Consider the following 109,565-nt stretch of genomic DNA (forward strand, 5'->3'; position numbering starts at 1 on the left):
GGAACTGACCTGAAGCTATCTGGTTATAACGAAGGTGACGGGATTACGATCAAGGGCTTCTTTAATACTTATTACGATATTGAGAAGTTTACTTTCTCTGACCAGACCATAATATCTTCAGATATCCCTAAGATAGGTTTAGAGATTATTGGTACAACTGGTGGTGATACATTAACAGGTAATATTGGAAAGGATAGTCTAATCGGTGGTGCTGGAAATGACATTCTAAATGGTGGAGATGGTAATGATCTTCTGAATGGTGGAGCTGGCAATGATACATTGAATGGCGGAATGGGTGCCGATACTGCAATTTTCAAAATTTTAGAAGGTTTGGGAAATGATGCTACAGGTGGTAATGGCATTGATACATGGTCAGACTTCACGGTTTCCCAAGGAGATAAAATCAATATTTCTGATTTAATCATTGGCCAAGCTAGTAAAGAAAATCTGGATCAGTTTGTATCATTTGAAAAAAGCGGTTCAACAGTTACGCTAAGTTTGGATAGAGACGGAAATGATGTGAATTATTCAGCTACCAAGCTATTAATTTTAAATAATCAAACAAATGTGGCTAGTTTGGATGATTTAATTAAAACTGATGTATTTATAATTTAGTTTCATCACTGATACTTTAATTTAAATTTTAAAGACTGAATAAAAAACCGCTATTAGATAGCGGTTTTTTATCTGCACCTTCTATAAAGAACTTTCATACTCCACATACCCATCTTCAATTGCTGGAATAATCTCTACAAACTCAAAGTAGGGCACTGTACAAAATTCAGAATCTCGAATCGCATCAATTACAAAATAATAATCTTGCAGAGATGTCGTCTCAAACACAGCAATATCACTCGCTTTAGTGCTAAACGCTTCAACGTCATACCACCGAACTTTTACAGTCGGGTACTTCTCAAAAATAGGTTCAAGCTTTTGTGCACTAAACTCAGCCCGCTTTTCACGAGCTAAAGCCAACCAAGCAGGTAAAGCTCTTAAATGAATAAAAAAAGTATAGGTTCTAGGCATAACCACTCCATGACTGAGGCGAGTTGTAGTTCAACTGAAAAGACAGGATTTTCTTGTCATATCAAAATGACCCAGTCAGTATATGAGTAATTACTCACATTAAATACTCGCATTTCGGCCCATGTCAGAAACCCTCCCAGACCCACGAAAACGCCCGCGTCAAGCACGCTCAGTGGCTACCTTTGAAGCTATTTTAGAGGCGGCTGCTCGCATTTTGGAGTCGTTAGGCTTTGCTGGATTTAACACAAATGCCGTGGCTGAACTTGCTGGCGTAAGCATTGGTAGTCTATATCAATACTTTCCATCTAAAGAGGCTTTAATCGTCGAGCTAATTCGACGTGAACGCGCGAAGCTATCAAATCATATCGTTGAAGCTATACAGCAAAGTGATGCCGCAGACTCAAAAGATAAACTAAAACTCATCATAAAAGCCGCTGTGCAACATCAATTGAGCCGTCCGCAGTTGGCACGAACCTTAGAATTTGCTTCTGAACTTATTGGAAAAGATGTTGAGGAAAGTGAGCTTCAACACGAGCTTGAAATCATAATTTCTGATCTTTTTACGCGTTCTGGCACTTCACATGCCCAGACAGTCGCACAAGATGTAATTGCTTTAAGCAAAGGAATGATTAACGCGGCAGGCATAGCCGGGGAAAGCGATTTAAACAATTTACAACAGCGAGTTGAAAAGGCTGTATTTGGGTATTTGGGTTTGAGCTAGCAGACATGAGCCAATGTTACAGAAGAATTTTAAAGATTCTTCATCTGTGTGGGTAATGTTTTTAACTATGCTATATTTTTGATGCGCTTAGAATAATTTAGTGGAGAAATGGTTATGTTTAAAAGAAATTTTTATCGTATTTTTTTCTATTTATTTGTTTCTCTATTAACTTCAACTTATTTTAATTTAGTGGATGAGTTCTTTTCTGAACTTTTAAAGGTACTTCAGATCGACAATAAGCCTATTGTATATTTAATTGTTGCCTTGAGTATTTTTTTAACAAACCCTTATTTTCAAGAACTGTTTAGAAAAAGAATTAGAGAAACATGCTTAATAAATTTCATGACCTATCGATTGAACTTTGAAATCTCTAGATTTAAATAAATTCTCTTTAAAATATTTGTAGAAAAAATAAAAAAGCCCAAGCACTATGAGTTAGGTTTTTTTAAAACATTAAGACTTTGATTTATATCAGATAAAAATTAAATTTTGCATAAGCTGTATTATGTTGATTTTAGGAAAACTTAACTACCATTCAATTAGAAGTGTGTTTCAAAAATATATTTAATTTTTAAAAGTATGTGTAAATTAAGCAGAAATTAGGTCTTGCTTCAATTCATTTAGTAGACTGATGAACTCTTCTAATGGAAATTTGAATATTACCTGATCTGGTAATATTCTCCACTCATGAAAAAACTGAATTTCGATATTGGCATTCCCCTTATCTTTATTCAATTGACAAAGTAGTTGGTTTTTATATGAGATTTCTATCGTAATCTTTTCATATCTAGTATCACTGAAATAATCAACACTAAAGTCTTTATATGCGGTCATTTATTAAGCTTTTTTATTAGGGTATCAATAGATTATCCTATGATTTAAAGATATTAAAGCATCTATCCATTTAACAGAATGGGCGTTATTTGAAACCGTATTAAAAAAAGATTTTTAAAATCAGAGTATTAAAAATTTTTATCTACTACAAAAAAAGCAAAATTCCGATTTTGATACAAATCGGCTTTTTTATGAGCAGATTTGATAGTTCTCGCCAATCATTTTGACTAACAATCACTCTGTACAACTTGAGCGAGACATAACTCGGTTTAACTTAAAATTTCTTTTTTAAAGTCAAGATTAGAATAAAAGCTAATTCTTATCACAACATATATTCTTGTAGTTCTTTTTCAATTGTCTCACTAATCAACGTTGAATAGTCACTATCTTTAGTATCTAAATGACGCATTAACCACAGATCTTGTTTTAATGTTTGCTCAGGTAGTATGGGTACTAAACCAGAAGCCTTTGCAACAAAATAAGGCAGGGCTGTAATTCCTTGTCCTTCAATGACTGCTCGTAGTTGCGAGTGCATGTTATCAAAAGACAAAGCAGGGGCTGCATCTTGGGTGAGTTCACGCATCCATTGGGCTAAGAACGTATATTGAAGGCTTCTGTCCCAACCGATTATACGATGATTCAGTAAATCATCAGCCGTTTCAGCATGCTCTGTGAAACTGGCGAGATAATCTTTACTGCAATAAAGTCCATATTCTAGTTGGCCAAGGCGTCGAATGATGTAACGCCCACTTTCTGGTCGAACAAGTCGAAGAATAATGTCAGCTTCCCGTCGAGAAAAATCAACAGGAACGACACTCGTTGATATCTCTAATTGTAAATCTGGATGCTTTAGTTGCAATGCTGTTAGCTTTGATTGAAGCAACTGTTGCCCGATTAACTCAGGTAAAGCAATGCGGAACAATGATTGTTGACCCTGATCGTTGTACCGTTCCATCGCTATTAAATGCTCTTCAGCTTTTTCAGCCAAAGCAAAAAAATGTTTTCCAACATGGGTGAGTGTATAGCCATCACTGTCTCGAGAAAAAAGAATCGCATTGAGACTTTTCTCTAGTTCAACAGCTCTGCGATGTACGGTAGAAACACTAATACCAAGCAATTTTGCACTGCGGCTCAACCCGCCAGTTCGCCCAATAGCTAACAAAATTTTAGTATCGTCCCAGTTCATACCTTTCCATATTTAGAAAATGCGTTTGCAATAAAAACTATAGTATCGCCGATGTTTAGATTTATACAATTCAAACAACCATTACAAAGACTCAAAACTCATTATATGAGACGACTATAAACCTTTTAGAGCTAAGGCATGTGTCGTTGCAATTAAATAAGATTTTCTGGTTATGGCAGGAGCTATTTCTGAGATCACAATATTAACAACAGAGGAGTTCTGCCATGACGACCATTTATGTAGTTGATGCATTTACCACCCAACCAAATACAGGAAATCGAGCAGGGGTTGTTCTAGATGCTGACCATCTTTCAACTCAAGAGATGCAAGATATTGCTGCATTCGCAGGGTATTCAGAAACTGCCTTTGTTTTGTCACCTAAAGATCAAAGCCATGACATACATGTTCGATATTTTACCCCTACACATGAAGTCCCGATCTGTGGACATGCGACGATCGCTACTCATTTTTTACGTGCATCTTCAGGCCACCACTCAGACTATCCATTAATCGCAAAAACAGGAGCTGGTCATTTACCGGTTTCAATATTTGGAAGTCCAGAAGAGTTACTGGTGAAAATGACCCAAGGTCGCGTAGAGTTTTTACCACCTTTTAATGCGAGGCAACGGAGTGAACTTGCAAGCGCACTGGGTGTGAGTGAAAGTGATTTTTCGGATTTACCAATACAAGTTGTCACGACGGGGCATTCCAAGGTGATGGTACCAATGCTGAGCCGAAGTAAGCTTGATGGATTAACTCCGAATAATGAAAAACTGAAAGCCATTAGCGCTGAAATAGGTTGCAATGGTTTTTTCCCCTTTGTGTTGGAAGGTAGTGCGCAAGAACCTGTTACTTATGGTCGAATGTTTGCACCTGCAATCGGTATAAATGAAGATCCTGTAACTGGTAATGCAAATGGTCCAGCGGGAGCGTACCTTGTTCATCACGATTTAATCGAATGTGATCAGAAAGTTAGCTATTGGGGCTATCAAGGTCTCGCAATGCAAAGACCTGGGCGAGTTTTAGTGACAGTTGAGAAAACAGATTCAATTTTACGTGTCAGTATTGCAGGACAAGCAGTTTTAGTTGGCTCAGTTTTGTACTCGAGTAAAGATTGATTATATTTAAGAAATTATGATTTCTTGCGTGTTCTAGAGAACTTCTTCTCTTTACAGCAGCGAGTTGAAAGGGCTGTGTTTGGGTATTTAGAGTTGTATTAAAGCCGACATTTTTAGATTTACTGCAAACTCATCTATTGAGCTTGCAGTAAATTTATCTTGTAAATATTTTTGCAAAAAAGCCTTCTTCAACGACTTATTTTGCTAAGAACTTGGAGGGATTCTTAAGGTTTCCAGTCGTGTAATTTACAAATTACCTTTTCTTCGGGTTTCATTTTCTTTATATCTTTTGGATCACCAGAGATAGGTTGGCATAACCGAGTGGATTGCTCATTATCTTGTCCAGTTGTACGAGCCCAAACTGTGACTAAACCAGAATTTTGAATTGTTTGATTACAGCCCTCAAGTGCATGGAATGCATGAATGGAATTACGTTCAAAGTAGGTTAGCCACTTCTGGTCTGGGTCTTGATTGGAAAACCATTTTTTCCATTTACCTTTTGACCCGTCAATTTGTACATTCCAACCTTTATCACCGCGTTTATGTTTGAACTGGTCACTGTCCCAATGCATCACCATAAACTTATTTTGATCAATACATTGCGGCTTGGTTAATGTCATGTAGATCTCTTGAGGGTGGTGATAATGGTAGGGATAAGAAGTATTGAATAATTGTACGGTCATGCCAATTTCTGCACCGACTTTTTCACCATTAATTTCCTTAATCCGCAAGTTACCCCATGGACCCATGAGCTCTGCATAAAGATAACCGCCACGGAAACGGTCGCTTCCCGCATTTGGGTTCTCAGCGTAAAAAGGAATCCAACCTACGGAAGACCAAAGTGTTGGTAGTCCTTTGATGCTGACATCCTTCGTCCAATGTGAAGTAGTATCGGTCCGTGATGTAATGGCTAGGAAATTTTCGTTCAACTCTAAGCCTGCTGCGCCAATTGTGCCACCCATTTTTTTGTAGTAATCGGTCAGCAATGGACGGTTAATCCATTTTGAGGTTGCTGATAAATTTTGTACCTGTGAGCTAGGGGTGTAGAGTGTGAAATCTTTATAATTCTTTTGTGGGTCGAAACATGCCTTTGCTTTGTCTGGCTCGGCTAGTACAGCCTTGAGGTGTTTTGCAACCAGTTCTACATCTCGGTACTTCATGATGCAACGTGTTTGTGCTTTTCCTGTTTCGGAAGAATATGTTTGGGTCGTTGCTTGTGCTGAGTCCTTGCACTGACCAGTAGGTGTCTCAAGAGCTTTTAGATATTGGTCTAAATAGACCAGTGATTCGGCCCAGAACTGGTCGACCAGCTTTTGTTCCTCGGCAGTAACAGGTGTAGGTTTTACATCGTCTTGGCATTTGAACTGGGCTGCTTGTGCTTGAAAGCATGCAAGCGTAGTCCCAAAAACTACACCTAAAATTCGTTTATACATGATTTTATCTCTGTTGTTATCGCTAAGTGGAGGAGCTTGATATTTCTACTTAAAGTTTCTAATTTTTTGCACTTTAAAATGATGTAACGAATAAAAAGCTGGGTAAGTCCCTACAGTCGGAACTCACTGTATAGAGTTAGAAAATACTTAAAAATTATCCTAAATATTGAAGTTAAAAATGAAAATCTAAACTTCTATTAAAGAGCACAAAGCTTAAGTTTAAAATGATTTTTACATTTTATCTTTTTGATTTAAAAAACTAATTAATTTTAAATAAGTCTACATTATACTTTTTTTAAAAAAGTTGAAGATCACAAAGTATCTAAAAATTTCGAAAGTCATTGTCAGAAAAAATTATATAAGTTGTTGAAATCAATTTTAATCTAACAAGATTGCTATTTCTAGATGGATGGTCTATTTTGTAAATATGAACTATTCAAACTTACCCAAAAGACCACGTGGTCGGCCCACTAAGCATGGAAGCAATTATGCAGATACTAAAGATGTATTAATACGTCGTGGTATTGAATTGCTTACAGAACGTGGAATGAATGCCATGAGTTTAGATGATTTAATGAAGCCTATTCAAATTCCTAAAGGCTCTTTTTATCATTATTTTGAAAACAAAGAGGCATTTATTTTAGAAGTCTTAAAGGCTTACGAAATTTATTTTGTGAGACGATTGAATAAGTTTTTAAGTCAACCAGATCTACCTCCTCTAGAAAAACTACAAAACTTTGTAAATGATGCTGGAGAAAAGCTACAGAAATATGATTTTAAGCGAGGTTGTATTCTGGGAAATTTAGGGCAAGAGGTTTCTTATTTAGCCCCTGAAATTATTGATCGAATAGAAAGTATTTTTCAGGTCTGGCAGAAAATGGTTTCTGATTGTTTGCATGAGTTTTACTCTCAATATAACTTAACAGATTGTGATGAAATGGCTTACCAATTTTGGATTGGGTGGGAAGGCGCAGTTCTTAGAGCTCGGTTAATCAAGTCTACGAGTCCTCTAGAAGCATTTTATCGTTTGTTTACATTAGGTGTAGAACAACTCAATAACATAAGAAACTAATTAAAAATAAATGCATAACATGCATTTATTTTTAATTAATTCTAGACAATTGGTCTAATTAAATAAAGAGGATATTTTCATGTACACAGGTATCGTAATTACTAAAGATGATGCTGGTTATCTGGCAAAGGTTACTGAGATTACTCCAAAGTCTTTGCAGGAAGGAGAGGTAACAGTTGAAGTAAAATATTCAACATTAAATTATAAAGATGCTTTAGCCATTACTGGGCGTTCTCCAGTAGTTCGTAGTTTTCCATTAACACCAGGCATAGATTTTTCAGGTGTTGTAATTGAATCAAAACATCCAGCATGGAAAGAAGGAGATGAAGTTCTATTAAATGGCTGGGGTGTTGGTGAAAAATATTCTGGCGGATTAGCTGAACAAGTGACGGTTTCAGGTGATTGGCTCATACAGAAACCTTCTGCTTTTTCTTTTAAGGATACGATGATTATTGGTACAGCAGGTTATACCGCAATGCTGTGTGTCATGGCCTTGCAAAAGCATGGAATCAAGCCAAGTGATGGAAAAATTTTAGTGACAGGTGCAAATGGTGGAGTAGGTAGTATTGCCATTATTATTTTGAGTCATCTTGGTTATGAAATTACAGCATCAACTGGTAGACCCCAAGAAACAGAATATTTAACGAGTTTAGGGGCAAGCGAAATTATTGATCGTGCTGAATTATCTTCACAAGGAAAGCCGTTAAACAAGGAAATCTGGGCAGGTGTGATTGATACTGTGGGCAGTCATACTTTAGCCAATGCTTGTGCTAGTACAAAATATCGTGGTGCAGTTGCTGCGTGTGGTCTGGCTGGTGGAATGGATTTTCCTGCAACAGTTGCTCCATTTATCCTGAGAGGAATTACCTTATATGGAATTGACAGTGTTATGGCGCCAATCGAGCTAAGAAAAGAAGCTTGGGAGCGTTTAGCTAAAGAATTAGATAAAACAAAATTGGAAACAGTAACGACTGAGATTCAGTTAAGTGATGCCTTAAATTTTTCAAATGAAATTTTAGATGGAAAAATAAGAGGCAGAGTTGTTGTAAAGCTCTAAGCCTTAAAAAAAGAGCGTTAATGACTCTTTGTATACCTTGGGGTGAAATGATTTAAGTTTATAAACACAAAAGCCATCCACTGAGATGGCTTTTGTTTTAAGTAATTTCAATTCTCGTTTTTCGGCAGATGTCTGAACTTACCAGCTTAACGTATCACCAGTTTGGTAGTGAGTTACATGCATTTTAATTAATATTGAATTTAATGAGGGTTTAATTAGTTTTACTAATTAATTACATGTGTGTTATTCATTTAAGTAAAATAAATAATGATTATTTAGCATAAGTAATACAATTGTAGTATTTCGTATTCCCATACCCATTACTATGATTAAGAAATATAATTTTAATTAATATAGATAAAATTTAAAAATGCTAGACAAAATTAAATGCGACGCCTTTTCGGCCGTTGTTGAAACAGGAAGTTTCGAAAAAGCTGGTAAAAAATTATGTGTATCTCAGTCAGCAATTTCTCAAAGAGTTCGATTATTAGAGGAAAGATTAGGAAATGTATTATTAGTTAGGGAAAGACCATGTAAACCAACACCATTTGGTGCTGAGTTATTTGCTTATCTTCAGCGAGCTTCTTTATTAGAGGATGTTTTTTTAAAGAAAGTCATCAATAATAATAAATTTAAACCATTACCGATTGCTGCAAGTATAGGTACATTTGAGTCATTGCTTTTCCCTATATTAGCCAAGTACTGTCTTTCTGAGGCTATTACAATAGACATAAAGATTGATACCCTTTGCAATACCATAGAACTTTTAAAAAGAGGAGAAGTTCAGGCCTGCATTACTTCAGAGTCTGAGATAATTAGAGGTTGTACGAGTGTATATTTAGGGAATATGGTTTATTGTCTTGTTGCCTCAGAGACTTTTATTAATAAATGGTTTAAAAATGGAATTAATAGAGAGAGTCTGCGTTTAGCTCCTTTAGTTTTGTTTAATGAGAATGAAAGAATATATTTTGATTTTTTAGAATCTAATTTTGGACTAACAAAATCAATGATTCCTTTTCATATTATTCCTTCTACTGACTCTTATATTTCTGGACTTTCTTGTAATATGGGCTACGGAATAATACCTATATGCAAAATGAATCAGGATTTATCGAATCAGGGCATAAAAGAAATTTCAAAAGAATATAGAATTAAGATTCCATTATATTGGCATCAACTCTCTTATCTTTCTCCAGAAGTTTTAATAATGAATGATATTATTATTAAGCACTCAACAACAATCTTGGCTACCGTAGGGAATGAAGATGCTTAAGCATGAGGGTCAAAGTCCACTCGATATATATAACTCTATGATTAATAATGGTGTTGTTCTTGCAGATCCATCTCAGCGACAAGCTATTGAAAAATTAAATGAGATTTGGAATAAAATTGAAAACCAGTCTAATCATTTCTTTAGTCCCCAGATTAAAGGTTTATATATGTGGGGGAGTGTAGGAACAGGCAAGACCTGGATTATGGATTTATTCTATAACTCTCTAAATTTTAAAAAGAAATTGAGAGTACATTTTCATCATTTTTTAAAAGATGTTCACAAACAACTTATTGGCTATCGGGGAAATAAAGATCCTTTAAAACTGATCGCTAATGACATAGCAAGCAAGTATAAGCTCATTTGCTTCGATGAGTTTTTTGTATCAAATGTTGCTGATGCAATGATACTTTCAAATCTATTTAATCTGCTATTTTCAAAGAAAGTAATATTGGTTGCTACCTCGAATATTGATCCGAAGGATCTTTATAAAGATGGCTTAAATCGCGATAGATTTTTAGAGACCATAGATCATATCAATAAGAATTGCACCGTCTTGAAGATCGGTAATCAACTAGATTATAGAACCATAAAAGAAAGCAACGCCAATGATGATTTCTATAGATTTCCATTAAATGAAGAATCAGAACAATGGCTTCATTCGGTTTATCAGCAACTTACAAATAACCAGAAAGAACTCAAGACTAGCATCATGATCAACCACAGATCAGTAGAGGTTAAATCTTGCTATAAGAATGTGATTTGGTTCGACTTCGAAAACCTTTGTCGGGAAGCCAGAAGCCCAGCTGATTATATTGAGATAGCAACGCAATATGATTATGTTCTCATCAGTGGAATTGGTGATCTAACAGATAGAATTTATGATACCGTGAGACGTTTTATTTATTTGATTGATGAACTTTATGATCAAAAAATCAAACTATACTTTGCTGCTTCACAACCATTAAATCAATTATATAAAGGCGAGAGGCTTAAATTTGAATTTCAAAGAACCTATTCACGATTACAGGAAATGCAAAGCATAAGTTATAACAAGCAACTTCAGGAGCCCGCTTGAATATATGACTATGCTTTGCATGACTAACACGCAGTTGGATTAAGCGAAAAAGTACGATTTCTCTGGAAATTTTGACTTATATCCATTCTGCAAAAATACTTCTAATGCTTGAATAATGTCGGCTTGTTCCTCAGTACTAATTTCCTTTTTTCTATTGTTTTTAAAGTCTTCAATAATATATTGAATGTCAGCGTTATAGTCCTTAATAAAAATATCTGAGCTCAGTCGTGTTTTAGGTTCAATATTGGCAAGTAGAGGTTCTATTTCTTCAATATTTTTAAAAAATTCAATACTAAACTCTCCAATTTGAAGAATGATATAACGGCTTTCAACCTCAATATCTTTATTTGCAAATCTGTGTCTAACATTAGGGGGAATTTGAAAAAAGTTTCCCTGATTAACAATGTATTTCTGCTGCAAATCTGGTAACTCAACCTGAATAGCACCTTTTGAGCAGTATACAAGATCGGGAATATGAGTATGCCTATGAAAAGGAAACAGGCTATCTTTTAAATTGCACAGCACTATCCTAATATCACGGTCATAACAAAACTGATGCATTTCCATTGATCATTTTCCTCGTCCGATTAACTAATTTTATAAAGTTGTTCTGGCGTAAATATGGGTTCACTGAGATGCTTTTGAAACAATTCAACCCAATCAGTCGATACAGAATCAGCCGCATCAACAATCGCTTTGGAAAAATTACGTTCATTCTGCCAGTATCTGGTAAGTACACCAAAAGAGTAAAAATACTCAGAGGGCTTTATAGACCCTCTACGGTTTTCCATAAGTTTGTAGGTCTCGAAGCCATCTAGCATTAAACCTCCAGTGTTATATTCATCCTCCATATTCGGGACAATATTCTTTTGCTTTAATAATGATTTAACCAAAGCTGAGGGATGTTTATAGATATCAAAGTCTTGACTGATCGTATTCACCACAAGATCAAAATCAAATAAATACCCCAGATGATCAGTAAGCTGTACACGGCTATCCATCATCTTTAGAGGTTTGCTGTTATAGCCAACTTTAATTGATTGAAGTAAACCAGCTTCAAATAGGCATTTCAGCTTTTGTGCATTTTCCAGTGGAATTGGTACGGCAAGACGAATAAATAAGTGATCAAATTCTTGGTCATAGCGTTTTTTATCATGACTGCTTAAATAGCGGTAAAACTTCATTCTTCGTATTTTAAGAATGATCATATTAATTAAGTCATTCAGCTCTTGGTGCTCCAGATCATATTTCAACTTTTCATAAGCATTTGCAAATTTCAAGTTGCACAAATCATTGAATGAAACTTCACCATTAGTTGCATTTTTAAGCTCAAGGTCAAGCAGATGAAGAATATCATCTAGTGATAAAACCTGATTTAAGTACTGCTGTAACTCGGTGAAAGATTCATGAGTGAAATATTTAAAGTCATAGTTAGGTTTATTGCCTCGTACCGCAGGGAAGTATCCTGAACGACTGACAACATACGCTTTGAAGTTTTCATCTGTCTCTGCCTTCTGATAGCTCGAGAAGGCTCCATTTTCAGTTACAAACGATCCTTCACTAAATAGGGTGATGACCGTATCAACACCACTAGGGCCCATACCACGCACAAGAACATTTGGCTTATGATCTTGTCTTGTAATTTGGTTAAGTCTCATTAAGACTTTTTGAAAAGGGTATGGTTTTATGAATAAACTGTGTTCGGAGACTAAACTACTTGCAGTCCAGTGCCCGATAGTCAGCAATAGTTTATAAAATCCTTTTAATTCAATTGTTTGATTTGAGTTTTGATTCTTAATAACGAGATTATAACTATCTTTAGCTTCGTAGCCATCGATAGCTTCATAGCCATTGTAAATTTCAACTTTTATATGATTTGTTTTGGCTAACTCTAAGTATTTTTTGAATCTATCATTGAGATAGATACCAAATAAAGCTCTAGGATAAAAGGCATTAGGATCGGGGAAGACTTGTGGTTCACCATTCAAAGATTTCTTATAAACTAGATGGGGATAATGAGTAATTAGGTGATCTTTATTTTTTGCCATCCAATCCACAAAGTCGTTATCCCAAAGCGACATTGAATGGGCAGGGTTATTACACAGATGGCCAGCCAATAATTCGTCTTTGTCGTATGGATTCCCATGTCCAATAGATTCACGCATTTCAACAAGAGTAATAGAGCATGACTTATGATCAATATCTTGATTCAGTAATTTTTTTACAAAGCTAATGAAGGTACACGTACCTGAGAATCCCATTCCAATGATACAGAACTTTTTCAAAGTAATATCGTCCATAAAAATGTAAATTCAGGAAGTTAAAAATTAACTTCCTGAATAATATGAGTTAGTTCAATTTCTGAAGGGCTTCTTTAATACGTGCTGCTGCTGCCTTTAGAGTCACTGGGTCACGTCCACAATTCATGCGAATGTAATGTCTGAGGCTATCGATGTTTTCACCAAAATGCATGCCTCCAATAGAAGCAACTTTTGCTGTTTCCAAAAGATATTGATCGGCTGAATCAAATCCTAACTTTTGGATTTTTTCACCATACTTTGACAAATCCAAGAATAAGAAAAATCCACCTTCAGGCTCAGTCACTTCTAAACCAGTGCAGCTTTTCAAGTCTTCAATGAATGTCTGCATGTTCTGTCTGGCAACTATCGCACGTTTCTTTGCAACGTCATCCATGTATTCTTGCATTGCTTCATGTGTCGCAATTTGGGCATAAGTCGAAGCAAATGAGTTTAAGTTCACCTGTACCTTTTCCATAACTTTAATCAGTTTGTCCGAAGCACAAATATATCCAGATCGGTCGCCATGCATTCCATAGGTTTTACCGGGACCAGTGATATAAATGGTGTAGTCCCACATAGAGTGTGTCTGGGCTTTAAACTGCTGTGTAATATTTGAAATGTTTGCAGGCTTAGTATTCAAAATATGTGATTCATAAGGGCAATCAAAAAGCACATAGATTGGGCTTAGACCTTTTGATAAACGTTTGGCATTGGCAGTCAAAATCACTTTTGAAATCGATTCTAATTCATCACGAGTATAAATTTTTCCAGAAGGGTTTAGGCAGTCACCAAGAATGATAATTTTGGTCTTATCTGTAATGGTTTTTTCTAACTCAACTATATCAATTGCTTGGTTATAAAAGTCTTTGACATAGATTGGTTTAGCTTTACCTAAGTGCAATTCAATCATGTCAGCGTAATGAGGCCAGTTTGGTACTGGGTAAATCACTTCATCGTCTGGATTTAGAAGTGTATGGAATACCACGGTGATAGCTCCTTTAATACCGCCAGGAGTGACCATAATTTCAGTATCTGGGTTGAAGCTAATGTCTCGTAAACGCTTCACACGCTCAGCAATAGACTTTCTTAAGAAAGGGAAGCCTTTAACTGGGGCAAACTCATGGATAATTGCAGCATGATTTGAAATATAACTCTTAACCGCATCATCAATGCCGCTATTGGTCTTTTCATCCAATGTACCAATACTTAAATCAATGACCTGATCATCTGCGCTAGACTTTTTATTTAATTCTAGAATTTTTGCCTTAGTTCCGTGTGTAATTGATTCACGTAAATTCAAGGCTGCTTGTGAAATACCTAAGTTTTGCATTGTGAAATCTCAAAATCCGTTTTAATTAAAGTGATACAGCTTGATCAAACATTGCATTCCACATCTTAAGCTGGGCTTTCAATGTTTCATTTGCACCAAACTTAATCTCATCAAGGTCTTCTTTATTATTACAGTTGTTATGGACACACTGTTTAGCATCTTGAGCGTGACGATCTTCGACGCCATTTTCGATATGGGCATTAAAATAGACCTCAACCTTCTTAACGAATTCATTTGGATCAAGGTTTTTGTTATTGAATCGGAACGCTTCACGGAATACGGTAAGCATCTTATCAGCATGGTTTTCTAGGGCCATTACTGCTCCCAACATGCGAGGATAACTGCCTGTAATCAAACCTTGGATAGTATCTCGATACTGTAATGTCTCTGCGATGATTCGATCACTATTTTTAGCTTGTTGAACCTTCATCTCTGGAAGATTGTATTCTGCAGCGCCAAATACATTGAGCGCATTCTCCATAAAGATTTCATGGCACTTGGCTTTTTCACCCATACCAGTTTCTTCACTTAAGATGTGGGTGAATAGGACTAGAGTGTCCATATCATTTTCAAAAGCAGATCGTGAACATACATGGGCAATCCCTTTTACGGTTAGCTCTGTACGATAGAAGAAGTTGTCACGAAATAAGATATATGATTCTGGCGTCCAAGACGTAGAAGTTAAATGCTTGAAATAATTGTTTTGGAAAATTTCATGATCATCCATTTTAGTAATGAATTCATCTAACTCAGCACTAATAGTTTCTTTACAATCAACATTTCCATTGATGATTACTTTAGAGTTCATTTTTGAATTTCCTTTTATAATGAAATTTATTTTTACAGCGAAATTTTTATAACAAAGAAATAATCAAAAAAAATGAGTATTAAATATTTTAATGTTTGATAAAATTATCTAATATTTATGTGATAATTTATATTTTAGTGTAGTTTGGCTTGGTTAAAAATCAAAAATGGAATTTTAAATGTATCTTTTAGAAGATTTTTCAGTACTGCAACTTTCAATAATGTTAATAACAATAGTTTGCTCTTATATTATCTTTGGAATGGTTGGTTTTGGCACTGCATTAATTGCGAGTCCTGTATTACTTAACTTTTTACCTCTCTCACAAATTATTCCACTGTTAGCCTTACTAGATATGTTCGCTGCCATTTCGAATGTCATTAAAGATGGTAAGAAAGCAGACTTTTCTGAATTAAAATTTCTAATACCACTTATGTTTGTCGGTAGTTTTCTTGGCTTTATACTGCTGATGAGAGTTAATGCAAGTTATGCACTTCTAGCGTTTGGTATATTTACTCTTTTATATGCTATTTACTCATTAAGTGGCTTTAAACCACAGAAAAAACTAGAGAAAAAATTTGTTTTTCCTTTTGGATTATCTGGTGGTTTCTTAGGAGCCATGTTTGGTAGCGGTGGATTTTTATATGCGATTTACCTTAATGGACGAATCGAAACTCCAGAAAAAATCCGTGTCACTCAAACTACATTAATTGGATGTAGTACGGTTTTTCGAGTCATTCTATTTACTACAGCGGGCGTCTACTTTTCGGATAATTTATTTTCACTTGCCCTTCTGTTTATCCCATCAATGTTGATAGGGGCATTCATTGGCAAGCGAATTACACTCAAATTGTCTAAACAGCAATTCTTGAAAATTATTAATTTTATTGTACTGCTATCTGGAATATCGATTATTGTTAAATATGCTTTAACAGTATAGATCCATTATTATGGGTGCCTAAACTAATTGATTTAGATATTAATAATTTTGCTCTTAAATTTATTTTATTCCTTAATAGTGAAGGGTGAGATACATATACTGCTTTATAGAAAATACTAATCAATACATTGATGCCTGTAGTGGAATAAAATCAATTAATTAATATCCATTTATAAATTTTAATGGTGTGATAGTGGATTCTGTAAAAAGTGACTATAGAATCAGTAAATTTTTCATTAAACTCATTTAAAATTAATTTAAGTGAGAAAGTGGTAAGGGATATATAAAGAGGCTGGCAATTTAGTAAAATTGGTAAAGCTTTATACATATATGGCCAAGACTCAGCATGTTGAAAAAAGTCTAATAAATACAAGCCAAGAAAAAACCGCTATAGATAGCGGTTTTTTCTTTCAGATGCTTAAACTTACCAGCTCAAAGCACCACCAGTTTGGTAGTCAGTTACGCGAGTTTCGAAGAAGTTCTTCTCTTTACGTAAGTCCATCATCTCAGACATCCACGCAAATGGATTCGTTACACCAGCAAATTGCTCTGGTAAACCTAACTGAGATAAACGACGGTTACAGATGAATTTCAAGTATTCTTCCATCATGCTTGCGTTCATACCCAATACACCGCGTGGCATCGTGTCACGTGCATATTCGATTTCAAGCATTGTACCTTCAACAATCATTTGAACCACTTCTTGTTGGAACTCAGCAGTCCAAAGGTGAGGGTTCTCAATCTTGATTTGGTTAATCATGTCGATACCAAAGTTCAAGTGCATAGATTCATCACGCAAGATGTATTGGAATTGCTCAGCAACACCGTTCATCTTGTTACGACGACCCATACTCAAAATTTGAGTAAAGCCACAGTAGAAGAAGATTCCTTCAAGTACACAGTAGAATGCGATCAAGTTACGAAGTAAGCGTTGGTCGTTTTCAGGTGTACCTGTGTGGAAATTAGGATCAGTTAAAGATTGAGTATATTTCAAGCCCCAAGCTGCTTTACGTGCAACCGATGGAACTTCACGGTACATGTTGAAGACTTCGCCTTCGTCCATACCTAAAGATTCGATACAGTATTGGTAAGCGTGAGTGTGAATTGCTTCTTCAAACGCTTGACGCAAGATGTACTGACGGCATTCAGGGTTAGTAATATGACGGTAAATCGCCAATACCAAGTTGTTTGCAACCAAAGAGTCTGCGGTCGAGAAGAAACCTAAAGAACGCATAACAATAGTACGCTCATCTTCAGTTAAGCCATTTTCAGACTTCCAAAGCGCGATGTCATGGTTCATATTAACTTCTTGAGGCATCCAGTGGTTTGCACACCCGTCAAGATATTTCTGCCAAGCCCATTCATATTTAAATGGTACAAGTTGGTTCAAGTCTGCACGACAGTTAATCATGGCTTTGTCGTCAACTTGAACACGTTGGGCACCCATTTCTAGCTCTTCAAGGCCAGGGGCAACGTCTAAATGTTCTAAGGCTTGAGCGGCTCTAGCCACTGTATCGGAGGCAACTGTTGGTCGCACGGAATGGGTTCCAGCGGATTGTGGAGCTGCCACGCTCGGCGATGATGGCTGCGCAGTAGATACATTCTGCGCGTCAGTCGTTTTTTCCGTGTTGACGGGCGTAGACTTGAGTTCAGGTGCAGCCGGTTTTTGCGAATCATCTTCAAAATCGTCCCAACTAAGGATAGACATTTTTGTTCTCTCTTCGTTGTATATATCTATATTTGACATCTCTTAAACGAAGATGTCCCTACTATACGCTTTTAATGTGTAAACAAAATTAAGTTTTATTGATGCATGACCAAATTTTGGGCCTTTGGTCTCTACTCACTACAACTTATTTTGTTTACGCTGCTGCTTACGTATTGTGATAAATGCGTAAACCATCGGCATATAAAAGAAAATAAAGGCAAAGATTAAAACTCCAACACCAAGCATATAGTTATGGCTGAGATGAGAAAGCATAATCTTTACCTCTTTTAAGGTTGCTCTTTAGTGAAAAAGAGCAATCTTATTGAATGTTATTGGCAAGCTTCACAATCAGGGTTGTCGATTGAACAAGCCATTGGTACAGGAGCTGCTTGAGTAAAGCCTTCTTCTTCAACCGCTGCTTCTGGCTTCTTCGCTTCTACAACAGGGGCAGCAACCGCCGCTGCTTCAACAGTTGCAGGTTTAACTGCGTTTAAAGCACCTGTGTTGATTGTAGATTTTTCAGCAGAAGTTGCACCTAAAGCTCGGAGGTAATAAGTCGTCTTAAGACCACGTAACCATGCCATCTTGTAAGTGATGTCAAGTTTCTTACCATTTGCACCAGAGATGTAAAGGTTAAGCGACTGAGCTTGATCAATCCATTTTTGACGGCGTGATGCAGCATCAACGATCCAACGTGTATCTACTTCAAAAGCAGTAGCAAAGATTGCTTTTAATTCTTCAGGAATACGAGCAATTTTTTGTACTGAACCTTCAAAGTGTTTAAGGTCGTTAACCATTACTGTGTCCCAAAGACCACGATCTTTTAATGCACGAACGAGGTATGGGTTAATAACAGTGAACTCACCAGACAAGTTGGATTTCACATATAAGTTTTGGAATGTTGGCTCAATAGACTGAGAAACACCACAAATGTTAGAGATGGTTGCAGTTGGAGCAATCGCCATCACGTTTGAGTTACGCATACCGTCTTTTTGAACTTTGGCACGTAAAGTGTCCCAGTCTAAACGTTGAGTACGGTCAACTTCGAACATGCGCTCTGGACGAGATTTCGCAACAATTTCTAAAGAGTCGATTGGAAGGATACCTTGATCCCACAATGAACCTTTAAATGTTGAGTAAGCACCACGTTCAACAGCCAAGTTGCTTGAAGTTTCAATCGCGTAGTAGCTAATTACTTCCATTGATTCATCTGCAAAATCAACAGCAGCGTCTGAACCGTAAGCAATACCCATTTCATATAGAGCATCTTGGAAGCCCATGATACCCATACCCACAGGGCGGTGTTTCAGGTTAGAGTTTTTCGCTTGTGGTACAGCGTAATAGTTAATGTCGATAACGTTATCGAGCATACGTACTGCTGTTTTAATAGTGCGAGCTAACTTCTCACGGTCTAACACACCACCTTGAACGTGTTGTACAAGGTTGATCGAACCTAAGTTACATACTGCAATTTCGTCTTGATTTGTGTTCAAGGTAATTTCAGTACATAGGTTAGATGAGTGAACTACGCCAACATGTTGTTGTGGTGAACGTAAGTTACATACATCTTTGAATGTGATCCATGGGTGACCAGTTTCAAACAACATAGAAAGCATTTTGCGCCATAAGTCTTTAGCACGTACTTTCTTGTGTAGCATGTTGGTTTCTTTCGCTACAGACTCATAGTAAGCATAACGCTCAGCAAATTCAGCACCAGTTAAGTCGTGCAAGTCTGGAGTTTCAGAAGGGGTAAATAATGTCCATTCACCATCTTCAAATACACGTTGCATAAACAAGTCTGGAACCCAGTTCGCAGTGTTCATGTCGTGAGTACGGCGACGGTCATCACCTGTGTTTTTACGAAGCTCTAAGAACTCTTCGATGTCTAAGTGCCAAGTTTCTAGGTATGCACACACAGCACCTTTACGCTTACCACCTTGGTTTACTGCAACAGCTGTATCGTTCGCAACTTTCAAGAATGGAACAACACCCTGAGACTTACCGTTAGTACCTTTAATATAAGAGTTCAAGGCACGAACAGGTGTCCAGTCATTACCTAAACCACCAGCCCATTTAGAAAGCATCGCGTTGTCACGCATAGCGCCATAAATGTCATAAAGGTCATCGCCAATCGTTGTTAAGTAACAACTTGAAAGCTGTGGGCGTAATGTACCTGAGTTAAACAGGGTAGGCGTAGAAGCCATGTAGTCGAAGCTAGACAATAAGTTATAGAACTCAATTGCACGCTCTTCTTTATCTTGCTCATTGAGTGCAAGACCCATCGACACACGCATGAAGAATAATTGTGGTAATTCGAAGCGAACGCCGTTTGAGTGAATGAAGTAACGGTCAAATAAAGTCTGTAAGCCTAAATAGGTAAACTGATTAGAACGTTCTGGCTGAATTGCTGCTGATAATTTTTCTAAGTCGAAGTCAAGCAAGTCAGGTGAAAGCAAATCAAGCTCAACACCTTTTTTCAAGAATGCTTCAAGTGCATTGTTTTCAGGTGTATCTGTTGATAAGCCTAAGAACGTTAAACCAGTGCTCACTAATTCGTTACAAAGCAAACGTGCAGTCACGTAAGTGTAGTTTGGTTCTTGTTCAATACGGGTACGTGTAGCCATCATCATTGTTGTGGCAATATCACTTTCTTTTACGCCGTTATATAAGTTTTTAACGGTTTCATCGACAATGGCTTGAACGTCAATACCTTCCAAACCTTCAGCTGCCTTAGAAACAGTTGCTTGCAATGCACTTAAATCAAGTGGCTGAAGCTGACCGTTTTTGTCGGTAACTTGTAAAGTAGGGTGGTGGTTTGAGTTCGTTTGCTGACGAGCGCTAGCACGTTGTTCACGGTAAATCACATAAGCGCGGGCAACCTTTTGTTCCCCAGTACGCATTAAAGCAAGTTCTACTTGATCTTGAATTTCTTCAATATGGATCGTACCGCCCGATGGTAAACGGCGAGTAAAAGTATTTAAGACCATTTCCGTCAACTGGGTAATACGGTCATGAATACGGCTAGAATCCGAACTCTGTTGACCTTCCACAGCAAGAAAAGCTTTACCAATCGCAACTGAAATTTTCTCTGCATCAAATGCAGCAACATCTCCAGTGCGCTTAATCACCTGAATTTGACCGGGAGTCGAAGTAATTACGCTCATGCCAGCATAGCTCCATTGTCACTTTTGTTATGTTCATAGACCGTTTGAACCGAGCAAAAAACATGCCACGATATTTGAGGGATAAACACAAGACTTAGTAGTTAAAGTTTATTTTCAACACAAGATACGGGATTTTTCATAGCAGATCAATCTTGACTTTTTAGTAATTTTTTATCTGTATGATTTGATGGGAGATAGCATAGCAAAGCTGTTAAAAAACGCTTATAGATAACTTTGTGGATAACTCAAAAAACAAACACTTAAATAAATTTAAACTAAACAGAGAAATAATTTGTTTAATATTCATACATTGGAAATATGAATAGAATATGAAATTTAATAACAATAAATAAATCTTAAAAACACGTGAAAATTCAAAGGTTAATAAAATGCAACAAAATACGATGGTCATGTATCAGTTTGGTGAACGCCTACTTGTTTACAATGTAAACGTGTGTATATTGCAAATGATAAACGAATGTATCTGCAAGATTTTTAAGATGCATGAAACGAGATTTATAGGGGCAATGATATGAGCCAAGAAGAAAAGTTACCAAAGATTCTGATCGTTGAAGATGACGAGCGCTTAGCGCGATTAACTCAAGAATATTTAATTCGCAACGGTTTGGAAGTTGGTGTAGAAACTGATGGTAACCGTGCAATTCGTCGTATTATTAGTGAACAGCCAGATCTAGTAGTCTTGGATGTCATGTTGCCGGGTGCCGATGGCTTAACAGTTTGCCGTGAAGTTCGTCCACATTACCATCAACCGATTCTGATGTTGACTGCACGTACAGAAGACATGGATCAGGTACTTGGTTTGGAAATGGGCGCAGATGACTATGTTGCTAAACCAGTTCAACCACGTGTTCTTTTGGCGCGTATCCGTGCACTATTACGTCGCACAGATAAAACTGTAGAAGATGAAGTCGCTCAACGTATCGAGTTCGATGACCTTGTAATTGATAATGGCGGTCGTTCTGTAACGCTAAATGGTGAACTTGTTGACTTCACTAGCGCAGAATATGACCTATTATGGTTGCTTGCATCAAATGCTGGTCGTATCTTATCGCGTGAAGATATCTTCGAACGTTTACGTGGTATCGAATACGATGGTCAGGACCGTTCAATCGACGTCCGTATTTCACGTATTCGTCCAAAAATTGGTGATGATCCTGAAAATCCAAAACGTATTAAAACAGTACGTAGTAAAGGTTACTTGTTCGTTAAAGAAACCAATGGGTTATAAGATCGGAATAAACTTCCTATAAGGTTGGTCGAGTGTTTAAACACAGTATATTCCTGCGAATATATGCGGGACTGGTAATTCTTGTTGTTTTGGTTGCTGTCTTTGGTTATTTGCTTGTACAAATTATCAATTATCAACGGGCACAAGAATACCGAGAATCTTTAACTGATGGTATCTCTTATGTCATTAGTGAGGGAGTCGCTCGACAACCGGGGAAACAACAGAAAATAGACTGGGTTTCAGATGCATCGGATTTATTGGAACTTCCAATTTACTATACTGATGCAAGCAAGGTTGAGTTATCTCGTACCGAGAAAAAACGAATCGAAGCTCAAAAATCTGTTGTACGTTACGATGCCAGTAATAGTATTGCGTATATCATTATTGGCTTGCGTGACGACCCTCAGCACTTTTTATCTATAAAAGTCGACAAAATTAGTGAGCGCCAAATGAAGGCTCTCCCTATTTTTGTATTGGATTATCTAATGTTTTATCCGGGGCAAGAACCAGAATATCTTGCCAAGATTCAAAAGCATTTTTCCTACCCAATTAATATCTACAATATTCAAGACATTAATCTGGACTCTGAACAAATTGGTCGGTTACGCCAAGACCAAAGCGTCATGTTGTACAAAGACAGTGCAACAGTCCGCGGTACAACCATTTCAATCGTCTCTCCAATTCCGAATCAGCCTACACGGGTTCTCGTGCTTGGACCGGTTCCGATGTTTAACTGGATGCCTTTGCAGCTTTCAGCAGGGATTACCTTATTTAGCTTATTTTTGCTGAGTCTAGGTGTTTATGGGTTGATCTTGCCACTAGAGCGTAAAATTCGCCAAGTACGTTATGCATTAAACCGTATGAAGTCTGGTGATTTGTCATTGCGTGTTCCTATTGAAGGAAGTGACGAAATGGCAAACTTGGCATCAAGTTATAACAATATGTCTGATCATATTCAGCGCTTAATCGAGGCTCAGCGTGAGTTAATGAGAGCCGTATCTCATGAGCTTAGAACGCCTGTTGCCCGTATTCGCTTTGGTACAGAAATGTTGGCGGAAGAAGATGATTACAATCATCGTATGCATCAGGTCGATATGATTGATAAAGATATTGAAGCACTCAATACTTTAATTGATGAAATCATGACTTATGCAAAACTAGAGCAGGGTACACCTTCACTAGATTTTGATGAAATTACTTTATTTGATGTGTTGGATCAGGTTGCGGTCGAAACCGAAGCTTTAAAAACGCAAAAAGAAATTGAACTGGTTGCTCCTCCACTTTATGTAAAAGTAGATGCTGAGCGTCGTTATTTACATCGTGTTGTTCAAAACTTAGTGGGTAACGCGGTTCGTTATTGCGATAATAAAGTTCGGATTACCGGTGGTATCCACAGTGATGGCATGGCCTTTGTTTGTGTTGAAGATGATGGCGCAGGTATTCCTGAACAAGACCGTAAAAGAGTATTTGAAGCTTTTGCCCGTCTAGACGATAGCCGTACGCGTGCGTCGGGTGGTTATGGTTTAGGGTTGTCTATCGTAAGCCGTATTGCCTATTGGTTTGGCGGTGAAATTAAAGTGGATGAAAGCCCAACTTTGGGTGGTGCTCGTTTTATTATGACATGGCCAGCAAAACGCTTTAAACAGCCTCCTTTAAAAGCCAATAAAAAAGCACCTTCATAAGGTGCTTTTTTATTAATCTACTTATAGTTGGGTTGCATCTGGTTCCAAAATAGGTTTTCCGCTTCTTAAGCTGGTTAACGCATCGGAATTAAAATCGATCAGTAACGAATTGTTTTTTGCATCAATCTGGTATTTTTGAATAAGAGGTTGATCTCCATTAAGCGTTTCTATTTTATATTCATCTGCAATATGCAAAATACCTTCTAGGTTTGTTGTCGTTGACGCAAAATCCTGTCTAAATATTTCATAGACATCCCGTAAGTCAAAAATTGCATTGTTGGCATCTGGATGTTTGTGAATATAGCTTTCTATATGTCGCACCAGTAATTGTGCAAACAAGTAGTAGTTTGGTTTATGCGTATATTCTAGAGTCATGCATTTTTCTCCTTATTATCTGTTATTAGCATACATGGCAAAACACAGGTTATTGTATAAAATTCATTACACTAGATGATGAAATGAAAAAATTATAAAGAGATAAACACTCGATTACGTCCTTGGCGTTTTGCTTGATATAGAGCGTCATCTGCTTCTTTAAATAAATTTTCAATCGCTCGATGGGACGATGGGGAATATAAGCTTATGCCAATACTCACCTGTATGAAAATTGGTAATTTCCCATAAATATAAATCGGTTGCTGGCTAATTTTAATTCGAATTTGTTCAGCCAGTTCAAATGCACTTTCTTTAGTGGTATCTGCAATAAAAATGGCAAACTCTTCACCTCCAAAACGGCCTAATAAATCGTGGGGATGCAAAATATTTTGTATAGTGGTGACACAAGTTTGTAGCGCACGGTCACCGATTTGATGGCCATAGTTGTCGTTAACTTGCTTAAAGTGGTCGACATCAAGCATGAAAAAAGCTGAGGTCTTATTTTCTTTTTGTACTTTTTCTTGAAGTAATCTGACCGACTGTAAAAACTGGCGTCGAGTCAGACTTGAAGTTAGTTCATCATGTGCAATGGCATGTTGAAGCTTTTGAATTAACTCTGAATGCAAAACACTAATGCTAGAAACCGTAAGTGGGGCAATCGTCATCATAATTAACCCAATACGGATTGAGATCGTATTGCTGAGATATTCGTTTGGATAGAGCAAAAGGTAATGTCCAGAGACATGATAAATAATATAAGCACTGGTCAAGCTAGTAATGAGTGCAACAATAATAGGTTTGTAGCGAATAGCACACCAGATCAGGGCAGCAATCGGGTAGAGGAGCGAACCCGGACCAGAGTCATAATAGCTAGCAGCAATCGAAATAAGCACGGCTCCAAAAGGTAAAAGGTCGCTTGGTTGTAGGCTACGATTTCTTGAAAAGTAATGTTTAACCTGATTATATTGAGGGATGTTCAATATGATAGGTAAAAGAAGTAAGGCATTTTGCAGTTCTGAAGTAAACCAGTAACCAAACTCATCCAACAAGCCACCAATCATAAATTTGTTATTAAACATAGGCACGAAAGTTGCTGCAAACAATGCACCTACTACGCTACCTATTCCGCATAATCCAAATAAAAAAAGGTAAGAATAACCGCGATAGGCCGCCTTAATATGTTGATTAAAAAACATGTAGAGCGCAAACGTAGTAACAACATAAAGAAAGTTTGATGTTGTTAAAACAAGTGTGAGAGCAAATGGAGTGCCCTGAAATAAGTCAGCAATCACATATCCTATATAGGCACCTAAAAATGCGCTTGGTTGGCGTGTGATTGGAAAACGAATAAGCAATCCGAGCAAAACCGAATTGGCAGGCCAAAAGAATGCAAGAAAACTTAAAGGGCGAGATGCGATGCCAATCAAACAACATGTCGCAATAATGAAGCTAAATAGGAGAAAAAATTTTAAAAAGGAGAGAAATGAAAATTCACGAAGTGAGTATGGCATCAGCTGCCCTTAATGATAAATACTCTTATCCAAGAGTAATAAAATATTATGCATGATTAAACATTCATCATAATTCAGAGGAGAAGCTGAATACAATAAAAAACAAACTAATATTATAAAAAAGTAAGTTATAAAAAGTTAATAAGCGCTTCAACTGTGTAAATATTCTAAAATTAAAAAATGAAAAAAATCATCATAAACAAAGAAACTATTAAATAAACCGATTATGTGCTGTGAAACCCCCCTTACAACACATAGATGAATAGTTTTGTCTAGAAAATCATCCGAAAGACTAAGACGCTTCAACTAGCATGGGAAATTAGAAATCAGGTACAATTGGCGGGATTAATTTTGTGTTTGGTGTATTTGAAGGCCAATACATACATTCTTTGTTAAATAATAGGCCTGCCAGGAGTTATCCCCGCATGAGTGCCATTACTCCATACGACTGGGCGATTATCGCCTTCGTGATCGGCGTTACATTTCTTTGCGTCTTTATGCTCACAGTTCCCTTACTCCTCGGGGGGAAATCGTGGGGACGTGCTAAGCAAGAGCAGTTTGAATCAGGTGTCGTGAGTGCTGGTGGCGCTCGCATTCGCCTGTCTGCAAAGTTCTATTTAGTTGCAATTTTCTTTGTTGTCTTCGACTTAGAGGCACTTTACCTCTATGCATGGTCTACTTCTGTGCGTGAAGTAGGGTGGTTGGGATATACCACTGTGGTGATCTTTGTCGTTGATTTATTGATTGCGCTTGTTTATGCCTTCTCTGTAGGTGCTTTAAGTTGGTCACCAGCAGATCGCCGTAAATCAGCAGGTGAAGCGGTTAAAATCGGTTCACCAACAATGAACATTGCTGAAATTACACGCTTTAATTCTATTGAAGAGCTCGTAACTGACCCTACAGGCCAGATTCCAGCTCAATCATCAGGTCGTGTTAAGTCAAAAACTACACCTGCATTGTCATCTGAAAAGGAGTAAGTCGGGATGAAATATACTCTGACCCGCGCGAATCCGGATGCTGATCAATACCCATTGCAAGAACGTCAAATTGTGACGGATCCGCTTGAAGAGGAAGTGAATAAAAACGTATTCATGACTCGTTTAGAGGATGTCTTGCATACAGCAGTAAACTGGGGACGTAAAAACTCTTTGTGGCCATTTAACTTTGGTACCTCATGTTGTTACGTCGAATATGCAACGACCTTAACAGGTGTGCATGACTTGTCACGTTTCGGTGCAGAGGTTATCCGTGCTTCACCTCGTCAGGCTGACTTGATGATTGTTGCAGGTACCTGTTTCGTAAAAATGGCACCAGTTATTCAGCGTCTGTATGAACAGATGTTAGAGCCTAAATGGGTCATCTCGATGGGTGCTTGTGCAAACTCTGGAGGTATGTACGACATCTATTCAGTAGTACAAGGTGTAGACAAAATTATTCCTGTTGACGTGTACGTCCCAGGTTGTCCGCCTCGTCCTGAAGCATTAATTCAAGCTTTAATGCTTTTACAAGACCAGATTCAATTAGAGCGACGCCCGCTTTCTGCCGTGATCGGTGATGATCTTCAGCCAGTGTATAAGCCAAAGATGATGCCAGAACGTGATCGTAAGAATGCAGAGCGTATTGCCGTTAAAAACTTACGCTCTATGGATGAGATTAAATAATTTTTTGACGGTGTTTTGACATATCTAACTGATATGTTCATCGAGAAAATTGACAGAATTTGTATTAAATAGGAAGCCAAGCCAATGGCTGAAACTGACATTGCTATGCCAGAGTCAACAGCAGTTGATTCACGCCCAGCATTTGCAATCGTAGAAGAGCTCAAAACCAAATTTGGTGAGAACTTTTACGTGCAGGCGACTTTTGAAGAGTTTCCAACAGTCTGGGTCGAGCGCGCACGCGTGCAAGAAGTCCTTATGTTCCTGCGTAAAGTGGAACGTCCGTATGTAATGCTGTTTGACTTATCTGCGATGGATGAGCGTTTACGTGTTCATCGTGATGGTTTACCAGCATCTGACTTCACTGTGTTCTATCATTTATTATCGCTTGAGCGTAATAGTGACATTCGTATCAAGGTTGCCTTGAACGAAAATGATCTAAACATTCCGACAGCGACAAATATCTGGCCAAATGCCAACTGGTATGAACGTGAAGCTTACGATATGTTCGGTATCAATTTCGAAGGGCATCCAATGCTCCGTCGTATTTTGTTGCCAACCTATTGGGAAGGTCATCCGCTTCGTAAAGAATATTCAGCACGTGCGACAGAATATACGCCGTACATGCAAGATAAAGCGAAACAAGACTTTGAACAAGAACACTTACGTTTTGTGCCGGAAGACTGGGGTCTTAAGCGTGGCAACGCTGATGAAGACTTCATGTTCTTGAACTTGGGTCCTAACCATCCATCTGCACATGGTGCGTTCCGTGTTGTATTGCAGTTAGATGGCGAAGAAGTGAAGGACTGTGTACCTGATATTGGTTATCACCACCGTGGTGTGGAAAAGATGGCTGAACGTCAAACATGGCATTCTTTCATTCCTTATACTGACCGTGTTGACTACTTAGGTGGTTGTGCTCAAAACATGCCGTATGTGATGGCTGTAGAGCAAATGGCAGGCATTAAAGTTCCTGAGCGTGCACAAGTTATTCGTGTCATGTTGAACGAATTGTTCCGTATTAATAACCACTTGTTATTCTGTGGTACGGCAATTCAGGATGCTGGCGGTATGACACCAGTATTCTATATGTTCGCAGACCGTCAAAAAGTTTACGACATTGTTGAAGCAATTACGGGTTACCGTATGCATCCAGCATGGTTCCGTATTGGCGGTACAGCACACGATCTTCCAAACAACTGGCAAAAGCTTGTTAAAGAATTGCTAGAGTGGATGCCTAAACGCTTAAACGAATATTACACAGCGGCTTTGAAAAACTCTGTGTTTATTGGTCGTACGCGTAATGTTGCACAATACGATGCCAAATCTGCACTCGCATGGGGTGTAACTGGTACTGGTTTACGCGCAACAGGTATCGATTTTGACGTACGTAAATATCGTCCATACAGCGGCTATGAAAACTTCGATTTTGATGTGCCGGTTGAGTATGAAGGCGATGCATACGCACGTGTGCTTGTTCACTTCCGTGAAATTACCGAGTCGCTAAAAATTATTCAACAGTGCTTGGATAACATGCCTTCTGGTCCATACAAAGCGGATCATCCATTGGCTGTTCCACCACCGAAAGATAAGACATTACAAGATATTGAAACCTTGATTACGCACTTCTTGAGCGTTTCATGGGGTCCTGTCATGCCAGCGGGCGAGTCATCATTTATGACTGAAGTGGTTAAAGGTGCAAGTACTTACTACTTGACTTCAGATAAAGCGACCATGAGTTATCGTACTCGTATTCGTACACCGACGTTTACTCACTTACAGCAAATGCCTTCAGTGATTAACGGAAGTTTAGTATCTGACTTAATCATTTATCTGGCGACCATTGACGTGGTTATGGCTGACGTGGATCGCTAAGAGGTAACACATAATGATGATTTTGACTGATAAAAAACCACGTGTGAATGTCGAAGGGATTTTGACTGCGGAAGAAATTCACGAAATCGAACATCACATTGGTCACTATCCATACCCTCGTGCAGCCTCTTTGGATGCATTGAAGTGTGTACAGCGCCGTAATGGTTGGGTAGATGACGCTCAAATGAATGCCATCGCACAGTTGTTGTCGATGAGTGTTGCTGATTTGGAAGGTGTTGCAACATTTTACAACCGTATCTATCGCCATCCGGTAGGTCGTCACGTAATTTTGCTTTGCGACTCAATTGCGTGCTTCTTAATGGGTGCAGAAACTCTTGCTGAAGCATTCCAGCGTGAATTAGGAATTCAGTATGGTCAAACGACACCAGATGGTCGTTTTACACTGCTTCCAATTTGCTGCCTAGGCAACTGCGACAAAGGCCCAACTTTAATGATTGATGAAGATACTCACGGTTTAGTAGAAGTGACATCAATTAAACAGTTATTGGAGAAGTATGTATGAATACTGAACCAAAACCAATTTATGGCGACGGTAATCCAGAAACTCATCCGCTTACTTGGCGTTTAAGTAAACAAGAAGCGGTACGTAGTGCTGATGATTACGAAGCACTTGAAGGTTATGCTGGCTTTAAAAAAGCATTGGGCATGAAACCTGCTGAAGTGTTAGACGTCATTAAAGCTGCAACTGTAAAAGGTCGTGGTGGTGCGGGTTTCCCAGCAGGTATTAAATGGTCATTGATGGCACCAAATGATGGTGGTCCACGTTATTTGATCTGTAATGCCGACGAAATGGAACCGGGTACCTTTAAAGACCGTTTGTTGATGGAAAAACTTCCACATCAATTGATCGAAGGGATGTTAATTGCGGGTTATACCTTAGAAGCAACTCAAGGTTATATCTTTATCCGTGGTGAATACATCGAAGCTGCTCAATATCTAAATGAAGCGTTAGAACAGATTCGTGTTAAAGGTTATTTAGGCGAAAATATCTTAGGTTCTGGCTGGAATTTTGATCTGCATGTACATACGGGTGCAGGGCGTTATATCTGTGGTGAAGAAACTGCATTGATTAACTCGCTTGAAGGCCGTCGTGCTAACCCACGTACTAAGCCACCGTTCCCGCAAGTTGCAGGAGCATGGGGCCGTCCGACGATTGTGAACAACGTTGAAACTTATAACAACTTGCCAGCAATCATGCTTCGTGGACCAGAGTGGTATATCGGCTTGTCAGCGGGTAAATCAAAAGATCCAGGTACTAAAATTTATGGTGCATCGGGTAAAGTTAAATTCCCGGGTCTTTGGGAATTGCCATTTGGTACAACTGCACGTGAAGTAATTGAAGATCATGCAGGTGGTATGCGTGAGGGCTTAAAGCTCAAAGCATGGTTACCAGGTGGTGCTTCAACTGACTTTTTACCAGCAGATACCATTGATTTACCAATGGATGCAGACACGATTATGAAAGCAGGTTCTCGTTTGGGAACATGTTTGTTAATGGTGGTAGATGAAACCCAATGCATGGTATCGCTCACTCGTAACTTAGAAGAGTTCTTTGCGCGTGAATCATGTGGTTTCTGTACACCATGTCGTGATGGTTTGCCATGGGCTGTTAAAGCGCTTAAAGCACTTGAAGCAGGCGAAGGCAAGAAAGAAGATATCGACCATTTACAAGAACTAACTCGTAAATTATGGATTGGTAAAACTTTCTGTGCCCACGCACCAGGTGCGATGGAGCCGCTTATGGGCGCACTCAAACATTTCCGTGGTGAGTTTGAAGCGAAAGTGACGAATCGTCCTGTCGTGCAAACCAGCAACGTAGAACAAGCTTAAGGAATTCGACTATGGCTACAATTCATGTCGATGGAAAATCGTATGAAGTCAACGGCTCGGAAAACTTGCTACAAGCATGTTTGAGTCTGGGCATCGACATCCCATATTTTTGTTGGCATCCATCCTTAGGTTCGGTTGGTTCTTGCCGTCAATGTGCTGTTACGCAATATGCGAATCCAGAAGATACGCGTGGTCGTTTAGTCATGTCTTGCATGACACCAGCATCTGACAATACCTATATCTCAATTGAAGACAAAGAAGCAACGGATTTCCGTGCATCTATTGTTGAATTTTTGATGACCAACCACCCACACGACTGTCCAGTTTGTGAAGAGGGTGGTCACTGTCATTTACAAGATATGACTGTAATGACAGGTCATGACCGTCGTCGCTATCGTTTTACAAAACGTACGCATTACAACCAAGAACTTGGCTCATTCATTGCGCATGAAATGAACCGCTGTATTGCTTGTTACCGTTGTGTTCGTTACTACAAAGACTATGCGGGCGGTACAGATTTTGGCGTATATGCCAATGCATCTCGTGTTTACTTTGGTCGTCCGGAATCAGGTACTTTAGAGTCTGAATTCTCTGGTAACTTGACTGAAGTATGTCCAACAGGTGTATTCACTGATAAGACTCACTCAGAGCGTTATAACCGTAAGTGGGACATGCAGTATGCACCAAGCGTGTGTCAAGGCTGTTCTTCTGGCTGTAACATTTCTCCGGGTGAACGTTATGGTGAAATCCGTCGCGTAGAAAACCGTTTTAATGGTTCGGTTAACCAGTACTTCCTTTGTGACAAAGGTCGTTTTGGCACAGGTTATGTGAACCGTGCAGACCGTCCACGTCAGCCTCAGTTCCGTAATGGTGAAACTGTTGCAACTGTTTCTGTCGATCAAGCTCTCGATCAAGCGATTGCTAAGCTTCAAGGCAAAAAAGTTTTGGGTATTGGTTCTCCTCGCGCAAGCTTGGAATCGAACTACGCATTACGTGAGCTTGTAGGTCAGGCAAATTACTCAACTGGTATTGCACAAAAAGAGCAAAAGCTTGTTGAACTTGCTGCATCTATCATGCAAACCGAGGGTATCTACAACCCGAATATGCGTGAAATTGAAAGCTATGATGCTGTTCTGATCTTAGGTGAAGACCTAACTCAAACTGCACCTCGCATGGCATTGTCTGTTCGCCAAGCTGCGAAAAACAAAGCGCGTGAAATGGCTGCAAAAACACGTACACCAGATTGGTTAGCTGAGCCTGTACAACGTATTGGCCAAGAAGCAAAATCTCCGGTTTACATTTTAGCTGCAACTCAAACTCGTCTTGCTGACGTTGCAACCGGTGAAGTGGTTGCTTCTCCAAATGACATCGCACGTTTAGGCTTTGCAGTTGCTGCGGCAGTGAATGGTGAAGTTGTAAGTGGTTTAGATGAAGATGCAAAAGCATTTGCTCAAACCATTGCCGACACTTTAAAAGCAGCAAACAAACCATTAATTATCGCGGGTACGAGTTTGCAAGACGCTTCTATTATGGAAGCTGCAGCACAGTTGACTCAGAACCTAGGTTCTAAAGCTGGTTTAAGTCTTGTAGTTCCTGAAGTGAACTCTATGGGCTTAGCATTGTTCGGTGGTTTAAGCCTTGAACAAGCATTTGCTCAAGATTACGACACACTTGTTATTGTTGAAAATGACTTGTTCCGTCGCTTACCAGCTGCTCAAGTACAAGCTGCATTAGATAAAGCTGAAACAGTAATCGTGCTTGATCACAGTGAAACTGAAACTGTGAAACAGGCTGATATCGTTCTTTCAGCAGCAAGCTTTGCAGAGGGTGATGGTACTGTTGTAAGCCAAGAAGGTCGTGCACAGCGTTTCTATCAAGTTTACGATCCAAGCTACTACAAACCTGAATACGCAATTAAAGAATCATGGCGTTGGTTACATGCCATTGAAACTGGCATTAAAGGTAAGGCTGTAGATTGGACATTACTTGATGATGTAATTGAAAGCATCGTGAAAAATGTACCAGTACTTGAAGCTATCCAAGATGTTGCGCCTGATGCAGGCTACCGTGTACATGGCTTGAAAATCGCGCGTGAACCACGTCGTTATTCAGGTCGTACAGCAATGCGTGCGCCGTTATCGGTTCATGAACCTAAACAGCCTACTGATCCAGATTCAGCATTAACATTCTCAATGGAAGGTTATGTGGGGCCGCAAAAAGCATCATCATTAGTACCATTTGCATGGGCTCCGGGTTGGAACTCTCCACAATCTTGGAACAAATACCAGGATGAAGTCGGTGGTCACTTAAAAGGTGGTGATTCTGGGGTTCGTTTATTCGATCGCTTGGCAAAACGTCCTGCACGTAGCTACGTTGCTCCAGTGCCAGTAGTTGCAAACCCTGAAAGTTTCCGCTTAGTACCAATGCATCATATTTTTGGTTCTGGTGAATTCACGATTAAAACACCTGCAATGGAAACTCGTATTCCTGAAGCTGTGTTTGCAGTGGGCGAACAAGATGCAACTCGTTTAAACCTTCAAGAAGGTCAACGCATTACAGTAAAAGCAGGCGAAACGACTGTAAGCTTGCCTGTACAAGTAATTGAATATTTACCTACAGGTTATATTGGTTACCCAGTTGGTTTAGCACCAATGGTGTCACTAGCTGAGCCTGTTTCAGTGGCTTTAGGAGTGTAATTCATGAATCAAGAAATTATACGTCAAACGCCACTTTGGGCTGAGAACTGGCCGATTGCTTACGCTGTCGTTCAAGCAGTTGTAATTTTGCTTGTTGTTGTTTTAGTTGCAGCATTGATGTCTTTTATTGAGCGTCGTTTACTTGCTTGGTGGCAAGACCGTTATGGTCCAAACCGTGTTGGTCCTGGCGGTATGTTCCAGATCGTTGCCGACATGCTCAAGATCATGTTCAAAGAAGACTGGACCCCAAAATTTGCTGACAAACTTACATTCCGTTTAGCACCAGCTGTTGCAATGGCAACAGCGGTTCTTTCGTTCATGGTAATCCCGGTGAGTCCTTCACTGGGTGTTGCCGACATGAGTATCGGTTTATTGTTCTTCATGGCAATGGCTGGTATTGCTGTCTACGCAGTTTTATTTGGTGGCTGGGCATCAAATAACAAATACTCATTACTTGGTGGTTTACGTTCAGCAGCTCAAACCATTTCTTATGAAGTGTTCTTGGGTATTTCATTGATGGGTGTAGTTGCAATTGCAGGCTCATTTAACCTTCGTGAAATTGTTGAAGCACAACGTGATGTTTGGTTTGTCATTCCGCAATTCTTAGGTTTCTTGATTTTCGTAGTTGCTGGTGTTGCGGTAACTCACCGTCATCCATTTGACCAACCAGAAGCAGAACAAGAATTGGCAGAAGGTTACCATGTTGAATATGGCGGTATGAAATGGGGTATGTTCTTCGTTGCTGAATATGTCAACGTGGTACTGATCTCTGCATTGATCGTGACTTTATTCTTTGGTGGCTGGTTAGCGCCATTCAATTTAGAAATTCCATTTGTTCCACCAGTATTCTGGTTTGTGATTAAAACAGCATTCTTTGTAATGATGTTCGTATTGGCACGTGGTTCTTTAATGCGTCCACGTTATGACCAAGTCATGAACTTTGGTTGGAAAATTTGTTTGCCATTGGCGTTGGTCAACTTGTTAGTGACTGGTGCTGTGATTCTGATGAATCAGGCCTAGGACAGCAGGGAGTACAAAATGTATAAATTTCTAGCTGGATTCGGATCAATTGTACGTACGTTACTCATGGTGTTTAGCCATGCAACGCGTAAACGTGACACGATTTTATATCCAGAAGTTCCGGCTGAACAGATTGTGCCGCCACGCTTTCGTGGTCGTATTGTATTAACGCGTGACCCTGATGGGGAAGAGCGTTGCGTAGCATGTAACCTATGTGCAGTTGCATGTCCGGTTGGCTGTATCTCACTACAAAAAGCAGAAACAGAAGATGGTCGTTGGTACCCAGAGTTTTTCCGTATCAACTTCTCGCGTTGTATTTTCTGCGGTATGTGTGAAGAAGCTTGTCCAACAACTGCGATTCAGCTCACACCAGACTTCGAGTTAGGCGAATATGTACGTCAAGACCTTGTTTATGAGAAAGAAAACTTACTCATTTCAGGTCCAGGCAAATACCCAGACTACAACTTCTACCGTGTAACGGGTATGGCAATTAACGGTAAAGAGAAAGGTCAAGCACAAAAAGAAAGTGCACCAATCGATGTACGGAGTCTATTACCATGATGTGGCCGTTTTATTTGATGGCACTCGTGGCCATTGTTTCTACGGTTCGTGTAGTGACTAACACGAACCCTGTACACGCTCTACTTAGTCTAATTGTTTCATTGCTTGCTGTTGCTGGTATTTTCATGATCGTGGGGGCACCTTTTGCAGGTGCTCTTGAAATCATCGTTTATGCCGGAGCAATTATGGTTCTGTTTGTCTTCGTGGTGATGATGCTTAACTTAGGTCAACACACCGTTGAACAAGAACGTAAATGGCTTTCTTCAGATGCTTGGGCATATCCAGCACTCATGAGTTTCTTGCTCGGCTTGCTTTTAGTTTGGATGCTTGGTGGTGAATACACCACTATTTCAGCACCGCTTGGGGCACAAGTGATTGGACCAAAAGTAGTTGGTCAAGCACTCTTTACTCACTATTTATTATTGGTTGAAGTTGCCGCGATGTTATTGCTAGCAGCCCTTGTTGCAGCATACCACTTAGGTAAACGTGAACCAGGTGCAGAAGAGGAAAAAGAATAATGGGCCAGATTCCTTTAGAACATGGTTTGATTGTTGCAACCATCCTTTTTGCACTCGGTTTTTACGGTGTAATGGTGCGACGCAACCTATTATTTATGTTAATGAGCCTTGAAATCATGATGAATGCTGCAGCATTGGCATTTGTTCTTGCGGGTAGCGTATGGGCACAACCAGATGGACAAGTGATGTTCATCCTGATTTTGACCCTTGCAGCAGCAGAGGCATGTATCGGTCTTGCGATTGTCCTTCAGTTCTATCATCGCTTCCATCATTTGGATGTGGATGCTGCTAGTGAGATGCGCGGATGAGTTATTTATATCTAACAGTATTATTTCCGCTAATCGGTTTTATTTTATTGGCGGCGGGACGAGACAAACTCTCTGAAAACGTTGCAGCAGTTATTGGCGTGGGTTCTGTAGGTTTATCTGCATTATTTGCACTGATTGCTGGAATGGCATTTACCACAAGTGGTCAACAAGTTTTTGTTCAAAACTTGTGGACATGGTTCAATGTTGGCGGTTTTGCGCCGGGCATTAGCTTACATTTAGATGGCTTATCTTTACTCATGATGGGCATGATCACGGGTGTTGGTTTCTTAATCCACATCTTTGCTTCATGGTACATGCGTGGTGAAGAGGGCTATGCGCGTTTCTTCTCTTACTTCAACCTGTTTGTTGCAAGCATGCTTGTGCTTGTATTGGGTGACAACTTGGCGTTGTTATTCTTGGGTTGGGAAGGTGTAGGTCTTTGCTCTTACTTGCTGATCGGTTTCTATTATGCAAACCCTGCAAATGGTTGGGCAGCGATCAAAGCGTTTACAGTGACCCGCGTTGGTGACGTATTCTTGCTTATTGCTTTATTCTTGCTTTACCAACAATTTGGTACGCTTAATACTCAATACATCGTTGAACACGCAGCTGAAGTAATGACGAAGAGTTCGTCACTTACAATTTGGACTGCATTAATGTTGTTCTTGGGTGCTGCTGGTAAGTCTGCTCAAATTCCATTGCAAACATGGTTGGCAGATGCGATGGCAGGTCCAACACCTGTTTCTGCATTAATCCACGCTGCAACAATGGTAACGGCTGGTGTGTACTTATGCTGTCGTCTATTCAGCGTATTCGAACTTGCTCCTGAAGTGATGCAATTCATTTCAGTAACAGGTGCGGTAACTTTGTTAGTTGCAGGTTTTGCTGCACTTGTACAAACAGACATCAAACGTATCTTGGCTTACTCAACAATGAGTCAGTTGGGTTATATGTTTATGGCTGTAGGTGCGGAAGCTTATCAAGCTGGCTTGTTCCACATGTTGGCTCACGCATTCTTTAAGGCATTATTATTCTTGTCTTCTGGTGCGGTTATTCTGGCTTATCACCACGAGCAAAACATTTTCAAAATGGGTGGTTTGTTCAAACGTAACAAATTCCTGTTTGCTTGTTTCGCGATTGGTGGCGGTGCGTTAGCAGCGATTCCATTCTTGACTATTGGCTTCTTCTCTAAAGATGCGATTCTTGGTGAAGTTTGGGTACAAGGTCAATCAGTTGCTTTATACCACACCTTATATTGGGTGGGTGTAGCAGGTGCATTCCTGACTTCAATCTATACATTCCGTTTAATCTGGGTTGTATTCTTTGGTCAAGAAAATACGCCTTACCATGAAATTAAAGGTGCAACTTACTGGGCTCCATTGGGTATTTTAGCTGTATTGTCTACTTTTGTTGGTGCGGTATTAAAAGCACCGGTAGCAGGTATTCTGAATACTGCAAAAATCCCTGAATTCCATGTCGCTGAACAATTTGTAGAAGGCATGCATGGGGCAGAGCACTTAGCAGTAGGTATTGCACTAGTTGGTCTTGTTGTTGGTATAGCATTATTTACATTTGCTTATGGTGCAGTGAAATCATTCGCTCAAACAAGTTTGGGTTCAGGTTTGGCACATATTTGCCGTACTGCTTTTGGTTTTGATGCATTGTATGACATCGTTTTTGTTAAACCTTATTTATTCTTCGCCAAAATCTTTGGCCGTGATCCGATTGACGGTTTGTGGTTAGTTCTTCCTGCACTCGTGAAAGGCGGAAATAGTTTTACAAGCTCACGTCAAACAGGTTCATTGCGTGAATACGCATCAAGCATGTCACTCGGTGTAGTGGTGTTATTGATGATCTTGATCGTTATTCAGGTAGTGGGGAAATAAAATGGAAAACAATTTAATTTTACCCGCGCTGATCCTTGTTCCGTTCATTGCCGGTTTTATTTGTTGGTTAGTCGATAAGCTCGACAAAACTTTGCCACGCTGGATTGCCTTAATTGGTATGCTCATTACTTTGGGCTTAGGTCTTGCACTTTGGCAAAGTGGAACTTATAGCTACGAGTTGGGTTCTAAAATCCCAACTTGGTCTGCTGAGTTCTATTTACCGTGGATTCAATCACTCGGTATTGGCATTCACTTAGCTGTGGATGGTTTATCTTTACTCATGGTGTTATTAACAGCGTTACTTGGTGTACTTGCTGTTGGTTGTTCATGGGGCGAGATTCAAAAGAACGTTGGTTTCTTTCACTTAAACCTATTATGGAGTTTAGGTGGTGTTATCGGTGTATTCTTAGCGATTGACTTGTTCTTGTTCTTCTTCTTCTGGGAGATGATGCTTGTACCAATCTACTTCTTGATTGCGTTATGGGGTCATAAAGGTTCAAATGGTCGTTCACGTGTTTACGCTGCAACTAAGTTCTTCCTTTACACGCAGATTGCTGGTCTAGTGATGTTAATCGGTATCCTAGGTCTTGTAGTTTATGGCTACATGATGACAGGCATGATCGGTTTTGATTACAACTATTTATTAGCTGTAGCTAACCATTTACCTGCAGGCTTAGCGTACGGTTTCATGATCTGTTTCTTCATCGGTTTTGCGGTGAAGTTACCAGTATTCCCATTACACGGTTGGTTACCAGATGCACATGCTCAAGCACCTACAGCGGGTTCTGTAGACTTAGCGGGTATCTTGATTAAAACAGCTGCGTACGGCTTGCTTCGTTTTGTTATTCCATTCTTCCCGACAGCTTCTGCACAGTTTGCAGACATTGCGATTATTTTTGGTTTGATTGGTATTTTCTACGGCGCATGGTGTGCTTACCAGCAAACTGACATGAAACGTTTACTTGCGTATACGTCGATTTCACACATGGGCTTTATCTTACTTGCAATCTATGCAGGTAATATTTTGACCTTCCAAGGTCTAATGATCATGATGTTGGCACATGGTTTGTCATCAGCTGCATTGTTCATTATGTCTGGTCAAATCTACGAACGTTTACATACACGTGATTTACGTTTAATGGGTGGTCTTCGTGGCCAGCTTCAGTACTTGCCATTTTTCTTGATGTTCTTCGTTGCTGCTCTTGTAGGTGTACCAGGTTTAGGTAACTTTATTGGTGAATTCCTGATTTTGATGGGTTCATTTAATAAATATCCTGTCTTCACGATTCTTGCTTCTATCAGCCTTGTATTTGCAGGTTTATATGGCTTGATCTTGATTCACCGTGCTTTATTTGGTGAACCAAATCCTGAACAAAAGCAACATTACACTAGTCCATTGAAAGACTTATCTGCTCGTGAAGTTGGTATTTTGATGATTTGTGCAATTGGTCTCGTTTGGCTTGGTATCTACCCACAAACATTCTTGGATGTATCTCATTCAAGCATGCAGTGGTTGGTCAATAGTTATGTGCCAGTACAAGAAGTCGTTGAAACTGTTCAGCAAACAGCTACTCAACTTGACCATGTGGAGATCCAATAATCATGAACTTCACAGTATCATTCTCTACGCTTATGCCTTTAGCTCCGGTGATGATTGTTGCTTTGACAACAATCGTCGTCATGCTGTTAATTTCAATTAAGCGTAATCATAATTTAATCGCAACAGCCTCTGTTGTCGGTTTAAACCTTGCTGCACTTTATATTTTATTTGCAGTATTTGGCGGTAAGTTTGTACCGGCAAATGTGATGGGCATGTTTATGGTTGATCCATTTACCATGTTCTATCAATTTATGATTTTGATTGCGGCATTGGCATGTTGTACTTTGTCTCATGCTTACATCGAAACTTATAAAGACAACCGCGAAGAGTTATATCTTTTGTTACTTGCTTCAGTAGCAGGTGCAATGTTGATGGTTGCAAGCTCTCACTATGCATCGTTCTTCATTAGCCTTGAGTTAATGTCGATTCCTGTATATGGCTTACTTGCTTATACTTATCAACGCAGTAACTCACTTGAAGCGGGTATTAAGTATCTTGTACTTTCAGCGACAGCTTCTGCAATGTTGTTGATGGGTATGGCATATATCTATGCATATACAGGTTCGCTTTCATTCTATGATTCTGTACAGGCATTATTTGAAGCAATCAAACAGCCAATGGTGTTATTAGGTTTAGCACTTATTATCTTTGCTGTTGCATTTAAATTATCGCTTGCGCCGTTCCATAAATGGACACCAGATGTATATGCAGGTGCACCAGCGCCAATGGCAACTTTCTTAGCGACTGCTGCTAAAGTTGCAACAATTGGTTTGTTCGTGCGTTACATGCTTGCTTCAGGCGCAATGATGGTGAACTCGTTAGTAACTATTTTGACGATCATTGCTGTATTGTCGATTTTAGTTGGTAACTTACTCGCTGTTCGTCAAGTTAATTTAAAACGTATTCTTGGTTATTCATCTATTGCTCACTTTGGTTATTTGTTAATTGCTTTAATTAGCATGACTTATGCGAGCTTGGGTAGCGTAACTGTATATGTGGTGTCTTATGTATTAACTACTATCGGTGCCTTTGGTGCGGTAGCATTAATGTCTAGCCCATATAACAACGTAGATGAAGCACAAAGTCTTGCAGACTACCGTGGTTTGTTCTGGCGCCGTCCAGTACTTACAGCAACTTTAACAGTCATGATGTTGTCTTTGGCTGGTATTCCATTAACAGCAGGCTTCATTGGTAAGTTCTTGGTGGTAATGGCTGCTGTAACAACTCAACACTGGTTCTTAGCTGCAATGATTATTGTGGGTAGTGGTATCGGTTTGTACTATTACTTACGTGTGATGGTTGTAATGTATATGACACCACCAGAAACTCCTCGTATTGATGCAGATGCTCATTGGGGACAAAAAGTGGGTGGTTTAATGGTATTAGCTGCTGCTGCATTAGTTATTATTTTGGGTGTTTACCCAGATCCAATGATTAATTTGGCATTAAAAGCAGAAATTTTATCTCCATTACATTTCATGCTTTCACAACAGTAATTCTGGTGTACAAAAAAGCCTCCAAATCTGGAGGCTTTTTTTTATTGAGCGTTAAAAAAAGATTATAATAAATACGTTTTTATATTTTTAGGTAACATCTGTGGCCATTCAAGAAATTCGTCACCCACTTATTCGTCATAAATTAGGTTTGTTACGTCGTGCTGATATCAGTACTAAGAACTTCCGTGAGCTTGCTCAGGAAGTGACTATGTTATTGACGTATGAAGCAACAAAAGATTTGCCAGTTGTGGATTGTGAAATTGATGGATGGGCTGGAACTGTTACTACTCAGCGTATTGCTGGTAAAAAAATAACGATTGTACCGATTTTACGTGCCGGAATTGGTATGTTAGATGGCGTACTTAATCTAATTCCAAGCGCAAAAGTGAGTGTTTTAGGTCTTGAGCGTAATGAAGAAACATTAGAAGTTCACACGTATTACAAAAAATTAGTTCCAGATGTGGCTAATCGTCTTGCGATGATTATTGACCCAATGCTAGCAACTGGTAATTCGTTAGTTGCTGCTATTGATGTGTTAAAGGCAAGTGGTTGTAAAGATATCCGTGTTATGGTGTTGGTTGCTGCTCCTGAAGGTGTTGCTAAAGTTGAAGCAGCTCATCCGGATGTACAAATTTATACGGCATCTATTGATAATGGCTTAAATGAACAAGGTTATATTGTTCCTGGCTTGGGTGATGCTGGCGATAAAATTTTTGGTAGTGTACAAAAAGATTAATTTTTTGAAATCGTAATAAAAAGAGACTTCATTAAACCGTATAATTTTAAAACGGAATCGTGAGTCTCTTTTTTTATTTACCGCAACAACTGGATTGGAAAAGTAGGGGAAAGATCATGAAGCAAGAGTTTTATACTGGATGGGTAAAACAATATAACGCTGATAAAGGGTTTGGTTTTATTGAAACTAGTGAAGGTGATATTTTCTTTCATATTTCTGATTTCCCTGCATCAGAGGGCGAACCGAAAAGAAATGAAAAAGTAAGATTTCTTGCCGCAGATAATCAGGGCAAGTTTAAAGCGATCAAAATTGAGCGTGTTGACCCAAATCCTGCGAAAACCAAGAAAAACAAAATTGCAGATCACAATAAAGCGATCACGAGTGAGTTATTGTCAAATTTCCGACGTTAATAATGAGCTAAATGTAATACATTAAAAACACTTAAGTAATGTATGTATCAGACAAGTGTTTTGATGCGTTCAGAAAGATTAAGTGATTTAGAATTAAGGGAGATATTAATTTCCCTTAATTTTCTTAAAAATGAATAATAAAATCAAGAATGGGGAAATATGGTTCAACGGGGAAAAATTAAACGCAGTAAATTCAAGCTTAGTTCACGTGAATATATCAGTATATTTATTGTTGGCATCTTGGTTATTGTTGCGTGTGTGACTTTTATAGTATTGCACTATCGTCAACAGGCTCAGCAGCGTGCATCACATGAAAAAGTGCAATTATTAATACAGCAACAGAAGCAGATTATTAAGGAACAGCGTGCAGCTTTGGATAAATTGCCAGATATTCAACTTTCTGAGAAAACGAAAAAGGCTTTAGCATTTACTCCTCAAACAGTTGCCTCTCAAACAGCCCCAGAACGAGTAAATGATAAAATAACATCTTTTCATTGTGATGGGCGTGAGTATTGTACGCAAATGCATTCTTTAGAAGAGGCACGTTGGTTTGTAAGAAATTGCCCGAACACTAAAATGGATGGTAATCATGACGGTGAGCCGTGTGAAAATGACTCACGATGGCATTAGAAAATCAGGTTTTAAACCTGATCTTCACAAAATTGTAAGAATGCTTTGAGACCTGGACCCTGATACTTTTGACGGTGTACCAGCATATAAAGCGGACGGGTAAGCTGCCAGAATGGTGTATCTAAAATTACTAATTGTCCCTTTTCAATTAAAGGTTCAATGGCAAGTTTAGAAATACATGACATGCCTAAACCACCAGCAACGATTTTTAAAATTGCTTCATTGTGACCTAGGGTTAAGCGAATATTCGCGTCTGGCAGATCTTGCAATATAGCATTATCAAATACTTCACGCGTTCCTGAACCTTCTTCACGTAAAATCCATTCGACTTGAAGAAAATCATGCGCTGTTAGAGGTCTATTTAAACGTGCTAACGGGTGATTTGGGGCACAGCAAACTGCAAGCTCATCATCACGCCAATGAATACATTGGAGTTGAGGTAAATGACATGATCCCTCAATTAAAGCTAAATCAAGTTGGAATTGATTGACTGCTTCAATCATTTGGCGTGTATTGCCCACTTGTAATTGCAAATGTGCTTTAGGATGATGCTGTAAAAAGTTTGCCATTAAATCTGGCATGAGGTAATCACTAATCGTTAAAGTGGCCCCAATACGTAAATCAATACTTTGCAATTCACCTTTTGCAGCTTGCTCAAAAGCTTCACAGCGACCTAATATCTCTAAGGCTTGTGGCAATAGAAAACGACCTAAATCATTAAGTTGTAATCGTTTACCTAAACGATCAAAGAGAGGAGCACCAAGGCCATCCTCTAAATCAGCTAAAGCCATACTTGCTGCACTTTGCGTCAGTCTGACCGCATCACTCGCTTTGGTGACAGTTCCTTCTTGAGCGACTGCTACAAAAACAGCCAACTGGCGTAATGTCATGCGCATGTTTAAAAAGCCTTAACGTTTAAAAGTATTCATTATTTCGGCTGTCATGCTAACATGAGCGCACTATTTCATGCCACGTTGAAATCATGTCAATTGAAAAATTTAGCGTAGAAAAAGTTTTATCTGTACACCGCTGGACTCCAACTCTTTTTAGTTTCACCATGACTCGCCCTGCACATTTTAAATTTACTGCTGGGCAATTCGCACGTATTGGGCTAAAAGTTGGAGAGGAACTCGTTGTTCGTGCTTATTCTGTAGTCTCATCACCATTTGATGAAACGCTTGAGTTTTTTTCGATTGTGGTACCAGACGGTGCATTTACGTCAAATCTTCAACATTTAAAGGTAGGAGATGAGCTTTATTTAGAAAAAATACCTTATGGTTATTTGACTTTAGCTCGCTATCAACAACCCTTACCCCATGATTTATGGTTATTGGCAACGGGTACAGGATTAGCTCCATTTTTATCGATGTTACAAGACTTCGATACATGGTCTAAATATCAAAAAATTAATTTGGTCTACAGTGTCCGTACCGCAGATGAATTGGCTTATGTTGATCGTATTCAAGAGATTGCTGAAACTTTTGGGGAAGGACATAACGGATTTAAATTTATTCCAATTATTACGCGTGATCCATCTGCACCACTACATGAGCGTTTACCGATTTTGATTGAAAACGGCGAACTAGAAAAATTTGCTGGTATAGAACTGAACCCTGCTACAAGCCATGTCATGCTTTGCGGTAATCCGCAAATGGTGGATGACACTAAAGAGGCTTTAAAACGCCGTGATTTGACGATGAATCGTCGAGGTGAGGGAAATATTGCGGTAGAAAATTACTGGTAATAAATCTTATTTTGAAAGTAATTTAAAATTAATTTTATGGATATGTTTATTAGTGGACAAACATATCCATAAATTCGCGAATTTCTGAAATTGCGCTGTCTACATCGGTTGAAAGCCAAGTTGGCTCAAAAAGACCTGCATAATGTTCCAAACGATCTTGTGGAACGACTAAGCGAACAGGACAGTCTTCTTCTAGTAAGCGCCAAGGTAAAATCGGAACATCATTGTCCAGAAAAATATTGATATTACGAATATCAACAATCATGGCATTAATGCAGTCAGGAAATGGCATGACGGAAAATTCTTCAGTACGGCGACGAAAATACTCTAAATCACCCCATTTGAGTTCATAACTTGGTTTATTAAATTCAATAATACCAATGAGATGTTCGTCTCTCGTCTGATGTATATAACATTGATGTGTGACGTCAGTGTCGAGATCAAGTGTTACGTTTTGCTGACGATACATCATAAAATAGAGCAGCTTTAAAACAAGGGGGCTTATTATAGCCTATTTTATAAAAAGTAAGCGCTAAAACATATTGTATTACAAATAGAACATTAAAGAAGCTCGAACATAACTCGTTATTATTTTTAAATGGCTAAATATTTTTGCCTAAATTTTATACTGTTTTTATTATTTTAATAGTAGAGTTTTGCAACCGCAGACACCTTAGCATAATGCTTTTTCACACAATGCAACAAACCAAATTGCTATGATGATTATAAAGTTAATGATAAAAGAAGAGGGGAAAGAAGATGCATGATTTTTCAAAACCACCTCATGTGACGAGTCCTGAAGAAACTGCGAAAAAAAGAAGATTGCCAGTTTACATTTTAATTATTGTTGGGCTTTTTCTTATTGCACTCATCGTCTACATGGTTGCTGATCACAGCAAAACACCTAAAGAAGAAGCCGCTTTTCAACATGAGGCCACACCACATGTCATTAAGAGCACTTCTGATTTGAATATTTATAAAGGGTAATAAGCTAACCAGTATATCTTCATAGAAAGCCTTTGGGATGTGACCTGAAGGCTTTTTTTGCAACCTTTTGCATCAATTTGTTGTATTTATGCAGAAGTGTGTTGATTACAAAATATTCAAAACATAAGGTGAGATAGACCGCATTTATTGTCATTTTTAACAACGAAAAGTGTTTTTCATAATTGATGGCACTGAAAAGAACATAACAATTGAGGACATAACAATATGAATGAATTTTTTGATGGGCCTCGCGGCGCTCAGTTTGATGCGATGTATTACTGGGATCAGTTTCATCCTATTTTAGCTGCAATCGTCATCTTACTAGTTGGCTGGATAATCGCTTTATTAGTTGCGGCAGGTGTAAAAAAACTTCTGCAAAAAGTAAATACCAATGCAAAATTATCTTCAGCAACTGGACGTGCTCCAAACATAGAAGGCCTTATTTCAAAAGTCGTATTCTGGTTTATTCTAATCTTAGCTGTTGTCGCAGCTCTCAATGTACTTAACATTAGTGGAGTTAGTGGCCCGTTCAGTAATATGGTGAATCAGGTACTCATCTATATTCCAAATATTATTGCTGCTGTTGTGGTGGGTTTTATTGGTTGGATCGTTGCTCGACTGGTGCGAGCAGGGGTGACCAATGTTTTATCCCGAACTCAACTCGATGATAAGTTAAGCAGTGAAGTGGGTGTAGGTGGAATTAGCCAGAATATTGGTGAAATTCTTTACTGGCTTGTATTGTTACTTTTTCTTCCGATTGTTCTTTCAATATTAGGATTAACAGGCTTACTGATTCCAGTTCAAAATATGGTAAATGATGCCGTAGCATTCTTGCCAAATATCTTTATTGCTGGTGTTATCGTTTTTGTTGGTTATATCTTGGCAAAAATTGTACGCGGTATTGTTGAAGGTTTAGTAAATAGCTTAGGTGTTCAGGCTCAAGCTGAAAAAATTGGTCTTTTCAAAAGCTCTAACGTAGGCAAATTCTTAGGTTCATTTGTTTTCGCAATCATCATTATTACAACATTGATTGTAGCGTTTGAAGCTTTAGGCATTGAGACAATTTCTCAGCCAGCAACAGCAATGCTCAATGAAATCTTGCAGGCGATTCCAAACATTATTGCTGCTGGTTTAATTCTACTGGTTGCTTATATTGTTTCTCGTTTTGTTGGCCGCTTAGTTGCTGAATTAATTGCAGGTACAGGTGTTGATGAAATTCCTGCAAAGTTAGATGTACAACGCTTTTTAGGTCAAACTAAAGTTTCTAATGCAGTTGGCTGGTTAATTGTATTCTTTACTATGCTATTTGCAGTTTCTGAAGCTGCGGATCGTCTTGGTTTCGATCAAATTAGTGGTCTAATCGCAATGTTTATCCATTTCGGTGCAAACATTCTATTGGGCGCTGTAATCTTGGTTATTGGTTTCTGGCTTGCCAATGTTGTGGCGAACGTGGTTCAACGTGGCGAATATAATAGCTCGCGTTGGTTAGGTAGTTTAGTTCGTGTGTTAATTATTGGTCTCGTACTTGCACTTGGTTTAAGAGCGATGGGTATTGCAGATTCAATCGTTAATCTTGCATTTGGTTTGACTCTAGGCGCAGTTGCAGTTGCTTTCGCTCTTGCATTTGGTTTAGGTGGTCGCCAACCAGCAGAAAGACTGTTGAGTGATTTGTTAGATAAAGCTAAAAAAGAAGCTAATGAACCAAATCCTCTGTACCAACCACCTTCTACTACGGCTAATCCATCTGCGACTACTAGTTCGTCAACATCTACAGTTGCACCAACGACTACAACTTCACCGTCAATAGTTTCATCTGATGCAAAACCTGCTGATTCTGCACAAGTAAATCCAGCAGAACCACCAGTAAACAAACCGTTTGGATCTACTGGAGAAAATGACGAAATTTAGTAAGTAAAACTAATTTTCAGATAAACCGTACAAAAAATCTTTGATTTTTGTGATAAGTTCGACCACTCTATATTGAGTGGTCGAACTTTTTTTGGGCCATTATAAAAAGAAATAAGTGAGGAAAATACGATGAAGAAACCAGGTCGTTTTTTAGCACCGATTGTCATTGCGGGAATTACCGTAGGTTTTTTAGCAAGTGCTTATAAATTTGTGTTTAACAAATCTAATTCATCAAAACAGGCAACAACTCATACGCGTAATTCTGAAAATTCATCAAATGATTCGAAAGCGTCAAATTAGCTTATTCATCATTTAAACGTATTGTGCTGCTGCATAAGCGGAAGACCAAGCCCATTGGAAGTTATAGCCTCCTAAATGGCCAGTTACATCAAGTACTTCGCCAATAAAAAACAATCCTTTTTGCTTTTTACTTTCCATGGTTTTGGAAGATACTTCGGTTGTATCAATTCCACCTAAAGTAACTTCGGCGGTACGATACCCTTCTGTACCTGATGGTTTGACAGTAAAGCCGTGTAACTGTTCGGCAATATGATCTAGCTGTACATCACTGATATTACCAATCGCTGTTTCGCTCTGCTCTGACCATATAAGTTGTTGTAGCTCTTGGATAATACTTTTCGCAGTAAACTCACAAAGAAGGGTGCGTAATAGAACTTTAGGTTGTGCTTTCTTTTTATCTTTTAAATAAGTTGCTAAATCTTGGCTTGGGAAAAAGTTAATTTTAAAACTTTCACCAGTATTCCAATAGTTTGAAAGCTGTAGGGAACTTGGTCCACTCAAGCCGCGATGCGTAAACAATAATGCTTCAGTAAAACTATTTTTCGAGTTACTTAGAGTCACATCTAAAGCATTGCCACTTAGACGTGTAGTAACTTCTTTAATATGATCTGAAAAAGTAAATGGAACTAAACCTGCGCGGGTTGGGAAAACCTGATGTCCAAATTTTTGTGCCAGTTCATAGCCAAATCCAGAACCACCCAAAGTTGGAATGGATAAACCACCTGTAGCAACCACTAATGACTCACAGCTAAAACGTCCTTGGTTTGTATGTACGGAAAAACCACCTTGTTCTAATGGAACAATCTCTCCAACTTCACAATGGGTTTGGATCTCGACATTGTTGGTTTTATTGCATTCACTCACCAACATTTCTAAAATTTCTTTAGCACCGTTTAGTGTAAATAATTGCCCATGTTTTCGTTCTTCATAGGCAATGCCATAATCACATACCAATCCAATAAAGTCCCAATTGCTATAACGTGATAGAGCAGAAATGACGAAGTGTGGATTATGAGAAATATAGTTGTCAGGCTCTACATATAGGTTGGTAAAGTTACACTTACCTCCACCTGACATTAAAATCTTTTTACCAATTTTATTAGCTTTTTCTAAAATTAAAACCGAGCGTCCGCGTTTAGCAGCATGTGCAGCCAACATGAGTCCAGAAGCACCTGCACCTAAGACAATGACATCAACATGACTGTTAGACATAAGAGATTCTCGATTAATCGTGAAAATTTAAAAAGGGGCATATACTACCATGCCGAGCCTTAGTCATGCTAAAGACATTTACCACGGTAGTGAACAATACGACCTAAAAGATAGTCAGTTATTAATGTGATTTATTTCTTATATCTGCCTGTAAACCACCAGAATGAATTGCCAGAATACGAGTTCCTTCAGGAAAGTAATTATTCTTTATAAGATCAAACAGACCGAACATCATCTTTCCCGTATAGATGGGTTCAAGTGGTACCGCATATTGTTCTTCGAAACTTTCTATAAATGCCAATAACTCGAGTGAAGTTTTTGCATACCCGCCACAGCAGTATGCATCTGTCACAGACCAATTCTGTTTTTTGGTCCATTGCTGAATATCTTGTTGTAGAAAGTCGCCTTTTAATGCTGAAAATCCTAAGACTTTCTGATCGGCTGAACTCCTTTCAATAAGACCCGAAATCGTTCCACCAGTTCCTACTGCACAGCAAATTACATCATAGTTTTGCAAATCGCTTTGACTTAGAATTTCCTGACAACCTTGAACTGCAAGTTCATTGGTGCCGCCTTCAGGGATAATGAAAGTTTCAGGAAATTGGTGTTGTAATTGTTGAAGATAGTTTGCATCATCTCGTAAGCGGTATTCGTTGCGGGAGACAAAATGTAGATGCATTCCTAAACTTTGAGCTTTTGCTAAGGTTGGATTAAGAGGTTTGTTAGCTAACTCTTCACCACGAATAATTCCAATACTTTTTAAGCCAAAAAGATGAGCGGCATAGGCAGTCGCGGCAATATGGTTGGAATAAGCGCCACCAAAAGTCAAAATGCTCGATAAACCTTGTTGTTTTGCAGCAAGCAAATTGTATTTTAATTTATAAAACTTATTGCCCGAAATTTGAGGATGAACTAAATCTAATCGCTTAATCTCGAGATGAACTAAAGAGGGGAGTTCAATGTGCTGATAGGAAATAGGTTGGGCAATGTGATCAAACATTAGAAATTGAGAAAAATAATGATTGATCACATTGTAGCTTTTTAAAGAGGTTTTTAAAAAGCTGATTAAGAGCTTGTATCGACAGAAGTAATTACTGACATGCCAGGGCGTAAGTGTTCCATTCCTTTTTGATTTGGATCTATGGTGATACGCACGGCAATTCTTTGAACCACTTTGGTAAAGTTTCCTGTTGCATTGTCAGGCTTTAACACACTGAACTCGGAACCCGCAGCTGGTGAGATCTGCTCAACATGTCCTGTAAATTTTTTGTGTTTCATGGCATCGACTGTGAACCATGCTTTCTGGCCAATTCGCATATTGGCAATTTGGGTTTCTTTAAAGTTGGCAATTACCCAAGTTTGTTGTGGAATGAGGTAGAGTAATTGGGACCCTGCTGCTACATATTGCCCAACACGAGGGTTCACCTCGCCAAGTTGTCCATCCATTGGAGCAACAATAACGCTATAGTCTTTGGTCGTTTGTGCCTGATCTAGTTGTGCTTTAGCACTGGAAACTTGTGCTTCTAAACCTGCCTCTGCCACTTGTGCTGTTTTAAGTGCTTCTTTGGCAACTAGAACATTGGCTTCTGCCTGCTTCAGTGCTGCAAGGTTATTTTCAGCATCTGCTGCGGCTTTATCTTGCTCAGATTTAGAAGCTGCTCCACTATTTCCTAACTGTTGATAGCGTCTAAGCTGTGCTAAAGAAAGTTCATATTGAGCTTTAACTTGTTCAACTTTTGCTTGTGCAGCCACAATATCAGCTTGTTTTTGAGCAATAGACTGAGTTTGATTGGCTAAAGTATTTTTAGCTTGTTCAACTCCAGAAGCTGCTTGAGCTACTTTTTGGTCGTAAGTAGTTGCATCGATATGCATTAACACTTGGCCCTTTTTTACATGGTCAAAGTCTTTGACTAATACATCTTTCACGTAGCCATTTATTTGTGACGATAAAATTGTGGTTTTACCTTTAACATAACTATTGTCAGTTTGCTGAACACTCGTTGCGAAAGGTCCGATTCTCCATGCCCATAAAATTACTAAAATACCGATAATAAGAACACCTAACATCCAGAATAGAGTTGAGCGTTTTGTGGGAATTAGTTTACTTGCAGGTGCAGGTGCAGGCTCGTTGGCAGGTGCCTGAACAGGCGTTTGGTCCGGTTTATTTTGATCATCTGACATATATTAATCTCAATTTCTATTTCACCAAAAACGAAAGCCATTAAGGACGGCTAATTCCTCTACGCTGTAGATATTTACTACGTGCAATATTAAATCCACCCCACAAGAGTAATGCGACAGCAAAAATACCATTTAATGCAATCACATCATTGTAGGCACGTACTTGTGCTTCACGAGTTACCACTTGATTAAGTGAACGCATGGATTGAGCTGTTTGTAATGCTGGGTCATTTGTTGTGATGGCTGCACTACGCTGATAGGTAGAAAGCCTTTGAGCAACCAACGGGTCGGCTTGTTCTAAATCTTTTATGATCTCGACTTGATAATTTTGAGTGCGATGTTGTTGATAGGTCGAGAAAAAAGAAGACCCAACAAGACCACCGAAGGTTTGGGTTGCAGAGAACAAGACAATAAAAGTCACCACATAGGAAGGGCCTTTTGCTAAAGTTTGTGCAAAGCCAATAAGCAGTAACGGCCCAATAAATAAACCACCTGCAAAGCCTACTAAAAACTGACTTGCAAAGAAGTTCACAGGTCGAACATCACTAGTTAAGTGATAATCTAGACCACAAGCGACCAGAATTAAAAATTCTGCAAAAAGTAAGTGGAAGATAATTCGTTCGCGTGAGAAAGTGAGAGCACTAAATAGTGTTCCGCTTAAAATCCCTACCAATATGACAACATAGAGTGGAACAAACTGATCAGGCCCCATTCCCATAGTTTTTAGGAAATTAACAGCTGCATAGCTTTGTTCTGACATTAAAAGACGAATGGCAAAGGCACCAAAAATGAAGCGTAGGGTCGAAGCGGCACCCAACCAACGTGTCATAATTAATGGATTGGCGCGATAGTGCTCATAGAGCAAACCCAAAACAACTAAGCTAAAACCTGCAATTAATACATAGGCAAGCCATTCACTGTTAAACCACCATAAAATTGGACCTTGCGTGAGCACAATACATAAGCAGGCAAAGCCAGGGGCTAGTAAAGCAAAGGTGAAAAAGTCTTGCTTCTCAAAAACATAAATTCTTAAGCTACGTGGTAACTTCAATGAAACGACCATGGCTAAACAACAGAGTGCTAAGCCGAGCTCAAACGTATATAGAACAGACCAACTGTCTGTATTTACAAGAAATGGAGAAATAATCCAGGCGAGGGGAACACCTAACTGCTGAAAACCAAAGGCAATATATATACCTTTTGCCATGTCTGCTTTTTTAAAAGCTTGCATGGTGTAATACATACCTAGTGAGCTTAATGGCGCACCAGCTAAACCAGCTACAACCCGCGCAAATAGGGCCATTTCATAGGTATGTACAAAAATATGCAAAACAAGAACCGCAATAAAAATCACAAGTCCTATTTCTGAAAATACTCTCAAGCCATACTGTTGACGGGCCTTAAATAAAATTAAGTTTGAGCTGACATTTGCCATGACATATGCAGCAGGTAGCCAAGCAGCTTCGGAAGGGGTTAGTCCATACTCACCTTGAATTAAAGGTAAATTTGCCGTAATAAAACCATTACTTAAGCTTGCCGAAAGAGCGATAAATAAACCAATAAAAAAGTAAATAAATCGTTTAGCTACAGAGTGAGCAATAGCTGCTGGTGAACCAGGTAGAGTCGGTTGCTCTTCTGGCGTCCAATCGGGTGGTGTTTCCAAATAACGAGGCGTTTTACTCATTCTATCCCTCGAATTTTTTGTATTTGAATACCATGAAATAGTAATTCAATTGCTCGTTTTGCTAAGCGAGTCTGTTCTTCTGGCTCATGTCCTTGAAATGAAGAACCTAACATTGCAGTGACCATTGCATAGTCATTGGCAGTGAAATCAGCTCGGCACAGTTTTTGTTCTATCGCATTTTCAATCAGTGGGTTAAGTGCATTATTTCGCCGTTCATAAATTTTTAACATAATTGGATCTTGTCGATCAATTACTCTCCAAAAATCTTGCAAAATTGCAAGTTTAGGAAGTTGTGCAATATGTCCCTCAATTAAACGAAATAAACCATCCTCGAATTGTTGAAAATGAGCAGCTTTTTGCTCTAGCTGTGTAATCGCACGTTCTAAAAGCGCACTAATTAAAGCTTTGCGGTCGCAAAAGTTACGATAGAACGTTGCTCTGCCTACATCAGCATGGTCAATCACAACTTGTAAAGGGACATTAATGCCATGAATACGAAAACATTCTTCGGCTGCATTGAGTAATTCATCTCGATTATGAGCAGCAATTTTTTGACGTTTACTCATATCATCGGTTGGGGAGTTCTAAAGGTTATATATTTAACGGACATTTTTGTCCGTTTTGAAGATATAAATTGTAAAAACATGAAAATTCAATTTTCATCATTTATATCTTCGCGATTTTTATATGCCTCATAAAAAGCTGTTAGAATACCGCGCAATTGCGTGATGCTAGGTCAATACAATGTTTGAGTCCCTTATTCCTCTTTTTTCAATTGCGATGGCATTGATGCTTGGAGCAATAAGCCCTGGGCCAAGCTTTATTTATGTAGCACAAAATTCAATTTCTAAATCACGTAAACACGGTTTGTTTACAGCATTAGGAACAGGGACGGGCGCAGCACTTTTTGGTCTATTAGCAGTTATGGGATTGCAAGCAGTTTTATTGGCGGTGCCTTCTGCTTATTTAATTTTAAAAATTGGTGGTGGTCTATATTTGCTTTGGCTGGCTTTTAAAATTATTAAACATGCTAAGGAACCAATTGCGATGGAAAACGATGGCAAATCGAAAATGACCTATAAACAGGCATATCGATATGGCTTAATTACCCAGTTAAGTAATCCAAAAATCGCAGTCGTACTAGCAAGTGTGTTTACTGCTTTGTTGCCAAAAGAAATCCCAAATTATTACTATGTCGCATTGCCAGTGATTTGTTTTATGATTGATGCTGGTTGGTATTCATGTGTTGCGATGCTGTTATCTTCAGAGAAGCCTCGAAAAATGTATCTGAAAGCAAAAACAGGGGTGGATCGAGTTGCTGGAAGTATTGTGACTTTATTGGGTTTAAAATTAATTTTCTTCAAATGATTACTCTTTAATTAAAATATCTACAAAATCCAAAGCCAGCTACTTATAGTCTGGCTTTATTTTTGCGTAAAATATATACAAATTGAAATATCTTTTTTAGCACTTAAATACTTTAAAAGTGGTAACTTAATAAATAAAACAAAAAGAAATGAGGATCATGTTATGAAAAAACTAATGGTGAGCATTTCTGTAGTTTTTCTCATCTTAACTACAGGATGTGAGATGAGAACGATGAGTAAACAACAACCGGCAAATGAGCGGGCCATGAGTATTGCTGGTTCTCCAGTTCACGAAAAGGACTATAAAATTTCCGATATACAAGTGAATAATCATGAGCAATCTAACTATTAAGTTACTTGCTGGATGTGCAACTTACTGTATTTTGAATATGGTAAATGCATGTGAGCCCGCTTCTTTAGATTGGGAGCTTTTTCAGAAAAAATATGATTTAAATCATGATGGCATGTATAGCCTAAAAGAATTTCAGCGGGTACAAGATTTTTATCCTTATAACTGGCCGAGAGATAAACGGTTTCAAGGGGAAAATAAACAAACAGAGCTATTTCATTATTTAGATGAAAATAAGAATGGCTATTTAACAAATGAAGAGTTAGGAAATATACATGTTTTATTTAATAACCCTTGCGAAGGGTGGCCGTGGTCCTAATTTAGTAAGCTTCGTTTAAACCTATTCAAAGCCCTTAAAAATAAAAAAGCTCCCAATTTAGGGAGCTTTTTTTTGAAAGCAGATTAAGAAACTTTATCGCCTGGTTTTGCACCACTATCTGGAGAAATAATGAAAATACCTTCACCATTTCCAGCAGCAAGTACCATGCCGTTTGAAATACCAAAACGCATTTTACGTGGTGCAAGGTTCGCCACCATAACAACCAATTTACCTTTTAGGTCTTCTGGTGTGTATTGGCTACGAATACCACTAAATACATTACGCGGTTCAGCTTCACCAACGTCTAACGTCAATTGAAGTAATTTATCTGAACCTTCAACTGTACCAGCTTCAAGTACTTGAGCAACACGTAAGTCAACTTTTAAGAAATCTTCAATACCGATAATTTCAGCTTCACCAACTGCCGGAGTAGGCGCTGCTTTTTTCTCAGCTGCTTTGTCCTTTTTCGCCGTTGCTTTAGTTGCTTCTGGAGCAGGAGCACCTAAAGACTCTTTAGAAGCATCAACCATAGCTGCAACAGCTTTTGGATCAACACGCTGCATAAGCGGTTGGAACTGCGCAATCTCATGGCTTACAAGAATTTGTTTGCGTGACTCGAAATCGAAGCTTTCAAGTTTTAAGAAATCTTGAACTTGTTGAGCTAAAGTTGGCAGAACTGGAGCCAAGTACACCGCTAATTGACGGAATAAGTTGATACCCACAGAACATACATCAAGAACTTGTTGCTCTTGACCTTCTTGTTTAGCAAGTGCCCAAGGCTTTTTCTCATCAATATATTGGTTTGCACGGTCAGCTAGCGCCATAATTTCACGGATCGCCGTAGAGAATTCACGTGCTTCATATGCTGCAGCGATTGAATCACCTGCATCAATAAAACTTTGTACCAGCTCAGATTCTGCACATTGAGCAGATAAAGTATTGTTAAAGCTGCTGTTGATGAATTTCGCACAACGGCTAGCAATATTAACGACTTTACCAACTAAATCCGAATTTACTTTTTGAACAAAATCATCAAGATTTAAGTCAGAGTCTTCAACTTTATCTGAAAGTTTAGACGCAAAGTAGTAGCGTAAATATTCTGGGTTTAAATGCTGTAAATACGTCTCGGCCTTAATGAAAGTACCACGTGACTTAGACATTTTTTGCCCATTTACAGTCAAGAAACCGTTTACAAACAAGCCTGTTGGGGTGCGATAGTTTGCACCTTCAAGCATTGCTGGCCAGAATAAAGCATGGAAGTAAACAATATCTTTACCAATAAAATGATAAACATCATTTTGGCTATCTTTTTTCCAGAAATCATCAAAGTTTAAATCTGGACGTTTAGCTTTGATATAGTTTTCAAAACTAGACATATAACCGATTGGAGCATCTACCCAAACATAGAAGTATTTATTTGGTGCATCTGGAATTTCGAAACCAAAATATGGTGCATCACGAGAAATATCCCAGTCTGCTAAACCTGCTTCAAACCATTCATCTAACTTGTTGGCAATCGAAAGAGGTAAACGTCCTTCATCACGCGTCCATTTTTGTAAATATTCAGAGAAGTTTGGAAGCTTGAAGAAATAGTGATCTGATGATTTTTCAACTGGTGTTGCACCACTTAAAGTCGAACGCGGGTTAAGTAACTCGGTTGCATTGTAAGTTGTACCGCACACCTCACATGAGTCGCCGTATTGATCTTCTGACTTACATTTTGGGCATGTACCCTTAATGAAACGGTCAGATAAGAACATCCCTTTTTCTGGGTCAAATAATTGAGTTACAGGACGAACTGCAATATTTCCAGCTTCACGGTTTTTAATATAGATATCTGTTGAACGTGCTTTGTTTGCATCGCTATGCGTTGAATCGTAATGATCGAAATGTACACCAAAACCGTCAAAATCACGGATGTGTTCTTTTTGAACATTTGCAATTTGCTGTTCTGGGCTAATACCATTTGCTTCGGCACGTAGCATAATTGCTGTACCGTGAGCATCATCCGCACATACATAAGTCACATCATGACCCATTGCTCGCATGGCACGAACCCAGATATCTGCCTGGATGTAACCGAGTAAATGACCCATATGAATTGGACCATTAGCATAAGGGAGGGCATTAGTGACTAAAATTTTACGCACGGATTTCATTCTCTCATTCGTATTTATAAGGTGGAAGATTTTAACTGATGCAGGGAGATAAGCAAAGATTAATAATCTTCGGCTTGGCATAAGCGATTTCTATTAAAATGGATTTTGGCTAGAGGTGGTTTCTCTTTAGAACAGATAAACAAATCGAAAAATATTTGAATCTTCCTGTATTGTCTTTGTTTCAAATTGCAGTTACGGTCAGAAAATAAGCCATAACGATGTATAACTAATAACTTATTTAGGTAATTTTTTAATTAACTATGAGGATAACAACGATGACTACTGAAAATAAATTAGATGATTTAAAGGCAAAAGCGGCAGATGTAAAAGTACAAGGCGAAAAAGCTTTGGATGATTTAAAGGAAAATGTAAAAGAGAAGCAAGCTGCGGGTAAAGAAGCAATTGAAGATAAAGTAGACCAATTAAAGGCGAAAGCAGCTGATGCAAAAGTACAAGGCGAAAAAGCTTTAGACGATTTAAAGGAAAATATAAAAGAGAAAGAGGCTGCCGGCAAAGACGCTGTTGAAGATAAAGCCAGTGATTTAAAAGGAAAACTTGAGGATGCTCAGCATAGTCTGCAAGATAAATTTGATCACTTACGTACTGAAGCGGCACATAAACTTGATGATGCTAAAGCCAAAGCTGCAGAATTAAAGGAAGAGGCTGCTACAAAATTTGATGAGTTGAAAACTCAAGCAACAGCAAAGTTTGATGAGCTAAAGAAAACTGCAACTGATAAATTAAATAAATTAAAGAATCATGATTCTGCTGAATAAGCTGATTTAAACTAAAATCCGTACTCCTTACCGAAAAGATGAGATATGAAGTGAGTAATTATTCATCCTAAGGTGAGCGAGTACGGAGCAATACTGTTACACTATCTCCATTAAGCTGTAATGATCTGTTTTTGGAGTAAACAATATGTCTTGGCTTTCTTCATTAAAGTCTGTTTTTTCACCGGCACAAGAAGTGAAAGAAGATGAAATCCAAACCGTACTCCAAAATTATTTATTACCGGATTCAAAAGATGCTTTAAAGAAGCGTATTAGTCAGCTTCAAGTTCAGGGTCGTGTATTACAACTTACGATTAATACATTTCCTGATGAGAAAGAGCATTTGCAGCAAATTCATGATGATTTAGCGAGTGCATTAGAAAAGTGCGGTATTGAAGAACTTAATTTACACGTGGTTCAACAAAAGCGTCCTACACAAGAAAGTTCAAATTTACCTCCTGTGCTTGATGCCTCACCTAAATCAGAACCAGATCCAAATAATCCACCAATTCAAAAAGCAGCTCCGCAACAAAGAGATGTTCCACTTCACCCTCGCATTAAGAATGTTATTTTAGTTTCATCTGGAAAGGGAGGCGTAGGTAAATCGACAACTACGGTCAATTTAGCGCTTGCCTTACAAAAAATGGGACTTAAGGTTGGGGTGTTAGATGCTGACATCTATGGACCAAGTATTCCGACAATGCTAGGTAATGCGGGCAAAACTCCACTTATTGAAAGTGAAAATTTTGTACCTTTAGATGCTTATGGTATGGCTGTGCTTTCTATTGGACATTTAACCGGTGATAACAACACACCTGTTGCATGGCGTGGACCAAAGGCAACGGGTGCTCTAATGCAATTGTTTAATCAAACACTTTGGCCTGATTTAGATGTACTCATGATTGATATGCCACCAGGTACTGGTGATATTCAGCTTACGCTTGCACAGCGTATTCCAGTTACAGGCTCAATTATTGTGACTACGCCTCAAAATGTTGCTTTGCTGGATGCTACCAAAGGAATTGAATTATTTAATAAAGTCGGTATTCCAGTATTAGGTGTTATTGAGAATATGTCGACTCATATTTGTTCAAACTGTGGATATGAAGAGCAAATTTTTGGTATCGGTGGTGGTGATAAGCTCTCCGAGCAATACCATATTCCATTATTAGGCCGTTTGCCTCTCAATGCTCAAATACGTGAACATGCTGATCAGGGTAAACCAAGTGTTGTAGCAATGGATGATGCCGCTGATAGTTATATTGATATTGCTAAAGCAGTCTGGCAGCAGATTGAAAAAATCCCTCAACGCACACGTGATGATAAACGTATTTTCTAATTGATTAAAACCCGGCTTTAAGTCGGGTTTTTTATCATCTGATTAAAATAAAAAATTAAATTATTGAATCCAAATAACAAAGCTAAACTTGAAATTGGCATGTAGATTGCTACTTTACACTTTTTAAAAAAGAAAGGTTAAAAAATGCGATTCAAATCTACTTTTGGCGTTATCAGTTTGTGTAGCGCTTTATTTTTAGTTGGATGTAATGATGACAACTCATCTGTTTCGCAAACACCAACAGTTCAGGAACAAAAACAGAAGTTACAACCGATTATTATTCAGGGCGCTTTACCTGTAGAGTCCGAAAGGATGGCTTCAAAGTTAGAGAATAAGACTATTGAAACCATTGGAGGATGGACCTTCTGGAAAGGAACCTATAATGGTTATCCAATGATTATTTCTAAAACTCGTATGGGTATGAGTAACTCTGCTGCAGCAACTGCTCTAGCGATTGAACGTTATAAACCAATTGCGATCATTAATCAGGGCACCTCAGGTGGACATGATCCTGATTTACATGTTTATGATATTGTTTTAGGAAAATATACAACCAATATTGGTGCATTTAGAACTCCTAAACAGCCCTTAGGCGGTGGTTCAAACTCACTCACATGGGTTGAGGCTTTTGATGTTTTGCCAACAGATGAATCTGACCCAGAACCGATTGCAATTCGTAAATTTGAAGGTGACCAAGAGTTGTTAATGGCGGCACATAAAGTCCGTTATGATAAAGGTGATGTGGTTGAAGGAACGATTGGTTCAGCAGATGTCTGGAATAATGAGCTAGATCGTATTCAATTTTTCCATCAACGTTATGGTACTTCTGTTGAAGAAATGGAAGCAGCATCTGTTGCGCAAATCGCAAGTCAATTTAACGTTCCTTTCCTAGGCATTCGAATCTTATCTAATAATATTACCAATAACGGAGCTTATGACCCTGGTACAGGAGAGGCTTGCCAAGAATATGTGCTTAATGTGGCTGAAGAATATATGAAATCAAAACTGCCAAAATAATGATTTAAACTTATGCAAGAAGAGTGAAGCTTTTATAAAACCTCTTCTTGCTTCTTTTGACGATGTCTATTTTTCCAGTTTTTAACGACCATCCAGCGCCAGAAAATTTCTGTACATATATATAAAATGACAGCAAATACAAAAGCTTCGACAACCAGACCGGTCATCAAGATTTTCGCGAGACTAAAATCAATATGGCCATGGCCGAAATGAGTGATCCAGCGAGAAATTTGATGCAATACACCCAGCAACATTTCTTTGTTAATCATATGCACATGAAAAATGTGTGCACCGAACCAAAAACCAATATACAGAATAGGAACTAATGTAAGCGGGTTACTTAACCAAGCAAGCATTAAGCTAATCGGTAAATTTACTTCAAATAGCAATACAGCCATCACAATAAATACGCTGTGAAAAGGAATAGGCAGTAAACCAAAAAAAGTTCCAACAAAAACAGCTCGGGTGATAGATTTTCGATTGACATACCAAAGCACAGGATTAAGGGTCTTTTTACCAAAAATCCTTAGAAATTTCATATTTGAAACTTTCTCGGGGGAGGGAAGCCAAGATTGAAAAAAATGCTTTGCCATAATCATTGAGGGTAGTAAAGCGCGATGCTCTATATAAAAAAATCAGAAACAATATATGAATTGAAACTTATTAAAAGCTTAAAATTTAAACTTACCATTGCTATATATTTTTTATTATAAAGACTTTTGATGGAAAAATAGACTTAAAATAAAAATACTTGTGTTACTTAAGTCAGAATCTATTTGAAAAGCATCCCAACTGACCGTAAAGTTTTCTTCTTGAATTTATATGGTATTTATATAAATATTTGTTTTTATAAAATTTATTTTTATTTTGAAAATAATTTGAAATACTTTGTCTTACAATTACCTTTTGCCTTGTGACAGGATATCAATTAATCTGAGATGACTATATTGTGAGGTCATTCAATGATTTCATGGCTTTTTATTGGCTTAGTAGCCACAATTTTACTTACTCCAGGCCCAACCAATACACTACTCGCTTCTTCAGGGGTGCAAGTGGGCTTAAGGAAGTCAGTAAAACTTATTCCAGCAGAAGTTTTGGGTTATATCATCTCTATTTCTGCATGGGGAATGTTGATTGGAAAAGTGTCTAGCACACTACCAATGCTTCCGCCTATCCTAAAGCTATTGAGCGCTTGCTATATTATTTTCTTAGCCATTAAGTTATGGCATACGGCAAATCAAGAAGTTGAATTAAATCAGCCAACGATTCGTGCTCGTGAGTTATTCTGCGCCACTTTATTAAACCCAAAAGCATTACTCTTTGCCTCAGCAATTTTCCCAGTAGCGGCATGGAGTAATTTTCATATTTATTTAATTCATATGATGGCTTATTTAGCGCTTATTACACCAATTGCGTTGTTCTGGATTTTCTTGGGATCGGTTTTAGCTTCTAGGAAAGTGGGTTGGTTAAATCAAACTAACTTGCAAAAAACCGCTTCACTTGTTTTAGTCAGCTTTTCAATTCCAATAAGTTATTCTGCTTTACTGAACCTTTAAATGTACCGCTGAGCTATTCTTATTTATTTGAGTAGCTCTGTGTTGTTTTCATAATTGGTTTTTTAAGTTAAAGTACGTCGAAATCAATGAATTTACCTTTTGGATAGAAAATACATGGCCATTAAGTCTGATCGTTGGATTCGCGAAATGAGCGAAAAACACGGCATGATTGAACCTTATGCAGAGAATCAAGTCCGTTTTGATGAAAATGGTGAAAAGTTGATTTCCTACGGGGTCTCTAGCTATGGTTATGATGTACGCTGTGCCCGTGAATTCAAGGTTTTTACAAACGTACATTCTGCAATTGTCGATCCAAAGAATTTTGATGACAAAAGTTTTATCGATATTGAGTCTGATGTTTGTATTATTCCGCCAAACTCATTTGCTCTAGCGCGTACAATTGAATATTTCCGTATTCCTCGCAATGTGTTAACAGTGTGCTTAGGTAAATCGACCTATGCTCGTTGCGGTATTATTGTAAATGTGACTCCATTAGAACCAGAATGGGAAGGTCACGTTACGTTAGAATTTTCAAATACGACAAATTTACCTGCGCGTATTTATGCTGGGGAAGGCGTAGCACAAATGCTATTCTTTGAAAGTGACGAAGTATGTGAAACCTCGTATAAAGACCGTGGTGGTAAATATCAAGGTCAAACAGGTGTTACGCTTCCTAAAACTTAATGTTTCCTCGATGAAAAGATTTTAAAAATAATGGGTCACTTAGGTGGCCCAATTTTATAAATAAAATTTTGTGAGAAGCGTTTATCGGAATTATGATGAACGACAGTTTCCTTTTGTAAAAAATGATATAATATGATCAATAATTGATTTGTTTTTTTGTTTTGCATCACAGAATTTAAAAACAAATGTGGTTGATATAGGCTCTCTTTGATAATGTTTAGTTGAATATTTATCAAACTTAGATAAGCCAAATAAAAAGAAATTAAACAGGATTATGCCCCCACGGATATGGAGGTCGGCCATGCGACAGTTTACGTCTCTTCGAGTAGCACTTTTGACACTCGGAAGCTTATGCTTTTCCTCAGCCTATGCTGCTTCTACACTAGTCCCTATGTCAGATGCTGAATTATCAGCGACCCGCGGCCAAGCTTTAATGGGTATGTCTTATATTGCGCCTACAGATTCTGCAAGTAACTCAAGTTCAAATGGAAATATGGGGTTTTATCGACTTGCATTAGATGCTCAATTAGAAATTAATGCCAATATTAAAAAATTACAGTTAGGTTGTGGGGGCGTAAATGGAGCAGGTGCCTGCGACATTGACATTGATTATCTGAGTTTAAGTGGGGGCACAGTAGATAGTACTAGTACTGAGCGAGCCTCTTCTTCCGCTATTATTACTAATCCATTTTTAGAATTTGCTGTTAAAAATCCAGACTCGGCTTCCACTCGTGAAATTCAGGGTTTTCGATTAAGTGCTAAGTCACTTTCGGGTTTACTTACTTTTGGTTTAGAAAATGGTGATGCACCTAGCGGTATTAATTCATTAAGTGGATATATGGTCACTAAACCAACTGGTGGTACGGTAACTACGAATCCTTACTATGGTATTACCCAAGATGAAACAGGAACAGCAATTACAGGACGAGCGCAAGTTCTAGGTAATCTATATACAGTTCCATTTACATCTAATTCTTATAACCTAAACTTGGGTACTGGTACAGGCACGTTATCTATGGGGCAACAAATTATTACGGGTAAGCGTATTAATACAGCGAATTTAAATGCGACTGCAAGGGTCGGAGGAATTTCAGTTACAGGAACTTTAGATGCAACGGCTTCAGTGCTCGGTCTTCCGGTTGCGATTTCAGGTAATGTAACTGGAACAGTAAATAATCTTGATGTAAATGTGGCAATTAAACAAAGTCTAGGTTATTTCCATGCCGCGCAATTAAATGGATCTGCAGGTTATTTATCTGTACAAGGTGTAAATATATTATGGCCTGAGGCTGCTTCAACGGCACAAACTGGATGGTGGTTAGAACTTACTAATCCAATTGATATTGGTCAAATTACTCCTACTGGGAGTGTCGATATTGCTCTAGCTACTATTAATGATGCTTTAGGACAAGTGAGCTCCTACTTAAATAGTAATCCTGTGCCGTGTGGAGCATTTGCATACAATTGTCTACTTTTAGGTAATCTTCCAATTGGAACTGTTGATTTAACAGGAAAAACCCCAGCTTCTATGGCTTTAACTAATGTAGTGCTACAAAAACAGAATTTCTCAGCTAACTGCTATGGTTCTTTAAAATTCTGTTAATTGATTTTAATGTATTTGCTATATTTCATTCATCGGAAAAATGCTTTTTTATTTATTTACTTTTGCATTTGACTAAATATTCAGCATAATGGAAATGTGGAAAGGTTGGCAATTTTTAAAGTTTGCCCCTTGTGAGGTGAAAAAGGAAATAATCTCATCTCACATCAAGGACTGTTAAAGAAAAAGAAATATGGTGCGCGGCATCGTATAAAACAGGAAGGTCACGATGACTACACTTAATTATACGGTAAGGTTTCAAAAAACCGTGTTAGCAAGTTTAATTGGACTTTTTTTAAGTCAGTCAAGCTTTGCTCTTGAAGAACTTTCTGATGCTGGTTTAAGTGAAACTACAGGTGAAGGTATTGCGATATTACCGCAAAATACATTCATGGTATTTCGTGGCGCTGGTCCAAATGAATCTGTAAATCAAATTATTACCGATCGTAGTAAAGATACAGGTTATATTAACTATGTACCCGTAGGGCCCTTGAGTGTTGCTGCGGCTGATACCAGTGGTAATGGCGCTGTTGGGCCAGAAGACCGCGCAGTAGGTAAAGCAGATATATTTCTTTATGGATTAGCATTATCTAAGTCAGATGGCGATGCAAATTCGCGTATTGCTAACACCTCAGCTGCAGCAGCGATTTCAAGTTGGGGCACAGGAGCCAATCCATGGATATTTAAAGTAAAAACTGTGACCAATGTTCCTAATTTTAGTACAACAGATAGCGGTGTTTACCCAGTAACATATTTATCTTTAGAAGCTCCTCTATATCAACCATTAATTGATGGGGCAGAAGGAGCTGATGCATATAATTTAAAATTAGGGCTATGGGCTGATGCATTTGTACGTAATCCCAATGTTGTCGCTACAACGAATGGTTCTCTAGCCCAATTTCAATATGGTAATAATAATGGGCTAATTGGTACCAGTATTGATACAACTCGTGCTAACCGGTTACGTTTGCAAGGCATTCTAAATGGCTTTAGTTTAAATGGTAGCCAGATCAGTTTGTTTCAAACATTAGGTGGTGCAACTACTGGTGGAGGAATGAGCCCTTTTTATAATAATACGTTAGGGATGTCTGGACTAGTTCGCTTAAATACAGGTGATAGTAAAAATACTAGTATTGTGACTGAAAATGTTACGAGTCAAACGCAGACATACGCCACAAGTACTAATAACGGATGGCAAACCGTACATGCTGGTGCAAACTCAACTTTAAGTGCAAGTAGTACTGGAGATTGTGGTAACAGTGGAACAGGGAGTTTTAGTACCTCTCGTGGATGCCGTTACTATGTAGAAAATCGAACTAGAACAGATACAAAAACATCGAATAAAACACGAATTGCTTTTAATGATACAAGTAAGGTATTGCGATTTAGTACACGAGAAACTTCAGACTCACCAAATGCATCAAACAATTTATATACACCTGCATTTGATTCTACAGGCGCCGTAGCACCGAAGTTTGCTGATAGTGAAGGCTTATATCTCTATAACCCAAATATTAATTTAGTATTAGGTAACTTATATCAACCGCTTATTTTAGGTTCTGACGGCAAAAACTTTAGTATTGAAATTGCGCGAATTGCAAATAAACCAGAAATATATAAACAGATTTATACTGATTACACAGGTGCTGACACGTCTTACAAAGGTTCTACATGTAATGTTTATTCATGTGTTAACCCTACGCATAGTAGTATTACGATTGGTACCGTATATAGTCCTGATAATGGGAAAACCTTGTTAGCAAATACCGGTGAAGGAGCAATTGGAGTTTCCTTTGGTCGTTTAATTTCAACAGGTACGCAAGTTTCTGGAACTTCTGCCGGTAGTTTAGTATCACTGACTAATTCAGTATCTGGTACCACTTCAGCTACGATGACAGAGGTCCGTTTTAAACAAAGACAGCAGAACACTCAAACTTGGAATCAAGAATATAGTTGTGGTTTGTTTAATTCGGACTGTGGTTATAAGACTGTTGGTTACCTATATCAGTGGGAATATAACAAAGGAACTGGGGCTTGGGTTATTACAAATCCAACAACAAAACCAGCTGATGCTCCAAAGTGCTCTGGTGCACTAGGATGTACGAGCACATCAGGTTCAACTCCAATGTATGGAGCTACTTCGAATCGTGATTGGACTAACTCTGCTATTCCATGGTTGACTTCAAGAAATGCTGTCATTAACGATTTAATTGGTAGTAGTAATGGCACAACTGGCTATGTCATTCCAACAGCCAATCAAGCTCCAGCTTTGTCTAACATTAGTCCTTTAAATAACTTAGGGTCAGCTTCAATTGACGGTGTTTTAATTCAGCACTTAAAACTAACAACCAAAGGCCTATAAGAGGAGGAGAATGATATGAAAAAAATAACTATTTTACTCCTTGCTCTTTGTGCAACATTGACTCATGCAGAGCTACAAACTTTAGATAATGAAGCATTACAGGCAATTAATGGCCAAGCTGGTGCTGATTTATCTTTAATGCTCAATTTAAACCAGACAGCTAATGGTGTATTTGACAATGGTAGTGGTGGTGTCTGTGAGAACCTAGAGTTCTGTCATATTGGTTTGGCAATTAACAAACGTTTTGTACAGGCAGATGCGACCAAACCAAGTGGTTGGGCCGAAAATAGCGATAGTGGTAATAAACTTTGGCTTGTATTTAAAGGTGTACAAGGTACTTTAAATATCCAAAAAATGGGTTTAGATGGTGCTGATTTAAAGTATTTGGATAAAAACAATACTGAAATGATTAAGCCTGCTATTCAGCTTAGTTTTAGTGCAGCGCAGCCAATTTTAATTCGTAACTTTGGGTTTAATGCCTTATCAATTGAGCAAGATAACTTTACTAGCTCAACAACAGCGCAAGGGTCCAGCGCAAATATGTATGATTATGCATATTTCAAAAAGCCAACTTATGCGGCGACTGCTAACAGTGCGAACCAACAAGTGGCGACTGCCACACCATCGGCGTATGACCATGGACGTGAAACTGGTTTTATGGGCTTGATGATGAATGGGAATTTGGCTATCCAAGGGAAAGTCATGGTCTTTAGCTGTGATGGAAGCCATCCTCGTTGTTAAGGGTTAATGTTGATTTCAAAGGAACTGAAGTGATGAAAAAAAATAATGAAAATCACAGCTCAAAGTTTATTTTAAACGCATTAACAACCAGCATGTTGTTAGTGAGCGGACATGTTTTTGCTTTAGAAGCTTTAACAGATGCTGACTTGAGTGCTGTTAATGGACAAGATGGGATTTCGATTCAAACGACCTTTAATGAAATCAATATTGATAATGCCTACTGGGATGATCATGCAGGGACACCTAGTAGTGCAGATCAGGTCTTAAGAGCACAAGCAAGCGGGATAAAAGTTCAAAAAAGTAATGCATCTAGTCAGCCTTTAAGTACAAATTACCGTTTAGATGTAGGGAGTAACCCTACTACGGGTAAAACTGGACTCGACTTTTCTATGCAAAGCAGTCCATCACTCATTACTGTAAATAGCGTTAAAGTTTGTAATAGTTCAGCTACATGCTCGCCAACTTTAGGGCAGTTGGCTATTCAAACGACTTCCCCTCTAAATTTGGCACTTACAACCCAAGATGGTTTATTTAATGCAAATAGCCAGTCAAGCATGACACTTGGTATTAATAATGCCAATATTTATCTAGGAGAATTGGATGCTCGTAGCCAGTTAAATCAGTTAATTTTAAGAAATTTTAACTTTAATTTTGTTGGTAAAGGAGCGATGTTAATTGACCCAACTCGTGGCTTAGTTTTACAGACAAATACTGGAACTAATGTTGCTGGTGTAGTGCAAACTCCGAATACTACCTATGGCTATGTTGATTTTAACCGTGTAGCAGATTCAGCTTCTGGTTTAACTGCGGGTACGTATGTTGACAGTAGTGGCAAAGTAACCAATTCAGGCCTAAATATTGAGGTGATGCTCAGCTCGAATGTCGATAAAACTAACCCTTATGCTTTAGACGCAACCAATAGTCCCCAAAATGCGAAAGGTTTAATTCGTTTAGGTGCTAGCGGACGTATGGTAAATAGCTATTTACAAGTCCGTGGTATGGATGGTACGTCAGATACAACAATATTAGGTACAGCAAATACCGCCACAGGTACGGGCTCAAGTAATAGCATTTTAGGTAATTCTGGGATCGCCTTTCGTATGAAAGGTGAATTCACTAAAGATAATGATTCAATGCTAGGTGCAGATGGTAAAGCAACTACTTTAGAAATTGGTGGAGCAGGTCTGAATGCTTATGGTTTCGAGTTTGGCAATTTAACTGGTCTTAACTCAGCTACGCGTGGTTATTTCGACAGCGGAAATATTTATCTAAATCTTGCTGATACAAAAACATTATTAATGCCAAACAACGCGACTTTAAATGCAATTCGTTTAGGGGCGGGTACTTTAACAACAACTGCTGATTATCAACATAACATTCACCGTGATACGGTCACTAATCCGTTTAGCTTAATTCTTGCGATGCGTGGAGCAGAGTTTCAAGCATTTTCAAGACGCGGTCGTTTTACGACAAGTGCGAATGTTGCTGCTGCCAATCAGTTTGCAGATAATGGTGCAAATAACCAGTGGGGCCTAGCATTACCTTTTTATAACTTAAATGCTAACGCTGCTGTATATGGTTTAGATGCACCGGCAAATAGTGCTTATTACTACACAAAAGATGCAAATGGTAAGCCTATTCGAAATGCTGTGGCTACATCCGGAACAACTTCGCGTTTAGGTTTTGGTATTGCTGCTGGAACTACGGGACGTGATGCGACTGGAACCAAAACAACCTCAATTTTATTAATTGATGGTTCTCCAAATGCTAATAATGGTGGTAGTCCTACTGATTATTACATGGGCTTACGTAATATCGATATGTTCCTCAAGGGCAATGGAAGTATTGGTTTAGAAAATGGCAGTCTTAATATTAGTTTAAAAGAGATGCTACTTGCTTTATCAACAGAAATTGCAGCAGGTTATTTACCAGGGGCTAAATATAAAACTTGTCCAGCGACGGGTTCATGTACTTCACCTATCGATAATTTTGCCAAAAATAATGATGTCTTATTTGGTCTAAAACTCCGTTTAGGTGGCGATCTTAACTTATCAATTGTGCCAAACAGTTCAATTGCAGATGGTAGTGCTTTAACTGTATTGGGCGATTTCACCATACCTGCCACAGCAACTGGAAATACGGTTCAAATTAGTGATCCGATCGATGGTTCTGCAATTGGTTTTGACAATATTGCAGGAAAGCTAGCGTTTAATACCGCTTTGGTTGTGGGTAAAGATACAACAAGTGGTTTAGGTAAAGTTGGCGTAAATACAGCGGTTTATTTTAACCCTGATAAGAGTATTGACGGCGCATTACGTGTAAAAGATATTAATTTCTATCCGCCTTCAACAGGAGCTGGAGCACGTTTAGGTGAGCTTGCAATTACTGGTGGACGCTTAAATAGTAGCTTTAGTATTGTGCCTAGAAATGGCGCCTTTAACTAATGAATAAAAGTGACGATTATCGTCACTTTTTTATATAAATTTTATTTTAGTGTGATTGGATTTGCATTCGTCGGGTTATAGAGATAATTGCTTTGTACTTGAATATTATTCTGTTAGTCTGAACAAATAATAAGCGTTTGTCTCTTAAGGATTAGAGCGACATGAAGAATAAGAATATAGGGTTCTGGCTGCTACTTGCCAGTAGTTCAAGTGTTTTTGCAATGCAGCCTTTGGATGATCAAAGCCTTGCAGCAGCGACGGGCCAAAATGGCTTAACTTTAGGAATTCAGGCCGATAAAGTTAAATTTAACCAGGTCGCACTCATTGATACTAACGGTATTGCTTCAACTTCTTATAACAGTAAGGCTGGTTTTGTCATTGCTGGAAACTCTACTAACCCAGTTCCTGGTATAGAGTTTATTAAAGCTGCTGTATCGGGTAATCCTTCTTTTAATATTGCAATGGATACCGATGCTGGGGGTGGAAATCCTTTTTTAAATTTAGCTATATCTATGGGGAATGATGTAAACGGTATTCGACTTCTACCTTTTTCAGTTTATTTAGCCCCAAGTACATCTTTATCTAGCCCATCCGATTATGCATTAACAAGTTATGCACCAAAATCAATTTTTAGTTCGGGAACGACAGTAAATACGGGTGTAAAAGAAATCATTCGTTCTACTGGAAATCTTGATATTAACTTTGTACAAACCAATAAACCCCGTTTAAATATTCAACTGGGTCATGCTGCCCAGTCCGTCATGGTTAAATTTGGTGGAGCAATTCAATCTATTTGTTCTGCTGCTACGGGTTGTCCAATTACTTTAGTGTCCGATAATACGGGTGCTACATTTGGGTTTAAGTTTGCAGGAACAAATACTTCAACTGGTTTTGTGTTAGATGGTTTTTATGCAGGTGTTGAACCAACTGGATTAACTTTTGGGAATATAGGTGCATCTAGTAAATTTGATGCTTCACTTAATAATGTCACTTTAGGAAATATGGGTACTCAAAGTACAACAACGTTTAATAATTTACCTAATGGCTCTATGGGGAATTTTGGTGTCACTGGCGTTTCTGTATCTGACTTTAAAATGAAAGTAAGCGGCTTTTAAAAAAGAATAATAGCTTAACCTGAAATACGAAAGAGGGCGGCTGTGAAAACAATCGCCCTCTTTTTTTTAAGGTTATAGCGAGTTAAATAGTATCTGATCTGGTGTGTTCTAATTGTTGAACAATCTCATCTAAAGCTTTAATTCGTTTGACTTGATCCCATAATTCTTTCGCTTGAGGGTAGGCTTTGGTCATCATACCTAACCACTGTTTATAACGACCAACCATCCCAATTTCTGTTTTTGCTTGACCGTTTAAAAAGCGAATTTGTAAGTCAACGAGTTGTTCCCAACTAAATAACGCTTCATCCATATTTTGGCGAATGCATTGGGTTAAATCAGGAGTTGTCACCGCACCACGGCCAATCATTAAGTCTTCACAACTAGATTGTTGCTGACAGGCTCTAGCATCAGCATTGGTCCAGATTTCACCGTTAGCAATCACATTAATTTTTAAAGCTTCTTTAATGGGTAGAATTTTTTCCCAATAAGCTGGTGGCGTATAGCCATCTGCTTTAGTTCGAGCGTGTACAGTTAACCAGCTTGCACCCGCATCTTCAACAGCATGGGCATTTTCCATCGTATGGTTTTCATCGAGATAACCTAAACGCATTTTTGCTGAAACAGGAATATGTTCAGGTACTGCATCTCTTACTGCTTTAATCAGTAGATGTACAACATCGGGTTCATCGAGAAGTACTGAACCACCACGATGTCGATTAACGGTTTTTGCAGGACAACCGAAATTAAGATCGATTGCAGGTGCACCCAATTCAACAACTTTTGCTGCATTTGCTGCCAGCATATCTGGGTTATTACCTAGGAACTGAACATGAACAGGCGTACCGGCTGCTGTTTTACCATCATTTTTTAGTTCAGGACAAAAACTATAATAGATGTGGTCTGGCAAAATACTGTCTGTAACGCGAATAAACTCGGTCACACACCAGTCGAAATCACCAACAGATGTGAGTGTATCCCGCATGATCGGGTCAGTTAAACCTTCCATTGGAGCGAGTATGAGTTTCACAGTCTGTGTCACCTGAGTAAAACGAAAAACAGCGTTATACGGGATATGCATAACGCTGTCTAGTATCGATTAAATTTTAATTTTCCTAGCGCCCTAAGATCATCTCAAGCACAAATTTACTACCGATAAATCCAATCGCTAAAAGTACAAAACCTATTAAGGTAAAACGAATTGCTTTTTGACCTCTCCAACCAAGCTTGTAATGGCCAATCAGTAATGCACCATAGATAAACCAAGAAATAATACTAAATACGGTTTTATGAGCAAGATGCTGAGCAAAGAAGTTATCAATGGTTAAAAAACCAAATGTAAGCGCAATCGTTAATAAAATGAAACCAGTAATGATTAGATCAAATAACAAAGATTCCATCGCTTGAATTGGCGGGAGTAAGTTGACCCAAAAACGTTTTTTTTGTTTCTTTTTGAGTTCACGATTTTGGAACCATATTAAGATTGCATGTATGGTTGCCATCAGTAAAACTGCATAGGCAGAAAGTGAAAGAATAATATGAGTATCAAGACCTAGCGAATGCTGCTCAATAAATTGGTCTGGTCGACTAAATGCAAAACCTAAAATAAGACCAATAGCTGCGACAGGAATGCCTAACAAGTTTAACGGCAGAATAGGGCGGAAAGTACTAAAAATTAAGCTTAACAATAGCATAAGTCCCGATGTGAAAGACATCAGGTTAAAGACATCGTAGTTAATTCCCGCTGGTGTAAGCATGGCATCGCATAAAACTGTACCGTGCAACAGTAGTGCCAAGATAGTAACAAAAGCAAATAACCATGAGTTTGGTTCACGTTTTGACATTAAACGAATAAACAGATACCAGAAAGAAGTGGTATATGCGATGAGTGCCAAAATTGTGTAAACCAAGGGGAGGCTAATCATGTCAAACCTTTTTCAGGATTAATTCATCTATATAAGATATAAATTCGCTGCGAACTAAAGTATCCTATAGCATTCTATGCATAAATTTTCTATTTCGAGAAAGATTTTTTTGCAACTAGCCATTTTAAGCGGATTTTGCAATGTTTGATACCTTAACAGAACGACTCACACAGAGTTTAAGAAATGTTACTGGCTCAGGGCAGCTGACCGAAGACAATATTAAAGATACCTTACGTGAAGTACGTATGGCACTTCTTGAAGCCGATGTCGCGTTACCTGTAACTCGTGAATTTATCGCGAAAGTTAAGGAAGAGGCATTGGGCCAAGAAGTGATGACTCAGTTATCACCAGGCCAGGCATTTGTAAAAATTGTCTATGACGAACTCACCAAGATGATGGGTGAGGCGAATGAAACACTTGATTTAAGTGCGAAACCTCCTGTTGTAGTATTACTTGCTGGTTTACAAGGTGCGGGTAAAACTACAACTGCTGCCAAGCTGGCACGTTTCTTAAAAGAACGTCAAAAGAAAAAAGTAATGACTGTTTCTGCCGACGTTTATCGTCCGGCAGCAATTAAACAGTTAGAAACTGTTTCAAATGAAGTTGGTGCAGGCTTTATTCCTTCAGATCCTTCTGAAAAGCCAATTGATATTGTTAATCGTGCAATTGAACAGGCAAAAATCCAGTTTGCTGATGTATTGATTGTCGATACCGCAGGTCGTCTACATGTCGATGCAGACATGATGGACGAAATTAAAGAATTGCATGCAGCAGTTAAGCCGACTGAGACCTTGTTTGTGGTTGATGCCATGACAGGTCAGGATGCTGCAAATACAGCAAAAGCATTTAATGATGCTTTAGCACTTACCGGTGTGATTCTTACTAAAACTGATGGTGATGCACGTGGTGGTGCAGCGCTTTCTGTGCGTGCCATTACTGGTAAGCCAATCAAGTTCTTGGGTATGGGTGAGAAGCTTGATGCTTTAGAACCATTCCACCCGGACCGTGTTGCTCAACGTATTTTAGGCATGGGTGACGTACTTTCTTTAGTCGAAGAAGTTGAACGTAAAATCGACAAAGAAAAAGCCGAAAAAATGGCGAAAAAATTGCAAAAAGGCGGTAGCTTCAACTTTGAAGATATGCTGATGCAATTTGAGCAAATGAAAAAAATGGGCGGCATGATGGGCTTCTTAGACAAGTTGCCTGGCATGAGCGGTGCAGGAATTCAGCAAGCGATTGAGCAAGCGAACCCTGAAAAACAAGTCAAGAAGATGGAAGCTATTATCCAGTCAATGACTGTTAAAGAGCGTCGTAATCCGGACTTAATGAACCCAAGTCGTAAAAAACGTATTGCGGCAGGTTGCGGTATGGATGTTGCTGAAGTGAACAAACTCATTAAGCAACAAGCGCAAATGGCCAAAATGATGAAGAAATTTGCGAATCCATCTGGTATGAGCAAAATGATGCGTTCATTAGGCAATATGCAAAAGCAATTTGGCGGCGGCGGTGGCGGAATGGGTCCACTGTTTGGTAACAACGACCAAAAGAAATAAATCCATAAAATAAAAGGCGCATATAGCGCCTTTTATTTTGTTGTGTATTTTAGTCTTTAGGATAATGAGCAATATATTGCTGTAGTCCTTTGAGTAAAAGATCGGTTTCCACAACAGGCTCATATTTTTGTAAGAACTTGGCAAATAGTGTCGCATCGCCACCAGTTAGCAGCAGCTTTTTAGGAGATTGCTGCATAATATTTTCAATGGTACTAATGAGGCCTAATAAAATACCGTGATGTACTGCATCTACAGTGTTATTGCCTGGATTTAGATTGTCAAAAGCTGAGTCTGGAATTTTAATACCCTTGGTATTTTGAATAAGAGCATCTCGCTGCAAATACAAATTAGGCAGGATGTAACCTCCTAAATGCTGTTTACCTTGAGTTAGGTCAATTGTGAGTGCTGTTCCGCAACCAATAATGCAATAGTTTTCATCTGCTTGAGCTACAGCTAACACTTGTAACCAGCGGTCAATCCCGAGCTGACTTGGAACTTCATAACCACACTGTAAGCCTGCATATTCAGAATGGACTTTCGCAAAAACTATTGGAATTTCAAGCCATTTTAAAATCTGCTGAATGCGTTGATTATTCTCGGTATCGAGTACCGAAGAAACCCCGATTCGATGTAGACCTTGATGCTTAAAGTGTTGGATTAACCCAAGTAATAAATCGGCAGGAGATTGTAAATGTAGCTCGGCTGCATGCTCAATAGTTTGCTGATTTTCAGTAATCCAGTATTTTAAACGGGTGTTTCCGATATCAAGCCATAAACTTTTCATTGGGAAAACACCTATTTACTGAGTTGTCTGTGGTCTTAAACGACCTTGATAAAACTGCTTTGGTTCTGGTGTTTCAAGAATGACTGCACCTTCATTGGAGATTCCAACGAAACGGCCATGTACCAGTCCTTGGCTATGTTCAAACTGAACTAATTGATTTAACCATGCTGCATGGTGGTTAAAACGTCCCGCTAAATTGTAGCAGCCATGATCAAACCAGCGAGCAGCATTTTGAATCGCAATATAAAGTTCTGAAATTAACTCAAGACGACCCATTTGCTCTAGGCCCAAATCTTCTAAAGAGGTAATTGGTTGATCACTATCAGTCACTGGTGGTGTTTTTAAATTAATACCTACACCCACAATAGCCTGATGTTGAGACAGTGGTTCGACTAAAATTCCACCCCATTTACCCTGAGCGCTATATAAATCGTTTGGCCATTTCACTTGCAAATTCAGAGCTTGTAACTGGGGGATTTGCAAAATATTCAGAGCAACTTCAAGTGCTAAGCGACCATCTAAGGGTGTTCGAGTTTGCACCAATGTGCTTAAATAAATGTTTCCTTCAGGTGAAATCCATTGCCGTTGATGTTGACCTCGCCCTTGAGTTTGTTGAGCACTGCAAACCAAGCCCGTTGTAATGCCTTTTTGGGCAATTTCACGAATATCATCATTGGTCGAAGTTGTGGTTGCTTTTAATAAAACCACTTCTGGAAGCTGGTTTTTTGCGCTTAAAAGTTGTTGTAGTTGGCGAGTCTCTAAATCCATGTTGAATATGAGCAGAGTGGTAAAACATTTATGGAGTTAATCATATATTTACTCATTGGCGCAATTGCTGGTTTTACTGCCGGATTGTTTGGAGTTGGTGGTGGACTAATTATTGTACCAATCCTCTATGTGGTTTTTACCCAATTGCACTACGATCCCGCAGTAATCATGCATATTGCAGTCGGAACATCGCTTGCAACCATTATTGTGACGTCTTTTAGTTCTGTTTCAGCTCATCATAAAAAAGGTGCTGTACTTTGGCCGGTTTTTCGTAATTTAGCACCAGGGTTAGTATTAGGTTCATTTTTAGGGGCGGGTATTGCCGACCTGATGTCTGGTCAGCATTTGCAACTTCTTATTGGTATTTTTGCAGTTGCGATGGCCTATCGGATGTTTAAAGGAGCACATGTAGTTGTTGATCCAACGCGTCAGCTTCCTTCAACCCCTATGCAATTAATGGCGGGTGGAGGCATTGGTATTGCCTCTGCAATTTTTGGAATTGGAGGAGGAAGTTTAACCGTTCCATATTTAAACCGTCATGGCGTGGTCATGCAAAAAGCAGTCGCGACTTCTGCCGCTTGTGGTTTACCAATTGCAGTTGCTGGAGCGATTGGCTTTATGTGGTTTGGTGCGAAAGAACAAATTTCAGTGCCTAACACGATTGGTTATGTGCATATCTATGCATTTATTGGCATTAGTGTCATGAGTTTTGTCACGGCGAAGTTTGGAGCAAAGGTTGCTCATGCGTTATCGCCGCAGATGTTAAAAAAATGCTTTGCTTGCCTATTAGTGGTTGTAGGCAGTTATTTTATTTATAAAGGCATTATGCACTAGAGGCTAAAATCTTAAATTTATAAGACAGTGATGTAAAAGCTTGAATTTTTAGGAATTCGAGCTTTTTTTATTTATAAAATATAAGGGTACTCTAAGCTTTTATTCATCTGATTTTGGTGTTGTTTTTAAATGAGTTGGCTTAAAATGCAATGAAATTGTCAGACAATGACATAGTTTTTAATCGATGGGATCAGTTAAAAACAAGGATGCGAAAGAAAAGCATGGATTAATGCATATAAAAAGTAGCGGGTGATTTATGAATCTCGAAGAGACAGAAAGTCTTTCTGAGCAAATTGTCAAATATATTAGCGAACAGATCATTAGTGGCGAGCTGGTAGAAGGTGAACGTATTCAAGAGCTACGTATTGCCAAAGAACTTGACGTTAGCCGAGGATCAGTTCGTGAAGCATTGTTATTATTAGAGCGTACTCATTTAATTGAGATATTTCCACGCCGTGGGGCAATTGTCTCAGAAATGTCTGCACAACAAGTTAAAGCGTTGTTTGATACAAATATGATGTTATTGGGGCATATTGTACAACGCATGAGCGAAACATGGCGTGCGCATGAAGCAGATCAATTACAGTTGCTATTAGAGCAACTTCTTGAGCATGTCAAAGCAGGTGATATCGAAAAATTTTATGATGGGGTCTTCCAATATTTAGCTGAACAGCAAGATATGGTGGGTAATCCTTATCTAATGAAATTTTATAAAGAGTTATTACCTTCGTTACGTCGTAGTTATTTTTTGACCTTAAATACCTCTAAGCGGGAACTACAAGAAGCATTTGCATTATTTAAACTCGTGACTGATGCAATTTTAATCCGAAAATCACAACAAGCCGCTTTATTTATGGAAGATTTTTGTCGACACTTACGTAACCTTGTGTTGGAATCGCTGACACGAATGAAACAGATTGAATTGGCTTGGGCTAGACGCTCACGCCGCTAGTTAGGGCATTATGCGTTTAAGCAGTTTAAAACTTTCCGGCTTTAAATCTTTTGCAGATAGTACAACCTTAAATTTTAAGGCTAACCGCACAGCAGTGGTTGGTCCAAATGGTTGTGGCAAATCCAATGTAATCGATGCAATCCGCTGGGTGATGGGTGAATCAAACGCTCGTCAGCTCCGTGGTGGTAGCATGCAAGATGTTATTTTTACGGGGACTTCCAAACGTAAGCCCGTTGGTGTGGCCAGTGTTGAGCTACGCTTTGATAATACTTATGGAAAGTTGGGCGGATCGTATAATGCTTATAATGAGTTAGCTGTTCGCCGTCAGGTGACCCGTGAAGGTAAGTCAGAATATTTCTTAAATGGTACACGTTGCCGCCGCCGTGATATTACCGATATTTTCTTGGGGACAGGCTTAGGACCACGCTCTTATGCAGTCATTGAGCAAGGCATGATTAATCGTTTGGTTGATGCCAAGCCTGAAGAAATGCGTGTGTTCATTGAGGAAGCCGCAGGTGTTTCTCGTTATCAGGCCCGTCGCCGTGAAACTTTGCAGCATCTTGAGCAAACAGAGCAAAATCTTTCGCGCTTAGACGATATTGCACTAGAGTTAAAATCGCAGCTTAAAACGCTTAAACGTCAGTCGGAAGCAGCGGTTCAATATAAAACTTTAGAAAGCCAGATTCGTACGCTCAAAATTGAAATTTTGTCTTTTCAGGCAGAGAAAAGTGTACGCCTACAAGAAGAATATACCGTTCAAATGAATGAATTGGGTGAAACCTTTAAATTGGTTCGCTCAGAATTAAGCACGATTGAACATGATTTAGAAGCAACCAGTGCTTTGTTTCAGCGACTTATTCAGCAATCTTCACCGCTACAACAAGAATGGCAACAAGCTGAAAAGAAACTATCTGAGCTGAAAATGACTCTTGAACAAAAACAGAGTCTATACCAGCAAAATAGTACCACTCTCGTTCAGTTAGAGCAGCAAAGATTCCAAACTAAAGAACGTTTACAGCTTTCTGAATTGCAACTCGAAACACTGAATAATCAGCTAGAAGAACAAACAGAAGCTTTAGCTGGAGTTGAGCATACAGCGACGGAGGCTGAACAAAACTTTGCTGATTTACAATCTCAGCAAAAACAAGCACAACAACAGTTTGAACAAATAAAAGCTCAAGTTGAAAAACAACAGCAGCAAAAAATGCAGATGTCAGCTCAAATTGAACAGTTGGGTAAAAATGTTCAGCGCATTGAGCAGCAAAAAGAAACTTTGCAGCATCAAGCAAATCAAATTCAATCGCATGTTCATGAAGATGAGCAGGGTGAGCTTGAGCAACTGCAACAACAGTTGTGTAGTGAAATTTCGACGCTTGAAACTGAAATTGAGCAGTATGTGCAGCATATTGAACAAGCTCAACAAGCGCATCAGGTAAATAAAAACCAGCAGCAAACACTGAAAACAGAAATCCAAGTTTTATTATCAGAGCAGAAAAACTTAAGCCAGCTTGTTGCTAAACAAAGTCCAAAGCAAAACCAAGATACGTTACGTTTAATGCAAGCTCTAGAGTTAACAGAGCAGGGCAAACCGCATGCGCAGATTGTTGAGAAGTTTTTAGCAAAATGGTTACAAGCTCATATTCTTGAGACCGAACAAGTCTTTCAAGAAGGAGTTGCCCGCCAGTTAAAACCTTCAGAGCAAACAAGTAAATTTAAAGGGAACTTGGCTTGTTTAAATGAGTGGATTGCATCGCCACAGCTATCAATCTTTTCAAATGTAGCGATTGCACAAGATTTGACTCAAGCTTTAAATGAGCAAAAACAATTGCAACATGGTCAGTCTATTCTGACTTTAGATGGTTATCATGTCGGGCAAGATTGGGTGATTGCTCTTATGTATGATGACGAAAGCCAAAGTGCACAAGGTATGCTGAGCCACCGTATTCGTCTAGACGAAATTGAACAAGCTCTTGAAAAGCAGCAACCTCAATTACAAACATTAGATCAAATCGTAGTTCAGCAAAAAGATGAGTTAGCGCACTTACAGTCAGGTGTGCAGCACAAACAGCAAGTTGTGAAACAAAAGCAAAAAGACTTACAACAGCTTGATGTGCAAATTGCCAAGCAACAAACCGCAGCACAAGCATTTTTACTGCAAAAACAGCAATTAAAAGATCAACTTGGTCAGTTAGACATGCAGCTTGAAGAAGATGCAATGCAAAAAGATGATCTTGAAATTGATTTGCATGCATTAGCAATCAAGCTCGAAACCATTTTACCTGACTATAAAACTTTGCAATTTCGGGTAGAAGAATTAACAGAGCAGCTAGAAGAACAGCAACAAGCCTTGCAACATCAACAACAAGAACGTGAAGTTTTACGCCGTAATAGTACTCAGACTACTCAACAGGTTGAGTTGCTTGAAAAAGATATCTCGTTCTTGCAAAGTCAATATCAGCAAATTGCAGCTCAAATGGAGCAAGCGAAAAAGTTTGTTGACCCTATTCAATTAGAGCTACCGAATCTTGAGTCAGAGTTTCAGCAACAATTTGCTCAAACTGAAAAGTTGCAAAAGAACTGGAATGAATGGCAGCTTGAACTCAATAGTGTGCAGGAAAAACAGCAGACTTTGACCGATCAGCGTCATCAATATCAACAAAAAGATGAGCAGCTCAGAGAACAACTTGAAGCGAAACGGTTGGCATGGCAAGCAGCCAAATCAGATCGTGAGCATTATCAAGAGCAGCTTAAAGAGCTAAATGCCGAACTCCAAAAAGGCTTACAAATAGATTTAGCCGAGCACCAGCAAAAACTGGAAAAAGTACAGAAACAGTTTGAAAAAATCGGTGCGGTTAATCTTGCCGCTTCGCAAGAGTTTGAAGAAGTTTCTCAACGTTTTGATGAGCTGAGTCACCAGATTCAAGATTTGGAAAATACGGTAACTCAATTAAAAGATGCGATGAAAAGCATTGACCAAGAAACCCGTAAGCTGTTTATGACAACTTTTGATCAGATCAATCAGGAGTTGCAAAATCTGTTTCCAAAGGTTTTTAATGGTGGTGAGGCGAGTTTAAGTCTTGAAGATGACTGGCAATCTGGTGTTAAACTGATGGCAAGGCCGCCGGGTAAGAAAAATAGTTCTCTAGCATTACTTTCCGGTGGAGAAAAGGCTTTAACAGCGTTAGCATTAGTATTTGCGATTTTTAGATTAAATCCGGCACCGTTTTGCGTATTAGATGAAGTGGACGCACCACTTGATGATGCGAATGTTCAGAGATATTGTAATTTGGTAAAAGAGCTTTCTGAACATGTACAATTCATTTACATTACACATAATAAGCTGGCGATGACCATGGCAACTGATTTGTTGGGTGTGACCATGCCTGAACCGGGTACATCAAAATTAGTCACTGTCGATCTAGAACAGGCAAAAGAATACGGGTTAGTTTCGGAGTCATAGAATGGAAATCAATACGATTATTGGCATCGTTGTTGCCATTATAATTATGCTAATTGGCTTAAAAATGATTTTAAAAAAGCCAAACCATGCTGAACCCTCATTAGACAGTGATTTGCATATTAATCCTGATAGTAATCAACCGGTTATACCTAGGCACGTGAGAGATCAGCTTGAGAAAACTGAATCTGTAGCGGTGACTAGTGCAGAGCGAGTAGAACCAACTTTAAGCGAAGCTGCGCCGTCACAAGTACCTGAAACAAAACAGACAGAAATTGAGACCGTAGAACCCGCTAAAGCAATTCAAACTGAACAAACTCAAGCAGTTGTTGAAAACGCTTCTGTAGAAGAAATTAAATCTCAAGAAACAGTACCAAGTTCTACCATTCATAAAGATGGTTCAGTTGAGTTGGTTGATACAGTTTCTGTTAAACCGGAAGCTGAAGCTTTAGCAAAAGAAAATCTGGAAGCTGAAAGCGAAAAAACTGAGCCTGAGTTGAGTTTGAACCCGAATATAGAAACCGCCGAAATTGCTGAATTTGAAGGCGAGAGTAATATTCTGGATGTGCATTTACATGAACAGCAACGTTATGATGATGAAAGTGCATTAGCGATGGCTGAACAGATTATTGCGCTAAATGTTTATCCAAACCCTCGTCGTGCATTGTCTGGCGATAAAGCGCTTAAAGTGCTGTTAAAATATGGTTTACGCTATGGTGAAATGTCGTGCTTCCATCGTTATGAAAATACCGATGAGCCGAGTGTACTCATGTTCTCTGTATTGCGTATGACAGACAATGGACCAGCTGGGTTTGATCTTGAAACGCTATCTACTGAACAAGTTCAAGGATTAGCATTCTTCCTTGCGCTTCCAAACAGTAAAGCCGTGACTGGTTTTGACATGATGGCGAGTATTGCAGGTTTAATTGCTCGCGAAATTGATGGCAAAGTTTACGATGAGAATAATCTTGAATTTACGCCACAGTTAAAAGAGCACTGGCGTCATCATGTGATTGATTATCGTCCGGCACAGGCGACCGCCTAGTTTTAATTTTTTACGTTCGTTGCGATAATTGCAACATATCTAGTCGCAGCTCAGGGTGGAGAAATTTCCACCCTTTTTTATGGTGAATAACATAATGGCAACAACTTCCGTGATCGAACAGATGCGTCAGCTTATTCAACTGATTGCAAAGCATAACCATGCCTACTATGTCATGGATCAGCCGACAATCTCGGATAGTGAATATGATCATTTATTTCACCAGTTAAAAGCTTTAGAAGAGCAATATCCTGACCTTGTTCAATCAGATTCACCGACTACAAAAGTAGGTGGACAAGCACTCTCTAAATTTCAAAGTGTGACTCATGTAGTTCCGATGCTTTCTTTGGGGAACGTTTTTAATCAGGAAGACTTGTTCGCATTTGCACGTCGTGTTGAAGAGCGTTTGCCTAATCAAAAAGTACAATACGAAGTCGAACTAAAACTTGATGGTCTTGCGATTTCTCTCTGGTATGAAAATGGCCTATTAGTACGTGGCGTTACACGTGGTGACGGAGAAACTGGTGAGGACATTACCCAGAACGTTAAAACGATTCGTAATTTGCCTAAAGTGTTACATTCAGATCACTTTGAAATTCCACGTTTGCTGGAAGTTCGTGGTGAAGTACTTATGCCAAAGTCTGGTTTTGAAAAACTCAATGCTGAACAGGAAGCCAAAGGCGATAAAACATTTGCCAACCCGCGTAATGCTGCAGCTGGTAGTTTAAGACAACTTGATCCTAATATTGCTGCGGCTCGACCTTTAGCATTTTATGCTTACGGCATCGCTCAATGTGAACCTAATCATGGCTTAACTACCATGCATGACAGTCTGCAATGGCTCACAAAACTTGGATTTGAAATTGCTGAACGTCAATATCTGTGTAATTCAATTCAAGAAGTACAGCAACGTTATGAGCAAATTCAGCAAGAACGTTCAGATTTACAAGTTGAAATTGATGGGATGGTTGTAAAGGTTGATGACTTAAAGCAACAACAACAACTTGGTTTTTTAAGTCGTGAACCACGTTGGGCAACTGCTTATAAATTCCCTGCACAAGCTGCATTAACTACGGTTGATCAGATTGATTGGCAAGTAGGGCGTACAGGTACTTTGACTCCAGTAGCGCGTTTAAATCCTGTGTTTGTAGGGGGAGTTACGGTTTCCAATGTAACTTTACACAACATTGGTGAGATCCATCGCCTAGATGTACGTGTTGGTGACACGGTGAGTGTTTATCGTACAGGCGATGTTATTCCTAAAGTAGAAAAAGTCTGGCCAGAATTCCGTCCTGTTGATGCTGAAATTGTACATTTACCTGAAAACTGTCCTGTTTGTGCTTCACCAGTTGTAATGCCTGAAGGGGAAGCTTTAGCACGTTGTTCTGGTGGACTGTACTGTGCTGCACAGCGTATTGAAGCGATTCGTCACTTCGTATCACGTAAAGCTCTGGATATTGAAGGCCTAGGCGATCGTTGGGTAGAGTCTTTATTACACCTCGATTTGCTCAAAGATGTTGCCGATATTTACCATTTGCACGAACACCGAGAAACTTTACTCGGGATTGAAAAAATGGGCGAAAAATCTGTACAAAATCTGATTGATGCGATTGAAGCCAGTAAGAAGACAACGCTTGCGCGTTTTATTTATGCTTTAGGAATTCGTGGGGTAGGTGAAACAACAGCTAGAATGTTAGCCAATACTTTCCAAACTTTGGAAGCGCTTAAAGCTGCTGATGTTGAAGCTTTAAAGAAAACACCAGATGTTGGTGATATTACTGCCGAATGGATTGCTGACTTTTTCTTGGCACCGCACAACATTGAAGTGCTTGATCGCTTAATTGCCGCAGGAATTCATTGGGATGCACCGACTGCACCAACACGCCAGCCATTAAATGGTGAAAGCTGGGTGTTAACGGGCACATTAGAGCAAATGACCCGTGATCAGGCAACTCAAATGCTACAAGCATTAGGTGCGCGTGTAAGCGGTAGTGTATCGAGTAAAACCAAATGTGTTGTTGCGGGTGAGAAGGCTGGTTCGAAATTAGAAAAAGCAGCAAAACTAGGTATTGCTGTTATGAATGAGACTGATTTCTTATCACTTATGGCGAGCTACGGGCAGACTTTAAGCGAATAGATCTACCGAAATAAGAACCATTGATTTTAGTTACAAATTTATAAATTGATGGTTTGAGCCATATTTTAACGCTTGTCTGAACTTATAAATTGGACAAGCGTTTCTTTTTGCAGAGGAAATTTAAATAACTTAAACTGCAAATGCGTATGTTTCTCATTTTAATTTGATAAAAATCATAAACTTAACCATTTTTTGTTTTGCAATCACTTTTAAGATTGCCCATAATAGTTCTCATACGATAGGAGATTTATTATGCGTGGCAATCCAGAAGTCATAGACTATTTAAATATGCTCATTGGCGGAGAATTGGCTGCCCGTGATCAATATCTAATCCATTCTCGTATGTATGAAGATTGGGGTTTAAATAAAATTTATGAACGTATTGATCATGAGATGCAAGAAGAAGCTTCTCATGCTGATGCGATCATTCGCCGTGTATTGTTTTTAGGTGCTAAACCAAACATGCACCGTGAAGATATCAATGTTGGTACAGACGTTGTATCTTGTTTAAAAGCTGATTTGGCGCTTGAATATCATGTTCGTGAAAAGTTAGCGACAGGTATCAAACTTTGCGAAGAGAAGGGCGATTACATTAGCCGTGATATGTTGCGTCAACAATTATCAGATACTGAAGAAGACCATACATACTGGTTAGAAAAGCAATTACGTTTAATTGAGTTGATTGGCTTGCAAAACTATATTCAATCTCAAATTTAATAAAAAACCCAGCTAAGGCTGGGTTTTTTTTATTGCTTCATTTTAATAAAATGAAGTCTTAACTTGGATGTTGATTTTGTCAAATTGAACATATTCAAAGCCTTACTATATAAGGCTTTGGCAGTTACAAAAAAGTCAGAAAAATTGTATCACACCCCCTGTTTTTTTTATGAAATTGTTTATAATTTCGCCAACAAAACCCTTGCCTAGAAATTTAATGAGGCAAGGGTTTTTCTATGGAAAATCGGTTGGTATGGATCGCCAATGATTTTATGGTGAGTTCGCGAAATATGTTATTTACCAAACCTGCTGTTTTAGATACAGCTACTCTCCTAAGCACACAGCGTCTTGCAACACGACTAAGCTTTTTTAGCTTAGGTTTTGCGACTGCAGCTTGGGCACCTCTTATTCCTTTTGCACAGCAGCGTTTAAACCTAAATCATGCCGATTTTGGTTTACTTTTGCTGTGTATGGGTATTGGTTCAATGATTGCTATGCCTGCGACTGGTGCTTTAGTAAAGCGCTGGGGATGTCGTCCGTTAATTGCTTTGGCATTGATGCTGTTAATGGTTTTATTGCCTAGCCTTACGATGTGGAGCAGCATTGTGACGATGGCTGTAGCATTGTTTATTTTTGGATCGGCAGCAGGATGTCTTGGAGTAGCTATCAATTTACAAGCAGTAGTTGTTGAAAAACATAGTGTGAGAGCTCTTATGTCTAGCTTCCATGGAATGTGCAGTCTTGGTGGCTTAACAGGCGCTATGCTTGTGACAGCATTATTGGCAGTAGGTCTTTCACCCTTAATGAGTACTTTATCAGTCGTTATGATTTTGCTTGTTATTGGTGGTGTTGCGATTCCATCTTGTTTAACGTCTTTTGAACAGGACGAAAAGCCACATGAAGATACCACTCAAGCGCCCAAAAAACTTTATCGTCCTGATGGCATTATTCTGCTTATTGGCATGATGTGTTTTATCGCCTTTTTATCAGAAGGTGCAGCAATGGACTGGGGTGGTATTTATTTAACAAGTAAATATCAGCTTAATCCTGCTTTTGCTGGTTTAGCTTACACTTTCTTTGCGCTTAGCATGACGACTGGTCGTTTTGCAGGTCATATCTTGCTTAAGCAATGGGGTGAAAAAAATATTGTGACTTATAGTGCAATTGGAGCTGCGATTGGTATGGCTGTTATTGTAACGGCACCAGTGTGGCAAGTGGTTGTATTAGGTTATGCACTATTAGGATTAGGTTGTTCTAATATTGTACCAGTGATGTTTTCTCGTGTTGGTCGACAAAACAATATGCCTAAAGCAGCAGCACTTTCTTTAGTATCAACAATTGCCTATACAGGTTCATTAAGTGGACCAGCTTTAATCGGTTTAATTGGGGAATGGACTGGTTTAAGTACGGTTTTAACAGGCGTCGCTGTATTACTATTTATTATTGCTTTACTTAACCGCTTTACATTAGTAAAGACAAATTAATTTATAAATAATAATCACCAAATAGCGAACATCGAGAAATTAAATTTCTCGATGTTCTTTTATTTAGATTTATAAAACCTGATAAATAGATTGATAATTATCTTGTAATAATCGCTGAGGCTTCATTAGTAAAGTTGGTGTCTTTTCTAAATCATCCAAGAAATTATTTCGCCAATGGGTAAGATCAGATGATGTTAATCCCTCTATCAATTGTTGATAACGATTAATACGCTCAGCTTTAGACATTTCTAAAGCCATTTTTAAAGCATCCATCATTGCCGCTCTATCTTGCGGGTCAACAATCAAGGCTTGAGACATTTGCTCAGCAGCACCAGCATATTTAGATAAAATGAGTACGCCCGGATTTTCTGGGTCTTGTGCCGCAATATACTCTTTAGCCACTAGATTCATACCATCACGTAGTGAACTGATCCAGCAAATATCTGAATGACGGTAAATGTGCATAAGATTATGGTGTTGTACCGTGTCATAGCAGTAATCTACAGGTCTCCAGTCCTCATGCGCAAACTCTTCGTTAATTAACTCCAGCTTGGTTTTAAAACGTTGGTATAAGCGTTGATAAGCTGGAATATCGGTACGAGAAGGAATTGCCACTTGAAGATGTCGAACTAGGCCATGATATTCAGGGCTGGTTTCCAAAAAGGTTGCAAATGCATTGAAACGCTCAAGTAGACCTTTTGAATAATCAATACGGTCAACACCGATAATAGTTTTTTGACGTGGAATATCTTCAAAGTTAAATACATTTGCTGTTTGAAATGCCTGTTGGGCTTGGCGCTGAATAAGTTCAGGTTGTACACCAATAGGGTAGGACTTAATCAATACTTGACGCTTTTTATAACTGATTCGGTCGCTTAGTATTTTTTGAGCTTCAAGTAAGCCCATACAGGTTTGCATACATGTGTTTTGGTCAGCTTGGGTTTGTAGACCAACTACATCATATTGGCAAAGGTCTTGTACTAGTTGTAATGCAACTGGAATTTTGCGCCAAATGTTTAAGCTTGCAAAAGGAATATGTAAAAAGAAACCGAATTTATTCTGCATTCCTAATTCGCGGCAATGACGAGCTACACTAAAAAAGTGATAGTCATGTACCCAAATAACATCATCCGGCTGAGCAATTTGTTTTAATTTTTCGGCAAATAAACGATTGACCCGTTGGTAAGTATTATATTCTTCAGCATCATATTCGATCAGATCGTCTCTATGATGCATAGCAGGCCATAAGACCTTGTTAGCAAAACCGCAGTAATACTGTGCATATTGCTGATGTGTAAGAGGGCAGGTAATGTAGTCAATCCCATGAGAATATGCCTGATCGAACTCAGGCGCTTCAGTATCGGTAATTTGCTCACCATTCCAGCCTAACCAAATACCGTTACTGTCATTTAATGCGTCTTGTACAGCTACTGCAAGGCCACCTGCTGAAGCCTTACCTGATGGCATACTTATTCGATTCGATAACACGATTAATTTAGACATATTTGTTCTCCATTCTGATCTTGACTATTTTTGACGTATAACTTTTTTATTTTTTCGAGAAAGAAAAAAAGAAAATTAGAAACGCTGTTAATATCTTTTAATCTATAATTTGCTTGTGTTTCGCCTGAACCTACTTTAATACTAAGGCCAGATTGCTGATTAATATAAGTAAAACCAGATTCATCTGTTAAATCATCGCCTATAAAAATAGGTAATACAGAAGGTAAATTAAGGTGATTTAATATAGTCTCAATTGCTCTACCTTTATCAGCTTGGTTTGGAATTAATTCAATAACAAATTTTCCTCTATTTATTTTTAAGTGGGGATAATTGAGATTAATTTGCTGCATAATATTAATAGCATTATTTTCTAAATTAGGATTTTTACGATAATGTAAGGCAATAGAATATCCTTTATCCTCAATTAATAATTCGGGATATTTTTCACAATTTTTGATAATATCTTGTTTTAATTTTTTGAAATTAATACTGCTTAAATCTGGTCGAATATAATTTCCTGAATCAAAATAAATATCTAAACCATGTAAACCAGCAATAGGAACTTCAATAGGATGTAGTAGTTTGCTTGCTGTATCTACATCACGACCTGTTACAGCTATAACAGGTATATTTAATTTAGTAATTTTTTTTATAGTTTCTAATGTAGCGTTTGGAATAAAACTATGCTCAGGATTAATTTGAAAGGGTGCTAGTGTGCCATCAATATCCAAAAATAAGCAGTAATTTTTATCGAAAGATAAGTTGTTTATAATATCATTGGGTGTAACAAAAGATGTATTTTTTTCTCTCCCATCAGATATTGTGTTTTGATTGTTCATATTAGCCTTCCTAATACTTTTTGATCAATAATTAATCTTCTAGCATTAAAATGAATTGATGAGTCATTTCTTTTAATAAAAAAACATAAGTATTAACATTACTTACATTGCATAATGGATTTATAGGCGAAGTGTGGAGTATGTTGTTTTTTGATTGGCTTCAATGTTTAGATAATTAAATTTTTGTATGTCTACTATGAATAATGCAGGTCTTGTTTATCAATATATTTCAGAATATTAAATACTCATAAATAGTTGATTTTACTTTTTGAAATCTAATTTTTATGTTGATTTTAAAAGATATTTTAAATCGATATTATTATATAATCCTTATAAAATCGGCTTTGAGCAGGCATATGAAGTTACAAAATAAAATTTTATTAATTACAGGTTGGGGAGTAGGTGTCGAACCTTTGCAATCCCTTAAATTGCATTTGGAAAAAATGGGTTTTGAGACACAACTTATTAATATTTTTAATGTTTTAGATAATAACTTTCAAGAACAGCTTGATTTAGTGTCTGAGGTTAATGTGGTGATAGGCTGGTCTTTAGGTGGGCAGTTAGCAACTCAATTGGTTAATACTTTTTATGAGCAAACAGGTCAAACTAAAACATTAATTACACTCGCTTCAAATCCTTGTTTTGTTGTACACACTCATTGGCAAACAGCTATGCCTGCTGATGTGTTTAGTCAATTTAAAGCTTCTTTTTTTCAAAACCCGCAAGTCACTTTAAAGCGTTTTTATTATTTAATTACACTCGGTTCATCTCAGGCCAAACAAGATTGGGTAAGCATACAAAACATAGCAAATCCGCCTTCAAGTGAATTGCTATCAGTGGGTTTGAAAATGCTTGAACAACTAAATTTGGTAGATAACTTAAAAAGTTATCCAGGTGCGCAGCTTCATGTGTTTGCCGAGCAAGATAATGTTGTTCCTTGCAAAATTATTGAAAATTTAAAGAATATCACGACAGAAAACATGAATTATAAAGTGCTAGAAGGCGCTACTCATGCTTTTCCATATCTAGAAGTGGACCGAACAATTGAAGAAATCTGCCAATTTTTAACAATTCATCAGCAAAGTTAATAAGCTTTGGTGGATCTCGCAATTTTCTTTCATTCTTAACAGGTTTAACATGTGCTAAATGAAAGATTTAATTGCTGTAAAAGGGTATAGAGGATGACCGATAATTTTGATTTGGAACATATTTGGCATCCATATACCTCAATGACCCAACCTTTACCAACATTTAAAGTTAAACGTGCCTATGGGGCAAAGATTGAACTAGATGATGGTAGAACTTTAATTGATGGTATGTCGTCATGGTGGTGTGCAATTCACGGCTATAACCACCCTGAACTCAATCAGGCAGTGACGGATCAATTACAGAACATGTCGCATATCATGTTTGGTGGTTTAACTCATGATCCTGCCATTGAACTTGGAAAAATTCTTTTAAAAATTACTCCACCGAGTCTCGATAAAATTTTCTATGCAGATTCAGGTTCGGTTGCCGTTGAAGTTGCTTTGAAAATGGCTGTGCAATTCTGGACAGCACAAGGCCAACCACAAAAAACAAATTTTATTACTACGCGTTCTGGTTACCACGGTGATACATGGAATGCGATGTCTGTGTGTGATCCAGTGACAGGTATGCATCAGATTTTTGGTACAAGTTTACCGAACCGTCTTTTTGTAGCAGCACCGCAAACCAAATTTTATCAAGAGTGGAATCAAGAAGATATTGCTGAGCTAGAACAAGGTATTCAGCAAAATCATGAAAACCTTGCTGCACTGATTATTGAGCCGATTGTACAAGGTGCAGGGGGTATGCGTTTTTATCATCCTGAATATTTACGTCAGGCGAAAGCACTTTGTAAACAATATAATCTGTTATTAATTTTTGATGAAATTGCGACTGGTTTTGGTCGCACGGGTAAGCTTTTTGCTTGGGAACATGCACAAGTTGAGCCAGACATTATGTGCATAGGTAAAGGGTTAACAGGCGGCTACATGACGTTATCTGCTACCTTAACGACAAAGCAGGTTGCAGAAACCATTAGTCGCGGTGAGGCTGGAGTATTTATGCACGGCCCAACTTTTATGGCCAATCCACTTGCTTGCGCGGTCGCTTTAAAAAGTACCCAATTATTAATTGAGCAAGATTGGCAAGCTAATATTGAGCGAATTGAACAACAGCTTAGCCAATATTTAAAGCCTTTAAGTCAGCTTGATTATGTTGCCGATGTGCGAGTGCTGGGTGCAATTGGTGTAGTAGAACTCACCTTTAATGTTGATATGAAAACCTTACAGCAACAATTTGTAGACCGCGGAATCTGGATCCGTCCTTTTGGAAAATTGGTTTATGTGATGCCACCGTATGTCATCACGCATCAAGAGTTAAGCGATTTGCTCGAACAATTAGTTGAAGTTGTTCAAACGATGCGGGGAGCGAATTAAGATGTCATTGCTTGAACATTTTTCTGCCGAATTGGATGAGTTAAAGCAACAAGGTAACTTTAGACAATTTACCCAAAATGTGCAGCACGGACGTTTTATTACGATCCAAAATAAAACGATGCTCAACTTAGCTTCAAATGATTATCTTGGGTTGGCTGCTGATATCAATCTTCGTCAAGAGTTTTTAGATAGCTTTCCAATCGAGCGTAGCTATTTTAGTTCATCATCTTCACGTCTATTAACGGGCAATTTTGATGAATATGAACAATTAGAAAATAGCCTAAGCCAAGCATTTGGTGGTCGCGCGGTACTATTATTTAATAGTGGCTACCATATGAATATTGGTATTTTGCCAGCTGTTGCTGATAGTAAAACTTTAATATTGGCGGATAAGTTAGTTCATGCCAGTATGATTGACGGGATCCGTTTATCTGGCGCTCAGTATGTGCGTTATCGACATAATGATTTACAACACTTGGAACAACTCCTCCAAAAATATCATGATGATGACAAGATTGAACGAATCATTGTGGTCACAGAAAGTATTTTTAGTATGGACGGTGATGAGACGGATTTAGCCGCTTTAGTTCAGCTAAAAAAACGTTTTGCTAAAACTATGTTATATGTCGATGAAGCGCATTCAATTGGGGTGCGTGGTCAGCAAGGCTTAGGATGTGCTGAACAATATAATGTGATTCAGGAAATTGATTTTCTGGTCGGTACATTAGGCAAAGCATTAGCGGCGGTCGGTGGTTACATTATTTGCGATCCAATTATTAAAGATTATCTCATTAATAGAATGCGCCCACTTATTTTTAGTACTGCACAGCCACCGATTGTTATGGCATGGGCAAACTTTATTTTTCAAAAAGTATTACTCGCTCAATCTCAGCGTGAACACTTAAAAAATATTAGCGAATATCTTCAACAAGCTGTTGTACAGAAGGGCTACGATAGTCCATCGACCAGCCATATCATTCCAGTCATTGTTGGAGAGAGTCAAGCTGCTATCGATAAAGCAAAACAAGTTCAGGAAAGTGGTTTTTATGCTATGCCTGTGCGTCCACCAACAGTACCGAAAAACAGTTCGCGTTTGCGTATTTCTTTAACATCAATGGTGCAGCAACATGAACTTGAAGAATTGGTGAGTTTTCTGTGAGTTTGAATAAAAACTTAGTTGCCCAGCGTTTTGCCAAAGCAGGGCAAACCTATTCAGAGCATGCAATTGTTCAAAAGCAGATTTGCCAAAATTTAACAGGTTTAGTTCAGCAGTTCTGCCCGCGTATGATGTCGCGTGTTTTTGAAATTGGTTGTGGTTCTGGCAATTTAACTCGTCTTCTTGCTACATCTTTTCAGTTTGAAGAGTTAATTTTGAATGATCTATATGCAGATGTGCAGCAACACTTTAGTCATCAAGAAAATTTAAAATGGTTGATTGGGGATGTTGAAACTTTAGATTTTCCCCAGCAGCTCGATATGATTGTTTCAGGTTCAGCTTTACAGTGGATACAAGATTTACCGCACTTGCTCAAACGTTGTAATGAAGCTTTAACTGAGCGAGGTTGGTTATGCTTTTCAACATTCGGCTCTCAGAATTTAATGGAAATTAAAGAGCTAACAGGACAAGGTTTAAGTTATTGGTCAGTTGAAAATTGGAATAGTGCCTTAATTCAGGCTGATTTTGATATTTTGCATTTGTCAGAATCAGAAACTCAACTCTATTTCGATTCTCCTAAAGCTGTGTTGCAACATTTAAAAGCAACAGGTGTAACGGCAACGGCTCAGCATCGTTGGACTAAGCAAACTTTACAACAGTTTTATCAAGATTATGATCGGTTTAAGTGTGTCGAGGGATATTCCCTAACATATCATCCGATTTATTGTATTGCCCGGAGAATGAAGTAAATGAGTGGCCAGATCTATTTTGTGAGTGGGATTGATACCGAAATTGGTAAAACCTACGCGACAGGTTTCTTAGCAAAATTATGGACTGAGCAGGGTAAAAAAGTGATTACCCAAAAACTCATTCAAACAGGTAACGCTGATGTTTCTGAGGATATTGAAAAGCATCGTGAAATTATGGGACAGGGCTGGTTTCAAGAAGATCATGACAAGCTAACCATGCCTGAAATCTTCAGTTATCCTGCTTCACCTCATCTTGCAACACGTCTTGATAACCGAGAAATTGATTTTCAAAAAATTGAAGATGCGACCCAAACATTGGCAGAGCGTTTTGAAATCGTATTGTTGGAAGGTGCGGGAGGCTTAATGGTGCCATTAACCACCAGTCTGCTTACCATTGATTATGTCGCTCAGCACCAGTTTCCCGTTATTTTAGTAACATCGGGTCGTTTGGGAAGTATTAACCATACTTTACTTAGTCTTGAAGCACTTAAGTCTCGTGAGCTGAAGTTGCATGCCCTGGTTTATAACCTAAAAGATGAATCAAAAGATCCATTAATTTCTCAAGATACTTCAAATTATTTGAAAGATTACTTAGCTATTCATTTCCCCGAAGCTGAATGGATTGAACTGGCAAAAATGAATTAAGTCAAAAGGCTATAAAAAACCGCTCAAATTTGAGCGGTTTTTTTACATCTTATGAATATTTTAGAATTTCTTCGAACCGCGGTTAAAACCAGTCGCTTTACGTTGGTTCCCTGTGTTAACAGGAGCTTCTTTTTCATCATCACGACGTTGTTGACGTAAGTATCCGCCACGACGCGCAGCCATTGGTTTTTCAGTCATACGATCAGTACGGCGTTTTGCCATACCAAATAAACCTGTACCTTGACGTGGTTTTAACTCAACCGATTTGGCTAAGTTGTCGATGTCAGTTTTGTCGAGTTCCATCCAACGACCAGTACGTAATTCGCGCGGTAAAATAACTGTGCCGTAGCGTGTACGTAATAAACGGCTTACTTTAAGATCTTGCGATTCAAAAATACGACGTACTTCGCGGTTACGACCTTCTTTTACTACAACTTGATACCAGCGGTTAATACCTTCACCACCAATTTCAGAGAATGATTCGAATTTGGCAGGGCCATCTTCGAGCTCTACTCCGTTGACCATGTTTTGGCGTAGTTTTGGCGTTACTTCACCCATTACTCGAACAGCGTATTCACGTTCAATTTCATTAGATGGGTGCATTAAGCGGTTAGCAAGTTCACCATCATTTGTGAATAGTAATAAACCAGTACTGTTAATATCCAGACGACCTACCATTACCCAGCGGTCATTGGCAATTTGTGGTAAATGATCAAATACGGTTGGGCGTTTTTCAGGATCATTACGTGAACAGATTTCACCCTCAGGCTTATAATAAATCAGTACGCGACGACGAATTTCGTCTTCAATCTGAAACTGAACTTTACGGCCATCAATGCGTAATTCATCGCCTGGTTCAATGCGCTCACCCACTTGGGCAACACGACCGTTTACACTCACGCGTCCTGCGGCAATAACCTCTTCCATATATCGGCGGGAACCTAATCCGATTCTCGCTAATACTTTTTGCAATTTTTCACTCATGACAGCACAACCTTAGACATAATGATCAACAGTCCACCTCTTTATGATTTCGGTGCATTTGCATCGAGAGCCATAAAGGCTTCCTTGGCGTTCTGTAGGGGAGGCAATTGGCCTAGAGAGGCTAGACCAAAAGCATTCAGAAACTGAGGCGTTGTAATTAGCAACGCAGGTCTTCCGGGTAAATCTCTAAAACCGGCTTCTTTAATCCAGTTCCAGTCAAATAGTGTTCTAAGAATCTGACTATTATTAGATACACCACGAATTTGTTCAATATCAGCTCGGGTAACCGGTTGATGATAAGCAATGACAGCCAGGGTTTCTAGTAATGAAGGCGACAGTTTTGTTGGTCGCTCTGGCCAAATTTGCGCAATAATACTACGATATTTAGATCTTACCTGAAAGCGAAACCCTTGTGCTGTTTCAATCAGCTCAATAGATCGACCATGTTGTAATAGCGCGAGCTGCTGCAAAAGCTGACGAAGCTGCTGTTTATTATATTGATTGTTAAATGCTTCTTTTAAGCGGGCAATTGAAACAGGCGCTTCACTGGCAAAGATAATTGCTTCAAGTTGTAATAAGACTTCATGATGTATGTCAGCTAATGACAAATCACTATTATTCTGTTCAAAACTACTCATATTGAAGATCCTTGAATTGCTAACGGGGCTTCAATACCAGTGGCAATAATTTTAATTTTCTGTTGGCGAGTCAATTCTAAAACTGCCATAAATGTAACAACCATTCCCATACGACCTTGCTGGGGATTGAGTAATTCTTTAAAACTTAACACATCACCAGACTCTAATTTCTCTTCAATATATGCAATACGTTCTTCGAGCAAAACAGGTTCTTGAGCGACAACATGGGTAATAGGTTCAGGGCGATTAAATACACAGAACAACGCATCATGTAGCGCTGAGATATCGTAACCTTCATAAACAGGAGAGATATGTCCTAAGCTTACATTGGCACTAAATGTATCGCGCTCAAGAATTGGCATTTGGCCTAAACGCTCAGCTGCTTGCTTAATGCGTAGATAGGTTTCAAGACGATCAATAAGCTCCTGCTTAGGGTCTTTTTCAATGCTTATAATTGTAGGTTTTGGTAGAAGTAGGCGAGACTTCAAGTCAGCCAATAAAGCAGCCATCACCATATAATCTGCTGTCAACTCGATATTCAAAGATTTCATGCTATCCATATAGGCCAAATATTGAGTCGCTATAGGAGCAATATCGAGTTGAATTAAATCGAAACCGTTTTTCTGAATCAGATAAATTAAAAAATCTAATGGCCCTTCAAACCGCTCGAGCAAAATCTCAAATGCAGCTGGAGGTATATAGAGATCTTCTGGAATTTTGTCATGCCACTCATCTAAAACACGGATGTGTGGAGCGTCTTCCATGGATTGATGAAGTGATTGATTCATTACGATTATAAGCCACGCGAATTTTCAAAAGCATGAGACTTGTTATTCAAGTCCTAGACAGCTGTAAGTAGAAGAACAGCAGATAGTGAAAATCATTCTAAATGAATTGTGTCTTTTAATAAATTACTTAACGACTAAAGTGTAAAAAAAATCCAAAATAAATAAAGAGTATTTTTTTGAGTGATAATACTTTTTTTTAAACTATTGGTAAAAAATGTAAGTGCTTATTCAAAAGCACTTACGTCGCCAACACCACGACGGATAATTTCAGGATGTTCACCCGATAAATCAACAATACTTGTACTTGTTAGAGTTCCGAAACCTCCATCAATAAATACATCAATTCGTTTATCTAACTGATTTTCAATATCGTAAGGGTCATCTAGAGGATCTTCTTGACCCGGTAAAATTAATGTACTGGTAAGTAGAGGTTCACCAAGTTCTTTTAATAAAGCCTGACAAATTGGGTTACTCGGAATACGTAAGCCAATTGTTTTCTTTTTAGGGTGCATCAATCTACGAGGAACTTCACTTGTTGCAGGTAAAATGAACGTAGTAATAGCCGGTGTATTCGCTTTCAATAAACGATATGTCGCATTATCAACTTTTGCATAAGTTGCAATATCAGATAAGTCACAGCACATAATGGCGTATTGATGTTTAGGCCCTAAACCACGAATCTGTGCAATACGTTCCATGGCATTTTTATTACCGATTTGACACCCAATCGCATAGGCAGCATCGGTAGGGTAGACCACAACATCTCCTGCTCGGATACGTTCAACCGCTTGGGCAATGAGGCGTTGCTGTGGATTTTCAGGATGTACATGTAAATGCATCATATTTTAGAGACTCCATCACGCCAGTGTTAAAAATAATTATTAGGCTTTTTAAATGGCCTAGGCAAGTAATTAACGTAGCTTTTTTGTCAATTAATCAAGGAGTTCACGTTTAAATTCATTTAATTGTAAAGGTGTACCCGAACGTGTACATTGGCAAATAAAACCAATAAATGCTGATGCATCACGTGGCAACTTAGCTTCACCCGAAAAGTAACGTTGCACTTGAGCATAAACGTTATCTTTAAATAGTTTGCCATCACCGCTATCACCTGTAAGGTTATCGAGTGAAACTCTAAATTTTCGACCAAAAGATTGTGCAAATAACCATTCAATTGCTTGAGGCTTAATTTCTACTTGTTCAAATAAAATTTGCTGTTCTTGGGTGCGACCATCGGGTGCATACCAATAACCTAAATCTGGTAATAGACGTCTTTTTTCGCCTGCAATAGACCAATGACTAATTTCATGCAAAGCACTATTAAAGAAACCGTGAGCAAATTGGATCTTGGCTGGTTCTTCATTTGTCGCTGGGAAATATTCAGGTTCAAAATCACCACGAACTAATGTCACATTATGGTGGGAAAACCAGTGATTAAAGTGTAAAATAAGCCAATCAACTTGCTCAGACTCCGATTTTGAGCTTGACCATGGTGAGAGTTGCACTAGGTCAGGTACAAGAGTGTTCTGATGAGTTGAATGGGTGCAAACGAGTAATGAAGTGTTAACTTCAGGTTGCGGCTGCAACAGGTGCATTGCTTAATTTACCCCGAGTTCTGTCTAAAGAAGTGCAAAATTGTATCTTAATCTTTGACAGAGTACCGATGAATTTGTAGAATTGCCGCCTTAATTATGTCAGCAAATACCTTTCCGGCACAGATTGAGCCGTTTAAATGGGCTGAACAAGGCTTTACATGGTCAGGTCAACTGCCCTTGTCTCGCTTTGCTCGTATCGCTCGTGAAGCTGTTGGATCAATTGATAACCAATTGATCAATATAGACTGTAAGCTATCAATGGATGCATATCATCGCATTGTGTGGATGGACGGTCACATGGACACGAAAGTTCCAATGGAGTGCCAACGTTGTTTGGAACCTGTTGAAATGCCTCTTGTCTTAGACTTCCATATTGCATTAGTGGATGATGAGTCACTGATAGAGCGCTTGGATGAGGATGCTGATTTCATCGTTTTAGGTGAAAGTGAGTCTTCGACGAAAGGCGATTATGATACGCCTGCCTCGATTAACTTACTCGCATTACTAGAAGATGAACTGTTATTGTTGATGCCTTTATCTCCCAAGCATGATGCTTGTGAACATAAACATCAACCTACCATTCAGAATGTTGTCGAAGAAAAACGGGATAATCCGTTTGATGTTTTGGCAGGTTTGAAGGGTAAACTTAACTCATAATTTGTGTTATAATTGTGAGATAAGACAACTGAATTTGTTCTGATCCATTTTTTCGATCTTTGTAAGGAGCCATCATGGCCGTTCAGCAAAACCGTAAAAGTCGCTCTCGCCGTGACATGCGCCGTTCACATGACGCTTTAACCGAGAATGCATTAACAGTAGACCAAGCAACTGGTGAAACTCATCGTCGTCACCACGTGACTAAAGACGGTTTCTACCGTGGTCGTCAATTATTCGCTAAAGCAGCTGATGCTGAATAATTGCATGATATGCATTAAGCGTGATGCTTAAGTATAGAAAAAATGGGAGCGAAAGCTCCCTTTTTTTGTTGTTTTTCGCAATTATAAATATATAAATAACATGTTAAATTTCCGCTCCAGAAATGAGTGAAAACCCAAAAAAGGATTTCTTATGTCTGCTAAACGTCTTGAACAAGTAGCTTTAGCCACAAAAACTGCGTTTGTGTTTCCTGGTCAAGGTTCACAAAAAGTCGGTATGCTTGCTGAACTAGCAGAACAGTTTAGTGGGGTCGGGCAAACTTTTGCAGAAGCTTCAGATGCTCTTGGATTTGATCTTTGGCATATTGCGCAAAGTGGCGAAGGTCTTGACCAAACAGAAAATACCCAACCTGTGTTATTAACTGCCAGTATCGCTTTGTGGCGTGTATGGCTTGATTTAGGTGGTCTGGCACCTAAATTCCTTGCAGGACATTCACTAGGTGAATACAGTGCATTGGTCGCTGCAGGCTCTATGAGCTTGGCTGATGCAGTTAAATTGGTTAACTTGCGTGGCAAACTCATGCAAAGTGCTGTACCTCAAGGTCAAGGGGCTATGGCTGCAATCCTTGGTTTGGCTGATGAAAAAGTGGTTGAACTTTGTCAAACCGTGAGTGCGTCAGGTGAAGGTTCTGTAGAAGCTGCAAACTATAATTCACAAGGTCAAGTTGTGATTGCAGGAAGTACAGCTTCTGTACAAGAAGTCATGGCTTTGGCAAAAGAGCAGTCAGCTAAAGCAATTGCTTTACCAGTGTCAGTTCCTTCTCATTGTTCGTTAATGAAACCTGCCGCTGAGAAATTTGCAGAAGCTTTGGAACAAACTGCCATTGAGCTACCTACCATTCCTGTAATACAAAATGTCAACGCGGGAATAGCTACCGATGTTGCTCAATTGCGTCAGGCATTAACTGCACAGTTGTACCAATCAGTACAATGGACACGTACCATGCAGTCTCTACAAGACCAAGGTATTCAATATATTGTTGAGTGTGGTCCAGGTACAGTATTGAGTAACCTCGCAAAGCGTTTACCAAATATTGAAAAAGCTTTTTCTATTGATAGTAAGAGCAAAATGGAAGATGCCCTAAATGCTGTTTTAGTGGCAGAAGGAAAAATTGCATGACACAAGAACGCAAAGTTGCATTAGTAACGGGCGCGAGTCGGGGTATTGGCGCGGCCATTGCCCAGCAACTTATTCAAGACGGTTATTTTGTTGTAGGTACTGCGACTTCTGAATCTGGTGCACAAAAGTTAAGTGATAGCTTTGGTGAACAAGGTGCAGGTTTGGCGCTCGACGTGCGTAATCTCGACGAGATTGAAGCAGTCGTTTCTCATATTGAACAGAACTATGGTCCTGTACTTGTTCTAGTTAACAATGCAGGTATTACGAAAGACAATTTGTTGCTTCGTATGTCTGAAGATGATTGGGATGACATTCTCAACATTCACCTTAAAGCAGTTTATCGTTTATCTAAACGTGTGCTTAAGGGTATGACGAAGGCACGTTTTGGTCGAATTATTAATATCAGTTCTGTTGTAGCTCACTTTGCAAACCCAGGCCAAGCGAACTATTCTGCTGCTAAAGCAGGTATTGAAGCATTCAGCCGTAGCCTTGCAAAAGAGATGGGTAGCCGCCAAATTACTGTAAACAGTGTGGCACCAGGCTTTATTGCAACAGAAATGACAGATGCACTTAGTGAAGACATTCGCAAAAAAATGAGTGATCAAGTGGCTTTAAATCGCTTAGGTGAGCCACAAGATATCGCAAATGCGGTGAGTTTCCTTGCAAGTGATAAAGCAGGTTACATTACCGGTACGGTATTACATGTAAATGGTGGTTTATACATGGCCTAACGCCGATGTATAAACTTTTAAAAATTTTTATATTCAATTAAACTAGTGGCAAATTAAACGCCACAAGCAATGAGGAGAATTCCTGTGAGCGATATCGAACAACGCGTTAAACAAGCGGTTGCAGAACAACTTGGTCTTAAAGCTGAAGAGATTAAAAACGAAGCATCTTTTATGGATGACTTAGGTGCTGACTCTTTAGATTTAGTTGAACTTGTTATGTCTTTCGAAAACGACTTCGACATCACTATCCCTGATGAAGATTCTAACGAAATCACTACAGTTCAATCTGCAATTGACTATGTAACTAAAAAACTTGGTTAATTCGCATATTGCTGAATAAAAAGAAGGCCACCGTAAGGTGGCTTTTTTTATTTTAGAAAAAATTTAAGAGATACATATTTTTACAAGATCAACCTCAATTGATAGCAGAGGTATAACTTTTTTGAAGTATAACAATAAAGGTCAGTTTAATGACTTTACTATAAACAATAATATGAGGACTAAAAGATGGGTCTTTTTGATTTTGTAAAAGGTATTGGCAAGAAAAATACCGCACCAGCAGAACCACAACCAGCTCCAGCAACACCAGCAGAACCTTCTGCACAAGAAGTTGCAAATAAATTATTAGGTTTAATTAAAAGTTTGGGCTTAGGGGTAGAAGGCTTATCTGTAACCTATAACGGTACTACTGATACTGCAATTATTAAAGGGCAGGTAAAAAGCCAAGCAGATAAAGAGAAAATTATTCTTATTGTTGGAAACATTGATCATGTGGCACAAGTAGATGACCAGATGACAGTGGCAACTCCTGAACCAGAAAGTAAATTTTATACAGTGAAATCTGGTGACAACCTTTCAAAAATTGCGAAAGAAGTTTACGGTGATGCAAATCAATATCCAAAAATCTTTGAAGCAAATAAACCAATGTTAAAAGATCCTGATGAGATTTTCCCGGGGCAAGTTTTACGTATTCCTCAATAATCGAGGTTAATAAAAAAAGGCGCTTTAAGCGCCTTTTTTGTGCTTTTAAAAACGCTTTGGAATCTTTTGTCCGTTTGGTACAGGGGTATCTGCATTTTTTAAAACACCGAATAACCATGTTTCAGCATGTTGTACAGCAATTTTTAAAGAATCACCTAAAGCTAAACGGCCAGCGATAAAGCTAGCTAAAGAACAACCTGAGCCGTGATATTCACCTTCAAGGCGAGGACAGCTACTACTCGCTACTAGTTCACCATCGATATATAAACTATTTTTAATATGATCTGGTGTATCTTCGTGTCCACCTTTCACTAGAACAGCTTTAGCACCCATTTCAAAAAGCTTTTGAGTGGCTTGATCTAAATCAGTAATACCTGTTAGAGCACGTAATTCAACGGTATTTGGAGTAATAATTGTGGCTAGAGGAATAAGTTCAACGAACGCTTTAACGAGAGTTGCCTGATCACCTAAAGAGCCGCCACTGTTTGCGACTAAAACAGGATCAAGTACATATTGATAGTCAGGATGAGCACGTAAAAATTCAGCTAGTGCCGCAATATTATCTGTCGTTCCAAGCATGCCTGACTTAACACATTTAATGGGTAAGTCACCTACAACTGCATTTGCTTGTGCTAATAAAAGTTCTTTTGAGGTTGCTTCGAAGCCAAATACTTGTTGTGAGTTTTGAATGGTGAGGGCAGTACATGCAATTGCTGCGTGGGCACCACTTTGTCCAATTGCTTCGATATCGGCTTGTAAACCTGCACCACCTGAAGGGTCTAAACCCGAGAAACAAAGTACGGTTGGACGCACGGTTATTTCCTTTTCAATTTAAATTTACGTTAGTATAAGAGAGTTTGATTAAACTCTCGACCAATTGAATTAAATACTTTACTGGGTTAGTGATTGAATGGCTATAAAACATATTTTGATTGATTTAGATGGAACCTTAACAGACCCAAAAGTTGGAATCCATACTTCAATTCGCTATGCAATGGAGAAATTAGGCTATCCATTGGCTGCTGATTTAGATATTGATTGGACAATTGGCCCACCATTAAAGCCATCACTCGCAAAATTATTAGCTACTCAAGATGATGCTTTAGCTGAACAAGCTTTACTTGCTTATCGCGAGCGTTTTTCGGTGGTTGGCCTGTTTGAAAATGAAGTATATCCATCTGTTGCAAAAACACTTAGTGCATTAAAAGAAGAAGGATATCGTTTATTTGTTGCAACTGCTAAACCAACGATTTATGCAAAACGTATCTTGGATCATTTTGAATTAAGCCAATACTTTGTACATATCTATGGGAGTGAGTTAACGGGTGAGCGCACTAATAAAGCTGACCTTATCCATTATATTCTTGAGCATGAGCAATTAAACCCAGAAGAGTGTTTAATGGTCGGTGACCGTCAATATGACGTTTTGGGTGCTCGTCATAACGGTATTGAGGCGGTAGCAGTAACTTATGGTTATGGAACACCTGAAGAGCTCGCTCAAGCACAGCCTAAAGCAATGATTAAGCAATTCTCTGAACTTTTGGACTATGTTGAAGAACTTGCAGCACAAAAGAAAGTTTCTTAAATATTATTAAATTTTAATTTGAAGGTTTGGCTTTGATCTAAAGCCAAACCTTTTTTATTTAAACACTGTGTTGTTGGCGGTATTGAACAAGTTCTTCAATCGTAATCACCGTTAAGTGATGAGTTTGAGCATATGCTAAAACTTGAATGCCCGATGCCATCGTGCCATCCGGATTGGTTAATTCACATAATACGCCAGCGGGTTTAAGCCCAGCTAGTCTTGCTAGGTCAATTGTTCCCTCAGTATGACCTCGACGAGTAAGGACTCCACCATTACGTGCACGTAATGGGAAAACGTGACCCGGACGGTTTAAGTCACTTGCAACAGCACCATCTTTAATAGCAGTTTGAATAGTTGTTACACGGTCTTTAGCAGAAACACCAGTGGTAACGCCTTGAGCAGCTTCAATGGTCACTGTAAAAGCGGTATGAAACTGGCTCGAGTTTTGAGAAACCATTGGTGGTAGTTCTAGATGGTCTGCTAGCTCTTCTGTAAGGCATAAACATACAATCCCTGAACCATCACGAATCATCCGTGCCATTGTTTGTACAGTTAAAGTTTCGGCTGCAACAATTAAATCTGCTTCATTTTCGCGATCAAAGTCGTCCATAACCAAGACAGGCTTGCCTTGACGGATATCTTCTAATGCTTGTTGAATGCGTTGCTCAGCAGGAGAGAGGGCTGAGAAAAAAAGTTCTGGTTGAATTAAGCTAGACATAATGAAACGCTCTCGTAAAAATACGGTTGAACATTTCAGGACTGATGTAAAAACAGGCTGGCACTGAAATAAAACGGATTTATCCCAGTTCGTCGTCTTCTTTCATCCGGACTATACCGTCGGCTTTGGAGTTTCACCAAATCTGCTCAAATTACACAATTTAAGCTCGTGGGCTTGTTAATCTATTTATAAAAATTAACTTTACCACCGGTGGGGAATTGCACCCCGCCCTGAAGCGATGGGTTTTATTATAGCGCGCTTGATAGAATTGGCTAGATGCTTTTATAGAATGCTAAGTTTCTTTATGAATAAGCATTTTCATAAATCGAAATAGGCTTTTTAACAAGAGCTTACTTGTTGATATGAAAATGGAATGCTATGTTTTTTATAGAAAATTATAAATAAAATAGGTGTTTCATGCAGATAAGAGACTATTATCCTCTAACCAATAGTTCATTTATTCAGCATCTCCATATTTTCAGTTATGTATTTATGGCAGTAAGTATCCTTTATTTAATTGCTGCCAACTGGTTTATGCTTCCAAACAGTATTCAACTTGCTATCCCGCCCGTTATATTAGTTGTCACAGCTTGGTTCAGCATAAAAGATACATTAAGTGATGGGGTTAGGCAGACCTTACATAGTGTTAGTGGTTTGATGATAGGTTTAAGCTTGGCTGTAATTGGACAGGTTTATCAAACTGGTGCAGACAGTTATTTGCTTTTTTTAATTTGGACATTACTTTTATTACCGTGGTTATATCGGCCGAATATTGGAATCTTTGCTTTAATTTGTATTACCAGCCAACTTACACTTTTTTTATTTTTTAAACAGACTTTTTGGTCTGAAAAGTTTCCTTATTTATATTTAATCGCTCTAAATCTATTAAGCCTTATTGAGTTTTGGGTATGTATAAAGAAATATCGTGCTTTAAGGTTTGTCTTTATCGCTTGGTTCGCCGTTATTTCGATTATTGGAATAATTCAATATTTATCGAATGAGAATATTCCTTATCTAATTTCTGCCTTCTTTTCCGGAATAGTCGTTTTTTATTATTTCTTCAAAAAAGATGATCAGCTATGTGCTAGTTTGATGGCAGCTGTTCTTGGTGTGACTGCAACGATATGGCTTGTAGATGGGATTAATAACCTATTTAAAGACTCTAATGAGTTCATATTTTTATTGATTGCAGGCATTATTTTTATTTGGTTTGCGCTGATCAGCTATCTTTTAATAAAAATTTTTCGTCAAAGCCGCTTTTATGTCATTCCATTGGCAATTGGTGCTTGGCTTGCTGGCTTGTCACTTGCAGCTTTTACGTTGGTGTTCTGGGAAGCTATTTCTTTAGTTATTGGAGTTGTTTTTGTTGGATTGGCGTTTATTCTTTTAAAGAAATCACAAAGCTATTTCTTTCGGCAATTTGCCTATTGTTTGTTTATCAGTGGGCAGACCGCTTTCTTGTTTCATCTTGGTTCAGAAACAGATCAAATTCTATGGGTTTTAATTGCACAGATTTTTATTCTATGTATTAGTTATTTTCTTAAACCGCATTGGTTCTTCATTTTAATTCAAATGCTTGCTACGTATGGCATAGCTTTTATCTATTTGCTACAACTGGACCATTCATTGTGGTCAATAGATTCTACTCAGACTTATTTAAATTTAACTTTGCTCAGTTACTTGGTTTTTAGTTTGGTGCTCTTACCTAAGAGAGAATCAATAGCTCTATATGAGCGTAGTATTTTTTTATGCGTGCTGGTCGTAATTCTTGTAGCTTCTTTTTTCAATACTTTTATGGGGTTGGTACCAGAAAATTCGATAGATCAGCAGTTATGGGTTTTATATTTGCTACCTGTTGTCTGGTTACTTTGCTTTAGTGTTCTTCATTTATATCGACAACTTAAGGCACTCACTTTTTTCGCCTTTTTAATATTTGGTGTGTTACTTATTGTGTTGGGATATTTTGAAATTTTCATCCTGCTTATTATTTTAACGTGGGCATTAAAAAAGAAAGATTATATTGTGTATGGAGTGAGCTTAACTGTATTCGTTTTTGTGTTCTGGCAGCTCTATTACAACCTACAAATAACTTTTCTAGCTAAGAGTGCATCTATTTTTATTTCGGGTATTGTTTTGTTGGCTCTGTCTTGGTTACTTCAACGTGAAAATAAAAATGATCTTGTTAAAGGAGAGAAAGAATGAAAAAGTATTTTTCTCTTATTCTTGCCTTTATTACGCTATTATTTTTTGCAGGTTTAGTGGCGAAAAACGAATGGCATTTGCACCATAGTAAAAGTATTTTCATTGAGCTTAAGCCAGTTGATCCTCGTTCAATTTTACAAGGTGATTATATGGCATTGGCTTATGAATTAAATTTACAATCTCTTAAAGTTCTTGTTGGAAGTGAAGGTGAGACTCTGGAACAGGTGATTTTTAATCGCTCTTCCGTTCCCGCAAAAGTTATTTTGGATTCACAAAATCGCGTAGTTCGTACCATTTTAGATATCAATAATTCAGTGGCTGGACAGAGGTTAATTTTAAAAAATCCTGAAAATCGTTTGCAGGCTTTATATCCTGCCTCTCGCAGTTTCTTGTTTGCAGAAGGCTTGGCTCAATGTTATGAAAAAGCCAAATATGCTGAATTTAAGGTAAATCCTGAAGGAGAGGCGATATTGTTCGAATTACGAGGAGAGCAGCTTCAACCATTAAATTGTGAAAAACAAAAGAACTGGTGGGAAGGAACTATTAAGGATTTATAAAATAATAAAAGCCCGTCAATGCGGGCTTTTTATTCTTAAAATAAATTAGGCAACTTGAACAGGAATGCAATTCGCTGTGTGGTTGACTGTATTATTTGGATTAGCATATACCAAACGTGGTTTATGAATATTTGCTTCAGCTTCAGTAAAATCACCAAATGTAGCAATAATTACTAAATCGCCAACGTCTGCTTGATGTGCAGCACCGCCGTTTACTGAAATAATTCCAGAGTTATCTTCACCACGAATCGCATAAGTTGTGAAGCGTTTGCCATTGGTTACATTCCAAACATGAATTTCTTCATATTCACGAATACCAGCTAAGTCCATCAATACGCCATCAATTGCACAAGAACCTTCATAGTGAAGTTCAGCATGGGTTACAACTGCACGGTGAATTTTGCATTTTAATAAACGAGATAGCATGGCTAGCGTCTCCTGAGTAGACCTAAGATGTAGATCTTATGGTGAAATCTTTAGCTTTTGCGGTTGGCAAAGTGGCTGATGCGCATTTTGCTCCTAAAAAAGCAAGATAGCAAGCATGATTGTTCAACAATTTAAGTGGGTTTATATGCATTAATTTGATTCATGGCCTGTGGAACTTGTCCTTGAACAAGTAGCTTCACTTTAGAAAGGGCATGATCAATTGCTGCATCCATCAGACTTTGTTCACTACTTGGTGCTTTTCCAAGTACGTGACCTGAAACTTTCTCTTTCGAGCCAGGATGTCCGATACCAATACGTAAACGGTGAAAATTTGGACCAATATGAGGGACAATGTCACGTAAACCGTTATGACCACCGTGTCCACCGCCTGTTTTAAGACGAATTACACCTGGGTTCATATCAAGTTCATCATGAGCAATCAAAATTGCTTCGGGAGCAATTTGATAAAATTTTGCAAATGGAACTACACTTTGTCCAGAACGGTTCATAAATGTAGTGGGTAGAAGTAGACGGACATCGTGTCCTTCTATATTACCACGTCCACTGATTCCGTGAAATTTCGGATCATTTTTTAATGTAATGCCATATTTGTCTGCAAGCTGTTCAATGAACCAAAAACCTGCATTATGGCGGGTTTGGGCATATTCTGAACCAGGATTGCCCAAACCAACAATTAGCGAAATATTTGACACTAATCTACGCCTTTAAACACTTATGCGCGTTTGAAGTCAGCGTGCATAGGAGTGTTTTTAGATGGGTGACGTTGTAACGCTTGGATTTTAACGTTTTCAACTTTGTCGCCCACTTTGATTTCTACAACTTCTTCAAAGAAAGCATTGCTTTCTAAAGCTTTTACAAGCTCACGAAGTTCTAAAGTAACAGTTACAGGCTCAGCGTTGCCACCATAAATGATAGCTGGAATTAAAGCTTCGCGACGAAGGCGGCGGCTCGCACCTTTCCCTTGTTTGTCTTCAGCACGCGCTTGAGCGTTTAATACGAAGTTTGCCATGAGTAAATCCTCATTAAAGTTTAAAAGACTAAACTTGCGACCAGTTTAGTGATAGAAAACCCCAGCCAAGGCTAGGGTTTATAAAAAGCTGCAATATTATAAACTATCGAACATTGCACTGATAGACTCTTCGTTATTAATACGACGAATCGTTTCAGCAACCATGCTAGCAACAGAAACCTGACGGATCTTGCCTAAGGTCAATGCTTCTTCAGAAAGAGGAATGGTATCAGTCACAACCAGTTCATCAATAACTGAATTACGTAAGTTTTCAATAGCCTTACCTGATAGTACAGGGTGAGTTGCGTATGCAACTACACGACGTGCACCAAATTGCTTAAGCGCATCAGCTGCTTTACACAATGTACCAGCAGTATCAACCATATCGTCTACGATAACGCAATCACGATCTTTTACGTCACCAATTAAGTGCATAACTTGCGACTCGTTGGCTTTTTGACGACGTTTATCAATAATTGCTAAATCGATGTCACCCATCTGTTTGGCAACAGCACGAGCACGTACTACACCACCAACGTCAGGAGAAACCACCATAAGGTTGTCATGTTGTTGTTGACGTAAGTCAGCAAGCAAAGCAGGAGTACCGTAGATGTTGTCGACTGGAATATCGAAGAAACCTTGAATTTGGTCAGCATGTAAGTCGATCATCACGACACGGTCAATACCAACAGTGGTAAGCATGTCTGCAACAACTTTAGCTGTAATCGGCACACGTGCAGAACGTGGACGACGGTCTTGGCGAGCATAACCAAAATAAGGGATAACAGCGGTAATACGACCAGCACTTGCACGACGCAAAGCATCTGCCATAACCAAGATTTCCATAAGGTTATCATTGGTAGGGGCACAAGTAGGCTGAACGATAAATACGTCTTTACCACGAACATTTTCAGTAATTTCTACTGAAATTTCTCCATCAGAAAAGTGACCGACTGATGCAGCACCTAGAGGGATATGTAAGTGACTTACGACTTTTTGAGCGAACTGTGGATGAGCATTTCCACTAAAAACGACAAGATTGGGCATGAAGCACCCTTGGCGGTTGGTATGTAATGAAATAGATGGCAGGGGCGGCTGGATTCGAACCAACGGATGCCGAGATCAAAACCCGGTGCCTTACCACTTGGCGACGCCCCTAATGCGGCAGAACTTTAATATTTTTGCAATGCAATGTCAAGATTAATCAACAAAAAGCATAGCAATTAAGTCTGTCTTTAAAATAAGAGAATGGCAGGGGCGGCTGGATTCGAACCAACGGATGCCGAGATCAAAACCCGGTGCCTTACCACTTGGCGACGCCCCTAA

General features: G+C 38.7%; 106 protein-coding genes, 2 tRNA genes and 1 riboswitch. Of the genes, 67 read left to right on the forward strand and 41 right to left on the reverse strand.

All coding sequences use genetic code 11. The annotated features are described in order from the left end of the window. On the forward strand, positions 1-615 hold a 615-nt coding region (locus KTJ10_RS14310), incomplete at its 5' end, for a type I secretion C-terminal target domain-containing protein (protein WP_316249915.1). 81 nt (positions 616-696) lie between these two features. On the opposite strand, the gene KTJ10_RS14315 is transcribed toward KTJ10_RS14310, so the two are convergent. Then, a complete protein-coding gene (locus KTJ10_RS14315; protein WP_086355223.1) occupies positions 697-1,026 on the reverse strand; it encodes a darcynin family protein in 330 nt (109 codons plus the stop codon). A gap of 121 nt (positions 1,027-1,147) precedes the next feature. Here KTJ10_RS14315 and KTJ10_RS14320 point away from each other — a divergent pair, with 121 nt between their 5' ends. Beyond that, complete coding sequence (locus KTJ10_RS14320; RefSeq protein ID WP_262442284.1) at positions 1,148-1,747, forward strand: TetR/AcrR family transcriptional regulator; 600 nt, start codon at positions 1,148-1,150, stop codon at positions 1,745-1,747. A 114-nt stretch (positions 1,748-1,861) separates the two neighbouring features. Then, positions 1,862-2,131 carry a hypothetical protein gene (locus KTJ10_RS14325; protein WP_262442285.1) on the forward strand — a complete coding sequence of 90 codons (270 nt, stop codon included), beginning with the start codon at positions 1,862-1,864 and terminating at the stop codon, positions 2,129-2,131. 204 nt (positions 2,132-2,335) lie between these two features. On the opposite strand, the gene KTJ10_RS14330 is transcribed toward KTJ10_RS14325, so the two are convergent. Beyond that, positions 2,336-2,581: a hypothetical protein gene (locus KTJ10_RS14330; RefSeq protein ID WP_262442286.1), complete on the reverse strand. Its 246-nt coding sequence runs from the start codon at positions 2,579-2,581 to the stop codon at positions 2,336-2,338. 322 nt (positions 2,582-2,903) lie between these two features. After that, positions 2,904-3,767, reverse strand: coding sequence for a LysR family transcriptional regulator (locus KTJ10_RS14335; protein WP_262442287.1), 864 nt, complete (start codon positions 3,765-3,767; stop codon positions 2,904-2,906). A gap of 224 nt (positions 3,768-3,991) precedes the next feature. Between KTJ10_RS14335 and KTJ10_RS14340 the strand changes: the two genes are divergently transcribed. Then, the gene (locus KTJ10_RS14340; protein ID WP_262442288.1) at positions 3,992-4,885 is read left to right on the forward strand and encodes a PhzF family isomerase; all 894 of its coding nucleotides are present in this window, start codon (positions 3,992-3,994) and stop codon (positions 4,883-4,885) included. A 224-nt stretch (positions 4,886-5,109) separates the two neighbouring features. On the opposite strand, the gene dddY is transcribed toward KTJ10_RS14340, so the two are convergent. Beyond that, positions 5,110-6,318, reverse strand: coding sequence for a dimethylsulfonioproprionate lyase DddY (gene dddY, locus KTJ10_RS14345; protein WP_262442289.1), 1,209 nt, complete (start codon positions 6,316-6,318; stop codon positions 5,110-5,112). A 427-nt stretch (positions 6,319-6,745) separates the two neighbouring features. On the opposite strand from dddY, the gene KTJ10_RS14350 reads away from it, so the two are divergent. The 4 genes from KTJ10_RS14350 to zapE all read left to right on the forward strand — a co-directional run bounded on the left by KTJ10_RS14350 (position 6,746) and on the right by zapE (position 10,795). Then, a complete protein-coding gene (locus KTJ10_RS14350) occupies positions 6,746-7,390 on the forward strand; it encodes a TetR/AcrR family transcriptional regulator (RefSeq protein WP_086265979.1) in 645 nt (214 codons plus the stop codon). Positions 7,391-7,469: 79 nt separating this feature from the next. Next, positions 7,470-8,447 carry an MDR family oxidoreductase gene (locus tag KTJ10_RS14355; protein ID WP_262442291.1) on the forward strand — a complete coding sequence of 326 codons (978 nt, stop codon included), beginning with the start codon at positions 7,470-7,472 and terminating at the stop codon, positions 8,445-8,447. Between the two features lie 370 nt (positions 8,448-8,817). Then, positions 8,818-9,720: an ArgP/LysG family DNA-binding transcriptional regulator gene (locus tag KTJ10_RS14360; protein WP_199978168.1), complete on the forward strand. Its 903-nt coding sequence runs from the start codon at positions 8,818-8,820 to the stop codon at positions 9,718-9,720. After that, positions 9,713-10,795, forward strand: coding sequence for a cell division protein ZapE (gene zapE / locus KTJ10_RS14365; RefSeq protein WP_262442293.1), 1,083 nt, complete (start codon positions 9,713-9,715; stop codon positions 10,793-10,795). The genes KTJ10_RS14360 and zapE overlap by 8 nt, the downstream gene beginning before the upstream one ends. Positions 10,796-10,834: 39 nt before the next feature. Here zapE and KTJ10_RS14370 read toward each other — a convergent pair whose 3' ends face one another. From KTJ10_RS14370 to KTJ10_RS14385, 4 genes are read right to left on the reverse strand one after another with little or no spacing between them, the layout of a single operon-like run. Next, complete coding sequence (locus KTJ10_RS14370) at positions 10,835-11,362, reverse strand: cupin domain-containing protein (RefSeq protein WP_199978170.1); 528 nt, start codon at positions 11,360-11,362, stop codon at positions 10,835-10,837. Positions 11,363-11,382: 20 nt separating this feature from the next. Beyond that, entirely contained in the window at positions 11,383-13,095 is a 1,713-nt protein-coding gene (locus KTJ10_RS14375) for an FAD/NAD(P)-binding protein (RefSeq protein WP_262442295.1), read from the reverse strand. 49 nt (positions 13,096-13,144) lie between these two features. Then, positions 13,145-14,425, reverse strand: coding sequence for a pyridoxal phosphate-dependent aminotransferase (locus KTJ10_RS14380; RefSeq protein ID WP_262442296.1), 1,281 nt, complete (start codon positions 14,423-14,425; stop codon positions 13,145-13,147). A gap of 25 nt (positions 14,426-14,450) precedes the next feature. Further along, complete coding sequence (locus KTJ10_RS14385; protein ID WP_262442297.1) at positions 14,451-15,233, reverse strand: iron-containing redox enzyme family protein; 783 nt, start codon at positions 15,231-15,233, stop codon at positions 14,451-14,453. Positions 15,234-15,411: 178 nt separating this feature from the next. Here KTJ10_RS14385 and KTJ10_RS14390 point away from each other — a divergent pair, with 178 nt between their 5' ends. Then, complete coding sequence (locus KTJ10_RS14390) at positions 15,412-16,170, forward strand: sulfite exporter TauE/SafE family protein (protein ID WP_206219045.1); 759 nt, start codon at positions 15,412-15,414, stop codon at positions 16,168-16,170. Positions 16,171-16,594: 424 nt separating this feature from the next. Here KTJ10_RS14390 and KTJ10_RS14395 read toward each other — a convergent pair whose 3' ends face one another. From KTJ10_RS14395 to KTJ10_RS14405, 3 genes are all read right to left on the reverse strand, one after another. Further along, entirely contained in the window at positions 16,595-17,878 is a 1,284-nt protein-coding gene (locus KTJ10_RS14395) for a ribonucleotide-diphosphate reductase subunit beta (protein ID WP_016802591.1), read from the reverse strand. A 138-nt stretch (positions 17,879-18,016) separates the two neighbouring features. After that, positions 18,017-18,151 (reverse strand): hypothetical protein, encoded by a 135-nt coding sequence (locus tag KTJ10_RS14400; RefSeq protein WP_002120013.1) that lies wholly within the window; start codon positions 18,149-18,151, stop codon positions 18,017-18,019. 56 nt (positions 18,152-18,207) lie between these two features. Continuing rightward, positions 18,208-21,042 carry a ribonucleoside-diphosphate reductase subunit alpha gene (locus KTJ10_RS14405; RefSeq protein ID WP_057106872.1) on the reverse strand — a complete coding sequence of 945 codons (2,835 nt, stop codon included), beginning with the start codon at positions 21,040-21,042 and terminating at the stop codon, positions 18,208-18,210. A gap of 353 nt (positions 21,043-21,395) precedes the next feature. Here KTJ10_RS14405 and KTJ10_RS14410 point away from each other — a divergent pair, with 353 nt between their 5' ends. Genes KTJ10_RS14410 through bfmS form a run of 3 tightly spaced genes read left to right on the forward strand, consistent with a single transcriptional unit; the run spans position 21,396 to position 23,973 of the window. Then, positions 21,396-21,578 carry a hypothetical protein gene (locus tag KTJ10_RS14410; protein WP_031945032.1) on the forward strand — a complete coding sequence of 61 codons (183 nt, stop codon included), beginning with the start codon at positions 21,396-21,398 and terminating at the stop codon, positions 21,576-21,578. Continuing rightward, a complete protein-coding gene (gene bfmR / locus KTJ10_RS14415) occupies positions 21,575-22,291 on the forward strand; it encodes a response regulator transcription factor BfmR (RefSeq protein ID WP_000076440.1) in 717 nt (238 codons plus the stop codon). Before KTJ10_RS14410 ends, bfmR begins: the two co-directional genes overlap by 4 nt. A 32-nt stretch (positions 22,292-22,323) precedes the next feature. Beyond that, positions 22,324-23,973: a sensor histidine kinase BfmS gene (gene bfmS / locus KTJ10_RS14420; protein ID WP_262442299.1), complete on the forward strand. Its 1,650-nt coding sequence runs from the start codon at positions 22,324-22,326 to the stop codon at positions 23,971-23,973. A gap of 21 nt (positions 23,974-23,994) precedes the next feature. Here the strand turns inward: bfmS and KTJ10_RS14425 are convergent, their stop codons facing one another. Continuing rightward, entirely contained in the window at positions 23,995-24,348 is a 354-nt protein-coding gene (locus KTJ10_RS14425; RefSeq protein WP_002120022.1) for a hypothetical protein, read from the reverse strand. Between the two features lie 92 nt (positions 24,349-24,440). Continuing rightward, complete coding sequence (locus tag KTJ10_RS14430) at positions 24,441-25,859, reverse strand: sensor domain-containing diguanylate cyclase (RefSeq protein ID WP_262442301.1); 1,419 nt, start codon at positions 25,857-25,859, stop codon at positions 24,441-24,443. Positions 25,860-26,284: 425 nt separating this feature from the next. Here KTJ10_RS14430 and ndhC point away from each other — a divergent pair, with 425 nt between their 5' ends. From ndhC to KTJ10_RS14510, 16 genes are all read left to right on the forward strand, one after another. Continuing rightward, complete coding sequence (gene ndhC / locus KTJ10_RS14435; protein ID WP_002120061.1) at positions 26,285-26,836, forward strand: NADH-quinone oxidoreductase subunit A; 552 nt, start codon at positions 26,285-26,287, stop codon at positions 26,834-26,836. Positions 26,837-26,842: 6 nt separating this feature from the next. Continuing rightward, on the forward strand, positions 26,843-27,520 hold the full coding sequence (locus tag KTJ10_RS14440; protein WP_002120034.1) for a NuoB/complex I 20 kDa subunit family protein: 678 nt from the start codon (positions 26,843-26,845) through the stop codon (positions 27,518-27,520). Between the two features lie 84 nt (positions 27,521-27,604). Further along, on the forward strand, positions 27,605-29,392 hold the full coding sequence (gene nuoC / locus KTJ10_RS14445) for an NADH-quinone oxidoreductase subunit C/D (RefSeq protein WP_002120052.1): 1,788 nt from the start codon (positions 27,605-27,607) through the stop codon (positions 29,390-29,392). Positions 29,393-29,405: 13 nt separating this feature from the next. After that, entirely contained in the window at positions 29,406-29,915 is a 510-nt protein-coding gene (gene nuoE / locus KTJ10_RS14450; RefSeq protein ID WP_002120040.1) for an NADH-quinone oxidoreductase subunit NuoE, read from the forward strand. Further along, complete coding sequence (gene nuoF, locus KTJ10_RS14455) at positions 29,912-31,243, forward strand: NADH-quinone oxidoreductase subunit NuoF (protein ID WP_262442303.1); 1,332 nt, start codon at positions 29,912-29,914, stop codon at positions 31,241-31,243. Before nuoE ends, nuoF begins: the two co-directional genes overlap by 4 nt. 11 nt (positions 31,244-31,254) lie before the next feature. Next, complete coding sequence (nuoG, locus tag KTJ10_RS14460) at positions 31,255-33,939, forward strand: NADH-quinone oxidoreductase subunit NuoG (protein WP_014205900.1); 2,685 nt, start codon at positions 31,255-31,257, stop codon at positions 33,937-33,939. 3 nt (positions 33,940-33,942) lie between these two features. Then, complete coding sequence (nuoH, locus tag KTJ10_RS14465) at positions 33,943-34,959, forward strand: NADH-quinone oxidoreductase subunit NuoH (RefSeq protein ID WP_004703499.1); 1,017 nt, start codon at positions 33,943-33,945, stop codon at positions 34,957-34,959. A gap of 18 nt (positions 34,960-34,977) precedes the next feature. Then, the gene (nuoI, locus tag KTJ10_RS14470) at positions 34,978-35,520 is read left to right on the forward strand and encodes an NADH-quinone oxidoreductase subunit NuoI (protein ID WP_002120012.1); all 543 of its coding nucleotides are present in this window, start codon (positions 34,978-34,980) and stop codon (positions 35,518-35,520) included. Beyond that, positions 35,520-36,038, forward strand: coding sequence for an NADH-quinone oxidoreductase subunit J (nuoJ, locus tag KTJ10_RS14475; RefSeq protein WP_014205902.1), 519 nt, complete (start codon positions 35,520-35,522; stop codon positions 36,036-36,038). The genes nuoI and nuoJ overlap by 1 nt, the downstream gene beginning before the upstream one ends. After that, positions 36,038-36,346, forward strand: a complete 309-nt coding sequence (gene nuoK, locus KTJ10_RS14480) for an NADH-quinone oxidoreductase subunit NuoK (protein ID WP_000529822.1) — start codon at positions 36,038-36,040, stop codon at positions 36,344-36,346. Before nuoJ ends, nuoK begins: the two co-directional genes overlap by 1 nt. Beyond that, positions 36,343-38,232: an NADH-quinone oxidoreductase subunit L gene (gene nuoL / locus KTJ10_RS14485; RefSeq protein WP_002120008.1), complete on the forward strand. Its 1,890-nt coding sequence runs from the start codon at positions 36,343-36,345 to the stop codon at positions 38,230-38,232. The genes nuoK and nuoL overlap by 4 nt, the downstream gene beginning before the upstream one ends. A 1-nt stretch (position 38,233) precedes the next feature. Then, on the forward strand, positions 38,234-39,832 hold the full coding sequence (gene nuoM / locus KTJ10_RS14490; RefSeq protein ID WP_002120006.1) for an NADH-quinone oxidoreductase subunit M: 1,599 nt from the start codon (positions 38,234-38,236) through the stop codon (positions 39,830-39,832). Between the two features lie 2 nt (positions 39,833-39,834). Next, positions 39,835-41,328 (forward strand): NADH-quinone oxidoreductase subunit NuoN, encoded by a 1,494-nt coding sequence (nuoN, locus tag KTJ10_RS14495; protein ID WP_002120035.1) that lies wholly within the window; start codon positions 39,835-39,837, stop codon positions 41,326-41,328. 100 nt (positions 41,329-41,428) lie between these two features. Beyond that, the gene (gene upp / locus KTJ10_RS14500; RefSeq protein WP_262442307.1) at positions 41,429-42,064 is read left to right on the forward strand and encodes a uracil phosphoribosyltransferase; all 636 of its coding nucleotides are present in this window, start codon (positions 41,429-41,431) and stop codon (positions 42,062-42,064) included. A 116-nt stretch (positions 42,065-42,180) separates the two neighbouring features. Next, positions 42,181-42,474 carry a cold shock domain-containing protein gene (locus KTJ10_RS14505; protein WP_005071069.1) on the forward strand — a complete coding sequence of 98 codons (294 nt, stop codon included), beginning with the start codon at positions 42,181-42,183 and terminating at the stop codon, positions 42,472-42,474. A 159-nt stretch (positions 42,475-42,633) separates the two neighbouring features. Then, positions 42,634-43,104 (forward strand): excalibur calcium-binding domain-containing protein, encoded by a 471-nt coding sequence (locus KTJ10_RS14510; RefSeq protein WP_262442308.1) that lies wholly within the window; start codon positions 42,634-42,636, stop codon positions 43,102-43,104. An 11-nt stretch (positions 43,105-43,115) separates the two neighbouring features. Here the strand turns inward: KTJ10_RS14510 and gigC are convergent, their stop codons facing one another. Beyond that, positions 43,116-44,000 carry a LysR family transcriptional regulator GigC gene (gigC, locus tag KTJ10_RS14515; RefSeq protein ID WP_002120024.1) on the reverse strand — a complete coding sequence of 295 codons (885 nt, stop codon included), beginning with the start codon at positions 43,998-44,000 and terminating at the stop codon, positions 43,116-43,118. 86 nt (positions 44,001-44,086) lie between these two features. Between gigC and KTJ10_RS14520 the strand changes: the two genes are divergently transcribed. Then, positions 44,087-44,848: a ferredoxin--NADP reductase gene (locus tag KTJ10_RS14520; RefSeq protein ID WP_262442310.1), complete on the forward strand. Its 762-nt coding sequence runs from the start codon at positions 44,087-44,089 to the stop codon at positions 44,846-44,848. Between the two features lie 49 nt (positions 44,849-44,897). On the opposite strand, the gene KTJ10_RS14525 is transcribed toward KTJ10_RS14520, so the two are convergent. After that, positions 44,898-45,317, reverse strand: coding sequence for a hypothetical protein (locus KTJ10_RS14525; RefSeq protein WP_014205905.1), 420 nt, complete (start codon positions 45,315-45,317; stop codon positions 44,898-44,900). Between the two features lie 290 nt (positions 45,318-45,607). On the opposite strand from KTJ10_RS14525, the gene KTJ10_RS14530 reads away from it, so the two are divergent. From KTJ10_RS14530 to KTJ10_RS14540, 3 genes are all read left to right on the forward strand, one after another. Continuing rightward, positions 45,608-45,835, forward strand: a complete 228-nt coding sequence (locus KTJ10_RS14530) for a hypothetical protein (protein ID WP_005803268.1) — start codon at positions 45,608-45,610, stop codon at positions 45,833-45,835. Positions 45,836-46,060: 225 nt separating this feature from the next. Continuing rightward, positions 46,061-47,743: a mechanosensitive ion channel gene (locus tag KTJ10_RS14535; RefSeq protein ID WP_262442313.1), complete on the forward strand. Its 1,683-nt coding sequence runs from the start codon at positions 46,061-46,063 to the stop codon at positions 47,741-47,743. A 129-nt stretch (positions 47,744-47,872) separates the two neighbouring features. Next, the gene (locus KTJ10_RS14540) at positions 47,873-48,043 is read left to right on the forward strand and encodes a hypothetical protein (protein WP_081309052.1); all 171 of its coding nucleotides are present in this window, start codon (positions 47,873-47,875) and stop codon (positions 48,041-48,043) included. A gap of 12 nt (positions 48,044-48,055) precedes the next feature. Here KTJ10_RS14540 and KTJ10_RS14545 read toward each other — a convergent pair whose 3' ends face one another. The 5 genes from KTJ10_RS14545 to KTJ10_RS14565 all read right to left on the reverse strand — a co-directional run bounded on the left by KTJ10_RS14545 (position 48,056) and on the right by KTJ10_RS14565 (position 53,686). After that, positions 48,056-49,255: an NAD(P)/FAD-dependent oxidoreductase gene (locus KTJ10_RS14545; protein WP_262442314.1), complete on the reverse strand. Its 1,200-nt coding sequence runs from the start codon at positions 49,253-49,255 to the stop codon at positions 48,056-48,058. A 121-nt stretch (positions 49,256-49,376) separates the two neighbouring features. Then, positions 49,377-50,255: a 1-aminocyclopropane-1-carboxylate deaminase/D-cysteine desulfhydrase gene (locus KTJ10_RS14550; RefSeq protein WP_262442315.1), complete on the reverse strand. Its 879-nt coding sequence runs from the start codon at positions 50,253-50,255 to the stop codon at positions 49,377-49,379. A gap of 65 nt (positions 50,256-50,320) precedes the next feature. Further along, positions 50,321-51,436, reverse strand: coding sequence for an HlyD family secretion protein (locus KTJ10_RS14555; RefSeq protein WP_262442317.1), 1,116 nt, complete (start codon positions 51,434-51,436; stop codon positions 50,321-50,323). A 40-nt stretch (positions 51,437-51,476) separates the two neighbouring features. Next, complete coding sequence (locus tag KTJ10_RS14560; RefSeq protein ID WP_262442318.1) at positions 51,477-53,120, reverse strand: MFS transporter; 1,644 nt, start codon at positions 53,118-53,120, stop codon at positions 51,477-51,479. Next, positions 53,117-53,686 (reverse strand): TetR/AcrR family transcriptional regulator, encoded by a 570-nt coding sequence (locus KTJ10_RS14565; protein WP_170248405.1) that lies wholly within the window; start codon positions 53,684-53,686, stop codon positions 53,117-53,119. The genes KTJ10_RS14560 and KTJ10_RS14565 overlap by 4 nt, the downstream gene beginning before the upstream one ends. Before the next feature lie 178 nt (positions 53,687-53,864). Here KTJ10_RS14565 and KTJ10_RS14570 point away from each other — a divergent pair, with 178 nt between their 5' ends. The 3 genes from KTJ10_RS14570 (at position 53,865) to KTJ10_RS14580 (ending at position 55,155) form a co-directional block, all read left to right on the forward strand. Further along, positions 53,865-54,488, forward strand: a complete 624-nt coding sequence (locus tag KTJ10_RS14570; protein ID WP_002120398.1) for a LysE family translocator — start codon at positions 53,865-53,867, stop codon at positions 54,486-54,488. 162 nt (positions 54,489-54,650) lie between these two features. Further along, complete coding sequence (locus KTJ10_RS14575; RefSeq protein WP_005075219.1) at positions 54,651-54,839, forward strand: NF038215 family lipoprotein; 189 nt, start codon at positions 54,651-54,653, stop codon at positions 54,837-54,839. Then, positions 54,820-55,155: a calcium-binding protein gene (locus KTJ10_RS14580; RefSeq protein ID WP_199993056.1), complete on the forward strand. Its 336-nt coding sequence runs from the start codon at positions 54,820-54,822 to the stop codon at positions 55,153-55,155. Before KTJ10_RS14575 ends, KTJ10_RS14580 begins: the two co-directional genes overlap by 20 nt. 83 nt (positions 55,156-55,238) lie before the next feature. On the opposite strand, the gene metG is transcribed toward KTJ10_RS14580, so the two are convergent. Then, positions 55,239-57,305 carry a methionine--tRNA ligase gene (metG, locus tag KTJ10_RS14585; protein WP_262442339.1) on the reverse strand — a complete coding sequence of 689 codons (2,067 nt, stop codon included), beginning with the start codon at positions 57,303-57,305 and terminating at the stop codon, positions 55,239-55,241. A gap of 284 nt (positions 57,306-57,589) precedes the next feature. Between metG and KTJ10_RS14590 the strand changes: the two genes are divergently transcribed. The 3 genes from KTJ10_RS14590 to KTJ10_RS14600 all read left to right on the forward strand — a co-directional run bounded on the left by KTJ10_RS14590 (position 57,590) and on the right by KTJ10_RS14600 (position 60,443). Beyond that, positions 57,590-58,090 carry a hypothetical protein gene (locus tag KTJ10_RS14590; protein ID WP_086266057.1) on the forward strand — a complete coding sequence of 167 codons (501 nt, stop codon included), beginning with the start codon at positions 57,590-57,592 and terminating at the stop codon, positions 58,088-58,090. 145 nt (positions 58,091-58,235) lie between these two features. After that, a complete protein-coding gene (gene apbC, locus KTJ10_RS14595) occupies positions 58,236-59,426 on the forward strand; it encodes an iron-sulfur cluster carrier protein ApbC (RefSeq protein WP_262442319.1) in 1,191 nt (396 codons plus the stop codon). Between the two features lie 144 nt (positions 59,427-59,570). Then, positions 59,571-60,443 (forward strand): 5'-methylthioadenosine/S-adenosylhomocysteine nucleosidase, encoded by an 873-nt coding sequence (locus tag KTJ10_RS14600; RefSeq protein ID WP_262442320.1) that lies wholly within the window; start codon positions 59,571-59,573, stop codon positions 60,441-60,443. A gap of 32 nt (positions 60,444-60,475) precedes the next feature. Here the strand turns inward: KTJ10_RS14600 and KTJ10_RS14605 are convergent, their stop codons facing one another. After that, on the reverse strand, positions 60,476-61,042 hold the full coding sequence (locus tag KTJ10_RS14605) for a DUF2062 domain-containing protein (RefSeq protein WP_199993053.1): 567 nt from the start codon (positions 61,040-61,042) through the stop codon (positions 60,476-60,478). Positions 61,043-61,405: 363 nt separating this feature from the next. On the opposite strand from KTJ10_RS14605, the gene KTJ10_RS14610 reads away from it, so the two are divergent. From KTJ10_RS14610 to KTJ10_RS14640, 7 genes are all read left to right on the forward strand, one after another. Next, positions 61,406-61,999, forward strand: a complete 594-nt coding sequence (locus KTJ10_RS14610; RefSeq protein ID WP_086266053.1) for a LysE family translocator — start codon at positions 61,406-61,408, stop codon at positions 61,997-61,999. A gap of 114 nt (positions 62,000-62,113) precedes the next feature. Then, positions 62,114-62,683, forward strand: coding sequence for a dCTP deaminase (gene dcd / locus KTJ10_RS14615; RefSeq protein ID WP_003653416.1), 570 nt, complete (start codon positions 62,114-62,116; stop codon positions 62,681-62,683). Between the two features lie 301 nt (positions 62,684-62,984). After that, complete coding sequence (locus KTJ10_RS14620; RefSeq protein ID WP_262442321.1) at positions 62,985-64,286, forward strand: hypothetical protein; 1,302 nt, start codon at positions 62,985-62,987, stop codon at positions 64,284-64,286. Positions 64,287-64,512: 226 nt separating this feature from the next. Next, positions 64,513-66,645 carry a hypothetical protein gene (locus KTJ10_RS14625; protein ID WP_262442322.1) on the forward strand — a complete coding sequence of 711 codons (2,133 nt, stop codon included), beginning with the start codon at positions 64,513-64,515 and terminating at the stop codon, positions 66,643-66,645. Between the two features lie 15 nt (positions 66,646-66,660). Continuing rightward, entirely contained in the window at positions 66,661-67,386 is a 726-nt protein-coding gene (locus KTJ10_RS14630) for a DUF6160 family protein (protein WP_262442323.1), read from the forward strand. Between the two features lie 32 nt (positions 67,387-67,418). Continuing rightward, the gene (locus KTJ10_RS14635; protein WP_262442324.1) at positions 67,419-69,830 is read left to right on the forward strand and encodes a DUF6160 family protein; all 2,412 of its coding nucleotides are present in this window, start codon (positions 67,419-67,421) and stop codon (positions 69,828-69,830) included. A 161-nt stretch (positions 69,831-69,991) separates the two neighbouring features. After that, a complete protein-coding gene (locus KTJ10_RS14640) occupies positions 69,992-70,945 on the forward strand; it encodes a DUF6160 family protein (protein WP_262442325.1) in 954 nt (317 codons plus the stop codon). Positions 70,946-71,027: 82 nt separating this feature from the next. Here KTJ10_RS14640 and KTJ10_RS14645 read toward each other — a convergent pair whose 3' ends face one another. Together KTJ10_RS14645 and KTJ10_RS14650 are read right to left on the reverse strand one after the other, a co-directional pair. Beyond that, a complete protein-coding gene (locus tag KTJ10_RS14645) occupies positions 71,028-71,972 on the reverse strand; it encodes a tRNA dihydrouridine synthase (protein WP_262442326.1) in 945 nt (314 codons plus the stop codon). Between the two features lie 85 nt (positions 71,973-72,057). Further along, positions 72,058-72,867: an inner membrane protein YpjD gene (locus KTJ10_RS14650; protein ID WP_086266048.1), complete on the reverse strand. Its 810-nt coding sequence runs from the start codon at positions 72,865-72,867 to the stop codon at positions 72,058-72,060. Positions 72,868-73,007: 140 nt separating this feature from the next. Here KTJ10_RS14650 and ffh point away from each other — a divergent pair, with 140 nt between their 5' ends. Further along, positions 73,008-74,420: a signal recognition particle protein gene (gene ffh, locus KTJ10_RS14655; protein WP_002120334.1), complete on the forward strand. Its 1,413-nt coding sequence runs from the start codon at positions 73,008-73,010 to the stop codon at positions 74,418-74,420. A 49-nt stretch (positions 74,421-74,469) separates the two neighbouring features. On the opposite strand, the gene KTJ10_RS14660 is transcribed toward ffh, so the two are convergent. Both KTJ10_RS14660 and KTJ10_RS14665 read right to left on the reverse strand, forming a co-directional pair. Then, a complete protein-coding gene (locus KTJ10_RS14660; protein WP_262442327.1) occupies positions 74,470-75,204 on the reverse strand; it encodes a pantothenate kinase in 735 nt (244 codons plus the stop codon). Between the two features lie 15 nt (positions 75,205-75,219). Further along, the gene (locus KTJ10_RS14665) at positions 75,220-75,972 is read right to left on the reverse strand and encodes a biotin--[acetyl-CoA-carboxylase] ligase (RefSeq protein ID WP_262442328.1); all 753 of its coding nucleotides are present in this window, start codon (positions 75,970-75,972) and stop codon (positions 75,220-75,222) included. Between the two features lie 30 nt (positions 75,973-76,002). On the opposite strand from KTJ10_RS14665, the gene KTJ10_RS14670 reads away from it, so the two are divergent. The 7 genes from KTJ10_RS14670 (at position 76,003) to KTJ10_RS14700 (ending at position 86,595) form a co-directional block, all read left to right on the forward strand. Continuing rightward, positions 76,003-76,806 carry a sulfite exporter TauE/SafE family protein gene (locus KTJ10_RS14670; RefSeq protein ID WP_262442329.1) on the forward strand — a complete coding sequence of 268 codons (804 nt, stop codon included), beginning with the start codon at positions 76,003-76,005 and terminating at the stop codon, positions 76,804-76,806. Between the two features lie 256 nt (positions 76,807-77,062). Further along, entirely contained in the window at positions 77,063-77,758 is a 696-nt protein-coding gene (locus KTJ10_RS14675; protein WP_016144478.1) for a GntR family transcriptional regulator, read from the forward strand. 10 nt (positions 77,759-77,768) lie between these two features. Beyond that, entirely contained in the window at positions 77,769-81,218 is a 3,450-nt protein-coding gene (smc, locus tag KTJ10_RS14680) for a chromosome segregation protein SMC (RefSeq protein ID WP_262442330.1), read from the forward strand. Position 81,219: 1 nt separating this feature from the next. Continuing rightward, positions 81,220-82,260, forward strand: coding sequence for a cell division protein ZipA C-terminal FtsZ-binding domain-containing protein (locus KTJ10_RS14685; protein ID WP_032042177.1), 1,041 nt, complete (start codon positions 81,220-81,222; stop codon positions 82,258-82,260). A 94-nt stretch (positions 82,261-82,354) separates the two neighbouring features. After that, the gene (gene ligA, locus KTJ10_RS14690; protein ID WP_068613161.1) at positions 82,355-84,394 is read left to right on the forward strand and encodes an NAD-dependent DNA ligase LigA; all 2,040 of its coding nucleotides are present in this window, start codon (positions 82,355-82,357) and stop codon (positions 84,392-84,394) included. Positions 84,395-84,646: 252 nt separating this feature from the next. After that, positions 84,647-85,111 carry a bacterioferritin gene (gene bfr, locus KTJ10_RS14695; protein ID WP_001214863.1) on the forward strand — a complete coding sequence of 155 codons (465 nt, stop codon included), beginning with the start codon at positions 84,647-84,649 and terminating at the stop codon, positions 85,109-85,111. Positions 85,112-85,401: 290 nt separating this feature from the next. After that, positions 85,402-86,595: an MFS transporter gene (locus KTJ10_RS14700; protein WP_078225478.1), complete on the forward strand. Its 1,194-nt coding sequence runs from the start codon at positions 85,402-85,404 to the stop codon at positions 86,593-86,595. A 69-nt stretch (positions 86,596-86,664) separates the two neighbouring features. Here KTJ10_RS14700 and KTJ10_RS14705 read toward each other — a convergent pair whose 3' ends face one another. Continuing rightward, positions 86,665-88,098, reverse strand: a complete 1,434-nt coding sequence (locus KTJ10_RS14705) for a trehalose-6-phosphate synthase (protein ID WP_205668752.1) — start codon at positions 88,096-88,098, stop codon at positions 86,665-86,667. Next, positions 88,086-88,937, reverse strand: a complete 852-nt coding sequence (gene otsB / locus KTJ10_RS14710) for a trehalose-phosphatase (RefSeq protein WP_262442331.1) — start codon at positions 88,935-88,937, stop codon at positions 88,086-88,088. The genes KTJ10_RS14705 and otsB overlap by 13 nt, the downstream gene beginning before the upstream one ends. Positions 88,938-89,293: 356 nt before the next feature. Between otsB and KTJ10_RS14715 the strand changes: the two genes are divergently transcribed. From KTJ10_RS14715 to bioD, 5 genes are all read left to right on the forward strand, one after another. After that, positions 89,294-90,025 (forward strand): hydrolase, encoded by a 732-nt coding sequence (locus tag KTJ10_RS14715; protein WP_262442332.1) that lies wholly within the window; start codon positions 89,294-89,296, stop codon positions 90,023-90,025. Positions 90,026-90,118: 93 nt separating this feature from the next. Beyond that, on the forward strand, positions 90,119-91,399 hold the full coding sequence (bioA, locus tag KTJ10_RS14720; RefSeq protein WP_262442333.1) for an adenosylmethionine--8-amino-7-oxononanoate transaminase: 1,281 nt from the start codon (positions 90,119-90,121) through the stop codon (positions 91,397-91,399). A 1-nt stretch (position 91,400) separates the two neighbouring features. Beyond that, positions 91,401-92,558 (forward strand): 8-amino-7-oxononanoate synthase, encoded by a 1,158-nt coding sequence (locus KTJ10_RS14725; RefSeq protein ID WP_199978208.1) that lies wholly within the window; start codon positions 91,401-91,403, stop codon positions 92,556-92,558. Beyond that, on the forward strand, positions 92,555-93,304 hold the full coding sequence (gene bioC, locus KTJ10_RS14730) for a malonyl-ACP O-methyltransferase BioC (RefSeq protein WP_199978210.1): 750 nt from the start codon (positions 92,555-92,557) through the stop codon (positions 93,302-93,304). Before KTJ10_RS14725 ends, bioC begins: the two co-directional genes overlap by 4 nt. Continuing rightward, positions 93,305-93,949: a dethiobiotin synthase gene (bioD, locus tag KTJ10_RS14735; protein ID WP_199978211.1), complete on the forward strand. Its 645-nt coding sequence runs from the start codon at positions 93,305-93,307 to the stop codon at positions 93,947-93,949. It begins immediately after the preceding gene. 60 nt (positions 93,950-94,009) lie between these two features. Here bioD and rluB read toward each other — a convergent pair whose 3' ends face one another. From rluB to KTJ10_RS14760, 5 genes are all read right to left on the reverse strand, one after another. Beyond that, positions 94,010-94,933: a 23S rRNA pseudouridine(2605) synthase RluB gene (gene rluB / locus KTJ10_RS14740; RefSeq protein ID WP_016142048.1), complete on the reverse strand. Its 924-nt coding sequence runs from the start codon at positions 94,931-94,933 to the stop codon at positions 94,010-94,012. Between the two features lie 41 nt (positions 94,934-94,974). Then, positions 94,975-95,571 (reverse strand): SMC-Scp complex subunit ScpB, encoded by a 597-nt coding sequence (scpB, locus tag KTJ10_RS14745; RefSeq protein WP_002120355.1) that lies wholly within the window; start codon positions 95,569-95,571, stop codon positions 94,975-94,977. Beyond that, a complete protein-coding gene (locus KTJ10_RS14750) occupies positions 95,568-96,359 on the reverse strand; it encodes a segregation and condensation protein A (RefSeq protein WP_017387236.1) in 792 nt (263 codons plus the stop codon). The genes scpB and KTJ10_RS14750 overlap by 4 nt, the downstream gene beginning before the upstream one ends. Before the next feature lie 224 nt (positions 96,360-96,583). Continuing rightward, the gene (locus tag KTJ10_RS14755) at positions 96,584-97,201 is read right to left on the reverse strand and encodes an L-threonylcarbamoyladenylate synthase (protein WP_078220265.1); all 618 of its coding nucleotides are present in this window, start codon (positions 97,199-97,201) and stop codon (positions 96,584-96,586) included. A 90-nt stretch (positions 97,202-97,291) separates the two neighbouring features. After that, positions 97,292-97,954 carry an elongation factor P hydroxylase gene (locus KTJ10_RS14760; RefSeq protein WP_262442334.1) on the reverse strand — a complete coding sequence of 221 codons (663 nt, stop codon included), beginning with the start codon at positions 97,952-97,954 and terminating at the stop codon, positions 97,292-97,294. 96 nt (positions 97,955-98,050) lie between these two features. Between KTJ10_RS14760 and KTJ10_RS14765 the strand changes: the two genes are divergently transcribed. From KTJ10_RS14765 to lysM, 6 genes are all read left to right on the forward strand, one after another. Next, positions 98,051-98,611 (forward strand): YceD family protein, encoded by a 561-nt coding sequence (locus KTJ10_RS14765; RefSeq protein ID WP_002120393.1) that lies wholly within the window; start codon positions 98,051-98,053, stop codon positions 98,609-98,611. A gap of 74 nt (positions 98,612-98,685) precedes the next feature. Beyond that, complete coding sequence (gene rpmF / locus KTJ10_RS14770) at positions 98,686-98,871, forward strand: 50S ribosomal protein L32 (protein WP_000290730.1); 186 nt, start codon at positions 98,686-98,688, stop codon at positions 98,869-98,871. Positions 98,872-99,022: 151 nt separating this feature from the next. Further along, positions 99,023-100,009 carry an ACP S-malonyltransferase gene (fabD, locus tag KTJ10_RS14775; RefSeq protein WP_170248382.1) on the forward strand — a complete coding sequence of 329 codons (987 nt, stop codon included), beginning with the start codon at positions 99,023-99,025 and terminating at the stop codon, positions 100,007-100,009. Further along, positions 100,006-100,740, forward strand: coding sequence for a 3-oxoacyl-ACP reductase FabG (fabG, locus tag KTJ10_RS14780; RefSeq protein WP_002120395.1), 735 nt, complete (start codon positions 100,006-100,008; stop codon positions 100,738-100,740). The genes fabD and fabG overlap by 4 nt, the downstream gene beginning before the upstream one ends. Positions 100,741-100,824: 84 nt before the next feature. Beyond that, a complete protein-coding gene (acpP, locus tag KTJ10_RS14785) occupies positions 100,825-101,061 on the forward strand; it encodes an acyl carrier protein (RefSeq protein WP_001279871.1) in 237 nt (78 codons plus the stop codon). A 186-nt stretch (positions 101,062-101,247) separates the two neighbouring features. After that, the gene (gene lysM, locus KTJ10_RS14790; protein ID WP_002120434.1) at positions 101,248-101,721 is read left to right on the forward strand and encodes a peptidoglycan-binding protein LysM; all 474 of its coding nucleotides are present in this window, start codon (positions 101,248-101,250) and stop codon (positions 101,719-101,721) included. A 45-nt stretch (positions 101,722-101,766) separates the two neighbouring features. On the opposite strand, the gene KTJ10_RS14795 is transcribed toward lysM, so the two are convergent. Further along, positions 101,767-102,534 (reverse strand): hydroxymethylpyrimidine/phosphomethylpyrimidine kinase, encoded by a 768-nt coding sequence (locus tag KTJ10_RS14795; RefSeq protein WP_004794208.1) that lies wholly within the window; start codon positions 102,532-102,534, stop codon positions 101,767-101,769. 97 nt (positions 102,535-102,631) lie between these two features. On the opposite strand from KTJ10_RS14795, the gene KTJ10_RS14800 reads away from it, so the two are divergent. Next, positions 102,632-103,306, forward strand: a complete 675-nt coding sequence (locus tag KTJ10_RS14800; RefSeq protein WP_032055849.1) for an HAD-IA family hydrolase — start codon at positions 102,632-102,634, stop codon at positions 103,304-103,306. A 58-nt stretch (positions 103,307-103,364) separates the two neighbouring features. On the opposite strand, the gene ribB is transcribed toward KTJ10_RS14800, so the two are convergent. After that, entirely contained in the window at positions 103,365-104,024 is a 660-nt protein-coding gene (gene ribB / locus KTJ10_RS14805) for a 3,4-dihydroxy-2-butanone-4-phosphate synthase (RefSeq protein ID WP_262442335.1), read from the reverse strand. A 90-nt stretch (positions 104,025-104,114) separates the two neighbouring features. After that, positions 104,115-104,265, reverse strand: a riboswitch (FMN riboswitch). A 176-nt stretch (positions 104,266-104,441) separates the two neighbouring features. On the opposite strand from ribB, the gene KTJ10_RS14810 reads away from it, so the two are divergent. Together KTJ10_RS14810 and KTJ10_RS14815 are read left to right on the forward strand one after the other, a co-directional pair. Next, on the forward strand, positions 104,442-106,226 hold the full coding sequence (locus KTJ10_RS14810) for a DUF2157 domain-containing protein (RefSeq protein WP_262442336.1): 1,785 nt from the start codon (positions 104,442-104,444) through the stop codon (positions 106,224-106,226). Next, complete coding sequence (locus KTJ10_RS14815) at positions 106,223-106,783, forward strand: GDYXXLXY domain-containing protein (protein ID WP_262442337.1); 561 nt, start codon at positions 106,223-106,225, stop codon at positions 106,781-106,783. The genes KTJ10_RS14810 and KTJ10_RS14815 overlap by 4 nt, the downstream gene beginning before the upstream one ends. A gap of 45 nt (positions 106,784-106,828) precedes the next feature. Here KTJ10_RS14815 and panD read toward each other — a convergent pair whose 3' ends face one another. From panD to KTJ10_RS14845, 6 genes are all read right to left on the reverse strand, one after another. Further along, a complete protein-coding gene (panD, locus tag KTJ10_RS14820; protein WP_002120296.1) occupies positions 106,829-107,209 on the reverse strand; it encodes an aspartate 1-decarboxylase in 381 nt (126 codons plus the stop codon). A gap of 131 nt (positions 107,210-107,340) precedes the next feature. Further along, positions 107,341-107,922 carry an aminoacyl-tRNA hydrolase gene (pth, locus tag KTJ10_RS14825; protein WP_002120328.1) on the reverse strand — a complete coding sequence of 194 codons (582 nt, stop codon included), beginning with the start codon at positions 107,920-107,922 and terminating at the stop codon, positions 107,341-107,343. Positions 107,923-107,942: 20 nt separating this feature from the next. Further along, positions 107,943-108,239: a 50S ribosomal protein L25 gene (gene rplY / locus KTJ10_RS14830; protein WP_002120443.1), complete on the reverse strand. Its 297-nt coding sequence runs from the start codon at positions 108,237-108,239 to the stop codon at positions 107,943-107,945. A 96-nt stretch (positions 108,240-108,335) separates the two neighbouring features. Then, positions 108,336-109,286, reverse strand: coding sequence for a ribose-phosphate pyrophosphokinase (locus tag KTJ10_RS14835; protein ID WP_002120445.1), 951 nt, complete (start codon positions 109,284-109,286; stop codon positions 108,336-108,338). Positions 109,287-109,322: 36 nt separating this feature from the next. Further along, a tRNA-Gln gene (locus tag KTJ10_RS14840) sits at positions 109,323-109,397 on the reverse strand. A gap of 91 nt (positions 109,398-109,488) precedes the next feature. Further along, positions 109,489-109,563: transfer RNA gene (locus KTJ10_RS14845), tRNA-Gln, on the reverse strand. Positions 109,564-109,565: the final 2 nt, after the last annotated feature.

Origin of the sequence: Acinetobacter sp. WU_MDCI_Abxc222 (assembly GCF_025514755.1) — a bacterium.
GTDB lineage: Bacteria > Pseudomonadota > Gammaproteobacteria > Pseudomonadales > Moraxellaceae > Acinetobacter > Acinetobacter geminorum.

Bases quoted from the DNA above. Each gene is read 5' to 3' on its own strand.
- KTJ10_RS14315 (WP_086355223.1), bottom strand. From the start codon at position 1,026: ATGCCTAGAACCTATACTTTTTTTATTCATTTAAGAGCTTTACCTGCT.
- KTJ10_RS14320 (WP_262442284.1), top strand. From the start codon at position 1,148: ATGTCAGAAACCCTCCCAGACCCACGAAAACGCCCGCGTCAAGCACGC.
- KTJ10_RS14325 (WP_262442285.1), top strand. From the start codon at position 1,862: ATGTTTAAAAGAAATTTTTATCGTATTTTTTTCTATTTATTTGTTTCT.
- KTJ10_RS14330 (WP_262442286.1), bottom strand. From the start codon at position 2,581: ATGACCGCATATAAAGACTTTAGTGTTGATTATTTCAGTGATACTAGA.
- KTJ10_RS14335 (WP_262442287.1), bottom strand. From the start codon at position 3,767: ATGAACTGGGACGATACTAAAATTTTGTTAGCTATTGGGCGAACTGGC.
- KTJ10_RS14340 (WP_262442288.1), top strand. From the start codon at position 3,992: ATGACGACCATTTATGTAGTTGATGCATTTACCACCCAACCAAATACA.
- dddY (WP_262442289.1), bottom strand. From the start codon at position 6,318: ATGTATAAACGAATTTTAGGTGTAGTTTTTGGGACTACGCTTGCATGC.
- KTJ10_RS14350 (WP_086265979.1), top strand. From the start codon at position 6,746: ATGAACTATTCAAACTTACCCAAAAGACCACGTGGTCGGCCCACTAAG.
- KTJ10_RS14355 (WP_262442291.1), top strand. From the start codon at position 7,470: ATGTACACAGGTATCGTAATTACTAAAGATGATGCTGGTTATCTGGCA.
- KTJ10_RS14360 (WP_199978168.1), top strand. From the start codon at position 8,818: ATGCTAGACAAAATTAAATGCGACGCCTTTTCGGCCGTTGTTGAAACA.
- zapE (WP_262442293.1), top strand. From the start codon at position 9,713: ATGCTTAAGCATGAGGGTCAAAGTCCACTCGATATATATAACTCTATG.
- KTJ10_RS14370 (WP_199978170.1), bottom strand. From the start codon at position 11,362: ATGGAAATGCATCAGTTTTGTTATGACCGTGATATTAGGATAGTGCTG.
- KTJ10_RS14375 (WP_262442295.1), bottom strand. From the start codon at position 13,095: ATGGACGATATTACTTTGAAAAAGTTCTGTATCATTGGAATGGGATTC.
- KTJ10_RS14380 (WP_262442296.1), bottom strand. From the start codon at position 14,425: ATGCAAAACTTAGGTATTTCACAAGCAGCCTTGAATTTACGTGAATCA.
- KTJ10_RS14385 (WP_262442297.1), bottom strand. From the start codon at position 15,233: ATGAACTCTAAAGTAATCATCAATGGAAATGTTGATTGTAAAGAAACT.
- KTJ10_RS14390 (WP_206219045.1), top strand. From the start codon at position 15,412: ATGTATCTTTTAGAAGATTTTTCAGTACTGCAACTTTCAATAATGTTA.
- KTJ10_RS14395 (WP_016802591.1), bottom strand. From the start codon at position 17,878: ATGTCTATCCTTAGTTGGGACGATTTTGAAGATGATTCGCAAAAACCG.
- KTJ10_RS14400 (WP_002120013.1), bottom strand. From the start codon at position 18,151: ATGCTTTCTCATCTCAGCCATAACTATATGCTTGGTGTTGGAGTTTTA.
- KTJ10_RS14405 (WP_057106872.1), bottom strand. From the start codon at position 21,042: ATGAGCGTAATTACTTCGACTCCCGGTCAAATTCAGGTGATTAAGCGC.
- bfmR (WP_000076440.1), top strand. From the start codon at position 21,575: ATGAGCCAAGAAGAAAAGTTACCAAAGATTCTGATCGTTGAAGATGAC.
- KTJ10_RS14425 (WP_002120022.1), bottom strand. From the start codon at position 24,348: ATGACTCTAGAATATACGCATAAACCAAACTACTACTTGTTTGCACAA.
- KTJ10_RS14430 (WP_262442301.1), bottom strand. From the start codon at position 25,859: ATGCCATACTCACTTCGTGAATTTTCATTTCTCTCCTTTTTAAAATTT.
- ndhC (WP_002120061.1), top strand. From the start codon at position 26,285: ATGAGTGCCATTACTCCATACGACTGGGCGATTATCGCCTTCGTGATC.
- KTJ10_RS14440 (WP_002120034.1), top strand. From the start codon at position 26,843: ATGAAATATACTCTGACCCGCGCGAATCCGGATGCTGATCAATACCCA.
- nuoC (WP_002120052.1), top strand. From the start codon at position 27,605: ATGGCTGAAACTGACATTGCTATGCCAGAGTCAACAGCAGTTGATTCA.
- nuoE (WP_002120040.1), top strand. From the start codon at position 29,406: ATGATGATTTTGACTGATAAAAAACCACGTGTGAATGTCGAAGGGATT.
- nuoF (WP_262442303.1), top strand. From the start codon at position 29,912: ATGAATACTGAACCAAAACCAATTTATGGCGACGGTAATCCAGAAACT.
- nuoG (WP_014205900.1), top strand. From the start codon at position 31,255: ATGGCTACAATTCATGTCGATGGAAAATCGTATGAAGTCAACGGCTCG.
- nuoH (WP_004703499.1), top strand. From the start codon at position 33,943: ATGAATCAAGAAATTATACGTCAAACGCCACTTTGGGCTGAGAACTGG.
- nuoI (WP_002120012.1), top strand. From the start codon at position 34,978: ATGTATAAATTTCTAGCTGGATTCGGATCAATTGTACGTACGTTACTC.
- nuoJ (WP_014205902.1), top strand. From the start codon at position 35,520: ATGTGGCCGTTTTATTTGATGGCACTCGTGGCCATTGTTTCTACGGTT.
- nuoK (WP_000529822.1), top strand. From the start codon at position 36,038: ATGGGCCAGATTCCTTTAGAACATGGTTTGATTGTTGCAACCATCCTT.
- nuoL (WP_002120008.1), top strand. From the start codon at position 36,343: ATGAGTTATTTATATCTAACAGTATTATTTCCGCTAATCGGTTTTATT.
- nuoM (WP_002120006.1), top strand. From the start codon at position 38,234: ATGGAAAACAATTTAATTTTACCCGCGCTGATCCTTGTTCCGTTCATT.
- nuoN (WP_002120035.1), top strand. From the start codon at position 39,835: ATGAACTTCACAGTATCATTCTCTACGCTTATGCCTTTAGCTCCGGTG.
- KTJ10_RS14505 (WP_005071069.1), top strand. From the start codon at position 42,181: ATGAAGCAAGAGTTTTATACTGGATGGGTAAAACAATATAACGCTGAT.
- KTJ10_RS14510 (WP_262442308.1), top strand. From the start codon at position 42,634: ATGGTTCAACGGGGAAAAATTAAACGCAGTAAATTCAAGCTTAGTTCA.
- gigC (WP_002120024.1), bottom strand. From the start codon at position 44,000: ATGCGCATGACATTACGCCAGTTGGCTGTTTTTGTAGCAGTCGCTCAA.
- KTJ10_RS14520 (WP_262442310.1), top strand. From the start codon at position 44,087: ATGTCAATTGAAAAATTTAGCGTAGAAAAAGTTTTATCTGTACACCGC.
- KTJ10_RS14525 (WP_014205905.1), bottom strand. From the start codon at position 45,317: ATGTATCGTCAGCAAAACGTAACACTTGATCTCGACACTGACGTCACA.
- KTJ10_RS14530 (WP_005803268.1), top strand. From the start codon at position 45,608: ATGCATGATTTTTCAAAACCACCTCATGTGACGAGTCCTGAAGAAACT.
- KTJ10_RS14535 (WP_262442313.1), top strand. From the start codon at position 46,061: ATGAATGAATTTTTTGATGGGCCTCGCGGCGCTCAGTTTGATGCGATG.
- KTJ10_RS14540 (WP_081309052.1), top strand. From the start codon at position 47,873: ATGAAGAAACCAGGTCGTTTTTTAGCACCGATTGTCATTGCGGGAATT.
- KTJ10_RS14545 (WP_262442314.1), bottom strand. From the start codon at position 49,255: ATGTCTAACAGTCATGTTGATGTCATTGTCTTAGGTGCAGGTGCTTCT.
- KTJ10_RS14550 (WP_262442315.1), bottom strand. From the start codon at position 50,255: ATGTTTGATCACATTGCCCAACCTATTTCCTATCAGCACATTGAACTC.
- KTJ10_RS14555 (WP_262442317.1), bottom strand. From the start codon at position 51,436: ATGTCAGATGATCAAAATAAACCGGACCAAACGCCTGTTCAGGCACCT.
- KTJ10_RS14560 (WP_262442318.1), bottom strand. From the start codon at position 53,120: ATGAGTAAAACGCCTCGTTATTTGGAAACACCACCCGATTGGACGCCA.
- KTJ10_RS14565 (WP_170248405.1), bottom strand. From the start codon at position 53,686: ATGAGTAAACGTCAAAAAATTGCTGCTCATAATCGAGATGAATTACTC.
- KTJ10_RS14570 (WP_002120398.1), top strand. From the start codon at position 53,865: ATGTTTGAGTCCCTTATTCCTCTTTTTTCAATTGCGATGGCATTGATG.
- KTJ10_RS14575 (WP_005075219.1), top strand. From the start codon at position 54,651: ATGAAAAAACTAATGGTGAGCATTTCTGTAGTTTTTCTCATCTTAACT.
- KTJ10_RS14580 (WP_199993056.1), top strand. From the start codon at position 54,820: ATGAGCAATCTAACTATTAAGTTACTTGCTGGATGTGCAACTTACTGT.
- KTJ10_RS14590 (WP_086266057.1), top strand. From the start codon at position 57,590: ATGACTACTGAAAATAAATTAGATGATTTAAAGGCAAAAGCGGCAGAT.
- apbC (WP_262442319.1), top strand. From the start codon at position 58,236: ATGTCTTGGCTTTCTTCATTAAAGTCTGTTTTTTCACCGGCACAAGAA.
- KTJ10_RS14600 (WP_262442320.1), top strand. From the start codon at position 59,571: ATGCGATTCAAATCTACTTTTGGCGTTATCAGTTTGTGTAGCGCTTTA.
- KTJ10_RS14605 (WP_199993053.1), bottom strand. From the start codon at position 61,042: ATGATTATGGCAAAGCATTTTTTTCAATCTTGGCTTCCCTCCCCCGAG.
- KTJ10_RS14610 (WP_086266053.1), top strand. From the start codon at position 61,406: ATGATTTCATGGCTTTTTATTGGCTTAGTAGCCACAATTTTACTTACT.
- dcd (WP_003653416.1), top strand. From the start codon at position 62,114: ATGGCCATTAAGTCTGATCGTTGGATTCGCGAAATGAGCGAAAAACAC.
- KTJ10_RS14620 (WP_262442321.1), top strand. From the start codon at position 62,985: ATGCGACAGTTTACGTCTCTTCGAGTAGCACTTTTGACACTCGGAAGC.
- KTJ10_RS14625 (WP_262442322.1), top strand. From the start codon at position 64,513: ATGACTACACTTAATTATACGGTAAGGTTTCAAAAAACCGTGTTAGCA.
- KTJ10_RS14630 (WP_262442323.1), top strand. From the start codon at position 66,661: ATGAAAAAAATAACTATTTTACTCCTTGCTCTTTGTGCAACATTGACT.
- KTJ10_RS14635 (WP_262442324.1), top strand. From the start codon at position 67,419: ATGAAAAAAAATAATGAAAATCACAGCTCAAAGTTTATTTTAAACGCA.
- KTJ10_RS14640 (WP_262442325.1), top strand. From the start codon at position 69,992: ATGAAGAATAAGAATATAGGGTTCTGGCTGCTACTTGCCAGTAGTTCA.
- KTJ10_RS14650 (WP_086266048.1), bottom strand. From the start codon at position 72,867: ATGATTAGCCTCCCCTTGGTTTACACAATTTTGGCACTCATCGCATAT.
- ffh (WP_002120334.1), top strand. From the start codon at position 73,008: ATGTTTGATACCTTAACAGAACGACTCACACAGAGTTTAAGAAATGTT.
- KTJ10_RS14660 (WP_262442327.1), bottom strand. From the start codon at position 75,204: ATGAAAAGTTTATGGCTTGATATCGGAAACACCCGTTTAAAATACTGG.
- KTJ10_RS14665 (WP_262442328.1), bottom strand. From the start codon at position 75,972: ATGGATTTAGAGACTCGCCAACTACAACAACTTTTAAGCGCAAAAAAC.
- KTJ10_RS14670 (WP_262442329.1), top strand. From the start codon at position 76,003: ATGGAGTTAATCATATATTTACTCATTGGCGCAATTGCTGGTTTTACT.
- KTJ10_RS14675 (WP_016144478.1), top strand. From the start codon at position 77,063: ATGAATCTCGAAGAGACAGAAAGTCTTTCTGAGCAAATTGTCAAATAT.
- smc (WP_262442330.1), top strand. From the start codon at position 77,769: ATGCGTTTAAGCAGTTTAAAACTTTCCGGCTTTAAATCTTTTGCAGAT.
- KTJ10_RS14685 (WP_032042177.1), top strand. From the start codon at position 81,220: ATGGAAATCAATACGATTATTGGCATCGTTGTTGCCATTATAATTATG.
- ligA (WP_068613161.1), top strand. From the start codon at position 82,355: ATGGCAACAACTTCCGTGATCGAACAGATGCGTCAGCTTATTCAACTG.
- bfr (WP_001214863.1), top strand. From the start codon at position 84,647: ATGCGTGGCAATCCAGAAGTCATAGACTATTTAAATATGCTCATTGGC.
- KTJ10_RS14700 (WP_078225478.1), top strand. From the start codon at position 85,402: ATGTTATTTACCAAACCTGCTGTTTTAGATACAGCTACTCTCCTAAGC.
- KTJ10_RS14705 (WP_205668752.1), bottom strand. From the start codon at position 88,098: ATGTCTAAATTAATCGTGTTATCGAATCGAATAAGTATGCCATCAGGT.
- otsB (WP_262442331.1), bottom strand. From the start codon at position 88,937: ATGAACAATCAAAACACAATATCTGATGGGAGAGAAAAAAATACATCT.
- KTJ10_RS14715 (WP_262442332.1), top strand. From the start codon at position 89,294: ATGAAGTTACAAAATAAAATTTTATTAATTACAGGTTGGGGAGTAGGT.
- bioA (WP_262442333.1), top strand. From the start codon at position 90,119: ATGACCGATAATTTTGATTTGGAACATATTTGGCATCCATATACCTCA.
- KTJ10_RS14725 (WP_199978208.1), top strand. From the start codon at position 91,401: ATGTCATTGCTTGAACATTTTTCTGCCGAATTGGATGAGTTAAAGCAA.
- bioD (WP_199978211.1), top strand. From the start codon at position 93,305: ATGAGTGGCCAGATCTATTTTGTGAGTGGGATTGATACCGAAATTGGT.
- rluB (WP_016142048.1), bottom strand. From the start codon at position 94,933: ATGAGTGAAAAATTGCAAAAAGTATTAGCGAGAATCGGATTAGGTTCC.
- scpB (WP_002120355.1), bottom strand. From the start codon at position 95,571: ATGAGTAGTTTTGAACAGAATAATAGTGATTTGTCATTAGCTGACATA.
- KTJ10_RS14750 (WP_017387236.1), bottom strand. From the start codon at position 96,359: ATGAATCAATCACTTCATCAATCCATGGAAGACGCTCCACACATCCGT.
- KTJ10_RS14755 (WP_078220265.1), bottom strand. From the start codon at position 97,201: ATGATGCATTTACATGTACATCCTGAAAATCCACAGCAACGCCTCATT.
- KTJ10_RS14760 (WP_262442334.1), bottom strand. From the start codon at position 97,954: ATGCACCTGTTGCAGCCGCAACCTGAAGTTAACACTTCATTACTCGTT.
- KTJ10_RS14765 (WP_002120393.1), top strand. From the start codon at position 98,051: ATGTCAGCAAATACCTTTCCGGCACAGATTGAGCCGTTTAAATGGGCT.
- rpmF (WP_000290730.1), top strand. From the start codon at position 98,686: ATGGCCGTTCAGCAAAACCGTAAAAGTCGCTCTCGCCGTGACATGCGC.
- fabD (WP_170248382.1), top strand. From the start codon at position 99,023: ATGTCTGCTAAACGTCTTGAACAAGTAGCTTTAGCCACAAAAACTGCG.
- fabG (WP_002120395.1), top strand. From the start codon at position 100,006: ATGACACAAGAACGCAAAGTTGCATTAGTAACGGGCGCGAGTCGGGGT.
- lysM (WP_002120434.1), top strand. From the start codon at position 101,248: ATGGGTCTTTTTGATTTTGTAAAAGGTATTGGCAAGAAAAATACCGCA.
- KTJ10_RS14800 (WP_032055849.1), top strand. From the start codon at position 102,632: ATGGCTATAAAACATATTTTGATTGATTTAGATGGAACCTTAACAGAC.
- ribB (WP_262442335.1), bottom strand. From the start codon at position 104,024: ATGTCTAGCTTAATTCAACCAGAACTTTTTTTCTCAGCCCTCTCTCCT.
- KTJ10_RS14810 (WP_262442336.1), top strand. From the start codon at position 104,442: ATGCAGATAAGAGACTATTATCCTCTAACCAATAGTTCATTTATTCAG.
- KTJ10_RS14815 (WP_262442337.1), top strand. From the start codon at position 106,223: ATGAAAAAGTATTTTTCTCTTATTCTTGCCTTTATTACGCTATTATTT.
- panD (WP_002120296.1), bottom strand. From the start codon at position 107,209: ATGCTATCTCGTTTATTAAAATGCAAAATTCACCGTGCAGTTGTAACC.
- rplY (WP_002120443.1), bottom strand. From the start codon at position 108,239: ATGGCAAACTTCGTATTAAACGCTCAAGCGCGTGCTGAAGACAAACAA.
- KTJ10_RS14835 (WP_002120445.1), bottom strand. From the start codon at position 109,286: ATGCCCAATCTTGTCGTTTTTAGTGGAAATGCTCATCCACAGTTCGCT.